This is a genomic window from Vibrio sp. 1641 (assembly GCF_033339995.1).
Lineage (GTDB): Bacteria > Pseudomonadota > Gammaproteobacteria > Enterobacterales > Vibrionaceae > Vibrio > Vibrio alginolyticus.
The window spans coordinates 1-115,343 of sequence record NZ_JAWOVP010000009.1 but is presented as its reverse complement, the minus strand read 5'-3'; the positions used below and the strand labels follow the sequence as shown (position 1 = coordinate 115,343).

Sequence of the window (115,343 nt, the reverse complement as noted above, 5' to 3'; positions counted from 1 at the left end):
CTTGGGACAATGAGCGCGAGAAATTGACCTTTAAGTATACATCGACAAACGGTGAAACCTTGGTGACTCACTCGTCAGGAAAAATGAAACTGGGTGAGTCACGTGAGTGATTATCGCCCCTGCTTTTTAATTCCTTGCTACAACCACGGCAGCACAATTGCAGACGTGGTTGCGTCGTTATCCTCTTTCGCTTTGCCAGTGCTGGTCGTGGACGACGGCAGCAATGAAGACACCAAACAAGCGCTTTCTGCTTTGAGCAAGCAAGGACAGATAAAACTGATTAGTTTGAGCGAAAACCAAGGTAAAGGTGGCGCGGTGATGGCTGGCCTACATCAAGCTCACCAACTTGGTTTTACGCACACCATTCAAATCGACGCAGATGGTCAGCACGACCTAGAAGCATTGCCGAAATTGCTCAGCGCCAGCGAAACAAAACCAGATAACCTGATTTCGGGCCAACCGATATACGACGAGAGCGTACCCAAATCCCGTTTGTATGGTCGCTACGCTACACACGTTTGGGTGTGGATAGAAACCTTGTCACTGTCAATCAAAGACAGCATGTGCGGTTTTCGCGCCTATCCAGTGGCGAAAACGGTCGCCGTGTTGAACAAGTACAGCATCGGCAAACGCATGGATTTTGATATTGAAATTCTGGTGCGAATGTATTGGGAAGGCGTCGACATTGATTTTGTTCCAACGCGCGTGATCTACCCTGAAGGTGGCATTTCCCACTTCGACGCATTGTGGGATAACGTCAAGATAAGCTGGATGCACACTCGCCTATTTTTTGGCATGTTGCCGCGCATTCCTTCGCTACTCGCCAGAAAGCGCCGAAACACTGATGACAGTAATGCCCACTGGTCGAAACGAAAAGAACAAGGCACGATTTTAGGCATCAAAACCTTGCTCGCGGTTTACCGCTTGTTCGGTAGAAAAGCGTTTGACCTGATTTTAAAGCTAGTCATGCGCTACTACCACTTCACGGGTAAATCAGCCCGCGAAGCGTCTGAGATTTACCTGCAAAACTTGCAGCGCTACGCAGCGCAGCAGAACATCGCACTACCAAAACAGTTGGACAGCTATCATCATCTGCTTTCTTTTGGGCGAACCATGCTCGACAAACTGGCAGCATGGCAAGGTGACTTTAATGTCGATAACCTAACCATTCATGGCCAGCATCATTTCGAAGAGATGGCGCAGAAAAAACAAGGCGTGCTCATTTTAGGCTCACACCTTGGCAATATCGAACTCTGCCGCGCGCTTGGTCGTCGACATTCTCATGTCAAAATCAATGCCTTGGTATTTACCCAACACGCTGAACAATTTAATGCGGTAATGAAGGCGGTAAACCCAAACTCGGAACTGAATCTGATTCAAGTCAGCTCAATGGGACCAGACACCGCGATTCTGCTTCAACAAAAAATCGAGCAAGGCGAATGGGTGGTGATCGTTGGCGATCGCACTTCTACCAGCAAAGAAAATCGTGTCGTTTGGGCAGATTTTCTTGGTAAACCTGCACCATTCCCGCAAGGCCCATTCATGCTGGCCTCGGTATTAAAAGCGCCGGTTTATCTACTCTTCGGCCTACGCGACGATGAAGCAAACACTCCGCATTTTAATGTGTACTTTGAACACTTTAGTGACCAAATCACGCTACCGCGCAAGGAGCGTCAGCAGGCACTAGAACACGTTGTTCAACAGTACGCAAAAAGATTAGAACACCACACACTGCAAGCGCCGTTACAGTGGTACAACTTTTTTAACTTCTGGACTTTAAGTAATCAGCCACATGACAAACAACAATAATCACAACATCACTTTTGGTGCCCAATCTTTAACCATCGAAGATGTCGTTGCCATTGCTCAAGGTGCAAAGGCAAACATGAACACCTCGCCAGAATTTACCGCGAAAATTGATCGTGGCGTGGCGTTTCTGGAACGATTACTGAAAGAAGAAGGCGTTATTTACGGCGTGACTACGGGTTACGGCGATTCATGTACTGTGGCGATTCCACCCGCTCTTGTGGATGAACTTCCGTTGCACCTTACGCGCTTCCATGGCTGTGGCTTAGGTCAAATCCTTTCTCATGAGCAAGCTCGTGCGGTGCTGGCAACACGTTTATGTTCATTGTCGCAAGGCGTATCTGGCGTGTCTCACGATCTGTTGAACCAAATCGTTACGCTTATCAACCACGACATTGCGCCACGTATTCCACAAGAGGGCTCGGTGGGCGCAAGTGGCGATTTAACGCCTCTGTCTTACCTAGCGGCGACCTTAATTGGCGAACGTGAAGTGCTTTACAAAGGTGATGTGCGACCAACACAAGAAGTGTTTGCAGAGCTGGGCATTGAGCCAATTCGCCTAAAACCAAAAGAAGGTTTGGCGTTAATGAACGGTACATCTGTGATGACGGCCCTCGCCTGTCTTGCCTACAAACGTGCAGAATACCTAGCGCAGCTTTGCACCAAGATTACCGCGATGGTCTCTGTGGGTATGCAAGGTAATGACTTCCACTTTGATGAAGCGTTGTTTGCGGTAAAACCTCATCCTGGTCAACAGCAAGTTGCGGCTTGGCTGCGTGATGATCTCAATGCTGAGCGTCCGCCACGCAATAGCGACCGACTGCAAGATCGTTACTCGCTGCGTTGTGCGCCACACGTCATTGGCATGGTGCAAGACTCACTGCCTTGGCTACGTCAATTGATTGAGAATGAACTAAATAGTGCCAACGACAATCCAATCATCGATGGCGACAATGAGCGCGTTCTGCACGGCGGTCACTTCTACGGTGGTCATATCGCAATGGCGATGGATACGTTGAAAGTGAACATTGCCAACTTAGCTGATTTGCTGGATCGTCAGATGGCGCAATTGATGGATTACAAGTTCAATAACGGCCTGCCGTTTAACTTAACCGGTGCAGAAGGCGAGCGTAAACCGATCAACCACGGCTTTAAAGCGGTTCAGATTGGTATCTCAGCTTGGACGGCAGAAGCGTTGAAAAACACCATGCCAGCAAGCGTTTTTTCTCGCTCAACCGAATGTCACAACCAAGACAAAGTGAGCATGGGCACCATCGCGGCTCGTGATTGCTTACGCGTACTTGAGTTAACAGAGCAAGTTGCTGCGGCTTCACTCCTAGCAAGCGTTCAAGCGGTTGAGATTCGTCGTCGTCATAACGAATTGGACGAACACCACATGAGTCAGAGTTTGCGAGTAATTCGTGACGCAGTACTGAGCGAGTTTGAATTTGTGATTGAAGATCGCCCATTGGAACAAGATTTGCGCCATTTCATTGAACGCATTCAGCAACGTCATTGGCCACTCTACGCGGAGGTATAATGCAAGAGCAGGTTCTCTACCCATTAGAAGCGGAGGTGACTATGGTCACCTCATTCCAAGATGCTGACCCGATGGGCGTGATTTATCACGGCAACTTCTTTCGATATTTTGAAGAAGCGCGTCGTGTGCTGATGGAAAAGATCCAATACAGCTATCGCGATATGCAAGACTCTGGGTACATGTGGCCGATCATCGACACGCGCGTTAAATACGTGAAGGCGATTCCGTTTAATCACACCATTCGCATTACCGCGCAACTCACTGAGTGGGAAAACCGCTTACGTGTGGATTACGTGATTTACGACGCCGAAACGAATCAACGTATGTGCAAAGCGCATACAACGCAAGTCGCCGTATCCATTGAAAAGCAAGAGATGTGCTTTGTTTCTCCAGCAATCTTTTTAGATAAAGTAGAGCAATGGCACAACCATGGGAGTCTGGACTAATGCAAAAGTGGTTACTCTCTTTTTTGTTGATATTTTCTGTTCCAGCACTGGCCACACCGACAGCAAACGTAACAGATTTGGCATCGCTTCAGCAGCAGTTGTCTCAGCATGAAATCGTGCGCGGAGATTTTACGCAGCAGCGTCATCTGGAAATGTTCAGTCAACCTCTAACCTCTAAAGGTCAGTTCACACTGAGCAAAACACATGGCTTGTTGTGGCAACAAACAGAACCTTTCGCAGTCAATTTGGTATTGACGGAAAACAAACTTCGTCAGACTTTTGCCAACCAAGATCCGAAAACGATCTCTGCTGAAGAAAACCCAATGGCGTTCTACTTTAGCCATGTGTTTTTATCCGTGTTCCACGGGGATACTTCTGCACTGCAAGAACAATTCACACTCGATTTTTCAGTTGAGAACAATCAGTGGCAGCTCGTTTTAGTGCCCAAACATTCGCCATTAAATGCGGTGTTTAAAGCCATCACCCTTTCCGGTAAAACGCATATTGATCGCCTAACCCTGCAAGAGCTGCGCGGCGATAAGACCGAAATCACGTTTACAAACCAGACCTCTCTACCTCAGGAACTCACGGATGCCGAAGACGCTCAATTCCGTTTCTAAACTCAGTCTTGGCACTCATACCTTTGCTCTGGTTTGGCTCAATCTCGTTGTTTTAGCGGGCGCGTTGCTACTCAAACAATGGGTTTGGAGTGCAGAATCTCCGATTGAGACCAACATTTTAAAACTGTTGCCGAAGAACCAACAAAACCCAGTGGCTGAGCAAGCCTTTGAGTCGGTCTCGGCAAGTATGAGCGACAAAGTCATTTTCGTGATCACAGCGCCGGACAAAAATGCCCTTTTTGCAGCGGCCACTGAATTTGATAAGGGGTTACGACAAAGTAATCATTTTCGCGATGTGGTGGGAAAAATCTCACCTCAAGAGCAGCAAGCTTGGGCGAGTTACTACTTTAAGCACCGTTTCCAATTGCTGACGCCTGAACAACGAGAGCGTTTAAGCAAAAATCCAGAACAGCAAGTGCAACATGTGATTCAGTCTCTGTACAACCCGTTTTCTGGAGTGACTGGGCAAGAGTTACAAAATGATCCTTTCTTGCTATTTCGTGATTATTTAAGCCAAGTTACCCAGCAATCGTCCTCTTTCCGATTGGATAACGGCTATCTGTCCGTCGAAAAAGACGGTGCTCAATACTTGCTTATTACTGCTGAGCTAGAAGACTCGCCTTATAGCCTAACTGGGCAGCTTGCCGTCCCTGACATTCAAGCGCTAGAGCAAAGCGTCGCGCAGAAATATGGCGCTGAAGTTGCACATACTGGCGTTCTATTTTACGCCGACTTTGGTACGCAAAGTGCAAAATCGGAGATCAGTACCATCGGTGTGTTCTCTCTGCTCGGTATCATTGCATTGTTCGTATTGGTCTTTCGTAGTGTGGTTCCACTGTCTCTGGCACTGCTTTCCATCACCATTGGTTTGCTCGTTGCGTTGTCCGTTACGACGTGGATTTTTGGAAAAGTCCATCTATTCAGCTTAGTGTTTGGCGCAAGTTTAATCGGTGTGTCTATCGACTACGCATTCCACTACCTAACGGAACGTCTTGCGGCGGGAAATGAATGGGATAGCGAGCAAGGGTTAAAGCATATTTTCATCGCTATCACACTTGGTTTAATCACCAGTTTGATCGGCTATTTGGGCATGTTAGTGGCACCTTTTCCTGGTTTGCAGCAGCTTGCGCTGTTTTCATCCATTGGTCTGATTGCCGCTTACATCACCGTGGTGGCTTGGTATCCGATACTGGCTCGTAACCCATCGCGCACCATTTCGACTTTACCGGGACAATCATTGTTGGCGAAATGGTTAACGCTTTGGAATCAACCTCGAATTAAAGTCGGATTACCGATGTTATGTGTGGTTGCGAGTGGCTTTTTCTTGCTGCAATTGAACTACGATGACGACATTCGTCTGCTGCAAACGATGCCGAAAGATCTCAAGCAGCAAGAAACCTTGATTACGACGCTCAGTGGCATGCAATCTTCGCAGCAAATGTTGGTCGTTACCGCCGACGATGACGAAAACCTAATGAAAAAGCTGGAGTCTTTGACACCAACTTTAGAAGCGTGGAAAGCGGACAGCACCATCGAAAGCTACCACAGCCTGAGCCGCTACTTGAGCTCAGTGGAACGTCAGCAACAAGACTATCAATTGATTCGCGATCTTTACGCGACACAATCCAGCCCACTTACTTCCGGGCTGGGCTTAAGTAAAAAGCCCAAAATGGACGCCGACTTTATCCCTGTTACGGTTGAACAGTACTTGCAAAACCCGGTATCAGCGCCTGTACGTTTTCTTCATTTGGGTAAGATCAAAGGAAAATCGGCAACGGTAGTGGTGTTAAACCAATTGCAAGACTCCGCTGTTGTTAAGGCATTTGCCAAATCACAGTCTGATGTTGTCTACCTAAACAAAGCTGAAGAAATATCCACCCTATTTGGTGAATACCGAATCAAAATCATGGAGCTATTGGTAGCCGCCAGTGCTGTGATCTTTTTGGTATTAATCAAGCGGTACGGTCTGCAACACAGTTGGCGAGTTTTACTACCATCATTGATTGCTTGCGCCTGCGGTCTGGCAACTGCTGTCGCGATGGGAACAACGTTAAACCTGTTCAACTTGCTTGGCTTGGTGCTCATTCTTGGTATCGGGATCGATTACACTCTGTTCTTTGCCGAGAAAGCCCGCAGTGTGAGCACACTATTGGCGATCACCCTTTCGGCAATGACCACTGTGTTGTCATTTGGGTTGCTGTCACTCAGCCAAACTCACGCGATTCACAGTTTCGGCATTACGGTGTTAAGTGGTATTTTTGTCGCTTGGCTGCTCTCTCCGATTGCAATTAAAACAAAGGAAACGACGTCATGATTTTCAATCACGCCTTTCGCTGCGCGACGTTATTCGCACTGAGCCTGTTTTTAAGTGCATGCAGCTTGGTCCCTCACCAATCGACGCCTCAGGTCGACATTGCCGAGCACACCCAAGTTAGCTTACCCACTCCCGCAAGCTTGGGCTATCAGTTGTCTGCCAGTCAGTTAATTACGGCTTCTTGGGCAATAGATGGTAAAACCACATCTGAGCAACTTCCGGTACAACTGCAAGTGACCAACAACGAAGTGGTGCTGGCAGGCTTCTCATCCTGGGGGACAAGAGTACTCTCACTGTCTTACGATGGAGAACAAATTCAAACCGAAGTGCTCAACGGTTTACAAGGTTCGCTACCGCAGCCAGAACAGGTATTATTTAACCTGATGATCACGCTCTGGCCGAGTTCCGCTTGGGAAGGATCGTTAAATGAGGTAAGGTGGCGAATTATTGATAAAAATAATTCTCGCGCCATCTTTGATAGCGACGGTGAAAAGATCATTGAGATTCAATACAGCTCTTCTAACAAGTTAGAGGGTAAGATTGATTTTCATCACCTCAAACATCAGTTTTCAATTTCTATTCAAACACTGCAACATCAGATTAATTAAGAACAATTTAGAATAACAATATGCCTATTCGCTCTTCTCAACCTTTGTATATTCAGGCCTGTGGCTTTCACTCTGCCATGGGACAAGATGATGCGCTCATCCACCAGTGTTTATCGGGAGCGAAGCCATCCAACATGGTGGTTGACCGAGATATTTTAAATTCAGGCCGCCAAACAGTAATCGGTCGAATTGCACAGACGTTACCGCAATTGCCGACCGCACTCAGCCAGTTTGATACGAGAAACAACCGCCTCGCACTTTCGGCTTTGCAGCAAATCGAAAGCGACGTGCATAACGCCATTGCTGAATATGGTCGTGACCGTATCGCAGTCGTGATCGGCACCAGCACATCTGGCATTTCAGATGGCGAAATCGCATTTGGTGAAAAGCTGGCAAAGGGTAATTTTCCTGCCGACTACCATTACACCAAACAAGAGCTTGGCAACTGCAGCGATTTTATTGCCGCCTACTTTGATTTGAGCGGCCCACATTACTCAGTTTCAACCGCCTGTTCTTCTAGTGGGCGTGTCTTTTTAACCGCGCAGCGCCTGATTCGCTCTGGCATTGTTGATGCGGTTATTGTGGGTGGTGTAGATACCATTTGTCGCCTCACACTAAACGGCTTTAACGGTTTAGAAGCTCTATCCGATACTCTTTGCAAACCGTTTGACCAACATCGTAACGGCATCAATATCGGCGAAGCCGCAGCATTAATGTTGCTAAGCAAAACACCTGCGCCCGTTGCTCTTCTCGGAGCTGGCGACAGCTCAGACGCACATCATATTTCCGCACCACATCCAGAAGGGTTAGGCGCAGAACAAGCGATGAAAAAAGCGTTGGCCAATGCAGGACTTACAGCGCAAGACATTGGTTACATCAACGCGCATGGCACAGCAACGCCGTTAAACGATGCGATGGAAAGCAAAGCCATTCATCGCTGCTTTGGTGACTCCGTTCCCGTAAGCTCGACAAAGCCACTTACCGGACACACATTAGGCGCAGCAAGTGCAACGGAAGCCGCGATCGCTTGGCATATTCTCAAGTACAACCTTGATTTGCCAATACAACACTGCGAAACCAAAGCAGACGATATCCATATATCGTTAGTTGAGACGCCAACCAAACTGGGTAACAAAGCGATTCTCAGCAACTCTTTTGCTTTTGGTGGCAATAATATTAGTCTTATTTTTGGTTACGCTCATGACTAAACTTCCTCCCATCGAACAACTTTTGCCACACGACAAACCAATGATCTTGGTTGATCGTGCTTTGGATGTTCAACAAGATACGATTCACTGTCAGGTTGATATCGCAGAACACAATCCGTTCTTCGACTCGGCCTCTCAAACTGTGCCAGCTTACGTTGGCATTGAGTTTATGGCGCAATCTGTCGCGGCGTGGTCTGGTTACCACGCATTAATGAAAGAACAAGCGCCACCGATTGGCTTTTTGCTTGGTAGCCGTCGATACACGTCTGAATGCGATACGTTTTCTCGCGGACAGGTGCTCGATGTGTATGCTGAAAAAGTTATGGAAGATAACGGTATGGCGGTTTTTTCAGCCCGTATTGAGCTACAAGGAACTGTTGTAGCGACTTGCCAATTGAACGTTTACGTTCCATCAGAAGAAAAATTACAAGAAATGAAAATCAGGAGTCAACAATGACCCGACAAGTCCTCGTTACAGGTGCCAGCAAAGGCATCGGCAAAGCCATTGCCGTTCAATTAGCCAAAGATGGTTTCCAAGTCATTGTCCATTACATGGGCGATCAACAAGGCGCGCAAGACACCCTAAACACCATCGAACAGCATGGTGGTAGCGGTCGTCTTATCCAATTCGACATCAGTGACCGTGCAGATTGTCGTGAGAAGCTAGAAGCCGATATCGCCGAACACGGCGCTTACTATGGCGTCGTAAACAACGCTGGCATCACAAAAGATACCGCTTTCCCTGCGATGACCGAAGAAGAATGGGATGGTGTGATTCATACCAACTTAGATAGCTTCTACAACGTTCTTCACCCTTGTGTTATGCCAATGGTGCAAAAGCGCAAAGGCGGCCGAATTGTTACGCTTGCATCAGTCTCTGGCCTAATGGGGAATCGTGGTCAAACTAACTACAGCGCAGCGAAAGCGGGCGTAATTGGTGCAACAAAATCACTCGCGCTTGAACTGGCAAAACGCAAAATCACCGTCAACTGCGTTGCTCCAGGGCTTATCGACACAGGCATGGTAGACGAACACGTGAAAGAACACGCGATGCCGCAAATTCCTCTGCGCCGCATGGGAGAGCCAGAAGAAGTTGCTGGTTTAGTCAGTTACCTTATGTCTGACATCGCAGGCTATGTAACTCGCCAAGTCATTTCGGTAAACGGAGGCCTAGTATGAGCCGTCGAGTTGTTGTAACCGGAATGTCGGGCGTGACTGCGTTTGGTAACGATTGGCAATCTGTCGAACCAAAACTGCGTGACTGCCAGAACGCGACGCAATACATGCCTTCTTACGAACAGTATGAAGGTTTGAACACCAAGCTCGCGGCACCCATTTTAGATTTTGATCTGCCAAAGCACTACAAGCGCAAGCAAGTACGCGGCATGGGCCGTGTTTCCAAATTAGCGACCGTCGCAACAGAAAACGCACTAAGCCAAGCAGGTTTGATTGGTAACGACGTACTCACCAATGGTCAAACGGGTATCGCATACGGCTCATCAACAGGCAGTACTGACGCAATCGGCGCATTTGGTGTCATGCTGAATGAGAAAACCACTAAAGCGATCACCGCAACGACTTACGTGCAGATGATGCCACATACCACGGCGGTGAACGTTGGTCTATTTTTCGGTTTGAAAGGCCGAGTGATCCCAACCAGTAGTGCATGTACCTCCGGCAGCCAAGCAATCGGCTACGCCTACGAAGCGATCAAACACGGCTACCAAACGGTCATGGTTGCTGGTGGCGCTGAAGAATTGTGTCCAACGGAATCCGCTGTCTTCGATACCCTTTTTGCCACCAGTCTGAAGAATGAAGACCCGAAAAGCACACCAAGACCTTATGACTCCGATCGCGATGGTTTGGTGATTGGTGAAGGTGCGGGAACGCTGGTTCTGGAAGAGTACGAACACGCCGTCGCTCGTGGCGCGAAAATCTATGCAGAAATCATCGGTTTTGCCAGCAACTGTGATGCCGCACACGTCACTCAACCACAGATGGAAACCATGCAAATCTGTATGGAAATGGCTTTGCAAAACGCGGGCATTCCTGCGGAGAAGATCGACTATGTATCTGCTCACGGCACTGCCACCGACCGCGGTGATATTGCAGAAAGCAACGCAACAGCGAATGCTCTGGGCAAAGTGCCAATCAGTTCACTCAAGAGCTACTTTGGCCACACACTAGGCGCGTGTGGCGCAATTGAAGCGTGGCTAGGTTTAGAAATGATGCACACAGGCTGGTTCAACCCAACGCTCAACCTAGAAAACCTCGACGAGCAATGTGGCGATTTAGACTACATCGCCGGACAAGGCCGAGAACTGGACGTGAAATATTTGATGAGTAACAACTTCGCCTTTGGCGGCATCAACACCTCCATCATCTTTAAAAAGGTGTAATGCCCTTAGTAAATGCAAAAGCGCTGGTTAACCAGCGCTTTTTTGTTGGTTGCCTATCAGGTTCATATATCACGCTGTAACGGCAAACAAGACATTACCATTCCGCGATACAAAGGCGACTTTTAACACCACGAATTTGTAATCCCATCGCTTCAAAGACATGCTCAAAATCTTGACAAGATGCAGGCACATTAGGTAGCGACAATGAAGCCTCGGTAAAAAACGTCCGACTCAAATTATCCGTCTCTCCCCAAGCTAACTGCCACCAATCCAAAATTCGCGGCTTGGATGCGTTTAATCGATAGCTAGCAGGAATACGATCACGCTTGTTTAGGTTTTCAACCTTAGATGTTGGTAGTAAGTTCCACTTATCATTGTTGGGCCAATAAGCAAATGGCAAACAGTGATCAACGTGATACTCATTTCGTAATTTGCTTCCACTCCATACACTGACAATGTCGCAATGGCTGAGCTTCAACTGTTCAATTCTCTTTCGCACGACTCGCGTATCATGGTCTTTATCAATCCAGACCAAACAATCATGATACGTTTGCAGTGGAATACCCCGCTCTTGATTAGACCGAAATCGTTGCATTTCCATAATCCATTGGTTGACCACCAGCGGCTCAATCCAAGAGTTATACAATCGAAAACAATCCCAAAGGCTTTCATCCAACACAAACAGCCCATAACCTTCGAGGAACTCTCTATCCACAACAATTGAACGTTTTGGCTTCTTAGCTGAACGAATCATTTCAAAGTAAGGGTTTGATTTATCACCTTGATAGGTAAAAGTGACGGGACCATCTTTTATGGTTTTTAAGCTGTCTTTTATCGCTTTATCAAGCGCCACTGCATCTTCACCAAAAAATGTCGTGCCTATAGCAAGATCATCAGGACTTAAATGGGAAAGTCTGCCCCAGCCATCGGGCTTTATAAAACCTAGCCCTTTAGACGAGTTCGAGCTTTGCTGGATGTTCTCTTTATCGATTAAACGCTTAAATTGACGAATCCAATATAAGCCAACTAATCCTAATGGGATTGCAACTTTACCTTCGCTGCGATCAACCACTGCACCAGAATGAGCGTCTGCAATACGTAGTAAAGTACGTAGTAGTGCGAGCTTATAGGTAGCCGATTTGGAATCATTGACGATAATGTGGCGAACCTTATTCAGATCACCGGAACCATCATCAGGCAAAGACATCACTACAGTTTGCCAAGATACACCCGTTCGCTTTAACTGATCGTCATCGAGAGATACGTTTCTCACCATTAAAGCGCTATTCTTTGCAAACTTTTCGAGCTCTTCAACCGATACGGGATAAGCTTTACGACCGTCAGAAAAGTCACCGTGACGAAGGCTAATCACCAATCGACCATTAGGCGCTAACAAATTTGCAAGTTTGCGAAATGCACGTTCACGGTGCGTAGGCGCAAGATGCATCCATACCGCACTGACAAGAATTAAATCGAAGCGAAAGCCAAGATTAATGGTTTTCTCAAGCTTAGGTAATGCATCTTCAAGCCAAGTAACGGAATCGCCACAGTAAGACTTACCAAGCCTTAGAAGTGCTTGAGCAGGCTCGATCGCAACAACTTCACACCCATGCTCAGCCATCCATTTCGCGTCTCGACCAGAGCCCGCGCCAACATCTAACACACGATCTCCAGCCTGGGGCCAGAAGACTCTCCAACTCGCGTGGACATCCTCAAACTGGATCGATGTGTATTGCTTCGCGAAAGAGTCGGCGTGTCGGTCATAAAAGTTAGAAGTGGCAGGCATAAAGGTTAACGAAAGGTAATTAATATGCGTCCATATTAATTGCTAGAAATTGCAATGGCTAGAATGCCATTCAAAAGTTGTAGATAGAGTGGCAATTACAGCCAAAAACCTAAAAACGACAAAGCCCCGACAACTCAAAGAGTTATCAGGGCTTTTGAATAAATGGCACGCCCTATTGGATTCGAACCAATGACCACATCCTTAGAAGGGACGTGCTCTATCCAGCTGAGCTAAGGGCGCGCTACAGGGACAGGATTATACGAGTTCAAACGGGTAAATCAACGGGTTTTCATAACATTCTGATCTGAATGCCTAAAAAAAGTCCATTAAAACGCTTAATGTTCAAAAACACCACAAAGCAAACGTTTGCGTATGGATGTTGATAAGAAATTCTGCGACAATGCGCCGCAGATAATCTGCCTTCTTAATTTATAAGGAAAGTCATGACTGCTCAAAATATAGACGGAACTCTCATTTCCCAAACTGTTCGATCCGAAGTGGCTGCACGTGTTAAAGCACGTGTTGAAGCTGGGCTACGTGCTCCTGGTTTAGCAGTGGTTCTAGTTGGTGAAGATCCTGCTTCTCAGGTTTATGTCGGTAGCAAACGCCGCGCATGTGAAGAAGTTGGGTTTGTTTCTAAGTCTTTTGACCTTCCTGCGTCTAGCTCAGAAGAAGAGTTACTAGCGCTGATTGATGAATTAAACAACGATGATGAAATTGACGGCATTCTAGTGCAATTACCCCTTCCTGCGGGCATAGACACAACACATGTTTTAGAGCGCATTCACCCAGAGAAGGACGTGGATGGCTTCCACCCTTATAACGTTGGCCGTCTTGCGCAACGTATTCCAAAGCTTCGCTCTTGCACGCCAAAGGGCATCATTACCCTACTCGACCGTTACAACATTGAGCTGCGTGGTAAACATGCGGTTGTGGTTGGCGCATCAAACATTGTTGGTCGTCCAATGACACTTGAGCTGCTGCTTGCGGGCTGCACAACAACAACATGTCACCGTTTTACCAAAGACCTAGAGAGTCATGTGCGTCAAGCTGACGTTGTCGTGGTTGCGGTTGGTAAGCCTAACTTCATCCCTGGTGAGTGGATTAAAAAAGGCGCAGTGGTGGTCGATGTCGGTATTAACCGTCTTGACTCAGGCAAACTAGTTGGCGACGTGGAGTACGACAAAGCACGTGAAAGTGCGAGCTTTATTACTCCTGTTCCTGGTGGCGTTGGCCCAATGACCGTCGCAAGTTTAATTGAGAACACGATGCTCGCTTGCGAACAGTTCCACACAGACAAATAACGTAAAACTTCAGATACGAAAAAGGCTCCGCGAGGAGCCTTTTTGCTAATTGTTGATATCTATTTCAATTACAGACTTAAAATCACGCCCGCAATAGAAGCGCTCATTAAGTTCGCCATGACACCAGCGATAATCGCACGGAAACCATGCTTAGAAACAAATGCACGCTTTTCTGGTACCAAAGAGCCTAACCCACCAATCAGCATCGCCATGCTTGAGATGTTTGCAAAGCCACACAAAGCAAACGTCACGATTGCTTGTGAGTGTTCACTAAGTTGAGACTTCACTTCTGCAAGCTGGATGAAAGCGACGAACTCGTTCACCACGATCTTGTTACCAATAAGCGAGCCCGCCGTAATCGCCTCTTCCCATGGCACACCTAACAACCATGCGACAGGTGCAAATACGTAGCCTAAGATAAGCTCAAAGCTTAGTGGCGTACCAATAAGGTCTCCAACCCAACCTAGCATCCCGTTCAACAACGCGATTACGCTGATGAACGCTAACAACGTACCACCGACCGATACAGCGATACGAACACCCGCCATTGCGCCATCGGCTAACGCTTCAACCACGTTAGTTGCACGTGGAATTTCAACTTGGCTAATGTCGATATCTGCTGCTTTATCCGTATCTTCTGGCATTAAAATTTTTGCCATCAACAAGCCGGCAGGTGCCGACATAAATGCAGCAGCAATAAGATAATTGAGGTCGACACCCAGTGATGCGTAACCAACCAACGTTCCGCCAGCAACTGACGCTAAACCACCTGTCATAACTGCAAAGAACTGCGAGTCAGTCATGTGTTTTAGGTAAGGCTTTACCATTAATGGTGCTTCAATGGTGCCAACAAAGATATTCGCCGTAGCAGACAAAGACTCAGCACGACCGATACCTAGCAGCTTTTGAATACCACCACCGATAAAGTTAATGATTTTTGGCATCACACCAATGTGATAAAGACCTGAGATAAGAGAGGAGAAGAAAACGATGATACCCAGAACATTGATCGCAAAGGTGAAGCCCCCTGTCGCCAAATTACCGAATAAAAACGCAATGCCCTCTTGACCATAGTTGATCAAATTCGACACAACACTGCTCACTGAATTCAGCGCATCTCGTCCTGCTGGTACATATAAAACCAACAACGCAAACAGTACCTGCAAAGCAAACGCAAACGACACCGTTCTCAGCTTTATATTTTTTCTATTTGTAGAAAGTAGCCATGCTAGGAATAGTATGGCTACGATACCAATAATTGAGTTCATAAAATGAATCCGACAGAAGGGGGATATGGAAGGCACCGGATTGTATAGCGGACTCAAAATGCTGCAAGTTGAGGATGTTAACAGTGTGAAAAGTTTAAGCGACCAATAACTGACCAACAAAATAACCAATTGAATTTATTGAAGATAAACGTTTGCTTATTTTAATTATTTCCATATGGAAAATATGTTTCTGGTTCAGGAAAAATTTTTGTGAAGTGAATCACCTTATGTGTCGTTCTACAACGTCATTGATCCTGTTATTTAGGAATAGAGATGTAAGGCGCCAAACGTTGGTCCCAATGACAAGGGTTGCCGATCTTCTGTTTGATAAAGTTAATCACTGCGGATATTTTTTTTGGCATATGCTGGCGGCTTGGGTATACCGCATAAAACGGCATCGACTGGCTGGCTTTCCAGTCAGGTAACAGCTGTATTAACTTACCCGTTCTAAACTCATCCCCCAGCAAGTAAGTGGCAAGGTAGGCAATACCCCAACCTGCAATAGCCGCATCCCGAACGGCTTCTGCCAGATCCACTGAATAGTTACCCGAGACTTTTACGTTCAATTCTTGCTGATCTTTGGTAAACGCCCACCCCGTATAGTCACGCTCCCAGCTTCTGTATATGAGGCAGTTGTGAGCAGATAGGTCATCCGGTTCTGCTGGCGTGTCATGTTTCAATAAGTAATCTGGCGATGCCGCAACAACAAACTGGCAATCCGTCAAACGCTGCGCAATGTAACCTTCAGGCAAATGCTCGTTGTTGGTTACCCATAAATCGAGCCCTTCGGCTAACATATCGACCTTATAGTCAAACAGATGTACTTCCACTTGAAGTTGAGGATACAGTTCGCGTAACTCTTGAATCGCTGGAATAATGTGTAAGGTACCAAATGATTGCGACAACCCAAGACGTACCAAACCTGCTACTTCATCCCGCTGGGTTTCCATCTCTAATGTGGCGCTGCTCACCGCTTGTACCACTTGCTCACAGTGATGAAAAAAGGTTTTCCCTGCCTCAGTCGGCGTAAAGCTTCGCGTAGTGCGTTGAACAAGCTTGATACCAAGAGACGCTTCTAACTGACTCAACTGTTTACTCACATGAGACACCGACACGCCTAAGCTCTTTGCAGCAGCTGTGAAGCTTTTGTGTTTAAGAAGAGCGGAGAAAATCACCATTTGTGCGGCACGTTCAGATAACACGCTTTACCTCGATTTGGTTATAGAAAAAACAAAGGGCTCCGAAGAGCCCTTGTATTGAAGACTGAATGCCAAATTGTTTGATGGCAGATCAGTATTTAATGCGGTCAGCCAAGTGACTCACAGCAAGTGCGAAGTAGTAAGAGCGGTTCCACTTCATCAATACGTTGTAGTTATTGTAAACCAGATACGTACGACCATTCTCGTCGTCCGGCATGATCAACCATGCTTTGATGTCTTCATCCAGGTTTGGCAACGGGCTACCGTCATATTTTGTGATACCTAATTGGCTCCACTCTTGAAGGTATTTGCCTTTTTCAGCCGTGCGCCCTTCTAGGCTGCGATCAATATTTTTAGGAACCTTAACTTGGCGACCCCAAGTATATTTATCATCCCAACCAGACTTGCTCAAATAGTTAGCGGTTGATGCAAACACGTCCGCTTCAGATTGCCATATGTCTTTTTTACCATCACCGTTGCCGTCAGCAGCAAAACGAAGGAAAGAGCTTGGCATAAACTGGCATTGACCCATCGCACCAGCCCATGAGCCTTTAAAGTTCTCTAGCTCAATATGGCCTTGATCGAGGATCTGAAGTGCCGACATGGTCTCTTTCCGGAAAAACTCTTCACGACGGCCTTCAAATGCCATTGTGGATAGTGCATCAATCACTTTAAAGTTGCCGGTAAACTTACCAAAGTTACTTTCAACTCCCCAAAGTGCCACAATAAAGCGCGGGTGGACACCGTACTCATCGCCTATACGCTTTAGCTCAGTGTAATGCTCTTTGTAGAGTTGTCTGGCTTGCTTCACCTTCCACTCAGGCACCGCGCGAGGAATGTACTCATCCAATGTCAGTTTCTTTTCTGGTTGGTTTCGGTCCGCTTTTACTGCTCGGGGCTTGTACTCAACATTAGCAAAAGCAGCACTAATGACCTGCTCTGAGATACCTTTATCACGAGCTTCAGCACGCAGCTTATTCAAGTATTCATCAAAACCCTCGCTACTTGCAAAAGCCGAGGTACACATACCAACGCTAAGCATGGTAGCCAGTATCTTTTTCATATTGCCCTCCTTGAGCAAGGCAGAAATCCCAGATGAAAAACGATGACGTTATTCGCCTTTCTGCTGGGCTTTTTGTTCTTTGTACTTTTCTAATAGGTTCTCCGGCGGCGGTGGAACCTGAAGAAAGAAGCCATCATTTTGTAATGAAGCCTTCACTTTTTCGATATCAACTTGTGCCAATTTACGGCCATCAAGTTTAATCGTCATGACAGCGATAGGCTTACCGAACATCTGCATTAAGGTGTCAGGAACCTGTGAAAAATCATCCTTTTTCGGAATATAGAGATAAGTACCTTCTTTTTTCGAGCTTTTATAAATAGAACAAAGCATGACACGCCTTTTATGCTGATTTAGCCGCGTTGAGTGCGGATTAGGTTGTAAACGTCAAATTCTCGCAAACTTAATAGCAAATTTGAGATTAATTCACCTATTTGCCCACGAGAGAACTTGCTGCGTCAAAGGATGAAATATAACATGACATACCTAGTTTAAGGCAACGCTCTTTCAATAAAGGCAAGAAGTCCACGATGACCCATTCACCAGACCTTAAAGGTAGCAGTTTTACATTGTCAGTTTTACACCTTTCTGACAATGAGATCGCAAAGACTGTCGAATTTTTGCAAGAAAAAGTTTCTCAAGCACCTTCTTTTTTTGCATCCGCGCCTTTGGTAATCAATATAGCAAAAGTACAAGGCGACATTGATTTCCCTAAGCTTAAACAAGGCATCTCAGATGCTGGTTTTATTCCGGTCGGTGTAACGGGCTGTAAAGACAAGCGTGTACAAAACCTTGCTTCCGAAGCTGGCTTCGCCATTATGTCGGCGAGCAAATCGCCAAGCCAAGCACCTGCCAAAATGGCACCAACGAAAGTAGTTCGTACGCCTGTCCGCTCAGGACAACAGATCTACGCAAAAGATGGTGATTTGGTGGTGCTAGCGCACGTAAGTGCAGGTGCTGAAGTCATTGCTGACGGCTCTATTCATATCCATGGCACACTTCGAGGTCGTGCGATTGCAGGAGCAAGTGGTCAGCAGGAAGCGCGTATTATTTGCCACGATTTACAAGCAGAACTGGTATCCATTGCGGGTGACTACTGGTTAAGCGATCAAATTGAAAGCGAGTACTGGCAAAAGAAAGTAATGATCAGTAAAGCCGATGAATCATTACATTTAGAAGTTCTCGCGATTTAATCTAAAAAGGAAAAAAAATGGCACGCATTATTGTAGTAACGTCTGGTAAAGGTGGCGTTGGTAAAACCACTTCAAGCGCAGCCATCGCCTCTGGTCTAGCTCTTAAGGGAAAAAAGACCGCGGTGATCGATTTTGACATCGGTTTGCGTAACCTCGATCTAATCATGGGCTGTGAGCGCCGCGTCGTGTATGACTTTGTAAACGTCATTAACGGTGAAGCGACATTAAACCAAGCGCTGATCAAAGATAAGCGCACGGACAACCTATTTATTCTTCCTGCTTCTCAAACTCGTGATAAAGACGCACTGACAAAAGATGGTGTTCAGCGCGTATTCGGCGAACTTGATGAAATGGGCTTTGATTTTATTATTTGTGATTCACCAGCAGGTATCGAGCAAGGCGCGTTAATGGCCCTGTACTATGCCGATGAAGCCATTGTCACAACGAACCCAGAAGTCTCTTCTGTGCGTGACTCTGACCGCATTCTCGGTATTTTAGATTCTAAGTCACTGCGTGCAGAACAAGGGCTAGAGCCAGTAAAACAGCACCTGCTACTGACTCGCTACAACCCATCTCGCGTCACTCAAGGCGAAATGCTAAGCGTTGAAGACGTAGAGGAGATCTTACATATTCCACTACTGGGCGTGATTCCAGAAAGCCAAGCCGTACTTAACGCGTCAAACAAAGGTGTGCCAGTCACTTTTGACGATAACACCGATGCGGGTATGGCTTATTCTGACACCGTTGATCGCTTATTAGGCAATCAGGTTGAATTTCGTTTCCTTACTGAGGAGAAGAAAGGACTCTTTAAACGACTCTTTGGAGGCTAGACATGTCATTATTAGAATTTTTCCGTCCACAGAAGAAAACTTCTGCGAATCTAGCTAAAGAGCGTTTGCAAATCATTGTCGCAGAGCGCCGCAGCCAAAATGATCCTGCGCCGTCTTACTTGCCTCAATTAAAAGAAGACATCTTGAAAGTAATCAGCAAGTACGTGGCAATTGATCCAAATATGGTTGACTTAACATTTGAGCACAAAGACGACGATATCTCAGTTCTTGAGCTGAATGTGAAGCTACCAGACGAAGAAAAGTAATCAGTTTCTCTCGCCAGACGAATGCTCTCATTAGAACGAAAAAGGTTGGCATCGAGGCCAACCTTTTTCATCTTTCATTACTTTAATGCTTTGTTCATCTTGTCGCCGAGTAAATCCAAACGCCACCCTTGCATCAAATCAGGCAATACTTCTGGGTCACGATCTTTTTTCCAAACCCAACTGATCAACTGATTGATCTGCTTTTTAGAGGCAAGGAACTCCGTGGCTAAACCTGACTTCTGCGAAGCCGATTTCACCAAGTCTTTCATATTTTTGAAGACCTGCTTGTAACCCGGATAGTCCATTAAACGCTCAATTTTCGCAGGATACTCTTCAGAAGGAGTTTGCTTCGCTTGTTTAACAATCGCGGCAATCTTCGCGCCATGGCGGTTAATCGCTCGGATATCAATATCTTCTGCTTCCATCTTCTTAAAGTTCGTTAAACCAAGACGAGCGACCGTTAATAGATCACCTTCTTTGAAGATAAAGTTCAGCGCTAAATCTCGTTTGATTGCTTCACGATAACGCCACGTCGCCAATGGCTTTAAAATCGCCAGCTCAGAAGGTTTTAATTGCCAAGCGCCCTTAATATCAAGGTAGGCATTCTCTTCATTGGTTACGCGAATACGTTTCGAAACGAGTAAATCACTTTCTTGCTGTACAGCTTCCCACCAACCTGCTTGCGTCACCTTATCGAACAGCTTTTCGTATAACGGTAACAAGTAATGAACATCTGCGGCAGCATAATCTAATTGCTTTTGTGTCAGTGGACGAGCCATCCAGTCGGTACGTGATTCACTTTTGTCGAGCTCTACGCCTAAATATTCTTCCACCAGCGATGCGAAGCCTGTCGATAGGCCGTGACCGAGAAAAGCGGCCATCAGCTGCGTATCCACCATAGGGAATGGTGTACAACCAAAAGCGTTTTGGAAAACTTCTAAATCTTCACCACATGCGTGCAGCACTTTTAGCACAGAAGTATCTTTTAATAGCGCTACAAACGGCGTCATATCCGTTAATTCAGTCGGATCAATCAGCGAGAGGCGATTACCATCGAAAAGCTGAATCAGACCTAACTGCGGGTAGAAAGTGCGAATACGAACGAATTCGGTATCCAGCATCACTACGTCTGCCTCTCGGGCATGAGTGCAAACCTCTTCTAGGTCTTTGTTTTTAGTAATAATTTGATAGTTCACATACTTCTCGCTATAAAAATGCCAGCAAAACGCTGGCATTCTATCATTTTTTAAATCTCTCGACTCGACGAAATCGGCTTATGCGCTTTTCTTCGCAAGTTCAGCGTCATTCTCTTCGCGTAAAACACGACGCAAGATCTTACCGACATTGGTTTTAGGTAAGTCTTCGCGGAACTCAACCAACTTCGGAACTTTGTAGCCAGTTAAGTGTTCTCGACAATGCGCGATCACTTCGTCTTTGGTCAAGCTCGGATCGCGTTTCACGACATAAATCTTCACTAATTCACCAGACACTTCATGCGGCTGACCAATAGCAGCCACTTCAAGGACTTTGCCGTGTAGCGCTACAACGTCTTCGATTTCGTTCGGGTAAACATTAAAGCCTGATACTAAGATCATGTCTTTCTTACGGTCAACGATGTGCAAGAAGCCTTCGTCATCGAACTTAACAATGTCGCCCGTTGATAGCCAACCGTCTTCGTTGATCGTATCTTTCGTTGCTTCAGGTCGTTGCCAGTAGCCTTGCATAACCTGAGGACCACGAACTTGAAGTTCACCAGTTTCAGTATTCGCAAGAGCGTTGCCTTCTTCGTCCACAATGCGAACTTCCGTTGATGGCACAGGCAGACCAATCGATCCATTGTATTCAACAAGGTCATGCGGGTATGCCGCAACCAATGGAGAACACTCGGTTAGGCCGTAACCTTCTAGTAGGTAACAACCCGTGGTCTTTTGCCATTTTTCTGCTACTGAGCGCTGCACTGCCATGCCGCCGCCAACGGCTAAACGTAGGTTACTGAAATCCAACTCGTGGAAGTCTTCGTTGTTGATCAAAGCATTAAATAAGGTGTTCACGCCCGTAATCGCAGTAAACGGATGCTTTTGTAGCTCTTTCACGAACCCTGGAATATCTCTAGGGTTCGTAATAAGTAGGTTACGGCCACCCATTTCGACAAACAGTAAACAGTTTACGGTAAGAGCAAATACGTGATACAGCGGTAGCGCTGTCACGACTAATTCGCGGCCTGGAGATAAAACCGGCCCGTACGCGCCTTTCGCCTGTAAAACGTTCGCAATCATATTACGGTGTGTAAGAATCGCACCTTTCGCGACGCCTGTCGTACCGCCCGTGTATTGCAGGAATGCGATGTCATCCCCAGACATAAACGGTTTAACGTATTGTAGACGACGACCTTTACGTAGAGCCTGACGCATTGAGATTGCACCAGGTAAATCATACTTAGGCACCATGCCCTTAACGTACTTCACGACAAAATCGACAATCGTACCTTTCGCTCGTGGCAGCATTTGACCAAGGCTGGTTAACACCACGTGTTTAACTGGTGTTTTATCGACGATTTGTTCTAGCGTGTTCGCAAAGTTAGATACAATCACAATCGTCGTCGCACCTGAGTCATTCAATTGGTGCTCAAGTTCACGAGGAGTGTAAAGTGGGTTAACGTTTACGGCGATACAACCTGCACGCAAAATACCAAACAACGCCACTGGGTATTGCAGTAGGTTTGGCATCATCAGAGCAACACGGTCACCCTTTTGCAGTTTTAACTCGTTTTGCAGATACGCTGCGAATGCGCGACTACGCTCTTCCAATTTACGGAAGGTCATAACCGAGCCCATGTTCATGAATGCTGGTTGGTCTGCATATTTTTGTACAGACTGTTCAAACATTTCTACCAAAGACTCATATTGCTCTGGATTAATGGTTTCAGGTACGTCACTTGGATAACGTGAAAGCCATGGTTTATCCACGATGTTACTCCTCGTTTATAACTGGCTAAAAAATAGCGTCCTTTTTATTTTGAAAGCTATTACAGCACAGCGAACGTGCTTGAGCACGCAACTCTCAAACACTTGTTTAAATTTTGTTAACTACACCAAGAATTCGCGTTGCGACCTCGAGTATTTGCTCTAAATGACAGTGATGACCACCCTTGACAGAAACCACTTGCGGTGGGTTCTCTCCCCAATCAGCTTGGTTAGATGGTAAATTCTGAAATCCTTGATCGCCTAATACAATCAAATGAGGACAACGTATTTGGCTGGTAATCGAGTTAGCATGCGCTTGCGCCATTCGGTAAAGCGACGCACATTTTAACTTGGCGTCATGCCGCCAATACCATTTATCTCCTCGCTGCTCTGTTCCACGCTCGACTATCGGTAGAAGCTGCTCAGCGGTTAATTGGTTGGCTTGCATGCGTAATTTTAACGCCAGATCGAAGGAGGCAATGGCTCGCTCTGGCTTGTTTTGCTGTTTTATTCGACTTAAAACGCCATCGCGAAGACGAGGCAAACTGTTAATAGGCTCTTCAGTAAGAGGTCCTGCTCCCTCAATTTGCACAAGACCTTCGACCTGCTCTGGAAACGCAGCACTATAACAACTTGCGATTAAAGCACCAAGTGAATGCCCTACTAATATCAGTCTGTTTGGTGATAATTCGTCCAAAAACTGATACAAATCGGCAATATAGTCGTGAAAGGGGTAATAATTATCGTGAGATTTATGACTCGATAAACCGTGACCAAAATGATCGATGGCGAGGAGGTGTAAGTGAGGATTAAGTTGGTTCAACTGCTCCATGAGCGCTTTAAAGCTGCCCGCATTATCTAACCACCCATGAAGAAAAACGACTGACAAGTCAGCCGTTTTCTCGTTCCCTATCTCAAGGGCTGCCATTTTGCCGGCAGGAAGCTCGAATTGACGCTCATGCATCGCAGATTATTTGACCTGTTTTATCACTTTACCGTCTTGTGGGAAATCATTACGCCACATGCGGCAGTTAATCGAGTAACATGGGTAAAAGTAGGTTGGCGAGTCATACATGCGTACACGTTCTTCAATTTTCCATAAACGGTACCCTTCCCCCTTTATTACCGGGAAGATGTAACCGTGCTCACCGATCTTTCCTTCTTCTTCCCCTGCTCCTTTGCCTACAACCGTCACCAAACGGCCTTCACTAAAGGCGACAGGCTCTAAATAGCCATCAAAATAGGCGACAAAACGCCCCGTAGGCTCTTCATCGATATCAGGTTTACCAGACTTACTGATAGGAAGGTTTACAATCTCTAGACGCGTTTTATCTTTAAAGTTATCCACTTTAGCGATGATTCCACCAAGGCGAACATCTTCACTCACTTGCCCCTGAGACTCAGCAAAAGCTTTATAGTCTGTAACGACCAATTCTGTGCTTGCATTTAGCTCCTCAGGCAACGAGCTACACGCAGACAAACCAACCGTAGCAAATAATGCGAGAAAAAACCGTCCAAAAACCTTCATAAACCACCTTTCAATATTAGTAACCCCAAGCTGGGGAGATCTCACACGTAAATATCGACACCAAGTAATTGAGCCAGTTCCTCTTTTTTAGCTCGATTCATGACATCCATGTACTGCTCCATTGCTTTACGTGCGCCCCCTTCAGGAAGGTCATATTGCACTTGAGCTCGGTGAATTTGGGACTCATCCACGTGTTTTATGGAGTGCGCCACGGCGTTAGCAACCTTTGAAGGCTGACCTACAGGCTGCTTTGTTTGTGATTTATTTACCGGCTTCTTTTGACTGGCTTTATTAGTGCGATTTGCACCGGGAATCAAAGAAGGAGGCAAGCCATTAATCGACGCCATAGCACTCCATAAAAATACAGGGCAAACGCCCTGCTTTTTGTCAGGTTAATGAAAAACGGACTATTCGCGACCAGGAAGTTTTTTCCATGTCACATTATCACGTAAATAAACAGGGCTCGAATCTTCGACCGGCACGATATTACCCTTTTTAAATTCTTGTTCAGCAAGAATCACGATGTCTTGTGAATCAGGGTACAGAACGTCACCATGCGTCAAATTAAACGGTAGGCCTGCTAATACTTCTTGGTAAGCATCCCAACCAGTACCTGCTGTCGTCCACGTTTTGTCGTCTGCTTGTGCTTCTTCAACGAGACGTGCTGGTGGAATTACGCACTCTGCATCCATCCCTGCCCACTCACCGTTTGCTTGGCGAGTGTAACGTGCCCAGTAAACTTCACCCATACGTGCGTCAATAGCCACAGCGACATCGGTCACACCATGTAAGCGATAGCTACCTTGAGCCATTGCAGCCAGCGTTGAAACGCCGATCATAGGTAAGTCAGCACCGAACGCCAAACCTTGTGCGATACCAATACCGATACGAACGCCAGTAAAGCTACCTGGACCACGTCCAAACGCTAACGCATCCAGCTCTTGTAGAGTCAGGCCAGCTTCTTTGAGTACTTCATCAACCATTGGCAGTACTTTTTTGGTGTGATCGCGTGGTGCAACCGCGCTACGTGAAATCACTTGATCATTAGCCAACAACGCAACTGAACAGTTTTCAGTCGCTGTATCGATAGCAAGAATTTTTGCGCTCATTTAACTCTCTACAACTTTCATTTATTGGGTTATGCCTCAGCACTTGCGTCTGTGACAGATTGTTCTGCTTTCAGGAATGCTTTGATTCCATCTAAGTCTCGCGTCCTTGGGATAGGTGGTAGGCTTCCGAGGAAAATACCACCATAGTCTCGCGTGACGAGGCGATTATCACAAATGATCAACGCACCGTGATCCTTCTGATCTCGAATTAATCGCCCGACTCCCTGCTTTAACGTAATCACTGCATCCGGGATTTGTACTTCAGCAAATGGTTCACCGCCACGTAATCGACAATCCTCGATACGGGCTTTGAGTAACGGATCGTCAGGGGCGGTAAACGGTAATTTGTCGATAATAACACAGCTCAGCGCATCACCTCTAACATCAATCCCTTCCCAGAAGGCGCCTGTCGCCACGAGTAAAGCGTTACCCAGTTCCATAAACTCCGCCAAAGTTTTCTGCTTACTCATCTCCCCTTGCATTAACACAGGCAGCTCAAGTACTTCTCGGAACTTCTCACCTAGTTCACGCATCATGCTGTGCGAGGTACATAAAAAGAAGCAGCGACCATCATTTTCTTCAATCACCGGAGCAAGCATTCGGACTAACTTATCCGCTAAGCCGTTACTGTTTGGCTCTGGCAAATACCTTGGCACACAAAGGCGCGCTTGCTTTTGATAATCAAAGGGGGACGGCAGAGAAAATTGCTTTGTAGGCTTGAGGCCAAGGCGCTCAGTAAAGTGCTTGAAATCGCCCGATACGGCTAGGGTTGCTGACGTGAAAATCCACGCGCCTTGTTTAATCTCTATTTGCTCATGGAACTTGTCCGCGACAGAAAGAGGCGTAATGTGCAGAGCGAAATGACGAGGCGAGGTATCGTACCAGTATGAGTAACCGGTAATATCGACATCACATACCCGGTCTATACGGCCTTTGATCAAATTGGCTCGTTCAAAGGCGGTATCCAGTAATTGACTGCGCCCTAAGGCTATTTTGAGTACATCAATCGCCAATTCGAGGCTGTCAGTTAAGCGCAATAATTCTCGCTTAATAGAACCTGATTGCAACGCCTCACGCCAGTTGCCACGAAAGCCTGGCTCACCCAATACAATCCGCATGTCCATTGCGCTTTGCATGAGTTTGTCGCCCACTTTTTGCAATTGACGCATATCTTTGGCTTCGGTGCGATAGGCTATTTCAATGTCTTTGGCAAGATCGTGAATTTGGCGGCTTGAAACTGACTGGCCGAAATATTCGCTCGCAATATCTGGCAACTGATGAGCTTCATCAAAAATAAACACATCGGCTTCTGGAATCAGTTCACCGAATCCTGTTTCTTTGATCGCTAAATCAGCAAGAAACAAGTGATGGTTCACTACAACAATGTCGGAATCCATGGCTCGCTTACGCGCTTTCAATACAAAGCAATCAGTGTAGCTCGGACATTCTTTACCTAAACAGTTATCATTGGTTGAGGTGATAGTCGGAATGATCATGCTGTCTTCTGGCAGATCATCACAATCACCAAGGTCACCTGTTTTGGTTTCTGATGACCAAGCACGCACTTTAACCAGTTGAGTTAATAACGTCGGGTCAGATTCATTAGTGTGGCTTTCGACCATTTGGCGGCTCAAACGATCCAAACACAGATAATTAGAACGCCCTTTTAATAACGCCACTTGGCCATAAAAACCAAGCGCATTGACCATGAGCGGTAAGTCACGATGGTACAACTGCTCTTGCAAGTTTTTCGAGCCTGTACTGATGATCACTTTTTTACCGCTTAACAGCGCAGGGACTAAGTAGGCGAAGGTCTTACCGGTTCCGGTTCCTGCCTCCACCACCAACTGGGTTTGATCTTTGATCGCACTGCTGACGGCTTCCGCCATATCGATTTGTGGCTGACGAGCTTGAAAGCCAGGAATGGCCTTACCTAACGCGCCATCAGAGGAAAAAGTTTTTGCGATCATGCTTGGTATTGAGTTTGAAAAATTATCGAGAGTATATCAGAGGAATAGGAGTGACATCAGCCCACAATCTGACCAGCTTGCGGCGACACGCGGATATTTTGTTGAAACCAACGTAAGAATAGATTATTTATGGTGAAACATGGCAGTACAGTTACACCCGCCAGGGAATAATAACAAATTCGTACGCTAAAATATTAATGCATGGAAGTACCTGATTTATGGAAAAGAAAACACTGTTGACCCACTGTTCTGACGCCCCGGGTCTCATCTCGAAAATTACTAATATCTGTTACAAGCACCAACTCAACATCGTTCACAATAACGAATTTGTTGATAATACCAGTGGCCACTTTTTCATGAGGACGGAGTTGGAGGGGTACTTCAACGATCAAACGTTTCTTGCCGACTTGGACCAAGCTCTCCCGCAAGGTGCTAAGCGTAAATTGGTTGGCTCTCGCCGTAAGCGCATCGTCATTCTCGTCACAAAAGAAGCGCATTGTTTAGGCGATATTCTGATGAAAACCTACGATGGAAGCCTAGATGTTGAGATCGCCGCTGTGGTGGGGAATTACGACAAACTGCAAACTCTCACTGAGCGCTTCGACATTCCTTACCACCACGTGACCCATGAAAACCTTAGCCGTGAAGAACACGAGCAGAAGATGCTAGAAGTGATCGATCAATACGATGCTGACTTTTTGGTGCTAGCTAAATACATGCGCGTATTGACGCCGACGTTTGTTGAGAAATATCACCACAAAATCATTAATATTCATCACAGCTTCTTACCTGCTTTTATTGGCGCGAAGCCATATCAACAAGCTTACGATCGCGGTGTGAAAATCATCGGTGCAACAGCACACTTCGTGACTAATGATTTAGATGAAGGGCCGATCATCAAGCAAGACGTAATTCCTGTCGACCATACATTCAATGCCCAAGATATGGCGCAAGCGGGACGGGATGTAGAGAAGAACGTATTGAGTAAGGCTTTGAATAAAGTGATCAATGACCACGTCTTTGTTTATGGGAATAAGACAGTGATCCTTTAAGTTCATCGCTTTTGAATGAAAGAAAGGGTTGCTCATTTGCAAACCTTTCTTCTTTCTAGTCGTTCAAAACTTGCTTATTCAGCCTGCTCAGACTCCACAATACGCTTAAGTGAATGCGGGTGCAGCTTGATACAAATGCCTTGGTACTTAAACGCCACCGTTGGGTTGTTCAAGCGTTCGCCATCCCCTTTCGGGCTCGACAGTTTGATCTTCACACCCAGCTCTTCCAACTCATTAAAACGCGCCCCAAACGCTGGGTAAGTGTGTTTCAAATCAGCAAGAAACTCGTCTGCAGTTTCGGTATGAGACGGAATAACAAACTCCACATGTTCCCAGCTTTCAGTTGGGTAGATTTTGCCTTCCGCAGGGTATGGCAGTTCCAGACACTCTATCTTCCAGCCACGGCTTTCTAACGCTTTGTCGAATTCAATAACAATAATCGGGCGACCGTTGATTTTCGCTTGTGAAATCACCTTACCGTATTGATTCCATGCTTCATGCGCGGCTTTTGCTGTTTCAGTATCATTAATTCGCAGCGCAATATGGTCAGCTTGAGCAAAGCTCAGATCCAGTTTTAACAGGGATGCAAGCTCTTCAATCTTCGCCATAAATGCATCCAGATCTTGGATCATCAATTTAGGCGCTAGGCGTTTTTCAACTAGTTGAGTCGTCATTGTGGTTCTCTTTTGGGGCGATTTATCTCATTACTCTGAGCGCAATAGTAAACGCAAACCAAACCACATTTCCATTCAATCGAAAAAGTATAAATTTCCCCAATTCCTCTCTGTATGAAAAGCAATAAAGTTGTTATCATTAGCCCCATTTTTGTGAACTCCAACAGAACTCGGCACTTACTTCGCCGAGTTCTTCGTCCTTGAATTGAAGGAAACGCGTGTGAATATCCAAGCACTTATTAATGACAAAGTATCTCAGGCTCTAGAAGCCGCTGGCGCACCTGCAGGCAGTCCTGCGGCAGTACGCCAATCAGCAAAGCCACAATTTGGTGACTACCAAGCAAACGGCGTAATGGGCGTTGCTAAAAAACTGGGTACTAACCCACGAGAATTTGCACAGAAAGTACTGGATGTTCTAGACCTAGATGGTATTGCGAGCAAGACAGAAATCGCTGGTCCTGGTTTCATCAACATTTTCCTAAGCGAAGAGTTCCTAGCAAAACAAGCGGAAGCAGCACTGGCTGACTCACGTCTTGGCGTTGCAGCAGACGAAGCTCAAACTATCGTTGCTGACTACTCTGCACCAAACGTAGCTAAAGAAATGCACGTTGGTCACCTACGTTCAACCATCATCGGTGATGCGGTGGTACGTACTCTTGAGTTCCTAGGTCACAAAGTGATCCGTGCGAACCACATCGGCGACTGGGGTACTCAGTTCGGTATGCTTATCGCAAACCTTGAACGTGTACAACAAGAGTCTGGCGAAGTTTCTATGGAGCTTGCGGACCTTGAAGGCTTCTACCGCGAATCGAAAAAGCTGTACGATGAAGATGAAGACTTCGCAGTAAAGGCGCGAAACTACGTTGTGAAACTGCAAAGCGGTGACGAGTACTGTGCAGAAATGTGGAAAAAACTCGTTGATGTAACCATGATCCAAAACCAGCGCAACTACGACCGTCTAAACGTGTCACTGACTCGTGACGACGTGATGGGCGAGAGCATGTACAACGACATGCTTCCTAAGATCGTTGCAGACCTAAAAGAACAAGGTCTTGCCGTTGAAGATGATGGCGCGCAAGTTGTATTCCTAGATGAATACAAGAACAAAGATGGCGAACCAATGGGCGTTATCGTTCAAAAACGCGATGGCGGTTTCCTATACACAACAACAGACATCGCATGTGCAAAATATCGTTATGAAGAGCTAAGCGCAGACCGTGTGCTTTACTTCATCGACTCACGTCAACACCAGCACCTAATGCAAGCTTGGACAATTGTTCGTAAGGCAGGCTACGTACCTGAGTCAGTATCTCTTGAGCACCACGCGTTCGGCATGATGCTTGGTAAAGATGGTAAGCCATTCAAGACTCGTGCGGGTGGTACCGTTCGCCTTGCCGACCTTCTAGATGAAGCAGAAGTTCGTGCAGCACAACTGATCGAATCTAAAAACCCTGAGCTAGATGCGGAAGAAAAAGAGAAGATCTCTAAAACAGTTGCAATGGCAGCGGTTAAATACTCTGACTTATCTAAACACCGTACGACTGACTACGTGTTCGATTGGGACAACATGTTAGCGTTTGAAGGTAACACAGCACCATACATGCAATATGCATACACTCGCGTAGCTTCTATTTTCGCTAAAGCTGGTGTTGCTATGGACGCTCTCCAAGGCGACATCAAAATCACTGATGAGAAAGAGAAAGCACTTATTGCTAAACTTATGCAGTTCGAAGAAGCGGTTCAATCTGTCGCTCGCGAAGGCCAACCGCACATCATGTGTAGCTACCTATTCGAACTAGCAGGTCAGTTCTCTAGTTTCTACGAAGCGTGCCCTATCCTAGTTGCTGAAGACGAAGCTGTGAAACAAAGCCGTCTGAAACTAGCTGCGCTAACAGCGAAGACCATCAAGCAAGGTCTGTCTCTACTAGGTATTGATACTCTAGAGCGTATGTAATCCGCTTTTACGTAGGTAGCTTAAGTAGCACAAGCTAAATGATGACAAAGGTTGACGTGAAAGCGTCAACCTTTTGTTTTATCTGGCGTATACTGATGTCATTCAATTCAAATCGGACAACATAATGAGTTTTGAACTGCACCCTCAACTGGCAAAAGACACCACCGTTATCGGCCACTTCCCACTGTGTGTGGCGCTTCTGCATAAAGATAACGCCGTGCCATGGGTTATCTTGGTCCCTAAACGTGCAAACCTAAAAGAGCTTCACCACTTGCCAATGCAAGAACAGCAACAGTTTTTGCTAGAGTCTCAAGCGGTAAGCCAAGCACTGGAAGCAACATTCCGTCCAGACAAGCTAAACCTTGGTGCGCTAGGTAATATGGTGCCACAGCTGCACATTCACCATATTGCTCGCTTCAAAGATGACGTAGCATGGCCGGGACCGGTTTGGGGGAACACCAAAGGTGAATTCCGTACAGAAGAAGAGCAAAACGAATTGCTTGGTCGCATTAAAAATGTGCTGTCACTGAGCTCTATTTTCCAAAAAGCATAAGCACTGCTAGCGAAAATAATTCGCCTTTGAATACGGCTGAAATAGACAGAGAAAGATTAATACGTATTTGTAACAATCTTTCTCATTTTTCTGGGATTATCACTAAAATAAAACTTGTTTAGACTACCAGCTCAGTTAGAGAGGGTCATCATGAAACAAGTCTTCAACACATTCCGATACGTCAGCTGGATCGCCATTATCTGTTCTATGGCTGCTTCATTCTTGCTTTTTCTTATGGGTGCAGCAAAAACCTATTCGGCATTTGCGGTCTTCATTCTCAATCAAACACCTCCAGAAGCACTCGCACATTTAGATAAAGCAGACATCGCGATCGCTTATTTGATCAAGTCACTGGATACGTTTCTTGTCGCACTAGTTTTGTTCATCTTTGCTCACGGCATCTACACACTATTTATTTCCAACAAAGCTAAAGCGAAAACACAAGAGCAGTCGGTTTTGCATTGGATCAGAACCCCAAACATCGGCCATCTAAAAAACATTTTGGCTGAAGTCATCATCGTGATCTTGTTTGTGAAGTTCTTAGAGCTCGTGCTGATTAACTTCGACAGCTTAGATTGGACGATCTTAACATTACCTATTTCGATTTTAGTTTTAAGTCTTGGTTTAAAGTTCCTAGGGTTAGGCGCGACTAAACACTCTGAAGAACATTAATTTCGCTGTATTCACAAACAATAACCAGCAAAATAAAAGCCGCATCATTGCTGATGCGGCTTTGTCGTTTTTACGTGATAATTTTTAGGTGACTAATTTTGATAGTCGCTACATGGTGACTGTCAGAGACAAACCATCTTGTTTAGTCACTGAGTAGCGAACACGAGTCACGTCATGAGCTTTATTAGTGTCGACTAGGCGGCTAATTTTGCCCTTCTTAATCCACACGTTTAACATCGCGTCGGCGCCATCTTCACTCATCCCAAACTGTTTAGCCAGATCTGACTGGGAGACGGTTCCTTTGTCTGCAATGTATTGATAAAGCTCTTTTAAAATCATGCTACTTGCGCCTCTAATGCACCGTTTTGTTTCTTACCAACTTGTTTGAACACGCGGTAGGTACCAAAGAAGATAGCAACGATCACAGCCATCCAAATACCACTTGTTACTGGGCTATCTGCGAAATGCGTCAATTGGTTGTAGAACGTCGCACATAGGTAAGCCAAGCCCATTGTCCAAACCGCGATAAAGCGTGCGAACTTATGACCAAACTCACGTACGTAAGCACCCATCGCCGCCACACAAGGAGTGTACAGTAGGATAAAGATTAGGTAAGCAAATGCGGCATTGCCAGAAGCAAACTGCGATTTAATGTTACCGAAGATAGAAGCATCGACTTCTTGTTCTTCGGCAACGGCATTTGAGTCAGTTAAGTCACCCACTTCAATACCTAGTGGATCTGAGTAGCTCAAACCGGCTAAGTTTTCAGGGATACTCATTACTGCCTCTTCTAGGCTGCCCATTAGATCAAATTCTGCGTCTTCACCGTCACTTGGCGTCGTGTATAGACTGTTAAGCGTACCAACTACCGCCTCTTTTGCGAAGATACCAGTAATGATACCTACCGTCGCTGGCCAGTTATCTTCTTGAACACCGATTGGCGCGAATACTGGAGTTACAACTTGCGCAGCTTTAGAAAGCACCGAGTTTTCGCTGTCTTCATTACCAAAACTGCCATCAGTACCCAATGAGTTGAAGAAACTCAGAATAGCAACAACGATAACGATGGTTTTACCTGCACCAAGTACAAAGCGCTTTAGCTTTTGCCAAGTTTTGATCACCACGTTTTGTAGCGTCGGAAGCTCGTAATCTGGCATTTCCATCACTAGGCTATCGCTGCTACCTGGGTAAAGCGTGTGCTTAAGGAAAAGACCTGTGAAGATCGCTGCCACAATACCAAGTAGGTAAAGTGCGAATACAATGTTCTGGCCAGAACCTGGGAAGAATGCCGCAGCGAATAGCGCGTATACAGGCAGACGAGCACCACATGACATAAATGGCGCCATAGATGCAGCCAGTTTACGCTCACGTTCTTGGTCTAGAGTACGAGTTGCCATGATTGACGGAACGTTACAGCCAAAACCAAGAACCAACGGTACAAATGCTTTGCCCGGTAGGCCGATCTTCTGCATCACTTTATCTAGTACGAATGCTGCACGAGCCATGTAACCTGAGCTCTCAAGTACCGCTAGGAACAGGTACAAACACGCGATAACCGGAATGAAGGTTGCAACCGTCTGGATACCACCACCGATACCATCAGCAAGAACCGTCACTAACCACACAGGCAAATGACCGTCTAACAAGTGATGCCCACCATCAACCAACAATGCGCCCACACCAATGTCAAAAAAGTCGATAAATGCACTACCGATGTTAATCGAGAACATAAACATCAGGTACATAACAACAAAGAAGAAAGGAATTCCAATCCACTTGTTCAAAATAAACTGGTCGAGTCTTTCAGTCACACTACGACTTAACTTGCCTTCGCTTCGGCGAACTTTTTTACACTGTTCATGCAGATGCGTGTACTTAGTATCCGCGACATGCAAATCGATATCCAAATCTAACGTCGTAATGACTTCCAAGACTTTGCTTCTATCAATATCAGAAAGACTATTGAGCACCATTGTGTCTTTTTCAAGCGCACGAATCGCTAGTGCACGATGAGCGACGGTTTGGTCGTTAAAAAGTGCGGAAACCGTTTGAATTGCCGACTCCATCTTCTCACCATAATGCAAAGACAATTCTTTAAGTGGCACTCCTTGAACGATGGATTTATGGAGCTTTTCTTTAAACTCTGCCACTTGAGTTTTATTGGTTGCAGATAAACTGACAACCGGACAACCTAACGTTTTCTCAAGCTCTGCAACGTTAATCATCTGACGTTCACGCTTTAGCGCATCCATCTTGTTGAGGACAACAATCATAGGGCGACCAAGTTCGCGAAGTTGCAGCGTCATGTATAAGCTGCGCTCTAAACTTGTAGCATCCACCACGTTAATAATGAGATCAGCAGGATGAGTTAGAACCGCACGCGATGCGATGGATTCATCAATACTATTACTATCATTACCACTGTCTAATGAGTAAATACCCGGAAGGTCAGTGAGCAAAAACTCATCCCCAGCATGCTTGAATTGTCCCGTTTTCTTTTCAACCGTGACGCCTGCCCAGTTACCAACTTGCTGTTTTGCGCCAGTTAAACCATTAAATAGCGTCGTTTTACCACTATTAGGGTTACCTACGGTTAGCACTTGATATTGCATTACACTCGCTCCACTTCAATTTTCTGAGCAATTGTTTCTCGCAATGCGACAGACACACCACGGACTTCGACTTGTAAAGGATCGCCCATTGGCGCACGTCGAATCACTTTGACTTCTGTATTGGGAAGCAGCCCCATTACCATGAGTTTCTTTCTGATATCTGATGAAAGACCATCTAACAACCGAATCGTCACCGTATCGCCAGGATTAATCTCTGATAACTTCATAGTGGCCCTTAAGAGTATTGCTAATGAGAAATATTATTATTTAATAAGTTTAGGTTGCCAATATTACTCCCCTATACCCCTTCAATCCTTGTGTGAAATCAAAGATTCCGTAAATGTTTTCACGCTTTCAAACGTTAACTTCGTAAATTTCCTCTCGTTATTTACGTCAAAATTAACAATTACAAATGACACCTAACGAAACAAAAATGTCACAAACCAAGACAGAAAACAAAAAATTCAAATTAAAACAATGGTTTAAGTAAAAAACCAAACGTTGTCGCTTTTCTCATATAAACATGGCGTTATTTTTATAAGAAAAATAAGTAACCTCTCGTATAGTTACTCCATCGAGAGGGCAACCTCTCTAATAAATTCCAGAGGTGGCATGGCAACATGTCACTCCGGCAGCAAGCGAAGGTGTCCTTGACACCCGTGGTATAGTCCCCCCGGCTATACCACGATATTTTTTTCACCTCTTTCAAAACTTCTTTACCTTATTCATCTTTTCAACACAGTTTTCGTTTTCACGAATGTCGCATGCCATCACTCCCCCAAATGAACCACGCTCTTTTGATACAGCAATACAACTGTCATTTATTTGTTGCAACTATCAGTAAATCATTCTCTTGAAGCCATTTATGCTTATTGCTATGAACATCGCGACTAACAGATAGAACGTGATCGTGCTTACGTGTTGAGAATGGATTTGTAGGCTAGATGTGATGAAGAAACAATGAAACTTACTGCGTTAGCAACTGCAGCAATAATAGAGCACTGTATGCAGCTCCCCAGCATCTTAACTATTAACTAGGGAGCGTATAATGAAGGTTTTCTAGTTAATTTCTTGGCTTTCTTGAGTCAAAGCAAACTTGGAAGGGGGCAAACCAAAATGCAGCTTAAACTTTTGGCTAAAGTAAGATGGATCATTAAAGCCACAGTTAAAGGCGACTTCACTGATTTTCTCACCCGCCAATAACTGTTCACACGCCGTTTCTAAACGAACCTCTGTGACATAGTCTTTTAACGTTCTTGACGAGGCAGATTTAAAACGTCTCTGCAAAGAGCGTTCAGACATATACAGCATTTTAGCGGCTGACGCAGTGCCAAATTCAGGATCATGGTAATGCTCTGCCACTAATTGATAGACTTTTTGCAACCACTCTTTCTCTGGTGTGACTTGATCTTCTGCAATAGTTACAGGATTGAGTTCTTGCTGCGGTTCATCCAGATAACTACTTTCCTTCGCAGATGGCCATGTAATCTCGACTTTGTTTTGAGCATCAGAAGAGAAGACAGCCAAATAACCACCACTCGTTGTCACTAGTTGGGCAAGGTGGTCAATACTCAACTCAGAGTGATTTAAGTTAGATGGAAGCCCAGTCGCGACTTTATTAGGTAATTGCGTCCCGTAATCAAGAAAGCTCAATGACACAATATCATGCCCCTTTTCTAGCATAATTCTAACCGTTTGACCCCGGAAAGAGCGCTTGATGATATTGGCAAAAATGCTATTGAAAATAACATCAAGATTAAAGCTTTCCAGAGCAACCCGGCTCTGCTTACTCTCATCTTCTAGCTCTACCAAAATACCCGCTTTTGCAAAGTCATCTTGCCATACATCAACCACTGACTGAGTTATCTGACTCAAGTTGTAGTTCTGACTCCCACCACTTACATCACTTGGAACGCTTTTGAGTTCATTTAACTGCCAATTCGTTTTAGCCAAATGATCCTCCGTCGCAGTATCGAGAGGCATAGGTAGTTTCGCCACAATAAAGTCGACGCTTGATTTTATGGATAGAGCTACATGGTCTACGAGTAGGTTTCTAACTTGAATCTGTTTACGTAATTGCTGGTTGCTCGTAAGCAACACTCTACTTTGATGTCTTAACTGATTCGTTTTGAGAGTCACTTGAGCTGCTAGATCACGGTTAGCCTGTACAACGTAGCGAGAGCGCCAGAAAACAAGTAATGCGACGACCGCAATACTAGCTACGACAAAGCCTAAAATAGCAAATCGCGATAGATACCAAGGATGAAGGACGATAAAGTGAGATTCTAAACCAACGACTCCAGTGGCAACTTGAGACTCATTACTGACCTGCAAGTGATATTCACCGGAACTAAGGTGCTCGAGTGTCAGTTGGCCCCCCTCTAACGTTTGCCATGGGTCATCGTTGTTCAATCGATAGTACAAATTTTGACTGTCTGGTTTTGGCATCACACCGAATAAAAAACTCAGCGAAGATCCATATGGCAGTGTGATCCCATTCAGATCGGCACTACCAACTTGCAGAACTTCATTTTCAAGCACAACTTGGCTAACAATAAACTTAGACTCTGGGGGATTAGATACAAGCAGCTTGGATGCTTCTGCTTTTACGAGTCCGTACTTCGACCCCAGAACAAGCTCTCGCTCACCAATTTCTGTCTGCTGTATAACGCTACAAATACCAGGGAGGAACTCATTGTTCATTAAGCCTGATGACGATGAGTAATGTTTCACTAACTCACCCGAAAGGTGGTAATAGCTTAAACCAACAGAGGAAGCTAACCATACACCTTGCCTGTCTCTGATCAAGCAAGCAGGTCTGGCGTTGGGCTCACTCATTTCAACAACACGTTTTTCATCGCTTCGTGTATCTGTTTTAAACACACCATAAGATGAAGCAAACCACTGGCTGCCATCAACCGCCGTGGTCATGTCTAATGATTCACCAAACTTTTCTGAAAAACGGATAAACTGGATGTTGTCATTACTGTATTGGTATACGCCATGATCGGTGCCTATTAATAGGGCATCTTCAGTATCATATAGGCGCGTAACCTTAGCAGGCAAATACTGACTTACTAGCCACTCACTTCCAAAGTTTCGTACGCTTTGTGCAGCAGTATCAACATTGTAAAGATGGTATCCGCTTGATACCCAAAGACGGTCATCACCATCAACGGTCACATGCTCTACTGCATGTCCAGCCATAACCTGTAAATAAGGAAATGTAATCTTGTTGAGACCATTTAGCTCAAATATTTCCAGCCCTTTTGAGGTTGCAAGCCAAAGCATGCCGTTTTGAAACGCAAATTCATTGATCTGCGACTCCAACTCTAAGACTTGGTTAATCCCACTCTTTCCTGAACGATAAATCTTTCGGTCATCAGCAAACCAAAGCGCACCATCAGGACCTTCAATAGTTTGCCGAATTCGTCCTGACAGGGTGTGTGAGTCATAACTACTAAAGGTCACTCGTTCAAATTTTTTACTAAATAGCGAGTAATAACGAATACCTTGGTTAGTCGCAATCCACATCCCTCCCATATTGTCGCTCAACAACGAATAAATCTTCGTGTTATCTAACTCTAACTCAAGAAAACTTGCAGGCGCGACTTCGGTGACCTCACCTGAAAAAAATGAGTACAAATAAAGACCATGCTCGGTCCCCACCCAATACTCTTGATTTGTCTCTGCGAATGTCAAAACATGTGAGCCGCCAATTCTAATCACTTCTTTATCAGGCTGGTAAATGTTGAAAATTAAAGCGCCACGCAATGTACCTATCAAAATTTCTCTTCGCGTGTGTGAATAATAGACTTTCTCAATGTAGTTTTGACCTGAGGCAGCGACATGGTCAAACTTATCACCTTCAGAAAGATAGAAGCCGGAAGTCGTTGCTAGTGCCCACTTGGTTTCAACTAGCACCGCATCATTAATGTAAACGTAGCTATTATTACTATGTTGATAGAGCTGCAATAGAGAGAAAGAGTTTAACTCGCTAGTGTCGATATTGTAGGTATAGAAATGCGCGCCATCACTCACCCAAATATAGTTCTTTGAAGACCCTATTTTTCTTATTTGTGAGCCTGGATTTAAACTAAAGACTAAACGTCGTTCCTGATTTGGATAGGTTCGATAGACCTCATTTTCAATAAAGGTCCAAAAAGCACCTTTATGATAAGCCAACTGCTTAGCCGACGTTTGTAGGAAGCTACCTGATTTAGGCAATATAGTTTGACCATCGTAAAACAGGACTCGTCCGTGTACGTCATGAATCCACAAACCGCCCTTTTCACCCAAGAACAACTTTTTAGCCGCGATAAAAGTACCCTTTGCCTGAGTTGGCAAAGGGTAAAAGATTGCATTTGCATTATGAAGCGCAAATGCTTGGTAGGATAAGACAAAGCCCAACAGAGCAAGGGCTAATTGGCGTAGCAAGACGAAAACCTTTTGTATCAATTTGTGCTCGGAAAGTGACCGTTCATCGTTTGTAAAACATGGATTGATACGGTTATTTTGAGCTGATAATTATTGGTAATGATATCTCAATTACTTTCTGAGAAAAGGCTCGCCTTACCAAAGGTTGTAATTCTTACTACTGGATCACGTTAAAAAGACTACTCCTACATTACGACAGCACTTAATCTGACTTTTTGTTCAAGCATTGCTCAAAACTATTCGCCATATTGTTGAGAAAAGTAAAGTAACTGCCAGGTTTTGCTTCAATTGTGCTCCCTAACGGGTCAAGCTCGCCTTTAGCGACATCACTGCCTCTCATTACACTCTGAACGACAGCCGGAGTAAACTGAGGTTCAGAAAATACACAAGCCACATCTCCACCACTTAGCTTTTGACGAATTTGAATTAAGGTCTTCGCTCCTGGCTTGCGTTCTGGGCTCACAGTAAAATGCCCCATTTGATTTAGTTCATAACGATCTTCGAAATAACCGTAAGCATCATGGAATACAAAGTAACCTTTGTTTTTTACTGGTGCCAGCTTCTGCTTTATCTGTTGGTCAGTGTCTTTTAGCTCGAGTTCAAACTTTTTGAGGTTCGCTTGATATTGAGCTGCATTTTCCGGATCAAGTGATACAAGTTGATTCACAACAGCCTTGGCCACTTGTTGTGCTTGGCTTACACCTAGCCAAAAGTGCGGATCATGTGAGCCATGATCGTGCCCATCATGGTCATGGTTGTGCTCACTATCAAATTCACGCAATTCTAGATTTGGAATTTGACTAATAGTCAAAGTATTCGATCTATCCGAAACAACTTTCTCTAGAAACGGTTCAAGATCATGTCCGTACCAGATAACCAAATCAGCCGAAGCGACCTTTTTAACATCCGATGGACGCAAAGCATAGTCATGGGGTGATGTGTTAGACTGCAATAGCACGTCTGGTGTAGTTACTCCTTGAGTAAGCTCTGTTACTAACAACTGAATAGGTTTGATACTCGTCAGTACCGTTACCGCCTGTGCTGGCAGTGTTAACATTGCTGAGGCAGCAAGAATTAATGCTCTTTTCATAGTTTTACTTGGGATATGGCGTGGAAAGTGAGATAATGTTACATTATAACATTATTGATTTGCAAATGAGTTTCATTCATGTCTTCCTTAGTCCATCTTGAGCAGTTATGCGTCGAGTTCGATGGCCGCAGAGTTCTCGATAACATTAGTATGGAATTAGAAAAGGGCAAAATAACTACCCTAATTGGTCCCAATGGAGCGGGAAAATCAACGTTAGTCAAAGTTATCTTAGGTCTTCAAAAGCCGACTAGCGGCAAGTTGAACCGACAAAGAAAACTGAAAATTGGTTACGTTCCTCAAAAGTTGAAGCTCAATGACTCCCTTCCATTGAATGTAACCCGCTTCCTAAATTTAGCAGGAAAATACAGTAAGCAGGAGTGCATTGATGCATTAAGGCTTGTTGGCGCTGAACATTTACTTAATAGTAATATGCATCGCTTATCCGGTGGTGAAAACCAACGAGTGTTACTGGCGCGCGCTCTGCTTCAGCGTCCTCAGCTGTTGGTATTAGACGAACCAGCTCAGGGTGTGGATATCCAAGGTCAAATCGATCTCTATGACTTAATTGAGAGCATTCGTCACCGCTTTGATTGTGGCGTATTTATGGTGTCGCATGACTTACATTTAGTGATGGCGAAAACGGACGATGTTATTTGTCTGCATCACCATGTTTGCTGCTCAGGTTCACCTGCCACTATTACTCAGCACCCTTCTTACATCGCACTATTTGGCAATGCTGCGAGAGAGTCTCTCGCGTTTTATCATCACGACCATGAGCACCATCATCACGATTTATCCGGAACGCCAGTAAGCGGTGATGCGACATCATGCTCCCACCATAAACACGGACATCACCATCATGATTGAGTTTCTCCTACCTTCTATTCTTGCTGGTATTGGTATCGCGATCATTGCCGGTCCACTTGGGTCATTTGTCGTTTGGCGTAAAATGGCTTACTTCGGAGATACCCTAGCTCATGCATCGTTAATGGGCCTAGCGCTGGGCTTCTTGCTCAACGTAAATCTCTACCTTGCGCTACTCGTCTGCTGTTTAGCTCTGGCCGTTTTGCTTGTCACTCTGCAAAAGCAACAACTTGTGGCTACAGACACGTTGTTAGGTATCTTGGCACACAGTGCACTCTCTATCGGTTTAGTATCGGTTAGCTTTTTGGAAAACGTGCGCGTCGATTTAATGAGCTACCTATTTGGGGACTTACTTGCCGTCTCTCCACAAGATCTGATGTTTATTTACGCAGGTGTTGTTGCGGTAAGTGCGTGTTTGTACGTCTTCTGGCGCCCACTGCTTTCTAGCACTGTTAGTGAAGAACTTGCCGCTGTTGAGGGCGTGAATACAGACTTAGTTAGATTGGTGTTAATGCTAATGGTGGGTGTAGTAATCGCAGTAGGTATGAAGTTCGTTGGCGCGTTGATCATGACTTCGCTCCTAATTATCCCAGCAGCAACAGCACGTAAAGTCTCTTCATCACCAGAGCAAATGGCATTGTTCGCATCCATTATTGGCTCAGTGGCAGTACTGATGGGGCTTAGCCTATCATGGCACTTCGATACACCGGCCGGCCCTTCCGTAGTGATCAGCGCAACATCCTTATTTATGCTGAGCCAGCTGATTAAAAGCAAAGCATAATCGCATTGAGTATTAAACGCGAAAGACCTTGCTAACAACAAACATAAACCCACGGAAACGGAAAAAGAAAAGCCTGCGAAATCGCAGGCTTTTTAATACTTATTAAGTAGTGTGGTCGATTACCAACCCGTCACTTCACGTAGACCTTGGCCAATCTCTGCTAGAGATTTCACAGTTTTAACGCCAGCCGCTTCTAGTGCAGCAAATTTGTCTTCAGCAGTACCTTTACCACCAGAGATAATCGCACCAGCATGGCCCATACGCTTACCAGGAGGTGCAGTTACACCAGCAATGTAAGAAACCACTGGCTTCGTTACATTTTCTTTAATGTATGCTGCTGCTTCTTCTTCTGCAGTACCACCGATCTCACCGATCATAACGATCGCTTCTGTCTCAGGGTCTTCTTGGAACAGTTTTAGGATATCAATGAAGTTTGAACCCGGGATTGGGTCACCACCGATACCAACACAAGTAGACTGGCCGAAACCTTCGTCAGTGGTTTGTTTAACTGCTTCGTAAGTTAGAGTACCGCTACGAGATACGATACCTACTTTGCCTTTCTTGTGAATGTGACCAGGCATGATACCGATCTTACACTCATCAGGAGTGATAACACCCGGACAGTTAGGACCGATCATGCGAACGCCAGTTTCTTCTAGCTTCACTTTCACGTCGATCATATCTGTTGTAGGGATACCTTCAGTAATCGTTACGATTAGCTCGATACCCGCGTCAATCGCTTCTAGGATTGCATCTTTACAGAAAGGTGCTGGTACGTAGATGACTGTCGCTGTTGCACCAGTCGCTTCTACTGCTTCACGAACTGTGTTGAATACAGGAAGACCTAGGTGAGTTTGGCCACCTTTACCTGGAGACACACCGCCAACCATTTGCGTACCGTATGCGATAGCTTGCTCTGAGTGGAAAGTACCTTGACCACCAGTGAACCCCTGACAGATTACTTTAGTGTCTTTGTTAATTAATACAGACATTATTTAGCCTCCGCAGCAGCAACAACTTTCTGAGCAGCATCAGTTAGCGACTCAGCAGCAATGATATCAACATCAGAATTAGCAAGAACTTCGCGACCTAGGTCAGCGTTAGTACCTTCAAGACGAACAACAACAGGTACGCTTACGCCTACCTCTTTAACCGCACCGATAATACCTTCTGCGATCATGTCACAACGTACAATACCACCGAAGATGTTAACAAGTACCGCTTTCACATTGTCATCAGATAGGATGATCTTGAATGCTTCAGCAACACGCTCTTTCGTCGCGCCGCCACCTACATCTAAGAAGTTAGCTGGTTTGCCGCCGTGTAGGTTTACGATATCCATCGTACCCATTGCTAGGCCTGCACCGTTAACCATACAGCCAACGTTACCGTCTAGTGCTACGTAGTTCAGCTCCCACTGAGCTGCGTGTGCTTCACGCTCATCTTCTTGTGAAGGATCGTGCATTTCACGAAGCTTAGGCTGACGGTACAGTGCGTTTGAGTCGATGTTGATCTTACCGTCAAGACATAGCAAGTTGCCTTCACCAGTAATCACAAGTGGGTTGATCTCTAGCAGAGCAAGATCGTACTGAGAAAACATAGTGCCAAGACCCATAAAGATCTTAACGAATTGTTTGATTTGGTCGCCTTCAAGACCAAGTTTGAACGCTAGCTCACGACCTTGGTAAGCTTGTGGACCTACTAGTGGGTCAATTGCTGCTTTGTGGATGAGTTCCGGCGTTTCTTCCGCAACTTTTTCAATTTCCACACCACCTTCGGTAGAAGCCATGAAAACGATCTTACGGCTAGCACGGTCAACTACCGCACCTAGGTATAGTTCGTTCGCAATATTTGAAGCTTCTTCAACAAGGATTTTTGTTACTGGCTGACCGTTAGCGTCGGTTTGATAAGTCACTAGGTTTTTACCTAACCACTTCTGTGCAAACTCTTTAACGCCTTCTTTTGTATCGTGTAGCTCTACGCCACCCGCTTTACCACGGCCACCAGCGTGAACCTGACATTTAACTACTTTCTTGGCTGTACTGATACGGCCTGCGGCTTCAAAAGCTTCTTGTGGTGTATCACACGCGTAGCCTTCTGGCACAGGCAAACCGAATTCTGCAAACAGCTGTTTGGCTTGGTATTCATGCAAATTCATTTCGATATTCCGTTTGTTTTTCCCTTAAGGGATTTATTATTTCCATAACGCTGCAGTCTTGGCTGCTTGTACGTCTGTAGGGTCTTCTCAAATCAATCCTTCATCATGAGTTCTCATACTGAAGGATTCAAATGAAGGCCAAACGTTGAGCTAGTCTAGCCATTGAAATTTTTAACGTCTAGCTACCTACGATAACTAGACGTTTTAGCGATATTAAACGTCTAATAGGAGACGTGCTGGGTCCTCTAGTAACTCTTTAATCGTTACTAGGAAACCAACTGATTCACGACCGTCAATTAGGCGGTGATCGTAAGATAACGCTAGGTACATCATCGGCAAGATTTCAACTTTGCCATCCACTGCCATCGGACGCTCTTGGATCTTATGCATACCAAGAATCGCTGATTGAGGTGGGTTGATGATTGGTGTAGACATTAGTGAACCGAACACACCACCGTTTGTGATAGTGAAGTTACCGCCCATTAGCTCGTCTACCGTTAGCTTGCCATCACGACCTTTGATAGCCAGCTCTTTGATGCCTTTTTCAACATCAGCGAAACCAAGCTTGTCACAGTCTTTTAGGACAGGTGTAACTAGACCACGTGGCGTTGATACCGCCATGCTAATGTCGAAGTAGTTGTGGTAAACAATGTCATCGCCATCAATCGAAGCATTTACTTCTGGGTAACGCTTAAGCGCTTCTGTTACTGCTTTCACGTAGAAAGACATGAAGCCCAAACGAATACCGTGACGCTCTTCGAACTGATCTTTGTACTGCTTACGAAGGTCCATGATTGGTTTCATGTTGACTTCGTTAAACGTCGTTAGCATTGCCGTGTTGTTCTTCGCTTCTAGCAGACGGTTAGCAACTGTCTTACGAAGGCGAGTCATTGGAACACGTTTCTGACTGCGAGCTGCTGCTGGCACGTCAACCACTGCTGGCGAGTCTTCTTTTGACGCAGATTTAGCGTTCGCAAGATGCGCTTCAATATCTTCGCGCGTAATACGACCACCAACACCAGTGCCTTTCACTTGGCTTGCTTCTAAGCCATGTTCAGCCAACAAACGGCGCACTGCTGGGCTTAGTGCGTCATTACTTTCTTCGCTAAGCGCAGCTTTGTGACGCTTATCAGGAGATGCTTCAGTACCTTCTGTTTTGTCTGCAGTTGGTTCACCTGCAACTGCACCTGGCTTCAATTTAGCAATGATTTGTTTAGAAAGTACTGTCGCACCTTCTGCTTCAACAATAGCTTCTAAAACGCCAGCTTCCGGAGCTGGAACCTCTAGCACAACTTTGTCTGTTTCGATGTCAACCAAAACCTCGTCACGCTCTACTGCGTCGCCTGGTTGTTTGTGCCATGTCGCTACGGTTGCATCAGCAACTGATTCAGGTAAATCTGGAACCAGAATTTCAATTGTCATATCTGTTTCTTCCTTTAACTTCTAGTTCTTAATTCGAAGTTTTTGAGTTCACGTTCAGAGCGTCTTCAACCAACGCTTTTTGTTGTTTCAAGTGCACCGACATGTAGCCAACTGCTGGCGAAGCAGAAGCTGGGCGACCTGCGTATTTAAGATTTGCACCTGCAGGAATAGCGGCACGGAAGTTATGTTGGCTACAGTACCAAGCACCTTGGTTCTGAGGTTCTTCCTGACACCACACGAAGTCTTCAACGTTAGTGTATTGAGCAATTGCTGCTTGTACTTCTTCCATTGGGAATGGGTAAAGCTGTTCAATACGCACGATAGCAACATCGTCTTGCTCGTTGTTACGGCGCTGCTCTAGTAGGTCAAAGTAAACCTTACCAGCACAGAACACGACACGTTTCACTTTGCTTGGTTCTAAATCATCTACTTCTGGAATTGCAGATTGGAATGTACCATCCGCCAAGTCTTCAATCGTTGAAGTACATAGAGGGTGGCGCAGCAAAGATTTCGGCGACATAACAATGAGAGGTCGACGCATTGGGCGTACAACCTGACGACGAATCATGTGGTACACCTGAGCCGGTGTTGAAGGAACCACAACCTGCATATTTTGCTCAGCACAAAGCTGAAGGTAACGCTCTAAACGTGCAGATGAGTGCTCAGGACCTTGACCTTCATAACCATGAGGTAGAAGCATAGTAAGACCGCACAAACGCGCCCACTTTTGCTCGCCTGACGAGATAAACTGGTCGATAACAACTTGTGCACCGTTGGCAAAATCACCAAACTGTGCTTCCCAGATAGTTAAACCACCTGGTTCGGCTGTTGCGTAACCGTATTCAAACGCCAACACTGCTTCTTCTGACAATACTGAGTCAAAGACTTGGAATGGCCCTTGGTTGTCATGAATATTCGCTAATGGAATGTAAGTGCTTGCATCGGTTTGGTTATGAAGAACCGAGTGACGGTGGAAGAAAGTACCACGACCCGAGTCCTGACCAGAAAGACGAATACGCTTGCCATCGTCAACCAATGTAGCATACGCCAATGTTTCAGCCATACCCCAGTCAATGGCTTTTTCACCGGTCATCATTGCTAGACGATCGTTGTATAGCTTATTAACACGGCTTTGCAGTTTATGGCTTTCTGGGTACTGACACAGACGATTGCCTAGCTCAATAAGGCGTGTCTTGTCGTATTTTGAATCCCACTCCATATCCCATTCGTGCCCTAAGTAAGGGGACCAGTCTACAGAGTGCAACGCCATTGGACGCCATTCTTTAACAACCACTTCACCGCGATCTAATGCATCGCGATACTCATTGACTAACTGAGTCGCCGTCTCGATATCTGACTCATTTTTGTCGATCAGAACATCTGCATACAATTTGCGTGGTGTAGGATGCTTTTTGATTTTCTGGTACATCAAAGGCTGAGTCGCATTTGGCTCATCCGCCTCATTGTGACCGTGGCGACGGTAACATACAAGATCGATCACGACATCACGCTTGAACTCGTTACGGTAATCCAATGCAATGCGAGTAACAAAAGCAACTGCTTCTGGGTCATCTGCATTTACATGGAAAATTGGCGCCTGCACCATCTTCGCGATATCGGTACAGTACATCGTAGAACGCGTGTCACGAGGATTAGACGTCGTAAAGCCTACTTGGTTGTTGATGACGATACGTACCGTACCACCAACTTGGAACCCACGAGCAAGAGACATGTTGAAAGTTTCGGCAACTACACCCTGACCAGCGATTGCAGAATCACCGTGGATGGTGATAGGAAGCACTTTGCTACCTTGATTATCACCCAAGCGATCTTGACGTGCTCGAACTGAGCCCATGACTACTGGGTTTACGATTTCTAGGTGCGACGGGTTAAATGCAAGTGCTAAGTGAACATCACCGCCTGGAGTCGCAAAATCAGCAGAGAAACCTTGGTGATATTTCACATCACCCGTACCCCAAGTTTCGTCGTGTTTACCGGCGAACTCATCAAACAGGTCTTGAGGTTTCTTACCAAGTACGTTCACCAGCATGTTCAAACGACCGCGGTGAGCCATACCGATAACCACTTCACGCATTCCACTTGTACCCGCATGACGGATCAACTCTTTCGTCATCGGAATCAGCGCATCACCACCTTCTAAAGAGAAACGTTTTGCACCTGGGAATTTCGCCCCGAGGTAACGCTCCAAACCTTCAGCGGCTGTTAGCTCTTCTAGGAATGTTCGCTTCTCATCTTTGTTGAATGATGGCTGGCCTACGACAGACTCAAGGCGTTGCTGAATCCAACGCTTTTGCTCTGTGTCAGTCATGTGCATGTATTCAGCACCGATGGAACCGCAATAAGTTTTGTTGAGGGCTTCATAGATATCTTTCAACTTCATGGTTTCTTGCCCAACAGCAAAAGAACCTACGTTGAAAGTTTCTTCGAAGTCATCTTCGGTAAGATTATGAAAAGCAGGGTCTAACTCCGCCACTGTTGGGCGTTGCCATAGACCTAGTGGGTCTAATTCTGCAGCTTCATGCCCGCGGAAACGGTATGCGTTGATTAGCTGTAGAACTTTTACTTGTTTTGCATCGACATCTGGGTCACTAACTTGGACATTGTAATGCTTTGTTTCTCTAGCGAGTCGTCGGAAGTAGTCACGGACACGTGAATGTGGTTGTTCTGCCACTTCTTCTGATGGCTTAGGCAAGCCTTCAAAAACACGTTTCCACTCCTCACTTACCAGATCGGGATCACTTAGATACAGTTCGTAGAGGTCCTCTACATACGTTGCATTGGCGCCAGCCAAGTGTGAAGACTCGAGCCATGCCTTCATCACGCCGTTGTGCATATTTTCCCTTAACCAGTAGTTTTCACGTTTGCTTCGGTCTTTGCCGAGCTATAAGAGCCGACTAAAAATACGGTCGGCAATTTTTGCATTCTTTACTCGAATATTACTGAAGCAGTGAAGCGGTCATATCGGGTGATCCGCAACACTGCGACATTCCTAAGAGCGAGTAAATTAAACCGAACGATTAACCAACATCGACTTAATGTGACCGATGGCTTTCGTCGGATTTAATCCCTTAGGACAAACACTTACACAATTCATGATGCCATGGCAACGAAAAACGCTAAATGCATCATCAAGATCAGACAAACGTTCATCTGTTGCCGTATCGCGGCTATCAATTAGCCAACGGTACGCTGCGAGAAGACCAGCTGGGCCGATGAATTTATCAGGGTTCCACCAGAATGATGGGCAAGACGTTGTACAACATGCACACATGATACATTCGTACAATCCATCTAAATGCGCACGATCATCAGGCGATTGTAGGTTCTCACGTGATGGTGGTAATGCACCATCATCAATCAAGAATGGTTTAACTTTCGCATAGTTATCATAGAACTGCGTCATGTCAACGATAAGATCGCGCACGACAGGTAACCCTGGTAGTGGACGAATAACTATCTTATCGCCTTGTAGAGCAGATAACGGTGTGATACACGCTAGGCCGTTTTTACCATTCATATTCAAACCATCAGAACCACATACCCCTTCACGGCATGAGCGACGGAACGCGATGCTTGGATCTTGCTCTTTTAGCAGAATCAATGCATCAAGCACCATCATGTCTGAGCCTTCGTCTACCTCAAGGGTATACTCTTTCATGTAAGGCTTGGTATCCACATCCGGATTGTAACGGTATAAAGAGAAGTTTAATTTCATAGTCGTATCCTCCCTTTAGTATGTACGTACTTTCGGCGGGAAAGCTTCACGATGCGTTGGCGTCATGTTCACATCACGCTTAGTCATCGCTTCTGTTTCCGGATTGTAGATAGAGTGGCATAGCCAGTTCTCATCATCACGCTCAGGGAAATCGAAACGAGCATGTGCGCCACGACTCTCTGTACGGTAGTTTGCTGCAACGGCAGTTGAAAACGCGGTTTCCATCAGGTTATCAAGTTCTAGACACTCAATACGCTGCGTGTTGAACTCTGAAGACTTGTCCGCTAGATGCGCATCTTTCAAACGTTCGCGAATCACTTTCAACTCTTCTAGACCGGTTGCCATCGCATCGCCTTCACGGAATACCGAGAAGCTGTTTTGCATGCATGCTTGTAGGTCTTTACGAATCTGAACTGGATCTTCACCACCAGTGCTGTTTTCCCAACGCATAGTACGCGCTAGAGACGCTTCAATATCAGATTCTGTTGCAGGACGAGCTTCTGCTTGCGCTGCTAGCGTTTCGCCAAGGTGCAAGCCAGTAGCACGACCAAATACGACCAAGTCTAGTAATGAGTTGCCGCCCAGACGGTTAGCACCGTGTACCGATACAGAAGCAATCTCACCACATGCGTAAAGGCCTTGTACTTCCATCTCGCTACCGTCGGCCTTCTGCTTAATTGCTTGGCCAGAGACTTGAGTAGGTACACCACCCATCATGTAGTGACAAGTTGGAATTACTGGAATTGGCTCTTTCACTGGGTCAACGTGTGCAAATGTACGAGACAGTTCACAGATACCTGGTAGACGTGATTCGAGTACTTCTTTACCAAGGTGATCAAGTTTCAACTTGATATGTGGACCCCAAGGACCATCACAGCCGCGGCCTTCACGAATTTCAATCATCATTGAACGAGCAACCACGTCACGACCAGCAAGATCTTTCGCGTTTGGTGCGTAGCGCTCCATGAAGCGTTCACCATCTTTATTTAGAAGGTAACCACCTTCACCACGACAACCTTCCGTCACTAGAACACCCGCGCCAGCAATACCTGTTGGGTGGAACTGCCACATTTCCATGTCTTGCATTGGAACGCCTGCGCGAAGTGCCATACCAACGCCATCACCCGTGTTGATGTGCGCGTTAGTGGTCGATGCGTAAATACGACCTGCACCACCTGTAGCTAGAATGGTTGCTTTCGATTTGAAGTAACAGATTTCACCCGTTTCCATACAAATCGCAGTACAACCCATGATTGCGCCGTCTTGGTTTTTCACAAGATCCAAAGCGTACCACTCCGAGAAGATGGTTGTTTTGTGTTTTACGTTTTGCTGGTAAAGCGTGTGAAGAAGTGCGTGACCAGTACGGTCTGCAGCAGCGGCTGTACGAGCAGCCTGCTCACCACCAAACTCTTTAGATTGGCCACCGAATGGACGTTGGTATATGGTACCGTTATCAAAACGAGAGAATGGAAGACCCATTTTTTCAAGCTCGATAACTGACTCAGGACCATTTTTACACATGTATTCAATCGCGTTCTGGTCACCGATGTAGTCGGAACCTTTAACGGTATCGTACATGTGCCATTGCCAATCGTCTTTGTGCGAGTTACCCAGAGCAACGGTAATGCCGCCCTGTGCAGACACAGTATGAGAACGTGTTGGAAATACTTTTGACAACAAAGCACATGATAGGCCTTGCTCTGAAATTTGTAGTGCAGCGCGCATACCTGCACCACCAGCGCCGATTACTACGGCATCAAACTCACGAACTGGAATAGACACTTACGCACCCCACAGAATAAATAGACCAGAGAAGACATAGCCGAATAGCACGGCAATAACACCAAGTTGTAGTGCGCCACGTAGTTTCGCGCACTTAATGTAATCAGTTAATACTTGCCACAAACCAACCCAAGCGTGAATCAGGATCGAGACAAGTGCCAACATGGTGAATACTTTAGTGAAGGTACCACCAAAGAATTGGGTCCAAGATGCGTAAGAGATATCTGAAAATGCACAGAAGCTAATCAGATAAATCGTGTATAGCGTCATAATGATTGCAGTTGCACGAATTAGTAGGAAATCGTGTACACCATTACGACCAAATGAAGATACGTGTTTTACCATACCAAGATCCCCGCCAATAATGATAATACTGCTGTTGCACCAAACGCGACTTTAGCGCTCATCGTGCCTGAATCTAGTTCTTCAAAGTGACCTAGATCCATCAATAAGTGACGGATACCACCTGCGATGTGGTAGGCAAGTGCAGTAAGAATTCCCCACAGGATGAATTTTACGAAGAAGCTATCGACGATGTCAGCGGCTTCCATAAAACCCATTGGGGATGACAGAGAAATGGATAGTAACCACAGTAATATACCCACCGCAACAAACGTAATTACCCCAGACACACGGTGTAGGATGGATGCGATTGCTGTGATAGGAAAGTGGATGGTCTGTAAATCTAAATTAACAGGTCTTGACTTTCTTTCTTTCACGGGCTTGCTCACTCAGCTCCATTGAGCATTTATTGTTATAACCAATTTCAGCTTCCAAACGTACAAAAGTTAACATCTGTTTAACAAATATCGCGAGTAACCACTCAGATAATTGTAAACAAGTTGTTAACAAACGGAATCCAGCAACAAACCTCACTCTTTGTTTCTAGCCCCGAATTTATAAGGATTTAACTAAAATTTTCTTTGCCAATATACGGCGAGCAACATTCTAATACAATTGGTGTAACAAATTATGCTACATAGAACAGATTTTTAACGATTTTCATGAGAAAAATCATAACAAGTGCACACAAAGATGGAGAAAAATTGACTTTAAGCTTTAACAACAGTACAAAAATGGCACATAAACATCCTGGACGGATTAAATAATAAACAAAGGAGATTGTTATGGCGGATAAGAAAGCGACCCTTCATGTTGAAGGTCAAGCGCCAATCGAACTGCCAATTATGGACGGTACGCTAGGTACACCTGTAATTGACGTTCGTAAGCTGGGAGCCAATGGTTACTTTACTTTTGACCCAGGTTTTCTTGCCACTGCATCTTGTGAATCATCAATCACGTACATCGATGGCGGCAAAGGTATTCTTTTGCACCGCGGTTTCCCGATTGATCAATTAGCCAATAACGCAGATTACTTAGAAGTATGTTACATCCTTCTTTATGGTGAAGCCCCTACCCGAGAACAATACGAGCAATTCAAAACGACCGTTACTCGTCACACAATGGTACACGAGCAAATCGCAAGCTTTTTCCATGGCTTCCGACGCGATGCTCATCCAATGGCGGTAATGTGTGGTGTAGTTGGAGCACTTGCAGCCTTCTATCACGACTCTCTTGACATTAACAACGACGAACACCGCGAAATTGCAGCGTACCGTCTGCTGTCAAAAATGCCAACACTGGCGGCGATGTGTTACAAATACTCTATCGGTCAGCCATTTATTTACCCTCGTAACGACCTTAGCTACGCAGAGAACTTCTTGCATATGATGTTCGCAAACCCTTGCGAAGAGTATGAAGTAAATCCTGTGGTTGCCCGTGCGATGGATAAGATTTTCACTCTACACGCGGATCACGAACAGAATGCGTCGACATCAACTGTTCGCCTAGCTGGCTCTTCTGGTGCGAACCCATTTGCATGTATTGCCGCTGGTATTGCATCCCTTTGGGGGCCTGCTCACGGTGGCGCAAACGAAGCCTGCTTGAGAATGCTAGAAGAGATTGGCAGCGTCGATAACATCCCTGAATATGTAGACCGCGCGAAAGACAAAGATGACCCATTCCGCTTAATGGGCTTTGGTCACCGCGTTTACAAGAACTACGACCCACGTGCGACAGTAATGCGCGAAACGTGTCATGAAGTTCTCAAAGAGCTAAACATTCAAGATCCTCTGCTAGACGTTGCAATGGAACTTGAGCGCATTGCGCTTTCTGATGAGTACTTCGTGTCTAAGAAGCTGTACCCGAACGTAGACTTCTACTCAGGTATCATTCTTAAAGCGATTGGTATTCCAGTTTCTATGTTTACGGTTATCTTCGCGATTTCTCGTACCATCGGCTGGATTGCTCACTGGAACGAAATGCACAGCGATCCACTGAACCGCATCGGTCGTCCTCGTCAGCTATACACTGGCGAAACACAACGTGAGTTTTCTCCACTTCACGAACGTGAATGATCTTTTAGTACGAAGATAGAAAAACAAAAGGGTTGAGATTTTCGTCTCAACCCTTTTTTCTTTTTTGCGTTTAACGTTATTAATGGAGAACGCTAAACCGGATTATCAATATCGATAAACTCCACATGTAGGCCATATTCATCCGCTAGCCATTTGCCTAAAGCCTGAACACCATAACGCTCAGTAGCATGATGACCTGCAGCATAGTAATGAATGTCCATTTCACGAGCGGTATAAGTGGTGCGCTCTGAAATTTCTCCAGAGATAAATGCATCCAGCCCGTGCTGTACAGCAAGTTCAATGAAATCCTGCCCTCCACCAGTGCACCAGCCGACTGTCTCAATCATCTTATCGGTATTCTCTGGAGCGATATGCAGAGGCTCTCTATCAAGAACTTGATTGATCTTGCTCGCAAACTCAGCACCAGACATCGGTTTTTTCAAGCGTCCAAACATGGCTACTGATTGAGGATGTCCTTCAAGTCCACCTTCTACTTCGATTTCAAGTAAGCGAGCTAATTCTGCGTTGTTGCCTAGCTCTGGGTGAATATCCAGAGGAAGGTGATAACCATATAAGTTGATATCGTTTTTGATCAGACTACGAATTCGTTTACCTTTCATACCACGAATTGGCTCAGGCTCACCTTTCCAAAAATAGCCATGATGAACAAGCAATGCGTCTGCATTAAGCTCAATCGCTTTATCGATTAAGGCTTGAGAGGCAGTTACGCCAGTGATAATACGCTTTACGGCTGGCGTCCCTTCTACCTGTAGCCCGTTTGGTGCGTAATCTTTAATTAACTGCGGTGACAGTTTGTCATTAAGAATCTGTTCTAGCTTTAAGTTATTCATTATTACTTCCAATTTCTAGCGCATGTAAACCTAAATAACCTCTCGATGAAATCAGACCGAGAGTATGCAACCTAGTTGATACAACAACGTTTTGACATCTGGCACCTTGATATCATTTAGGTCTTTAAAGTGTATCTCGAACCCTAATATCGATGCTAGCCACCCTACCCTCAAAAGCAAATTTAGTTACAATAACAAAGCTTGTCGCCTCACCATAAATTTAGGGATACGGATGAACCAACTGCAACGCTTTTACCAATGGATCGCCACTTCACCTCCGCTTTTCAAGTTACGCCCTCCGTTTGCAACCTTAGAAGATGTCTCGGTCAAACCTTTGAATAGCTCAGAACAATACAATGGTAATCCGAGACTGGGTTTTTTATATCAGCACCTATGCACTGCGGCTCTTTCTAATTCAGAACGATATCAGATTATTGCCGAAGAAATTCAGTTAAACGACGCTGAAGGTAAGACCATTGGTGCTGTCGATTTGGTGTTGAGGAATACAGAATCAAATCAGATAGAACATTGGGAAGTGGCGATTAAGTTTTATCTTCTTTACAACGGCATTTGGTATGGCCCGAATGCTCACGACCAGTTACATGCAAAATTGGATAGAATGCTCACGCATCAGCTGAAAATGAGCGATCGCCCGGAATTTCAAAAAATAATTCCTTTAAACGACTCTCCAGAAGAGTGCCTAATGATGCAAGGACGACTCTATATTAATCCGTTTACTCCAGAGCCAACTCCTAAGGAGTGCTTGGGTTATGAATTAAATCCAAGTCAGATTAGTGGTTACTGGTGCTATCAAAGTCAATGGGATTTAATTGGTAAACCACTTTATCATTTACATAAACCATGCTGGGCGATCGGTACAGACGATTTCTCTCAACCTATTGAAAAGCCTTTAGATCGATTCATACACGCACAAACGGAAGACGGTCAATTCTGGTTTGTGGTACCAGATTCATGGCCCGGAGATAAAGCGGTTCGGGGCACTTAAACATGAAAGGGTTGATGTTTTCACATCAACCCTTTGCTAGATACATTGACCATTGGATGTTTTACAAACCAGCGGCTGCAAACACTTGATTAACGATCTCTTGTGCTTCAGCTTCGATTTGTTTCAGATGTTCTTCACCTTTGAAGCTTTCACAGTAAATCTTGTAGATGTCCTCTGTGCCTGATGGACGAGCAGCGAACCAACCGTTAGCTGTCGTTACTTTAAGGCCACCAATCGCAGCACCATTGCCTGGTGCATGCGTTAGACGAGCAGTGATCGCATCACCTGCTAGAGTTTCAGCCGCAACCATTTCTGGTGACAACTTCTTCAATACGTCTTTTTGTGGGCCATTTGCTACAGCTTGAATACGGTTGTACTTCGACTCACCGTGCTTCGCCGCTAGCTCTTCATAGTAATCTTGAGGGTTCTTACCCGTTACCGCAGTGATCTCTGCTGCTAGAAGGCATAGCAAGATGCCATCTTTGTCTGTTGACCAAGGCGTGCCATCTTTACGAAGGAAAGACGCACCAGCACTTTCTTCGCCGCCGAAACCAAACTTACCAGTGTACAGACCGTCTACAAACCATTTGAAACCAACAGGCACTTCACATAGCTCATGACCTAGATCCGCCACAACACGGTCAATCAGCGCACTTGAAACTAGTGTTTTACCAACAGCGACATCTTTACCCCACTCGTCACGATGACGGTACAAGTAGTCAATACAAACGGCTAAGAAGTGGTTCGGGTTCATCAAACCTTTTGGCGTAACGATACCGTGACGGTCGTAGTCAGGATCGTTACCAAATGCTAAATCGTATTCGTCTTTCAGTGCCAATAGACCCGCCATTGCGTAAGGAGAAGAACAGTCCATACGCACAACGCCGTCTTTATCTAGCGACATGAATTGGAAAGAAGGATCGATCGATTCACTTACTAGCGTTAGGTCTAGGTTGTATGCCTGACCAATTTGACGCCAGTAATCAATACCGCTGCCACCCAATGGATCTACACCAATCTTCAGGTTCGCTTTTTGGATTGCTTCCATATCGATAACGTTCACCAGGTCATCAATGTATGGCTTCACCAAGTCCATCTCTACAAACAGATCCGATGCTTTTGCTTCTGCTAGTGGTAGGCGTTTAACACCTTGTAAACCTTCAGCAATCAATTCGTTCGCACGATCTTCGATAGCTTGAGTCAACTCAGCTTCTGCAGGACCACCATGTGTCGGATTGTATTTGATACCGCCGTCTTGTGGTGGGTTATGTGATGGGGTAATAACGATACCGTCTGCTTTTTCATCGTGTTTGATGTTGTAAGTCAGAATCGCGTGTGAAATACCCGGTGTTGGCGTGTAACCGTTGTCTTGTTGGACAATCACTTTCACACCGTTTGCAATCAGTACTTCAATCACACTTGAGAAAGCAGGCTCAGATAGCGCATGCGTGTCTTTACCCACAAACAACGGGCCAATTGTGCCTTGCTCAGCACGAACTTCTGCTACCGCTTGAGCGATCGCTAAAATGTGGTTTTCGTTAAAAGTGTGCTTGTCTGCAGTACCGCGGTGGCCAGAAGTACCAAATTGAACTTTGTGTTCTGCGTTTGCCGCGTCTGGTTGAAGTAAGAAGTAGTTAGCAACGAGTGCTGGGATATTGTGAAGATCTTCCTGCTGCGCTTTTTGCCCAGCACGAGGGTGCATAGCCATGTTTGACATCCTTTCTTTAAATACAAATAAAATTAAAAAAGCCTCATAATATCCGCTCACTGCGACGCATTATGAGGCTTCTATCAGGTTTCTTAGATTGAACCTGTTACTTTTTCTATTAAGTCAGGTTGGAACCCCATGTGTGCCATCACTTGTTCAACCATCTGTCTTTTACGACTTGTATTGTTATTCGTGATAACCCAAAACGGTGTGCCAGGAATGGCTTTTGGCTTGGTCGTATTACCGTTTGCTAGCAAGGTTTCTTCATTATCTGCAAAGTACACGCGTTTGCGTCCTTTTACATTCGTAGCCTGGGCGAAACCTTCTGGATTCAATTTATGTAAGGTCGATAATACCAACATAAAGCGATCAATCGCTTTTTTTAGACCGGCAAACTCATCAGAAATAAGCAGCGAACGCATTTCTTTCACTACATCAACAGATTCCGTTTTACCCGCATCTTTACTTACTACAATCCCTTGTGGCTTCTCTACTACAGGTGCGGCTTTAGCTTCCTGCAACTGACCATCAAGGTTTAAAAGGCGTCGCAAAATATCCGAGGCGCTTTCACCGATATGCTTAGTTTGACTAGCTATATAACGGTATAGATCCTCATCAACCTCAATTGTTTTCATTCGCTTTTCACATTCTCAATGTTTAAACTCTGGGGGATTATAACGAGATCCACGCGGATACTCCACGTTAAACCCATCACGAATAAGATAAAATGTCAGCATTACTCAACTATAAGCAGGAAGGCCAAGGCCAAACAGTTGTTTTGATTCACGGATTGTTTGGTAGTTTAAGTAATCTGGGTCTACTCGCCCGCGATCTTATTAAAGATCACACGGTGATCAGTATTGATCTGAGAAATCACGGCCTCTCTTTCCACTCCGAAGTCCATAACTATACCGATATGGCAAAAGATGTGGCTCAGCTCCTTCAGCACTTAAACGTTGAGCCATCTATTGTTATTGGTCACTCCATGGGCGGAAAAGTCGCGATGGCTCTTGTGGACATTGCTCCAAATGTAGTCAAGCAGTTAGTCGTTCTCGACATGGCGCCTGTAGCCTACACTACGAACCGTCACGATAATGTTTTTAACGGCTTACATGCTGTTATTAATGAAAAACCAGCAAATCGACAGCAAGCCATGGATATCCTAGCTCAACATATTGAACTCGATGGTGTAAGACAATTTCTCTCTAAATCACTGTACAAAAATGGCGATAAGATGGATTGGCGGTTTAACGTACCGAGCCTTTTTGAGAATTATGACCAAATTATTGGCTGGCAAGAAATCACACCAACAGATATCCCAACTTTATTTATCAAAGGCGGCGACTCTGACTACTTAATGCCAGAACATCAGCCGGCAGTGAAGCGACAATTTAACCATGCTAAAGCACACATTATCGCTGGCACTGGTCACTGGTTACACGCCGAGAAACCGACAGAAGTAATGAGAGTCATTCGAAAATACATTTCGAGTTAACAAATTCGAAAAGCAACACTAGATTATTGAAATAACCCTTCTTGTAGTGCATTAACTTTACCGTTTAACAGTGGTATAGTGCGCCCAAGATTTTTCGGCATGAAGGGCTAAAATGCTTTACGACTATATGGATATGCTCGAGTCTATTGGGCTCGATCTTCTTTTTGCTGCTATCTTTTTTTTCATCGGGATGGCGATAAAAGATGTGCTAAAGCAAGGCAATGTACCTGTTTTTGGTCGTCGTATTGTGTGGTTAGTCCTTTTCCTAGGCTGTGCTGGCTTTATTGCAAAAGGTGTAATTCAGCTAACTTGGGAAGGCTCAGGGTTAGGTTAAACCCTTAGTAGCATCGCCAATAACAAACAATGTAAAGGTATAGACTCTATGGCAAGTGTAGGTATCTTCTTCGGTAGCGACACAGGTAATACTGAAGCCGTTGCAAAGATGATTCAAAAGCAACTAGGTAAACATCTAGTTCACGTTCAAGACATCGCGAAAAGCAGCAAAGAAGACATTGATAACTTCGATCTTCTTCTTCTAGGTATCCCAACTTGGTACTACGGCGAAGCACAATGTGATTGGGATGACTTCTTCCCTGAGCTTGAGCAAATCGACTTCTCTACTAAGCTAGTGGCTATCTTTGGCTGTGGCGACCAAGAAGACTACGCAGAATACTTCTGTGACGCGATGGGCACAGTCCGTGATATCGTTGAATCTAAAGGCGGCACAATTCTTGGCCATACCTCGACAGAAGGCTACGAATTTGAAGCGTCTAAAGCACTTGTTGAAGGTGACGAAAGCCAATTCGTAGGTCTATGTATTGATGAAGACCGCCAACCAGAATTGACTGACGAGCGTGTTGAAAGCTGGGTTAAACAGATCTATGAAGAGATGTGTTTAGCTGAGCTAGAAGGCTAATCAAATTGAATGATGCAAAGACCTCCACTTGGAGGTCTTTTTGTATGTATTGTCACACAGCATCGGTAAGTACTTCCTCTTCGCGATACTGAGGTTTCTTTCTTACATAAAGCTTGCGTTGAACCTCTGAAACCACATTCCCCTGTTTATCTTTTACATGAGTAATAAACTCAGGAAAACACTTTTCTCCATTCCGTGTCATTTGATAAATGTTTTCCAGCATCCCTTCAGTGACCTCAAATTCTGCAAACAAATCACTTTGCCCCGGCTTAATAAAGTTAATGCTTGCCTCTTTATCCCACACATAATATTCCTCTCGTAGAATCCCCATCAGCATCAACGAGTAAATAGGATCAGTTAAAGAGAAAATACTGCCGCCATATTGGGTGCGATTGGCATTTTTATTCCACCAGCGAAGCTTTAAACGTACCTTTACAGTACGGAAGTCTTGAGAAATATGTAAGATTTTAATACCCGCCCCCCAAAAAGGAGGCCAAATATTGAGTGCGAACTTTACAATTCCTGGTTTGTATATCTTCGCTAGTCGCCTATTCATCGCTATCCATGCCCTCTCCAAGCTTAATGTTACATAATTGTAACGGGTCAGAGCTGTAATATAATAGACCTGTTTCTAATTTACAAAAAGATTCTATTAACCCTTTGAAGTTCGTGGTTTAATGTTCCGAACGCTTATCCTATAATGGTAGGAAGATTGAATTCTGTTAAATCGCTGCAGATGATCCAACGGGAAAGTATATGTCAGATAATAATCAGGCGCTGAAGGATGCGGGTTTAAAAGTAACCCTTCCGAGGCTAAAAATTCTAGAAGTACTTCAGCAGCCAGACTGCCAGCACATCAGTGCTGAAGATTTGTACAAAAAGTTGATTGATCTAGGTGAAGAAATTGGCCTAGCAACTGTTTACCGAGTTCTAAACCAGTTCGACGATGCTGGTATTGTAACTCGTCACCACTTTGAAGGTGGAAAGTCAGTCTTCGAATTATCGACTCAACATCACCACGACCACCTAGTGTGCCTAGACTGTGGTGAGGTAATTGAATTTTCTGACGATCTTATTGAAGAACGTCAAAAAGAGATTGCAGCTAAGTACAATGTCACACTAACAAACCACAGCTTATACTTGTACGGCAAGTGTAGCGATGGTGGTTGTAAAGACAATCCAGATGCACACAAACCGAAAAAATAAGGGTTTGTTAATTTAAAAAGTAAACGTCAGCACATGCTGGCGTTTTTTTGTTTCTAGAAGTCAGTACCTTAGACGTCAGTACTTTGGTTACAGAACAAAAGCTACTAAACACCCATCTTTTTTCTCCACAGTTTTGCACATCTATATAGCACTCTGTGGGATTAGGTATAAAAAATGCCAGCGTTTGCTGGCATTTTTTCATCGTTCTCAGCATTAATTGAGATTATTGATTCTCAATTTTTGCCCAGGTATCACGTAGACCAACCGTGCGGTTGAATACTAGATTATCTGCTGAAGAGTCTTTCGAGTCTGCACAGAAGTAACCCATACGTTCAAACTGGTAACCTTTTTCTGCTTCTGCAGAAGCTAGGCTAGGCTCGACGAAGCCATTGATCACAACTAATGATTCAGGGTTGATAGTAGAAGCAAAATCTTCCGCTGCGCCTGGGTTTGGCACCGTAAATAAACGATCGTACAGACGAATTTCCGCTGGAAGAGCTTTATCAGCTGACACCCAATGAATAACGCCTTTCACTTTACGACCATCTGCTGGGTTTTTACCTAGCGTATCTGCATCGTAAGAACAGAAGATCGTTGTGATGTTGCCTTCGGCATCTTTTTCAACGCGCTCAGCTTTGATCACGTAAGCACCACGTAAACGAACTTCTTTACCTAGCACTAAACGCTTGTACTTTTTGTTCGCTTCTTCACGGAAGTCTTCACGCTCAATCCACAATTCACGCGTGAATGGCACTTCACGCACGCCCATTTCAGGTTTATTTGGGTGGTTGGCAACTGTCAAGTTTTCTACTGCGCCTGCTTCAAAGTTTTCGATAACAACTTTAACAGGATCCAGTACAGCCATTGCACGCGGAGCGTTCTCGTTTAGGTCATCACGAATACAAGATTCTAATGAACTAAACTCGATCATATTTTCTTGCTTCGTTACACCAATACGCTTACAAAACTCACGAATAGATGCAGGTGTGAAGCCACGACGACGCAGACCTGAGACAGTCGGCATACGTGGATCATCCCAACCATTAACCAGTTTTTCAGTAACTAGCTGGTTAAGCTTACGCTTAGACATCACTGTGTATTCAAGGTTTAAACGACTGAACTCGTATTGATGTGGACGGCTTTCGATCGTGATGTTGTCTAGAACCCAATCGTACAGACGACGGTTATCCATGAATTCAAGCGTACAAATAGAGTGCGTAATGCCTTCTAATGCATCAGAAATACAGTGCGTAAAGTCGTACATTGGGTAAATGCACCACTTATCACCAGTTTGGTGGTGCGTAGCAAAACGCACACGGTATAAAACTGGATCGCGCATGACCATGAATGAAGAACCCATGTCGATTTTAGCACGAAGACACGCTTTACCTTCTTCAAATTCACCAGCGCGCATTTTTTCAAACAACGCCAAGTTCTCTTCAACAGGACGGTCACGGTATGGACTTGGTTTACCTGGCGCCTTTAGTGTGCCGCGGTATTCACGAATTTGCTCTGGACTTAGCTCATCTACATACGCTAAGCCTTTGTTAATCAATTCAATTGCATATTCGTAAAGCTTATCGAAGTAGTTTGATGAGTAACATACTTCACCACTCCACTCAAAGCCCAACCAGTTTACATCTTTCTTGATAGACTCAACGTATTCGATGTCTTCTTTTTCAGGGTTTGTATCGTCGAAACGCAGATTACATTGACCCTGGTAGTCCTGAGCAATACCGAAGTTCAAACAGATAGACTTAGCATGACCGATATGCAGGTAGCCATTTGGCTCCGGCGGGAATCGAGTATGCACGCTAGTGTGTTTACCATCCGCTAGATCTTTATCAATGATCTGGCGAATAAAGTTTGATGGACGAGCATCAGCTTCACTCATCTATAGCACCTCAAAAATATTAGTATTGTCAGAGAAAACGGAACCCTGTTTCCAAGTATGGTTTCACAGAGTACATTGTTCCTAATGATCCACAATTCTAAGCAATTAGACAACAAGAACTCGCTCTAAAACGACAATATTTATCGAGTTAGCGTGAAAGCAAAGCAGATTCAAAGGGCCTAAACGAAAAAAGGCCTCCTGCGGAGGCCTTTTGCGATGTTGTAGTATCAATTGTTTGCAATACCAATAACAAACAATCACACCACTATTAAACAGTTAAGCTGGTAGCTGAACACCACTTAAATCTTCATCTTTAGATACATTCTTCATCTCACCAGCAACAATCTCTGCTAGAGGACCAAGGATAACTTGTAGGTTGTTTGTACCTAGCTTCACAACTCCCATAGCTCCAAGATCTTTCAGAGTTTTCTCATTGATAACGCTCATATCTTTCACAGAAAGGCGCAAACGAGTAATACAGGCATCGATAGAACTTAGGTTGTCATGACCGCCAAGTGCTTTCAAGTACTGACGAGCGAGCTCAGAAGAGTTGCTTGAGCCAGCCACGTTAGATGAAGATTCTTCATCATCTTCACGTCCCGGTGTTTTAAGGCCAAACTTAACAATCACGGTACGGAACACGAAGTAGTAAACCGCAAAGAAACCAAGGCCTTGTACAATGAGCATGTACCAGTTTACCGCTAGCGGGTTACGAGTTGACAATACTAAGTCGACTAGACCAGCAGAGAAACCGAAACCTGCAATCCACTGCATTGATGCCGCGATATAAACTGATAGACCAGTCAGCGCTGCGTGAAGAACGTACAGTCCTGGAGCAAGGAACATGAATGCAAATTCAAGTGGTTCTGTTACACCTGTAAAGAATGAAGCAAACGCAGCTGCAATCATGATAGATGCCACTTTCTCTTTATTCTTTGATTTCGCAGTATGGTACATCGCTAGAGCAGCACCTGGTAAACCAAACATCATGATTGGGAAGAAGCCCGCTTGGTACATCCCCGTAACACCTACCGTTGCCGTGCCTTCAGCTAATGATTTCGCACCGCCAAGGAAGTTTGGAATGTCATTAATACCAGCAACATCAAACCAGAACACTGAGTTTAGTGCATGGTGCAGACCAACAGGAATTAGAAGTCGGTTGAAGAATGCGTAAACACCTGCACCTGCTTCACCCATACCTTGAATGCTTTCACCAAAACTGACCAGACCGCCGTAAACTGATGGCCAAACGTACATCAGGATGAACGCAATAACGATACCAGCAAAAGACGTTAGGATCGGTACAAGACGCTTGCCAGAGAAAAACGCCAGTGCTTTGTGCAGCTCTACGTGAGAAAAACGGTTGTACAACTCAGCAGAAACAATACCAACCAAGATACCGACGAACTGGTTATTGATTTTACCAAATGCAGCAGGTACTTCACTTGGGTCAATGCCTTGAATCTGTGATACTGCACCAGGGGCCAAAAGCGTTGTGACAACTAAGAAGCCCACGAAACCTGAAAGTGCAGCGGCGCCATCTTTGTCTTTAGACATTCCGTAAGCAACACCAACAGCGAACAATACTGACATGTTGTCAATGATCGCTGCACCAGCTTTAATAAGAAATGCAGCAAGTGCACTGTTTGCGCCCCAGCCATTTGGGTCGATCCAGTAGCCAATACCCATGAGTATTGCTGCTGCAGGAAGTGTGGCAACCGGCACCATAAGCGCCTTACCCACCTTCTGGAAGTATCCGAGAATGTTCACCTTAAGTTCCCCCTATAGGATTAGATGTTATGTTGAATAACTTATTTCAGCCGTCCAATTTAGTCATCCTAAGTTTATGATATTAATTTTGCTCCGCAAATTAAAAGCTCACCGTTTGTGATCATAATCACCACAATTTGCCCTTTCGGAAGGTTTTTGCTAGCGAGATCATAAAACTTATTTTATTATACGAAAAAATGGCGTTTTAAAGATAATATTCTCGCACTTTATGCAAGGCAGAATCAGTGTTATTTTGGTATCTAGGCGGGTAAATCACTGTAACTTTGCTCTGAAAAAGAATCATAAAAAACCATACAATTATTACTTTTCAGTTAGTTACTATGACAATAACATCGATAAAACGCGACTTGCTGTATGTGACTCGTTATCTAATTCAGTGATACAAACTAAGTACCCATATGACTGAAGCAGTCTCTACTTAGATAACGATATAGAAATTGAATTCTCATCTATAAGGACTAGCTGACTATGTACGCGCTAAGTAACTGTAAAATTTATACCGGTAGTGATGTTCTTACCGATCATGCGGTCATCATCGAAAACGATCTTATTCAATCTATTGTGCCGGTTTCTGAGCTACCTCAAAGCATCGAACTAAAAGACCTTGCAGGCGCTAATCTAAGTCCAGGCTTTATCGATCTGCAGTTGAACGGTTGTGGCGGTGTAATGCTAAACGATGCAATTACCCCTGAAACCATGCAAATCATGCACCAGGCAAACCTCAAATCTGGCTGTACTAGCTTCCTGCCAACACTCATTACGTCATCTGATGAAGATATGCGAACTGCAATTGCCGCAGCTCGTGAGTACCACAACAAGTATCAAAATCAATCGCTTGGTTTACACCTCGAAGGTCCTTACCTTAACGTCGCGAAAAAAGGCATCCATAACGTCGATTTTATTCGCCCATCAGACGAAAGCATGATCGACCTTATCTGCGCAAACGCCGATATCGTAGCGAAAGTAACGCTAGCACCTGAGCATAACGACCCAGAGCATATTGCGCGATTAAAGGCTGCTGGCATCGTGGTTTCAATTGGCCACACAAATGCAACCTACGCCGAAGCACGTAAAAGCTTTGAAGCAGGCATTACTTTTGCCACACACCTCTTTAATGCAATGACACCAATGGTTGGTCGTGAACCAGGAGTTGTTGGTGCAATTTACGATACTCCTGACGTATACGCTGGCATTATTGCTGATGGTTTTCACGTCGACTACGCAAACATCCGAATTGCTCATAAAATCAAAGGTGAAAAGCTTGTTTTGGTGACGGATGCCACAGCTCCAGCAGGTGCTAACATTGATCACTTTATTTTTGTCGGTAAGAAAGTATATTACCGAGATGGTAAGTGTGTTGATGAAAATGGCACGCTAGGCGGCTCAGCTTTGACAATGATTGAAGCAGTTCAGAATTCAGTTGAGCACGCGGGGATCGCTTTAGAAGAAGCTCTACGAATGGCCACGTTATACCCAGCAACAGCAATTGGTGTTGAGGATCGCCTTGGCCGAGTTCGAAAAGGGATGGTTGCAAACCTGACTATTTTCGATCGTGACTTTAAAGTAAAAGCGACGGTTGTTAACGGACAATACGAGCAAAATTAAGCATGAATGGCGGACAGATTGGTAATGTAGATTTAGTAAAACAGCTTAACAGCGCTGCGGTATATAGGCTGATTGATCAGCAAGGTCCTATCTCCCGTATTCAAGTCGCGGACGTGAGTCAACTCGCGCCTGCTAGTGTTACCAAAATAACCCGCCAACTTTTAGAGCGCGGCCTTATTAAGGAGGTCGCCCAACAAGCTTCAACTGGTGGTCGTCGTGCGATCTCTTTGACTACTGAAGTCAAACCTTTTCATTCGATTGCCGTTCGCTTAGGTCGAGATTACGTACAGTTCAGTTTATACGATTTAGGTGGTACCGCGCTGGCAGAAGATCAGCATGAACTGTACTACACTAACCAAGCAGACTTAATCGCAGGACTCATCGATTTATTAAAAGATTTCGTAAGCCGTTGCGAAGACAAAATTGATCAACTCATCGCTATCGGCATCACTTTACCGGGCCTTGTTAACCCAACAACTGGCGTGGTCGAATACATGCCTAATACCGATATCGATAATCTTGCTCTCGGTGAAATTGTTGGAGAGAAGTTTAATACAGCATGCTTTGTTGGCAACGACGTACGTGGCATGGCGTTGGCTGAGCACTACTTTGGAGCAAGCCAAGACTGCCAGGATTCTATTTTGGTTAGCGTCCACCGCGGTACTGGCGCAGGTATTATCGTTAACGGCCAGGTTTTTCTTGGTTTTAACCGCAACGTCGGTGAAATTGGTCATATCCAAATTGACCCGCTTGGTGAGCAATGCCAATGTGGAAACTTTGGCTGTTTAGAAACCGTAGCTGCAAACCCAGCGATTATTCAACGAGTGAAGCAACTGATTACTCAAGGATACGAATCAAGCTTAACCGACCTTGAAAACATCACAATTGAAGCGGTATGTCAGCACGCAATGAATGGTGATGAACTTGCGAAACAGAGTTTAGTGCGAGTGGGCAACCAGCTAGGTAAAGCGATTGCGATTACGGTTAACTTATTTAATCCACAGAAAATTGTAATTGCTGGCGATATTACTGCAGCACAAGATATTCTTTTCCCTGCAATTCAACGCAACGTAGAGAATCAATCTCTTAAAACTTTCCATAACGACCTCCCTATCGTGGCTTCTCACATTGATAAGCAGCCAACGATGGGCGCATTTGCGATGATTAAACGCGCTATGCTGAACGGAGTTTTGTTACAAAAGTTACTGGAAGACTAAGTTTATACAACCAATTGAGTTACAATCTCGGGCTGTGTTTTCACAGCCCGTTTTTGTATATCAGGAATACAGCTTAACAGTATGGAAATTATTCTAATTACAGCCGCTTTTTTAGCTGGTTTTATTGCGCTTAAATGCAGCCTCCCTCCCCTCGTTGGTTTTCTACTAGCTGGATTTGGCTTGCATGCATTTGGTTACCAAAGCAATGACGTTATCGTCACTCTCGCAGATCTTGGTGTTACTCTTCTTCTGTTTACTATTGGACTCAAACTCGATGTAAAAACCCTGCTGTCCAAAGAAATATGGGGAGGGGCAACCGCCCACAACATACTCTCTACCGCTTTTTTTGCCCTAGCGTTATCCGGCTTAAAACTACTGGGCTTGACTTCGCTAGCCAGTATGGACGGCAGCCAAATCCTGCTTTTAGCTTTTGCACTATCGTTCTCTAGTACCGTTTTTGCCGTAAAAGCATTGCAAGAAAAAGGCGAAATGAACGCGACCTACGGCACACTCGCGATCGGTATTTTGGTTATGCAAGATATTTTTGCCGTAGTATTCCTGACTGCTTCAACCGGAAAAGTCCCAGAATGGTATGCCATCGGTTTGTTCGCACTGCCTTTCCTTCGTCCCCTATTCTATAAGCTGCTCGATAAAGTTGGCCACGGCGAAATGCTGGTGCTATTCGGTATTTTCTTCGCGCTTGTTGTCGGTGCTGGGCTATTCGAGTTGGTCGGGATGAAACCAGACTTGGGCGCGCTAATTTTAGGCATGCTACTCGCAGGTCACCCAAAAGCCTCAGAACTATCCAAGTCATTATTCAATATGAAGGAGCTCTTTTTAGTCTGCTTCTTTTTAAACATTGGTTTATCCGCCTCATTGAGCGTGAATGGCGTCGTTCTCGCCCTGCTATTTATCTTACTGCTACCAATCAAAGGACTCTTGTACTTCGTCACTATTAATCATTTTAAGTTTCGAGTACGTACCTCTTTGCTCGCCTCTTTATCACTATTTAACTACAGTGAGTTTGGTCTTATTGTTGCTGGATTGGCCTATAAAATGGGCTGGATGCCAAGTGATATGCTTGCTGCGATTGCGGTTGCGGTGTCGGTATCCTTTGTAATTTCCGCGCCACTTAACCGCCTTAGCCATAAAATTTATCAACATTCAGGTAAGTGGCTGCAAGAGACAGCGGTAGAAAAGCTCAATCAACGCGACCAACTCATCAACCCAGGTCATGCCCAAGTATTGATCTTAGGTATGGGGCGTATTGGAACGGGCGCTTATGATGAGCTACGCTCACGCTATGGCAAAATTTCATTGGGTATAGAAATTCGTGAAGACGCTGCACATCATCATCGTTCAGAAGGAAGAAATGTGATTTCTGGTGATGCCACCGACCCGGATTTCTGGGAGCGAATTTTAGATACAGGTCATGTAAAACTGGTTCTGCTTGCAATGCCACATCATCAAGGTAACCAAACAGCACTTGAGCAGCTTAAACGCAGAAAATATAAGGGGCAAATTGCCGCTATCGCCGAATACCCAGATCAATTGGAAGGCTTACTTGAAAATGGCGTTGACGCAGCATTCAATATATATAGTGAAGCTGGTAGCGGTTTTGCTCGACACGTCTGTAAACAACTTCAGCCTAAATTCACACCAATTAAATAAGCAACAGCACTGATATTTTTTGAAAGGCTTTCTATTGATAGAAAGCCTTTTTTGTATAGTTTTTATACCAAACCTTGATCTCATTCACCAAAACAACGATTGAGTTAAATATTTTCCATACAACAAGGCCTTTTATCATTTTTTTAATCACAAAACGTTGCTTTTTTTATTAGTAATGGCAAATTTAAACCATACCGATTAGAAATTGTTTAGTTTAGTAAGGATGTAGTATGTGTTCAGTATTTGGCATTTTAGACATTAAAAGCGATGCAGCCGCATTGCGCCCTATCGCATTAGAGATGTCGAAAAAACTTCGTCACCGTGGCCCAGACTGGTCTGGGATTTACTCTTCAGAGCGTGCTATTTTAGCGCACGAGCGCTTGGCGATTGTTGGTCTAAATAGTGGTGCACAGCCGCTATACAGCCCTGATAAGAAGCTCATCCTTGCCGTCAATGGTGAAATCTACAACCATAAAGAAATTCGTGCTCGTTACGAAGGAAAGTACGAATTTCAAACCGATTCAGACTGTGAAGTCATTCTTGCACTTTACCAAGATATGGGTGCAGATCTCCTTGAAGAACTAAACGGTATTTTCGCTTTTGTGCTCTACGACGAAGAAAAAGATGAGTATTTAGTCGGCCGTGACCATATTGGTATTATCCCTCTTTATCAAGGTCACGATGAGCATGGTAACTACTATGTGGCATCAGAGATGAAGGCTCTTGTTCCAGTATGTAAAACAGTAAGTGAATTCCCTCCTGGTAGCTATTACAGCTCTAAAGATACTGAGCCAACACGTTACTATGTTCGTGACTGGAACGAGTACGCAGCAGTACAAGGTAACAGCACTAGCAAAGAAGAATTGACTGAAGCGCTAGAAGCGGCTGTTAAACGCCAACTAATGACTGACGTGCCTTACGGTGTACTTCTTTCGGGCGGTCTAGATTCTTCTATTACATCTGCGGTAGCAAAACGCTTTGCAGCGATGCGTATTGAAGATGATGAAAAGTCTGAAGCTTGGTGGCCTCAACTGCACTCTTTTGCTGTTGGCCTAGAAGGCGCGCCTGACCTGAAAGCCGCTCGCGAAGTTGCCGACCAAATTGGTACCGTTCACCACGAAATGACGTACACGATTCAAGAAGGTTTGGACGCGATTCGTGACGTGATTTACCACATTGAAACGTATGACGTGACGACTATCCGCGCATCAACACCTATGTTCTTAATGGGTCGTAAGATCAAAGCGATGGGTATCAAGATGGTATTGTCTGGTGAGGGCGCTGACGAAATCTTTGGTGGCTACCTTTACTTCCACAAAGCGCCAAACGCGAAAGAGTTCCACGAGGAGACTGTGCGTAAACTGCTTGCTCTGAACATGTTCGACTGTGCTCGTGCTAACAAGTCGCTGGCAGCATGGGGAGTTGAAGGACGCGTACCTTTCCTAGATAAAGAGTTCATTGATGTAGCAATGCGCTTGAACCCAGCAGACAAGATGTGTGGCAACGGTAAAATGGAGAAACACATCCTTCGTGAGTGCTTCGAGCACTACCTGCCAGAATCGATCGCATGGCGTCAAAAAGAGCAGTTCTCTGATGGCGTTGGCTACAGCTGGATCGATACGCTGAAAGAAGTAGCAGAACAGAAAGTGACAGACCAGCAGATGGAAACAGCTCAATATCGATTCCCATACAACACGCCAACGACAAAAGAAGGCTACGTGTACCGTGAAATCTTTGAAGAGTTATTCCCACTTCCATCAGCAGCAGAGTGTGTACCAGGAGGCCCTTCAGTAGCGTGTTCTTCAGCGAAGGCGATTGAATGGGATGAATCGTTCCAAAACTGTGTTGACCCATCAGGTCGTGCAGTACAGACCGTTCACAACGACTCATACTAATTCTCTACGATAAAGATAAGGGTTGGTTCGTCCAACCCTTTTAAAACAGACAAAAAATTAGATACGATCAAAAAGAGGTGCTTTTGCACCTCTTTTTATGTTTGATGGAATTAGGCTATTTTAAATCTAAATCACTATTGTCTATGCTGACAGGCACACGCTTGGTGATCATCTGAACTAGCATAATTGAGCGTTTCTCACCATCTTGTTCTTGGAAGATGGCATCTATGCCCGCAAATTGACCGCTTTTAACTCTAATTTGATCGCCTGGTTTTGGCATACATTCAGAAACGGTATTGTCATTACAACACTTTTCTAGCTGCATCAATTCGAAGACCAAGTCACCTTGAACTTCTTTCGGTTGAGCACCAAAACGCACAAAGTCAACAACACCTCGAGTAGAGCGGACTGAGGTGAAGTTTGGCCCTTGCTCATAATCAAAGTAAGCGAATACGTAACAAGGAAACAGCGGTTCCTCGACTTTTTGTCTTTTACCGCGCAAAATCTTCTCAACTTCTACAGTTGGATAAAAGCACTCTACACCTTGATTTTCAAGGTGTTGTTTCGCCCTAACCTGCTCCCCACGTTTACAATAAAGTAGATACCAACGTTTCATCTTTTTACTAGCCAATTCTATTTTGTTTTTATCCTAGCATTAAGCCAAAGTTGAGTCATTGATATTCAGTTTATCTATAAAAGTATGATTATACATCGCTCGCATTAACGACATTTTTCAGCAACTTACGATAAAGAAGTCCATAGGCAAAAATGGAAATTAAGTTTGTAACACAACCAATACACCATCATATAATCTGCAAATCCAATCAAAAACAGCCACTTAACAAACAAAAATAGTTGAATGGCAAAATTTTATTATTTGTCACTCGTTGAATTGCATTGTATACGTAGAAGTCGTTAAAAAATGTAATAACTATTATTAGAAGAGCTTATGTCAAACCAACATCAATATTTTGGTCATCCACGTGGCCTGTTCTTATTGTTCGGTACTGAACTGTGGGAACGCTTTTCTTACTACGCAATGCGTGCCATTCTCGTGCTTTACCTCACCGATACAACAATGAATGGCGGCCTTGGCTGGTCAACCAAAGACGCATTAGACCTATACGGCATATACACAGGGCTTGTGTATATCACGCCTCTTATCGGTGGTTACCTAGCAGATAACTATTTAGGTCAACGTCGCTCAATTTTGCTTGGTGGCGCGTTAATGGCCATCGGCCAGTTTACTCTTGCACTTCCTGCTGATGCTTTAGGTATTGGTTCGCTACACAGTTTCTATTTAGGTCTTGGCCTACTTATCACTGGTAACGGTCTCTTTAAGCCAAATATCTCAACCATGGTTGGCGACCTTTATCAAGAAGGTGACAACCGTCGTGACGGCGCATTCACTATCTTTTATATGGGTATCAACTTAGGTGCATTACTTGCCGGCGTCGTTTCTGGCTCTGTGACAACCTCTTACGGTTGGAAAGCAGGCTTTGTTGCCGCTGGTGTGGGTATGCTGGTTAGCCTAGTGATGCAAATGGTACTGGCTCAATCATGGCTTGGTGATATTGGTCGTGAACCAGCGGCGAAACGAGATCTAAACAACAAAAACGCCACCACGAAGCAGCCACTCACCAAAGAAGAAGTGAATCGACTAAAAGTAATTCTGGTCATGAGCTTATTCACTATTGTCTTCTGGGCAGGCTTTGAACAAGCTGGTGGTCTGATGAACATCTACACTCAACAATATACTGATCGCATGATTGGTGGTTTCGAAGTTCCTGCTGCGTGGTTCCAATCACTAAACCCATTTTTCATTATTACTCTAGCGCCAGTTCTGGCTGTCCTTTGGGTAAAATTGGGTAAACGTGAACCTACTTCGCCAGTGAAATTTGCGATGGCACTATTTTTCTTGGCGATTGGTTTCCTTTGTATGGTTGGCGCAGTGCTAGAACAAGGTGGAGATACAACAGTAAAAACATCGATGTTATGGTTGGTCGGCGCTTTCTTCTTCCACACATTAGGCGAGCTGTGTTTATCACCAATTGGTCTTTCATTGGTAACTAAATTAGCACCGCTTCGCTTAGCTTCACTTATGATGGGTGCATGGTTTGGCTGTAATGCGATTGCTAACTATGTTGCGGGCTATGTGGGCTCTCACGTAGGCGAGTTAGGCGCTATGGCTATCTTTAGTGGTATTGCGGTCAGCGCAACCGTAAGTGGCGTAATTTTGCTCCTATTCTCTAATACACTCGTTCGCTGGATGCATGGCGCTGAAAATACGCACAGCACGGCAGAGCAAGTAGAAGAGCAGCAAGTACAAGTTGCTTGATCGCTCAACTAAACGTAGAAAGGGTCGCTATTGCGACCCTTTTTTGTATCTAAAGTTTAGATTGAACTAACTCAACCATCATCTCGATATGAAGTTCACTATCGTTCAAACAAGGGATGTAGGTAAAGTTTTCGCCACCAGCTTCAAGGAAAATCTCTTTACACTCTTCCGAGATCTCTTCCAACGTCTCTAAACAATCTGACGAAAATGCAGGGGTCACAACATTAATATTTTTCACACCCTTTGCAGGAAGTGCTTCTAGGGTCTTATCGGTATAAGGTTGAAGCCACTCTTCTCTCCCAAATCGGGACTGATACGTCATGCCAATTTGTTGTTCGCTTAAACCTAACGCTTCCCCAAGCAAGCGAGTCGTCTCTTCACAATGCTGTGGGTAAACATCACCATTGTCAGCATAGCGTTTTGGAATACCATGATAAGAACACAGCAGGTAATCTCCCTGGCCATTCTTTTGCCAATGTTCACGAACTGAATGCGCTAACGCTTCAATATATTTCGGGTGATTGTAATAATCACGAATAAAGCTAAAGCCCGGCATCACAGGCAGGTTTTTAAATGCTTTAGTGATTCCGTCAGAAACCGCTGCCGTTGTTGTGCCCGAGTATTGCGGATACAAAGGTAAAACAATGACTTCATCAACGCCTTGCGCCAATAGGGCTTCAAAGCCTGATTGTAAACTTGGGTTACCATACGTCATACCAAGCTCTACAGGTATATCAAGCTTTTGTGCTAACTTTTCAGTTTGGCGTTTAGAGTACACCATCAACGGCGAGCCCTCTTCCATCCATACTGATTGATAGAGTTTGGCAACTTTAGGAGCTCGGATAGGAAGGATAACGCCGTGCAATAGTGGACACCAAAGCCATCGAGTCATGTCTACCACTCGGTGATCATGAAGAAACTGACTTAAAAAGCGCTTTACGGCAGGAGCGGTTGGTGCGTCAGGAGTTCCCAGGTTAACTAGGAGTACACCCTGTTTATTATTCTCTTTCATAACATCCTATTCATGGTAAACGGCTTGGTTCATATATTTAAGTAACCTCGAAGTAACGAATAGCCGAGCTGAAGTTAATTAGATATATGTTTACGAGTAAACTAAAAAAAGCGACCACTTGGGCCGCTTTCAATATATCAAAATATTAAATTTTTGACTTCAGCAAATTAAGATAGTGCTTTCTCGATATCCGCACTAACTTCAGCTACTTGCTTAGTACCATCAAACTTAAGGTACTTAGTCTTGCCTGCTTCAGCTTCTTTGCCGTAGTAGTTGATTAGCGGCGCAGTTTGCTCGTGGTAAACACCTAGACGAGCACGTACTGTTTCTTCTTTGTCGTCATCACGAACAACAAGATCTTCACCAGTTACATCATCTTTACCTTCCACTTTAGGCGGGTTGTAAACCACGTGGTAAGTACGACCAGAAGGAAGGTGAGCACGACGACCAGCCATACGCTCAACAATTACATCGTCTGCAACGTCAAATTCGATAACGTAGTCTACGTCTACGCCCATTTCTTTTAGGCCGTCAGCTTGAGGGATAGTACGTGGGAAACCATCTAGTAGGAAACCGTTTGCACAGTCTTCTTGAGCGATGCGCTCTTTGATAAGACCAAGGATGATTTCATCAGAAACTAGCTGACCAGCGTCAATAACAGCTTTAGCTTGTTTACCAAGCTCTGTACCTGCTTTGATAGCAGCACGAAGCATATCACCAGTAGAGATTTGTGGAATACCGTATTTTTCCATGATGAAGTTTGCTTGTGTGCCTTTACCTGCACCTGGAGCACCTAGAAGAATGATGCGCATGATTTATCCTCTTTAATATTTAAGATTTATACCGAAGCTCACAATAGCTGACCTCTTAGACATCAAACCTGAGAAGCACCTGCAACGATAAGTTTCGGTATAACGTATATAGGCGAGCAAAAATACACGCCTTATTACTCACATTCAAGTCGCAGATTCTATCACAGGTTCTCTGAGCAAAGAGTGTATTAAGACTAAAGAATGTTAACAGTACCCTCTTTCACGCCCTATTGATTATTAACTCAGCACTTGAGATGCAAAATTTTGCGACAACAAACAAAAAGCTCGCGAAATGCGAGCTTTTTGATTTGCAGAGGTTATTACACCTTAGTCAAAAGTTGATTAACGGCTCCTAAGAACTCTGTTGGATCCTCAATAGAGCCTCGCTCCGCTAGCATTGCCTGACCAAGCAGAACTTCAACCCAGCGACCAAACGCTTCTTCATCGGCTTCGTCAGCCATACGCTTAACCAATTTGTGCTCAGGGTTTAGCTCAAAGATGTATTTCACTTCCGGCACAGCTTGACCAGCTGCCGCAAGAAGCTTCGCCATTTGAGTGCCCATTTCGTAATCGTCCGTTACCACAACAGCAGGCGTAGATGCGAGTTTGAAGGTCGTACGAACTTCTTTCACACGATCGCCTAGGTAAGACTTCGTGCGCTCTACAACCGACTTGAACTCTTCTTCGGTTTCTTTTTGCTTCTCTTTTTCTGCTTCATCTTCAAACTGACTTAGATCAAGCCCAGCTTTAGTGATTGACTGGAACTGTTTACCATCAAACTCAGTTAAGTAGTTCATCAGCCACTCATCAATGCGGTCGTACATCAAGATAACTTCAATGCCTTTCGCTTTGAACTGTTCTAAGTGAGGGCTGTTTTTCGCAGCTGCATAGCTGTCTGCCGTCAAGTAGTAGATCTTATCTTGACCTTCTTTCATGCGCTCAACGTAAGACGCCAAGCCCACAGTTTGCTCAGAAGAGTCCACTTCAGTTGAGGCAAAGCGCAATAAACCTGCAACTTTCTCTTTGTTTGCAAAGTCCTCCGCAGGGCCCTCTTTCATCACAAGACCAAACTCTTTCCAGAATGATTGGTATTTCTCTTCGTCATTCTTGGCCATACGCTCGAGCATCGTTAGCACGCGCTTAGTACAAGCATTACGTAGAGACTGAGTCACTTTATTGTCTTGTAAGATCTCACGCGATACGTTTAGCGGTAAATCGTTTGAGTCTATTAAACCACGTACGAAGCGTAAGTATGACGGCATAAATTGCTCTGCATCGTCCATAATGAATACGCGCTGTACGTACAGTTTCAAGCCTGATTTGTGGTCGCGGTTCATCATATCCCAAGGTGCTTTCGATGGGATGTATAGTAAGCTCGTGTAGTCGTTTTTACCTTCTACACGGTTATGACTCCAGACCAAGGGATCGGCAAAGTCATGTGATACGTGCTTGTAGAACTCTTGATACTCTTCTTCTGAAATATCAGATTTGTTACGCGTCCACAGTGCTTGGGCTTTGTTGATTTGCTCCCACTTTTTCTCATCTGTTTCCTTGCCTTCGTCATCACGAACGACAGTTTGGATTGAAACAGGAATGCCGATGTGATCAGAGTACTTACTGATAACGTCACGTAGACGCCACTCATTCAAAAACTCTTTACCCTCTTCACGCATATGAAGAATGATATCGGTACCACGTGACTCTTTGGTAATGTTTTCGATGGTGTACTCACCTTCACCCGCTGAGTGCCATTGTACCGCTTCATCAGCGGCTAGACCCGCAGCGCGAGTGCGCACGGTAACGGCGTCAGCAACGATAAATGCCGAGTAGAAACCAACACCAAACTGACCAATAAGCTGAGAGTCTTTGCTCTGCTCTTCAGATAGCTTTGAGAAAAACTCGGCTGTTCCAGATTTTGCGATTGTTCCTAAGTGCTCAATCACATCATCACGGCTCATACCGATACCGTTATCAGAAATGGTTAAGGTATTTGCGCTTTCATCAAACGACAGTTTCACGCAAAGGTCTGCATTACCTTCGTATAGATCTGGGTTAGATAACGCCTGAAAGCGCAGTTTGTCTGATGCATCTGATGCGTTAGAGATCAGCTCGCGCAAAAAGATCTCTTTATTTGAATAAAGAGAATGGATCATTAAATGCAGTAGTTGTTTTACTTCTGATTGAAAACCACGAGTTTCTTTATTTTGAGATACGGTTTCGCTCATGTGTGCTCCATAACATCTAAACTAATTGGCTTTTTCATAGGGACAAGTTTGTGACTTTCCCCTTGAAATCACCTTACCGAGATGTCATTTAACATGTGGCTGACAAATGTAAATTCAAGGTCAATATTGCTAAAAACGGTGTTTTTTTAGAAAATTTTAATTATCCTACCCGTCTAAAAGCATCTAAAATGTCGTGCGCACTCCAAGCGCCCCGGTAATTTTGTGACATAAATCACCATAATTACAACATCATCCATCTAAGAAGAACTAAATGACTAACATTGGCACCAAATTTCTACTTGCTCAAAGGTTCACCTTTGATCCAAATAGTAATTCGCTCGCTGACCAACAAAACGGCAACGACGTTGTACGATTAGGAAGCAACGAAAGCCGTATACTTCTGATGTTGGCAGAGAGACCAAACGAAGTTTTAACCCGTAACGAGCTTCACGAGTTTGTTTGGCGTGAGCAAGGTTTTGAGGTGGATGACTCAAGCCTGACTCAAGCGATTTCTACTCTGCGTAAGATGTTGAAGGATTCAACAAAATCTCCAGAGTTTGTTAAAACGGTACCTAAACGTGGCTACCAACTCATTTGTTCAGTGGAACGCTTGAGCCCATTTTCTACTGACTCTAACACTGACGTTGAAGAAACCGCTTCTGAACAAGAAGCGCCAGCAGTGGAGTTAGAAGCGAGCGATATGCCACCAACAGAGGTAGTGACTGATACTACTGCTGATCTTGAGCCTCAAGTAGAGCCGACTAAAACTCAGCCGAAGCCAGCATCTAACACGATTAACTGGCTACCGCGTGTCATTATCTTTTTGTCTCTGCTGCTTCCTGTTTGCGTATTGTTATTCACGAACCCTGCGGAATCCCAATTCCGTCAGATTGGTGAGTATCAAAATGTACCAGTGATGACACCTGTAAATCACCCTCAAATCAACAACTGGTTGCCTTCAATAGAGCAATGCATTGAGCGCTACGTGAAGCACCATGCAGAAGACTCGTTGCCAGTTGAAGTGATTGCCACTGGTGGACAAAATAACCAGCTGATTCTGAACTACATTCATGACAGTAACCACTCTTACGAGAACGTAACACTGCGTATTTTCGCAGGTCAAAACGATCCAACAGACATCTGCAAATAAAGGAGGCCAATATGAAGATTAAATTAGCATCTGCGGTTTTGGCCGTATCCGTTCTTTTTAGTAGTTGGTTGTATTGGGGAAGTGACCTAAAAGTGGAGCAGCTCCTCACAGCAAACGAATGGCAGTCGACCATGGTGACAGTCATTACAGACAGCTTGCCTGACGATACTGTCGGCCCACTACGCCGAGTTAATGTTGAATCAAACGTGAAATATCTCCCTAATGGTGACTATATTCGCGTAGCAAATATAAAACTATTCGCTCAAGGTTCAACCGCAGAATCAACGATAAATATCTCGGAAAAAGGCCGCTGGGAAGTAAGTGACAACTATTTGTTGGTCTCGCCTTCGGAGTTTAAAGATATTTCATCTTCTCAATCAAAAGACTTTTCCGAAGCACAGCTACGTTTGATTACTCAAATTTTTAAGCTAGATGCGGAGCAAAGTCGTCGTATTGACGTCGTGAACGAAAAAACACTATTGCTCACTAGCTTGAACCACGGTTCTTCGGTACTGTTTAAAAACTAATTTTGATTGGATGATAAGGGGGCAAGACGCCCCCTTTGTTTTGCTTATGGATTGGCTAGATACCCTTACCCTTTTTTTCGGTTCACTAATCGCCAACACGCTGGCTTCACTTTCTGGTGGCGGAGCAGGCTTGCTTCAATTCCCTTTACTCATCTTTCTCGGCTTACCGTTCTCCGTTGCGCTAGGCACACATAAAGTGGCTTCGGTCGCTTTAGGCTTAGGCGCAGCAAGCACGCATTTAAGATCAGGCACTATTAAATGGAAAATCGCGCTCTACCTTATATTGTCCGGTAGTATTGGCGTGATTTTAGGGGCTAACTTAATTGTACAGATCCCTGATGGTATCGCGGAAAAGATGCTCGGTACGATGATCCTAGCGCTAGGTATCTACTCGCGATTTAAGACATCGCTAGGCCAAGCTGAAGTAATACGTAACCGTCATCCTATCGGTTGGGTTATTGGTGGAATTGGCTTACTGTTTATCGGCATCATTAACGGATCTCTTACCGCAGGTTCTGGTTTGCTCGTGACACTATTTTTGGTGCGCTGGTTTGGTTACGACTACAAACAAGCCGTTGCTTACACCATGATTTGTGTCGGCCTGTTTTGGAATGGCATTGGAGGCATTGCCGTCGTACAGGCAGGGGCGCCTATTCACTGGGTTTGGTTACCTGTTTTATTGTTAAGCTCTTTTCTAGGCGGCAGTTTAGGCGCATGGGCCGCGACTCGATACAGTAACAGAGTGATTAAAGTTGCATTCGAAATTCTCACGTTTGCCGTGGGCATCAAGTTGCTGGTTTAAAAAGATTAAAAGGAAAGTTTCATGGATAAAGCAATCATTGATATTTATTACTGCCGCCAGTGCAACTGGATGTTGCGTTCAACTTGGCTATCGCAAGAATTACTGCATACTTTTAGCGAAGAAATAGAAACAATCAGCTTACACCCGGACACAGGTGGTCGCTTCGAAATTTTCTGTAATGGCCAGCAAATTTGGGAACGGAAAAAAGACAGCGGCTTTCCTGAAGCCAAGGTGCTAAAACAGCGCGTTAGAGACATTATCGACCCAGAACGCGATTTAGGACATTCAGACACAAAATAGGGAGCAATTCGCTCCCTATTTTTTTACTTAGTAAAACCGTTAAATCATGGTTTGTGCTAATACTTCGCCTTCTGGCGTTTTTACCGTTAGCTTATTGTCTTCTAGAGTACCAAAGCTTCTCGGTAAGCCATTACGTGGGAATGTCATCGAGCCTGGGTTGAATATAATGGCTCCGTCTTGCATCTCTGCGACGGGAACATGTGTATGACCGTGGGCGATGATATCACCTTCACGCAGTGGCGGCCGTTTTTCAGAGTTGTACAAGTGACCATGAGTCAAAAAGATTCTCTTGCCAGATTCAAGTAGCACCCATGAGTAATCCATCATCATTGGAAACTTCAATAGCATTTGGTCCACTTCACTATCACAGTTGCCACGTACAGAAATAATTTGATCACTGTATTGGTTCAATAAGTCTGCTACCTGTGGAGGGTTGTAGCCTTCTGGAATAGGGTTTCGCGGCCCATGGTTTAGCGTATCTCCTAGCAAAATCAGGTGGTGCGCACCAGAGGCCAAAAATAGATCAATGGTTTCTTTAGTTGCTGGCAAAGAGCCATGCAGGTCTGAGGCAAAAAATAGTTTCACGACATCGTCTCCTCAAAAAGTATGAGGTCATTCTACGGCATTTTTTTAGCAGCTCAACCTACGACGGTTTGAATACTACTGATAGCGCAATGATTCAATGACCATAGGCAAAACATAGAACCATGCTGCATACGCTGTTCCAACCAACACCAGTATCCAAAACACCATCGACATAAATTTTGATTTGGCTAGATGGTGCAGCGGATCGGGCTCTCCGCATCCTGGACATGCATGAGCGCGTTTTGAGATTTGTTTCTCACACACGGGGCAAGAGACTAAAGGCATGATACAGATTCCTCGACATTAGGCTTAGGGCGCAAAGAATAATGGTGAATTAACACATATGCAACCTAACATATATTAAATATTTTAGTTCTTTGTAACAGTCGCTGACTTGAGAAAAAATTCGTTGATTTTTCATTTATATCAACCTATTACACTTCTTCTCGCACCATACCATTGATGACAATATTGTTATAACTCACCATCCCAATGACCTCGCCACTTTCAATGACCGGCGCTCTGCTTATGCCAAATCGCTCAAACAAACGTGCACAATATTTTACGTTCATATCTGGTTCGACACACAAAGCGGGCTTGGTCATGATTTCATAAATATTTGTGCGCTGAGGAGAACGATTATTCGCCAGCACCTTTTTGGCGATATCATTCATCAACACGATGCCATATTCATCATTATCATCTCGCTTTTTCACCACCAGTGCTTTGACTTGGTATTTTTTCGCTAGCGTTATGCCTTCATAAACTGTCATTAGCCCATCAACCATGACATAAGTAGCCGCCATTACATCTCGAACTCTAATTATCGTTTGACTGCTCATAACTCATCCTCAACCACTTTGGTCAACGTTTCTACTTGATGCGCGACACCGACTGCATCTTCAATATCGATCTGAATAGCAATCCCCTGTCCCGACTCTCTGTCAAATTCACCAACCTCATTAATGGTTTCTAATATGTGTCGAGAGAGATGTTCCTCGACCACAAACAGCAGCACATCTTTTTGCACTTCTAGCGTTAAACCAAAAAACGTTCGCTTTTGATTTAAACCTTGCCCGCGAGCATTGTTAATCACTGTTGCACCGGTCGCACCAGCATCGCGTGCAGCGTCCAACACCTTGTCTGTTTTGCTGTCTTCAACAAACGCAAGTATCAATTTAAAGCGCATTTTCTTCTTCCTCCGAGACGTTTTTATTCAGCCACTGGGTTATTTGCGCATAGCCCATCACAGAGATCATAGGAAATAGACTGGCAAACGCGATCAAGCCAAAGCCATCAATCATTGGGTTTCTTCCAGGGACGGTCGAAGCAAGCCCTAACCCTAATGCAGTTACAAGTGGGACAGTGACGGTAGAAGTTGTTACGCCTCCAGAATCGTAGGCGAGTGGAACAATAAGCTTAGGAGCGTAAAACGTTTGAATCACAACGACGATGTAACCCGCGATGATGTAATAATGAATGGGATCGCCCACGACAATCCGGTAACTCCCTAATGCAATACCAATTGCCACCCCAAACGCAACGGCTACGCGCAAGCCGTTAATACTGATACTGCCTCCAGAGACTTGGTTTGCTTTTATCGCTACAGCGATTAAAGAAGGCTCTGCAATCGTGGTACTAAAGCCTATAAAAAAGGCGAAGGTGTAAACCCAATAATAGTCGACCCACATTAAGGCTTTCCCTACCGATACTTTGAACTCTTGTAAAAACTCCGGCGCCGTTAATTGCACAGCCATCGTCTCCCCAAGTGGAAACAACGCCATTTCTAATCCAAGTAAAAAAAGAGCTAACCCGAAAATCACATAAACGAACCCAAGCAAAACTTTCTTAAGGTTGCTAACAGGACGCCTTAACACGGCTAACTGAAAACCAAAAATAATGCTGGCGATGGGAACGACGTCTCTAACGGTCGATAATAAAGTGTCTAGGAAATGATCAATTGAAATCATGTTACGACCATTCCGTAAACCATCACAAACATCATCGGTAACAGCGAGGCAAAAGCAATTAAACCAAAGCCATCCACCATAGGGTTGCGCCCTTTAATAGAAGACGCTAAACCGACGCCCAGAGCAGTGACCAAAGGTACTGTTATGGTGGACGTGGTTACACCTCCGGAATCGTAAGCGACGCCAATAATGGCTTCAGGTGCAAACCACGTCAGTATTACAACGCCTACATAGCCACCAATGATCATGTAATGAATCGGCCACCCTTTTAAGATACGCAAAACGCCGATAACGATGGCTATCCCCACAGAGAGAGCTACTGTTACTCGAAGTCCTTCTCCGTAATCCTGCATGGACTGCTCTGAGTTAGCGATCATTCCGCCCTCAGCCGCAACTTCTGAGGCTTCTTCCGCTACCGCGGTTAATGCAGGTTCAGCTATCGTGGTGCCAAACCCCAAACAAAACGCAAAGACTAATAACCAAAACACGCTGCCTTTTTTTGCAAAGGCTTGAGCCATACTCTCTCCGATAGGAAAAAGACCAAGTTCTAGGCCAAAGATAAAAAAGGTTAATCCTAAAACGACAAGCAACAAGCCAAAAAGAATGGAGACCAGGTTGGGCAGCGGCTCTTGCAAAACGACTAATTGGAAAAAAGTGATAACAATGATGATGGGTAATAAGTCACGAGCACTATTGAGGAGCGCTCGAAAAAGCGCAACAAATGCTTCCATGCCTATCCTCCTTGATTGTGCAAACTGATTACGCTCGTTCCAATGAGCGATAACTTCTAGTCTGGCATAGATTTCACTCTTCTACCGTGAATACACTAGCGCCATCTATAACATTTAGTTACATATTTACTAATATGTGAAGTTAATAGCCTCTCTGTCAGCTTGTCACTATCCTAGAAATAATGGTGTTGAGATGATCAAGCTAAGCACAAAACGACTATAATGTTCTAATACGTGTACATTCAAAGAGATAACATGAAGATATTACTCACAGGTGGCACTGGGTTTATTGGCTCGGAGTTGCTCAAGCTGCTATCAACTCACCAAGTTATGCTACTTACACGCTCTCCAGAGCGAGCAAAACAACGCCTACAGCATGCTGATCTGGGTAATATCGAATACCTTGACTCGCTCGAATCGTTCGCCGATCTCAATCACGTTGATGCCGTCATTAATCTTGCAGGTGAGCCTATTGCGGATAAAAGGTGGACCAGCGAGCAAAAAGAAAAAATCTGCAAAAGTCGTTGGAAAATTACCGAGCAAATTGTTGAGCTGATCCACGCAAGTACCGAACCTCCCTCTGTTTTTATTAGTGGCTCGGCAGTTGGCTACTATGGTGATCAACAAGATCATCCGTTTGATGAGTGCTTACATGTTAATAGCGACGACTTTCCTCACGAGGTTTGTGCAAAGTGGGAGCAAATAGCTAAGCGCGCAGAGTCGGAACAAACACGGGTTTGTCTACTGAGAACTGGCGTGGTACTCGGCCTTAATGGTGGTGCGTTGGCAAAAATGCTATTACCTTACAAGCTTGGCGTAGGCGGCCCACTTGGGAACGGTAATCAGTACATGCCTTGGATTCACATCCTAGATATGGTCCGCGCCATCATGTACTTGCTTGAAACACCACATGCCCACGGTGCATTCAATATGTGCGCCCCCCATCCTGTGACTAATCGTATATTCAGCGGCACACTAGCTAAAACGCTCAAACGTCCGCATATCTTGTTCACGCCTAAATGGGCGATTGAACTCCTAATGGGAGAATCTTCCTGCTTATTGTTCGATAGCATGAGAGCCAAACCCAAAAAACTCACCGAACTGGGCTTTAAATTTAGCTACTCCAGAATAGAGCCAGCACTCAAGCACTTGCTTCATGACCGGAGCTGATGAATGATGGCTCCAATCAATGCTTCTGAGTCTTAAATTAAATTATGAAAAAGTCGATTCTTATTACGGGTTGTTCAACCGGCATCGGTTACGTGTGTGCTCACGCTCTACAAAACAAGGGATTTAATGTCATTGCATCTTGCAGGAAAGAACAAGATGTCCAGCGCCTAATTAATGAAGGGCTAACCTGCATCAATCTAGACCTAAATAGCCCAGAAAGCATTTCTTCGGGCGTGATGCAAGCGCTAGAATTAGCAGAAGGTAAGCTTTACGCAGTGTTCAATAATGGTGCCTATGGTCAGCCCGGAGCACTGGAAGACTTACCCACCGAGGCTCTTCAAGATCAATTTCAGACCAACTTTTTTGGTTGGCACCAGTTGGTCAGAGAAGTGCTTCCTCATATGCGCCAGCAAGGCGAAGGACGCATCATACAAAACAGCTCTGTTCTTGGTTTTGCCGCAATGAAATACCGTGGTGCCTATAATGCATCAAAATTTGCCTTAGAAGGCTGGACAGATACGCTCAGGCTAGAGCTTGCGGATACGAATATCAAAGTGGCATTGATAGAACCAGGACCGATCGAAACTCAATTTAGAAACAATGCATTACGAGCCTTTGAGAAGTGGGTTGATATTGAATCTAGCCCCCATCGTCATGCTTATGAAGGACAAAGAGAGCGACTCAACAACGACAAGTCTAATAATCGATTTGTTTTGCCTGCAGAGTCTTGCATCGCACCAGTTCTTCATGCATTAACTAGCGTTTCACCGAAAATTCGTTATCGAATTACTACACCGACTAAATTATTCGCAGTCTTGAAAAGACTATTACCAACCCGTGTACTTGATAAAATTTTGCGACAGGCTGCATAAAAAAGTTTTGTCGAAATGTAATTTCACCGTAACAATGTGATGTCATTATGAACATGTAGGTTAAAAAAACCTCAACTAAACGAATCAATTTCTACGCAATTCAGCGGGGATTCTTTCGCCCAAAGTGATTGAGTTGCTTAGATTTGGTATCGCCACCCATTACGTTTTGTAGCAATGTTTATACTACTGCGAGGCAACAATGACATTAAATCAGCTTAACTGGCTTAGTGTGGGTGTAGTGTTGACCATGTTCATCCTATTTTGATACCGCACTAACAAATAGCATTAGAATTGCGCTGCTTCGGCAGCGTTTTCTTTTTATCTAACACCTGAGCAGCAATAACCTCACTCTATTACCTCACGTTTTCTCAAAATAGAATGATTCATTATTGATGGTGAATGTCGCTTGAATTTCACCTAAATCAACTCCATATCTAATATCAACGACAAGACACAAGGCAAGGATACTCTGATGCAATCCCCATTTATCGTTGAGATAACAGAACAGAACTTTCGCGAAACGCTTGAAGGATCAATGAACACGCCCGTTTTGATCCACTTTTGGGCCAACGCTCAGCCAGAAAGCGCACAGATACTCCCTGAGTTGCAATCTCTTGCTCAACAGTACAACGGTGCATTTACGCTTGCTCTACTAAATTGTGAAGATCAGCCCGCTTTAGCGTCTCAATTTGGCGTGCAAGTATTGCCAACTATCGCGCTGTTTATAAATGGTCAAGCCGTCGATGGTCTGGGAGGCCCCCAGCCAATTGATGCCATTGCTACCATGCTACAAAAGCATTTGCCAAGCCCAGATGAACAACTATTAAAACAAGTCAGTGAACTTCTTCAGCAAGGTGAGCATACTCAGGCTTTGAGCATCATCCACACTTTGCCGCCAGAGCTGCAAGAGCGTGGTGATGTGAAACTCGCGATGGCTGATTGTTTGCTAGAAACCAAACAATTTGATATTGCCCAAGAACTACTGAACGCTATCCCTCTCGAGTATCAAGATAACTACTACAAGAGCCTAATAGCCAAGCTCGAGCTGCATTTGCAGGCTGCAGATAGCCCTGAGTTACAGCGACTAGAACAAGCATACGCAGCAGACATGGCAAACTTCGAACTCGCTTGTGAATTGGCGGTACAATACAACCAAGTTGGTCGGGATGAAGAAGCGTTGGAACTGCTGTGGAATATTCTTAAAAAAGACTTGGGCGCCCAAGACGGTGAAGTGAAGAAGACTTTTATGGATATTCTCAGTGCGCTAGGTCAAGGTAACGCATTAGCAAGCAAATATCGTCGCCAGCTTTACTCAATTTTGTACTAAGCGTCGCATTCTTCAGGAAGAAGACAACAAAGGCCGGAATTTCCGGCCTTTGTTTTTTGTTAGAAGTCGCTATACAACGTTGGTACTGCTGGCGGATACTCTATTGGTTGCCAACGATCATTAAAGGTGTACTTGGCATAAAGCATGAAATGGTTTGGTGTATAAAACTCAGAACGTTGTACATCGACTAACGCACCAAGATACCAACGTTTGCTGACTCGCTTTTCCACCGCCGCTTGCAACGACGTACCAAAACCACCACCTTTGTCTGACTCCGCTACTGTCGATAAGTATGGCGCGTCTTCCTTAGTCCAAGAGTTAGAGACGGATGCACTCAATTGATATGACCAAGAACTGTTGTATCGGCCATAAAAGTTGATAGGTAAAGACACCGAGAAGTAACTTTGCGGGCTGTAGTAGCCACCGTGACCTAGCGTGTACTCACCCAGATTTTTGTCGTAATCAAGGTACATTAAGTTCGTACCTATACTTAAACGCTGGTCATCCGTTGCAATTAACTTGTAGTACGCTCCACCTAGCACGCCTAAACGAGTGTTGTCCTCAACCTTTTCACCAGTCAAAACATGATACTGCAAGCTACTCCAAAAACCGTAAGGGCCACCAATGTCCCAACTTGAGCTCAACTTCACACCAGTACGAGCAACTCCGCCCCATTTAGTCCCTTGAGGGTCAGTCGTGCCGCTAGGGACAGACATTCCAGCATAAGAAAGCGTGCTACTGGTCTCTGGGCGACGCGAAGCTTCTGCCGTCCAACCAAACTCACCCAGGTCCCCATTGATGCGCACACCACCAACCCATGTGGTATGGTCGAAACCAATTGGTGTCGTGCCGATATCGACCAACCAATCTTCAGCCTGCCAGCCCACTCCAAATGCCATACCTGATGCGTCATTTTGGAACGAAGTGCTGTCAGAATCGGTAGTTTTTTCATAATAGTCCAACTGACCTGAATCGATAGAAACATAATCGGCTTTTAGCAACAGGTGCCCATCCCAGCTCTCTATCGGGATTCGGGCTTCTATGGGCACTTGATTCGAAGTATTACGGCCATCTCGTGCACTGTAATCCCAGCCAATCATGACATGCCCATCACTCCGATCATGCAGTTTATCGATGTCCGATTTGACGTTACGAGTCAACCAGTAGTCGTCAGCAGTATCATATAGCTCGCGTAAGCTTAGGGGTTCTTTTTTCGCCTCTTCAGTTTCACGATTTTTATCCATTCGGTCACGATTTAAGGCTTGATAGGCGCGTGTTTCAGCTAACGCCCACTGTTGATTTTCCATTGCTATAGACATGCTATTGCGAAATGCTAATGCGTCAGCATCAGGCATCGCATCCAACAACTGATTTAGCGCATTAGCGTCATTTCGATAGCCTTGTTGATTAAACACCGCGGCCACTGTCATCAACTGTGCCGCAGTTAAGCTATCGCGCTTTTTATTCAAAATGAGGTGCATGTCGTGATACGTCGCTTCATATCCAGTCAAAGCACTAGCTTGCAACATGCCAATTTCTGCTTGAGTTTTAAATGGCTCAGGCTTTAAAGAAACTTGTTCATACAAATCCAACGCAAGCTTAGGCTGTTGATTAACCAGCATCAGATCCGCTTGACTCAACAGTCGACGGGTTTTGAGTTCATCAAGCTGTAATGCTTCCGAAGCACTTAAATCTTGTGTTGCGGAATTTAATGCTAAGCTCGCATACCAACTATCAAAATCTTCAAAGTGATTCAAGCTTACCATCATGCTGCCGTAAGCCAGTTTGTCATCGGTTGACCAATCTTCTGCAAACGAAATGCTTTGGAAAATCCTCTCAGCTTCCTTAACTTCATCAATGTCTAACCACGCACTCACTAGACGAGCGAGCGGTTGAATTTGACCTTGATAATCCGACTCTAGCGCACGTAATGTCGCCATTACTGATTCGGGAGAAGCTAAGTAACGCGTTTGAATGTCTCTCAACTGAGCATCAAGCTTCAAGCGGGTTAAATTGCGCTGCATTGCGTCTGTCATGTCATGTTGTGCGATACTCTCTAGCTCAGCGATGGCCTCATTCACGTTGAAGTCCTGCGCGAGATAAAGCGCGTAAGCAAATTTCATTTCAGGGTCATTACTAGATGTAGCCCAATCGGACATCAGCGTATCCGCGCGTACTTTGTCGCCCATTGAATGAACCACGTCAGCAATATCAAGCCTTAACCATGGGGAGATTGGCTGTAGCGCAATCAATTCCTCTACGGACGCTTTCATCGTTGCCTGATCATTTTGAGCGATTGCGATCCGCAGACGAGTCAAAATAACTTCCGACTTGATGCTCGCTATTTTTTCAGCGACCACTTTCTGCTGTGGGGCTGAGTAACTGCGCGCGAGTGCTTCCGCGCCAGACCAATCTTGCTGCTGAATACGAACATCTAAGCGACCACGCAATGCAGAGCTATTGCTGCTATCCAGTTGCAAAGCTTGTTTGAAAACCTTCTCTGCCGCGGCATAATTTTCTTGTACCAGATACAAAGAGCCTAATGATGAATAAGCATAAGGTTGGGATTTATCTACTTGAATCGCTTTTTGATAAGCGCTTTCTGCTTGCTTAAACTGGCCTTTTTCGACCAAGGCATCACCTTGATCAAGATACGCCCAATATTGAGAAGTCTCGATTAGCGCTGCCCATTTTGAGGCCGAGTCAGGATTATGATCTAAGTGCTGAGCCTGTTTAAAGTATCCGAGCGCTTTTTGTTGCTGCCCTCTACGTAGATAAACCTTACCCATAGCACCAAGCAATTCAGGATCTTGCGGACGAGTCGTCAACGCATAACGCAGCTGAGCTTCTGCTTGGTCGGTTTTATCTTCCTCGAGCAACGCTAACCCTTTGAGCTTGGCGAGATAAGTGGGGTCTTTGCGTAGTTCCTTTTCCTTTTTCCAGCGATCTTTCGCGCTTTGATTCGCTCTTTGTATCTCCATGTCAGACGGGTAGTAGCTAGCTAAGATGGCATATTGCTGAACAACTTGATCTGAAATAGGCAATTGATCCAATGCACGCAACCACGACGTTGCCGCATTTGTTCCAACCGAAGGAGCAAGCGCTAACTTTTTATAGGTATCGAGAATCCATGGATCGGCAGGATTCTCTTTGCGAATGTGGTTGGCTAACGCGAGTTGAAAAGACGGAACACTAGGATAATTTGCATTTAAACGTTCCAGTCCCTGTTTTACCGAGCTCCAACTGCCTGGCAAATTACTTTGCAACTGTAGGAATTCAAGTTGTAACGCTGGTGATGGCATTCCATTTGGGAAAAGGGCTTTGTAAGCTTGAATCGCTTCATCGTAACGACCAGATTTTGCAAGCAACTGAGCGCGCTGATAATCCGCTCTTTTCTCTCCCTGAATAGCCATAATCGATGACAAGTTTTTCGCTTGAGTCGAATGAGGCGCCTGTCTGATTAAGCGCTCAAATACCGGTTTTGCTAATTCTGGCTGCTTACGTTTCAGATACATATTCGCTTGATAGAAAAGCCCCGTTGGATTGCTTTCTTCAATCGCGAACAGCCTCTCCAGAGTACTCTCGACAATATCATCTCGGCCAATCGCATCCGCCAGTTTTAGCTGCTCAACCAACCACTCAACCGAGTCAACTCGTGCTAATGATGTGGAAAATTGAACCAGCTCGATAGGCTTGTAGACCTGTGCGAGCTGCGACTTTGTCAGAGGTTTTGAACTAAAGCTTTCTGCATGCACAGTGCCGATGCCACCAGCCGCCAAAGCAACCAGTGGAATCCACCATAACACGCGTCCTGTTACTGACATCTCTCGCTCCATGCAGGAAGCAATTCACCTTGCACACCAAAACGGTAACGTTCTTCATGCCAACCAAGCCCAAATAGACTTAATACGTTGTCGTAATAATGATCGTTTTTGTCCACCACAAGTTCATTTTGAGCACGACGAAACTGCGTCTCCAACAGCGTAGATTCACCAGAAGCCGAGAGTAACGGAAGAGCCGCTGCAGAAAAACCTGCGCTTCCTGCTTGGGTATATTTACCCGTTTCAGTATTTACTTCTCTCGCTGGCGCACCAAGGGCTTTGGTTGCCGCGACAAACGGCTGCATTTTTTGTACTAATACTGCTTTTTCTGAAACTTGGTCATTTAGCATACCCGCCCAAAGATAAGTGCGGATGGCGTTGTAACTGCCCATCGGCCCTGTAACCACATCTGAGCTATAACGACCATTTCTCAATACTGCCCAGTCTGGGCTAAAGCCAGCTGGCATCGTTTTCTCTAGCATGTGAACACTTGCCTTATACATTGAGTCCCAGTTGTATTGCGGGTACAGCGACTGCATACGAGCAATCAGTTGTAACGGAACATAACTCGGATTCACACGGTACTGGCCGTCGGCATCAAAGCCCGTTGGAGCTGGCAACAATACCGTTCCAACTCCCGCTATGTTGACGGTTTCTTCACGTAAAATACGACTCGCGATCAGATGTCCAAGGGTCTGATAGTAGTAGTTATTCCATAATCTCCCCGCCTCAACAAGGGAGTAAGCTATCCACAAATCAGAATCTGACGCAGGGTTAGAATCCAACACTCCGAACTGACCATTTTCTTTTCTTCCCCACAACCAAGCAGGAAGACTTGCCGTCAAGTCCCCACCAGCTAAATGTGATTGAGTCCATTTTAAAACCTGATCGAAGGTTTTAGGGTCATTGGCAACCAAGGCAAAAAACAATGCGTAAGATTGGCCTTCCGAGGTTGTAATCATACGCTCGTCACTGCCATCAACGACTCGGCCTTGCTCCATGTATACCGACTTAAATGTTTCCCATTGTGGCCACTCGCAGGTGTTAGCCCACAAGTAAGGAGACACTAACAACATAAGGAATGAGATGAGTTTTTTCATTATTCCTCGTCCTCAGTTTTTTCTAAACGTCTAGACGCGACTTGACGTAATACGCGCCAAAGCACAATGGTTACGATCACCACTAGCAAGGCGGCAAAGCACGCAACGATGACTGGGTGATTAGAGAAGTGATACCAAACGAGCTGCCACACAGGAAGCTTACCGACATAGTAGTGCGAACCCACGTTGTAGCTTGCTACTTCGTTATTTCTCAACGTCACCACCGAGCCAAACATGTGCTCCACTTTACCGGAGTCAGCCAACGCGCGATCAACCGACGCAAAATCTGACGGGTGAGCCGCCATAATAGAAATGACGCTGCGTTTTTTCGTAAATGGCGATTCTGCACCATAAATAGCAGCAAAAGAGCCTTCTGCCTCGACAGAAACATAATCTGCGGCGACTTGACGAGCATCACTTGGACTCATCCAGTTCATTCCGAGCTGCTTTTCATTTTTGCTTGGCAGGCGAATTTGTCTCTGACCTTCTTTAACCACTAAGTTTACTTGGTCAGGGTTATTAGCGGCTTCTTCTAGTGCATCCACAACACCAATCGTCAGGATGTCTTTATTTTTTAGTTGCTCAGCATTCCATTTATCTGTCAAAAGCACCTGAATACCTGGGTACCCAGAATCACTTCCTAACGACCCCATGACGTTTAAGAAGGTCTGCAACACTTCTTTTGGTGCTCTCTCTGGAACAACAATCGCAGTTTCTGACAAATCGGCCATGCGCGTGTAAGGGAAGCCAGAAGTAGCAAAAGCGCGCATATTTGGCATTTCGATGTAGTGAGGGAAACCACTAAAATCCACCGTAGAGTCACCATCAATGACCGCGTATTGCTTACTTGGTTGCGTCACCTGACATTGCCCATCAGTCACCGACGCAAAGCCAAACTCAAACTCGATTTGGTTTTTACTGCCAACTTTAAAGGCCGGAATACGAACAAGCGCATCACCACTCAGAATACTGTCATCTAACAGAGGAACACGCACACGGTTAGACTCACCACCTTGGCCTTTTGTGGTTAAGTTAAACGCCTCAATGAACTGGTCATTGATGCTCAAAGTCAGGCGAGAACCAGAATGATCCGCAGCAGGTGGCGAATACCTATAGTTAAGATCCATCGGTATACCACGGCTCTGCCAAGTAAAGAGATCGGGTGGTAAGCGCAAACTCACATTGATTGGAGGAGGCGTTCGGCCTTCCACTTGCAACATGCTTTTTTGTTCGACTAATTCAGATAATGCAACGGGACGAGCCGTACTCACCCAGTTTGGCGCATCGTACGGGACTCGTGGTTTGATTTGTTTGACTTCATTAATCTTCGCGATTGGCCCAGTAAGAAGTTGGTTTCCCAACGCCAAACCTTGCACCGCAACGTTAAGATCCTTACTGTCACGACCTATCACTAGAAGAAGCTTCACGTACGGGTCAGTTGGGTGAGTGATGACTTGAAGACGAGGCCCATCCGTGTCTGGAAAATCTCTCAGAAACTCAGGTTTGTTGTCATTGGTAACAAAGACAATGGCGTTGCGCTTAGGTAACGTATCGACACTAAAAGGGAATTGAGCGCCACGCCAACCCGCAAGAGCACCAAAGTAAGAGCTCAAGACACCGGCAGCTTTGACATCATCCAGATCGTATTTGCCGCCCATAACGACAGGCAGATTTAACTGGCTGAAATCACGGACATCAAAAAACGGCGCTGGCAACAAGCTCAAGTCACTTTCCAGCATTGTCTTTTGGGCGAACATTTCAATTCGACTGCTTTGGCTGATCTCGGCCCAAATGCTCGAGTCATTTGGGTTGGCACAGTCTTTCTGAGTATTCCCAATCAACTCAAAGCGAATTTGGTTGTAGTTGCTGAAGTAACGAGTATCCAGCGGCATCGATAAGCTCAACTTTTTACCTTGCTGACCATCGACGATTGACGCCACTCCCATAAGCTCATTGTTCAAATACACTTTGACGTGAGAAACCAAAGAGAGCAACGCTGGTGAAGGTGTGATGTCAAAGTACAACGTGGCTTTAGACACCACCTCATCGAGTCGCGAACCGAAACCAATATAAGCACTGGCCTCACTACCTTGAATAGCAATTGAACCACTGTAACCCAATTGACTAAATGGAATGACACGCTTAAATACGGTCGAATTTTCAGCATCTTGCTGTGCCAAAGGCGTTGGTTGTTGCTGACTTACTTCTTGTGCCGCGAGACTGCCCGACATACACATGAGAGTGATAGCCGTCGTCAACGCTGTTAGTTTTTTATTATTTAGCATGACTTGAGGTCCTGATTGGGACATAACGAGGTCTTAGTGACCAAATAAATTCGATACAAAATAAAAGTGCATCCACACTGGCCTGAACAAATTTAGGGCAATGTTGCAACAAGCGTTTGTATCCATTAAAGCCGACTTGCAGTACAGCCTGCATACTCGAGAGAGGCTTATCTGATTGATAGCCTTGTTGCCATTTCGCCCACGTATCTGCACGTGCAAATGTACATTGGACGTATTGGATTTGTTGTTGATGAGACAATTCGTTGAGTTGTAAACCAAATATCCCCTTATGAGCATAGGCAACCGTCATCGGGAACACGAATTCTTGACCACCGCGATTGAGGATCACTTCTAAGGTTTGGCCAAGTAGGTACGCACAGGTTGGTTCATCGACTCCGTCTATTTCAATGCGCACGCCACCCAAAGAGAAATCCTTCATCTGCGCTTGAATCAAGTGCCCTGAGTGAAGCCTTACCGCAACAGGAATCGCTACCTCTACTCGGTGATCTTTTCGCACTTGTTTGGCTTCTACCGCAACGGCGACAGCAGCACCTAAAATCAACAAGTTGTACATCGTCCAAACGAGGTTCACGATAACCGTACCGATTTCGTCTTGAGGCCCCCACCCCATTCGATAAATCCCTACAGCAAAGCCCAGAATGTTGAGTGCAACCAAAACCAAATATGGTCGGGAGATCACCCAATCGTAGTGAGATTTTTCAACCAAACCGCCTTTTGCCGTTACGTTGAATGTCCCTTTATGGGGTGCAAACAAAGCCACCGTTGTTGGCCTTGCGATATACCAAGCAAGCACGGTTTCGTATACCTCACCCCAGAACGAATAACGGTAGTCACCCTGCATACGAGAGTTGGTCATGCTCGCGTGGATCATATGGGGCAATACGTACAAAATGATCGCCAGCGCTGGCGCATAAATCACGTAGGAATGTAGCAACAAATAAGCCAATGGTGCGATCAGGAATACTATCCTCGGGATGCCAGATAGAAAGTGCAGCATGGCATTGACGTAACAAAGCCGTTGAGAGAGCTTAAGACCCTTTCCAGTCAATGGATTATCTACCCTAAATATCTGCGCCATCCCGCGAGCCCAACGAATACGTTGCCCAACGTGTGCAGACAATGTCTCTGTCGCCAAACCAGCAGAAATCGGCTGCTTCAGATATGCAGAACGATAGCCTAAACGGTGCATGCGCAAAGAAGTGTGCGCATCTTCCGTCACGGTTTCGACTGCAATACCACCGACTTCCTCTAAAGGCTCTCGACGTAAAATAGCGCACGAGCCACAGAAGAAAGTTGCATCCCATAAGTCGTTACCATCTTGAATCAAGCCGTAAAACAAGTTGCCTTCGTTTGGCACGTTACGAAAGTTCGATAAGTTACGCTCAAAAGGATCCGGAGAGAAGAAATGGTGCGGCGTCTGAATAAGCGCCAACTTTGGATCTTTCAGGAACATCCCCATTGTGAGCTGAAAGAATGCTCGTGTAGGAATATGGTCACAGTCAAAAATCGCAACAAACTCACCGCTGGTCTGCTTCAACGCATAGTTAATGTTACCGGCTTTCGCATGTTCATTCGTTGGGCGGCGAATGTAGTTCACCCCTACACTTTTGGCGAAATCTCGGAAGCTATCACGCTTGCCGTCATCCAGAATGTGGATGTTGAGTTTGTCTTTCGGCCAATCGACACCTAACGAGGCATAAACCGTCGCTTTCACGACATCAAGATCTTCGTTGTAAGTAGGGATCATCAAGTCAATAGTTGGCCAAGTTGACTGATCCGGTGGCATCGATACTGGTTTGCGATTCAATGGCCAGATATTTTGGAAATAGCCAAGCATCAGCACAATCCAAGAATACGTCTCAGCTAGAAGTAAAACGCCCCCTAGAAACAAAGCAACAGGATCGTCCCAGTTCAGGGTAGACGAATAACGCCACCACAAGTATCGACATGAGGCCGTAACCGACAAGATGATCAAAAGCATGGTAGGAAAACGACCCGGCATGCGACGGACCATCATCGCTAATGCCCAGAGTAACAGCACAAAGACAGTCTGAGCCTGATAACCAAATGGCACCGTAAAACAAAGCAAAGCGATTAACACCACGAAAAACAACAAGGTGTAGTTCAACGCCATCGCTGACTTACTTGCTTTAATACGCTCTCGAACTTGCGGATCTTTGATGTTGTTCGCTGTCTGTTCTAACCAGCGGACGCCTTTTGCAACCAATTCAAATGGCAAGTAGAACGCATTGCGAATTTGCTCGGCTAAAGTCATCACTAAGCTGCTGGTTTTTTTGGACCATGCTGTATTTACGTTTTGCTTGAAGCAAAGCAACCACACGCTTTGGATAATAAAACGTACAGGATCAAACCATCTTGGCGCAGCAAAATTAACGTTTGGATAGTAAACCAAAGGCAGTTTCCATGAGGGAACACCCGAAATAACTGGCTTTAAAAATACAAAACTCAATGAAAACCAAAAAGACAAAGCACACTCACCAACCCAGTTTGTTTTGCAATTCCAGGCTTGCTCGTAAGCGTTCTTCTGCAGTCTGAATTGGTCCACTACCCAACGTTGGAAAATCAGATTAAGACTTCGCATAAATTAGCTTTGGTCCTGAGCGCTTGATAGCGCTGATACACACCAAAAAGCAAAAGACTGAAAATCTTTTGCGGCTTGGCTCGATGGCGAATAGTGTTGAACGGTCGTCAGGTTTGCCACACATTCAAGCAATGCCGTATCTCGATGAATCGAAACAGGAATCAAGGATTCGCTAAGTTCCTTTTTCAGCACCAACATGAAATCACGACCAATTTCGGTTTCTGGCTGATACTTATTCACCAAAAAACGTAATTTGTCAGAGCGAAGCAATCTCGATAGCTCTTCATGTTGTAGCCAAGATTGAAGAGTGAGATAACTCAGGGCGTCTGCCGTTACCACCACCACAATCATATCCATTGAGTCGACAAAAGATCGCACTTCAGGATCAGTAAGCTCTGCTAAGTCGGCGTGAAAAAGCAGCCACTGCTCACCACGGTTTTCGCTCACTTGCAACGTCATTTCACCTAGCATTGACAGGTAGTGAGAACGCTCGTTAAAAAACGCTTTTAACTGCTCAGAATTCAGATGGCCAAACGGTAAAAAAAGTGCACCTTGTGGGCTTTCATAACCAGCCTGGGTCCAAGGTTTATCTGAAAGAAGTTGTTTCGCCCAGCCATCTTTCTCTTCCTGCGGCAAGCCAAGATGAGTTTGCAGTAAACTGTTAGGCACCACCTCAATGGCCAGTACCTGTTTGTTTATCTTAACTAATGCTTGTGCCAAGTTCGCAGCGACGGTCGTTGAGCCACAACCACCTTTTAAACTAACAAAAAGAAGGCGTTTCATATCGCTTCAGTCTCTAAACCTGTCTGCTTAATACGCACTTGAAACAGAGCATTACGAGCACCGTTGGCTTGAAAGACCAACCACTTATTTTTAGCTTGCACGTAAGACTCGTTTTCTGTTGTTTCAATATACTTATGTTGAGTTAAGTTATAAGAAGAGTAGATCGAATTAATATCTTTTGCAGACTCAGTCACAACATTTTTTTCACAATATAACGGTGTTTAAACTGCGGTAATGGCAATCCCGCCAATTACTCTTTGCAGTATAAATTCCATTGTTAAAAAATTGACGCATCGCACTATGCGTCTCATATTTACAGAATGCTAATGAATGTGAACAGGGCTGTTTATTAGTTCACATAATTAATAAATCCCTAAATGATGTTTGACTTCAGAAACAGGGGTTATGAAGGTGAATTGTAATTATCCATTTACGACATATAAGTGAAATAAATAATTTACAGCAAAATCATAGGCTTGAAAATTATTGAATTTAAACTTATAAACATCATATGAAGCAATGCTATAACTATTTTAATTTTTGATCAATTTCGTTTAATATCTTGGCGTCATTTTCTTGTCGCCAAGAAAAGTTAACATTGTAACGATTAGCATACAGCGGATTGTAAGCCACAACGCACAACGACAGTAAACTATTGAATATAAGGCCTTTTGATGTCAGCAATCTCCGGGTTATCCGCTATTACTTCTGAAAAAGAGATAAGTTCTGTTTATGTAAACTTGTTTACACATAAGCAAATGGTCATTGATTATTTGTTCAGTACGCTACCAGAAAATAACAACACTTCACTTACAAGCTTTACAGACAAGGAAACTTTTTTGTCTGCATTGAATGATGAAGCCTTATGCAAATTCAATGAGTTATCCACACTCCATATTGAACAGTGTTTCTTTCTTAGCAACAAATTCACAAATAAAGCGCCGAACGCTATAAATCTTGTGAAAGACATTCGCCAAACAAATATAAAGAAACTCTCCACATATATATTAGTAGTTCCAGATTCACTACTATCATCAAGTGATGATTATTTTGTAAGTGTTTTCCTACGAAACTTAAATGAACTAGCAAGTAATAAAAAACTCACTATTAGTGTTTGTATATATGGGCATCTGACGACTTCACTATTAAAGCCCATTCTTATTTCTCATAATAGATACATCGCCGGTTTGGCGACCATGACATCATTTGATGATGCTCGCTACTGCTATCTTGTGGATTTTTGGTCCAATAAACACGGTGTAATTTCCCAAGACGAATACCTTCTCTCTAACACTAAAGATAAGAAGCTAAAAGCAACGTCTTACGAAACCCATCAGCCTCGTGCCATACAGGAAGACAAATCGGATAGTGATAGAATATATATCAGCAGAGGAGCCTTCAGAGAAAGCGAGAAAGCCCCAAAAGGGATGAGTATGGCTGAGAGTAATCAAGAGCTCATAGCGATGTTAAACAACCCTCGCTCTTCAACTATTGTTTTCAGCTGTGATAACCAAAGCGAAGTTCAACAGATCGCGTTAGATTGCTACCGTTTAAGGTCCGCGTATGGCCGTCAGCTAAAGATTATTGTCAGGGAGACCCAACAATGTTTGAGATATGCAGATGAAAAGTTCTTACTTCGCTCGGGGGCAAACTTCATTTCTCACGCGCAAATCCCCCCAATGCGCTTTATGACTCAGGTTGAAGCAATTCAAGGCCAGATGCTTACACGCCCAACTCCTGACAGTTTAGAGGCGCTCTTAAAGTATGACCTTAAGTTTGGTAGCAAAGGCTACTTACAAAACCAGGACTTTAGCCAATACTGTATTGATGTCATTTCCCACTCAACACACTCAAATGTGAACTTTGCGCTTATCAAGCTGAACTTATTACCAGGTATGACGGCAGAGGAATGTTTACGTCTTTGCCATATTCGAAGAGATGGCGACGTTGTGACAGCCTGCAACAAAGCTCTATATGTCTTGTTCAGTGCTATTCGACATAGCGATATTGACATTGCACTCAACAATATATTTGAGTTCCCAGTGAGAGACTTATTTCACTCAACTCACACGTTTGATACTCAATTAGATATCGAAACAGAGTTAAAATTCATCGTTCAAGATGAAGCCGTCATATCCGACGACGTTTCAGCTCTGGCGACAGAGAGGAAAATATTCCATAACGCCATTAATTCTATGGTTGATGTTCCTCCTTTGTTTGCTGTGAAAAAAACCATTGAGCTCAAGGAACGTTCATGAATATTAACGATTTTTTACTGACCGTGTGTATCAGTTCAGGTGTTGGCCTACTCCTAGGATACTTTCTACGTGACCTAGTAAACGCTACCCGACGCTTTTACCACAAACACTTAAAACGCTCGCGCTATTTTGAGCTAGATACATCAGCCACTAACACCAAGAAGCTTAAGTAATGACATCGCATTCTCATGACTCTACCCCCCTCACTATAGGATTGGGCTGGTGGAACATTTACTTTATCGCAAAAACAGCGCTCTATTTTCAAGGAATCATCGATTTCCATCCAATGGAAAACTTTGCGCTGTTGATCTTCATCCTGCTTCCTATCTCGATGAAAAGCCTAAATGCGGTGCGCCATATCGTTTCATTTGTCGCCGCAGCGTGGCTCTTGCATTACGATTCTTATCTCCCTCCTCTAGACCGTCTTTGGGCTCAAGCGGGACAGTTAATGCAGTTTGAATTGAGTTATCTGGTCGAGCTTTTGGGACGATTTTTATCATTCCAAGCAATACTCGGATTGCTCGCTTTGTGTGGTGCGTACTTTATTTTGAGCAAGTTTGTTAGGGTTTCAGTCTTTGTGGTTATTGCGATGGTCTATATAAGTATTCCTATGACGACTGAACCTCAGACAACAGTGGCTGCAGAAGTAGCCCAACAACAGCCAACAACCGAGGTTACTGCTAGCAAACAACCTCAAATAACGGAAATTAATGATGCCAGTCTCAACACGTTAACTGCAGATTTCTTTTCTAAAGAAGCTTCCCGACATGTGACATTCGATACCAACAGCGCAATGGATGCTCCTTTTGATTTGCTGTTCTTGAGTATTTGTTCGGTCGCGTGGGATGACATCGAAATTGCAGGACTGGCTGATCATCCTCTGTTCAAAGAGTTTGACATCATGTTCGACAATTTTAGCTCCGCTACGTCATACAGTGGGCCTGCTGTCATTCGTCTGCTACGAGCCAATTGTGGTCAACAAGAACACAGTCAACTGTTCCAGCCAGCACCATCAAAGCAGTGCTACTTGTTCGAAAGTTTGAAAGAACTAGGCTTCACAGAAAATTTACTGATGAACCACAATGGTGTCTTTGATAGCTTCCTTGAATTGATCAAAAAAGACGGCGACTTACAAGGGGCTCTTATGTCTCAAGAAGGCTTAACTCCTTACCAAAAATCTTTTGATGGCTCTTCGATCTTCCGCGATAAGCAAGTATTGGATAACTGGTGGCAGCAAAGACTTAACAGTAGTGACGACAAAGTCGTGGCACTCTACAACTCAATTTCACTACATGATGGCAACAGGATCATCAATGCGAACTCAAGCACATCTATTGCTAGCTACAAAATGCGCCTTAAGAATTTGCTTGATGACCTCCACGCGTTCTTTAAAACCTTAGAGTCCTCAAAACGCAACATCGTTGTCGCTTTGGTACCAGAACATGGTGGTGGTATGCGAGGAGACCGCATGCAAATTTCAGGTATGCGAGAAATTCCTGCACCGACAATCATTCATACACCGGTAGGAATTAAAATCTTCGGAGAAGGAATTCAGCGTCAGGGCGACACCGAACACGTAAGCGAGCCATCTAGCTATCTGGCATTGTCGCAGCTCGTTTCGAATATCCTGGATAAAAACATTTATCAAAGTAAGACGTTTAGCCCTTCAATATTGACAGAGAACCTACCAGAAACACGAATTGTCGCGCAGAACTCAGGCTCTACTGTGATTGAAGTACAAGGGAAGTATTATGTTTCTCTTGATGGTTCAAGTTGGATTGAATACCCCGCGAAATAGCGAGAATAAAACCATGCAATGACAAAGGCCGGTGTTTCCGGCCTTTGTCATATAAAAAACCAATAACCTCTCAAAGGTCTCAGAACTTCAATTGTCTATTGTCTATAAATAGGTAAAAATGGATCGAACATTATGCACTTAAGGGAATAACTCATGCCAATTGATTCACTGATCACCATCGGTATTTTCGTCGTTCTTGCTGTCGTTATCTTATCTTCAGCCATTAAAACGGTTCCGCAAGGAAACAACTGGACAGTTGAACGCTTCGGACGCTACACCCACACATTAAAGCCGGGTTTAAACTTGATCATTCCATTCGTTGATAAAGTTGGTCAAAAAGTAAATATGATGGAGCGCGTTCTCGATATTCCTGCGCAAGAGGTCATTTCAAAAGATAACGCTAACGTGGTTATTGACGCTGTCGGATTTGTTCAAGTGATCGATGCTGCAAAAGCGGCTTATGAAGTCAACGACTTAGAACACGCTATTAGAAACTTGACCCTTACCAACATTCGTACCGTTTTAGGCTCAATGGAGTTGGACGAAATGCTGAGCCAACGCGACATGATCAACTCCAAGCTGTTGGCGATTGTTGACCAAGCAACAAACCCTTGGGGCGTAAAAGTCACACGAATTGAGATTAAAGATGTCCAGCCACCAGCCGATCTGACCGCTGCAATGAATGCGCAAATGAAAGCCGAGCGTAATAAGCGTGCGGAAATTCTTGAAGCAGAAGGGGTTCGCCAAGCTGAGATATTAAAGGCCGAAGGTCATAAACAATCAGAGATATTAAAAGCTGAAGGCGAAAAGCAGTCTGCTATTCTCCATGCAGAAGCACGTGAGCGTGCCGCGCAAGCAGAAGCAAAAGCGACTTACATGGTTTCCGAAGCCATTGCAAAAGGTGACATGCAAGCCGTCAATTACTTCATTGCACAGGGTTATACCGAAGCGATCAAGAGCATTGGTCAAGCCGAAAATGGTAAAATCATTATGCTTCCATTAGAGGCAACCGGACTAATGGGCTCGGTTGCAGGGATAGCAGAGATGTTTAAACAACAAGATAAAGATTAATTTATGGACTTTTTTAGTTTGTTGGAAGGTATCTCTTTCTGGCATTGGCTAGCGTTTGGCTTTGCTCTTTTAGCAGTTGAGCTCCTTGGTACCGCAGGGTATTTTCTCTGGCTCGGGATGTCTGCACTTATCGTTGGAGCAATCATGACCGTTTTGCCAATGAGCTGGCAATTGCAATGGCTTTGCTTTGCAAGCTTCAGCTTAATCACCACCTGGCTTTGGTGGCGACGACAATGGTCTAAAGACAAGCAAGAAGACCAAGAAAGAGATCTGAACCAAAAGTACAAGCAGTTAATTGGGCGTACTCTTATCCTTGAAGAAGACTTTTCCGTCGGACTCAATCGCATCAAGGTAGCCGATACCACATGGTCCGCACAATCGGATCAAGCACTTCCAGCCGGTACCCGCGTAAGAATCACCGATGTGGAGGGTATTATTTTAATCATTGAGCCTGATTCTAATTAATTTATGCCAAAGTAATGGGGCAAATCATGCTCCATTACTTTAATCTAAACAACTGCTTTCATTTCATTACCTTAATTAAAATCGAGAAAAAAATAAGTATTAGTAATATTATTAATACCCTACCTCCCATTTCCTATTATTTAATTATTCAACACACGACAATCAATAAGATAGAAATATATCAAGGTAAATTATCGATCTAAATTTATTTTAAAAAATAAAACTTTATTGAATTATTTTTTGATCTTTTTATCCTCGGATACATACTTAACGCATAAGCATTTAAGTTGAGTGCTTTTTATTTGGTAAGTAAGAGGATGTACTATGAATAAGCTTCTCTTTTTAATATTGTGCGGTATTTTTTCTTTTTCTTCCTTTGCCTACAACAACGGAAACGGCGGTACAACTAATTTGGGACCTATAGTCGAATGTAAGATGCCAAGTGGCGACGTTACGAATATTCCAAGTGAAATGTGTCGATTTAGAGGTGGGGAATGGGAATAGTAAAGAAGTAAGAGCTTAGTTTGATATAAGAGCCCTATTCAACCTTGCCTTTCTGCGTAGTCACGGTTTATACAAGCACGTAGATATTTAAAGTTTACATTAAGGTGATTATTATGAGATTTTTATCTGGTCTATTAGTAATATCTTTTGCCATAATTCCGTTAACCACTCATGCTAATGGTGCATCCGGTGGTCGTACGTTAGGCCCAGAGATAAAGTGTGAGTTGCCAAACGGTAATGTACATATGTTGCCACCGTTATATTGCAAAATATACGACGGCCGAGAAGTGAAATAGAAAAGGAGCCTAGCGGCTCCTTTTATTATCTAATTAAGTATTAGTGGAAGCTGTAAGGGATAAGAACTTGTAGACGTAAGTCTGTTTCATCCGCATCGCCAGCACCTGCGTACTCATCACGTTCTAGGATTGTACCGTGTAAACGAATGGTAGAACCTTTAAGCGCGCCACTTTGTAGTGAGTAAGATACTGTTGCGTTAACTGCGTATTCGCTTTCGTAATCCCAGTCACCTGATGCTCCGCTTGCTGCAGAGTCAGCGCCAGTACCGTAACCAAAGCCTAGGTAGTAGTTCCAGCCGTTACCTTGGTTGTAAGATAGACGGTTGTACCATGCTAGCTCACCCGCTTTGTTCCAGTCAGATAGCGCATCCCACCACTGAGACCAAGTACCATTGTTCATACCATATGTATGAATAGTACGAGGAACGAAGTCCGCACGGTTATCTGTGTCTGTGTAGCGCAACTCAGACATCCAAGCTAGCTTACCGAAAGATTGATTCAAAGATAGACCAGTGTGGAAACCTAGACCATCGTATTTCACATCATCGTCAACACCGTAGAAATCAAATGCTAGAGTTGTACGGTCACTAACAGTGTACTTCAAGTAAGCCTTGTAAGAAGTGTTGTCAGTTTCGTTGTGGTAGCTAGTTACTTGACCTGCCCCCCAGTCAACACCATTTGCATATTTAACGCCAGTAGCTTGACCCAAACCAAGTTGCATAAACAAGCTGTCAGTTAGGTTACCGTTTAGGCCTAGAGAGTGTAGGTAGCTCCATGACGTGTCAGACCAAAGCGCTGGTGCGTAATCATCTTCGTGAAGCAGCCAAGGTGCTGTAAATTGGTCTGCGCCAAAGTAGCTTAGGTTGAAATCACCAAGTTTAGCGTTCAGTTCGAAACCACGGTAAGTACCAGGTACAAAGCTCCAAACGTTACCGATTGTACCGTTACCACCAGCCTGTAACATACCGAAACGAGCATTAAAGTTTTCGTTTGCTTTGAATTTCAGCGCTGCTTTGTAAACTTTAAGCTGCTGACCATCACCTGCACCCCAGTCTAGGTTGTTACAAGTTGAGATTTCGTTACATAGGTAGCCTTCGTTTGAATTGTAAAGACTATCGTTGTAAAGATCGCCAGAGTAGTAAGCCGCAACATCTGCGCCCACCCAACCATCGTGGTAGCCAGAAGTGAAGTCTAAAATTGCGTTGTAAGAAGAGTAGTTTAGACGACTCCAACGGTCACCATTTTCACCGCCGGGCTTACCTGTTGTACGAGTTCGTGAACGAGTATCAACTATGAATAATGCATTCAGACTTGAGTCTTGCATAAATTCGTTCACTTTCTCTACGTACTCGCCACCTGCTGCACTTTCAGTAGACGCTGTAGCTGGAGCGACAGCAACAACACCAAACATTGCTGCGGTTAACGCTGAAACCTTAAAAAATTTGTCCATGGAAAAACTCCTAAAAATGGATATAGCTGTATTTTTCTATCTCACCTTTAGTTGGCCGCCGAAGGAGAGAAGTAAATTCCTGATCAAACCTCATTATTTCTAATTTGGCTTTTTTTAGTTCCTGCATACACACCGTGTATCCACGTGATTAAGACTAACTTCGCAGCTAAAAACATCCAAATGGAACTTATTTTTTTTCTAAAAAAATATGAGCCACTCCAAAGTTCCATATAACTTATTGATCCAGATCTTATTTTTAACAACATCAACACAACACAATAAATTATTATTTAAAATCAAACACTTAATTTGAACTTAAAAGTATCAACTTGAAGTCACTCGCAGACTAAAAAAGCCAAAAAAACCAATAACCCAAGGTTCGATCTTGATCACTGAAAAGAACAAAGGCATCAATTACTCAATAAAAAAACACTTAATTATGAACAAGAAAAAGCCCCGCATGCTTACCATACGGGGCTTTTAGTTATTTTTTAGCTTTTTTGAGAAGACTTAATTCATCAGTTCGAGTAAGTCTTGTTCTGTTTTAATTTCGATACCCAGTTCTTGTGCCTTTGCGAGCTTCGAACCTGCATTTTCACCAGCAAACAAAATATCGGTTTTCTTAGAAACACTACCCGTCACTTTAGCCCCCAGTGCTTGGAGGGCTTCTTTGGCTTCTGTACGCCCCAGTTGAGAAAGTGTTCCCGTTAATACTACTGTTTTACCTTCTAATGGTAATTCCCCCACCTGCTCAGTAGTATTAATCTCTGGCCAATGAATTCCTTGTTCAAGCAAATCTTTAACCACCGCTTGGTTCTGTTCTTCACTAAAGAAAGTCGTAATATGTTGAGCAACCACAGCACCGATGTCTTGCACTTCAATCAACTGCTCTTCGGTAGCATTTTGGATCGCTCCCAACGTTTTAAAGTGCATTGCTAAGTTTGCTGCGGTTGCCTCGCCAACTTCACGGATCCCCAGTGAATACAAAAACCGAGGTAACGTTGTCTCTTTGGATTTTTCTAACGCATTCACAATATTCTGCGCAGACTTTGGCCCCATGCGATCTAGTACGGTTAAAATCCCCGCTGATAACTTAAATAAGTCAGCAGGAGTTTTCACCATCTCACGATCAACAAGCTGCTCGATCACTTTATCGCCTAAACCGTCAACGTCTAACGCTTTACGAGAAACAAAGTGTTTTAGCGCTTGTTTGCGTTGGGCTTGGCAAACTAAGCCCCCCATACAACGTGTTACCGCTTCTCCTTCGATCCGCTCAACATGCGAACCACAAACAGGACACTGAGTTGGGAAAACAATATCTCGAGCTGTTTCTGGTCGACGCTCTTTGATGACAGATACGACTTGGGGAATAACATCGCCAGCACGGCGGATCACAACGTGATCACCAATCTTGACCTGCAGACGTTCTATCTCATCTGCGTTATGAAGCGTCGCATTACTTACCGTTACCCCGCCAACAAATACAGGCTCTAGTTTAGCAACAGGTGTAATCGCACCAGTGCGACCGACTTGGAACTCCACTTCATTCAGTGTCGTCATTTCTTCCTGTGCTGGGAATTTGTAGGCAATCGCCCAACGTGGAGCGCGAGCAACAAACCCCAGACGCTCTTGCACGGCAATATCGTCAATTTTAATAACGACACCATCGATCTCATAAGGGAGGGCATCACGACGCTGCAATATATCTTGGTAGTAAGCTTTTACATCCGCCAAGCTTTCAACTCGCTTAGTTTCCGGACACATTGGCAGTCCCCAAGATTTGATTTGCAAAAAGCGTTCGTAATGACTTGCTGCCAATTCTGCGCCTTGCACCACGCCTACACTGTATGCATAGAAGCTAAGCGGACGAGAAGCTGTAATACGTGAATCCAATTGTCGCAAGCTACCTGCCGCAGCGTTACGTGGATTAACAAAGATTTTCTCGCCTTTCTTCCTTGCTAATTCATTGAGCTTTTCAAACCCAGCTTTCGGCATAAAGACTTCACCACGAACTTCAAGACGATTTGGCCAGTCATTACCTCTGAGTTTTAAAGGAATGGCTTTAATCGTACGCACATTCTCTGTGATGTTTTCACCCGTAGTACCATCGCCTCGAGTGGCCGCCTGAACTAATACGCCATTCTCATATAACAAACTTACGGCGAGTCCATCCAATTTAGGCTCACAACAGTATTCTTTCACACTCTGGCTGCCCACGCGCTCTTGTGCGCGCTTGTGGAAACTATCAAGTTCACTATCATCAAACGCGTTATCAAGCGAAAGCATCGGTACTTCATGTGTCACTTGGCTAAACGCAGAGAGAGGTTGTCCACCGACACGTTGGCTTGGCGAGTCTACGGTTATTAAGTCAGGGTTCTCAGCTTCAATATCCAGTAACTCTCGCATTAAACGGTCGTACTCGGCATCAGGGATCTCTGGGTTATCTTCCACGTAGTAACGCACAGCGTGGTAATGCAACGACTCTTTTAGTTCTTCTAGTCGCTGAAGTACTGATTCAGACATAGTAAAGCCCCGTGTATTTTCAATCGGTGAGGTTGGGAAATCCAAGAAAAAGGGCTCCATCCGGAGCCCTATTATTATTTGCTGTTAAGATTATGCGTTAGCGGCATTAAACTCAACTATTTGACGTCGATAAGATGCTAAACGATCTGGCGTCATTAAGTTGCGCTGGTCATCAAGTACGTTACCACCTAAGTCATCAGCAATTTGCTGCGCAGTTCGGAGCATTAAGTTGAAGTTCTGTTCAGCCTCGCCATAACAAGGCAATGTCATGAAGAATGAAATACCCTTCGTTGTAAACTCAGCAGGATCAGCATGCTCAAACGTACCAGGGTGCATCATATTAGCGACGCTAAACAGCACTTTGCCGTTACCGGACAAGTCAACATGACGATGGAAAATATCCATCTCGCCATAAATTAGACCGTTTTGTTGCATACTTTCAAATAAAGCAGTACCAACAAATGGCTCTTCACCAGCACAGTGCACATTCAATACAATCACTTGCATTTCAGGTTCTGGCTTTGGCTCTTCCTTAGGCTCTGCAACGACAGGCTCACTAACCGTTTCGACTTGCTGTTCTTTCTCCGTAACATCAAACGCGGCGGGAATAACGTCTTCTTCCACAGCAGGCTGGAATGGCTCTTCAGCTACTGTTGCTTGAACAACAGGCTCAACGTCCTCTTCTTTATCTTTTTCTGCAACAAATGAAGGGATGTCATCCGGCTCCTGCTGCGTCTGTTTGACTTCAGATGGACCACCGAATAACGGGTCAGATTCAAACTTGTTGTCGAAAGAGCTCGCCATCCCAAAATCTGGTTCTTTGCGATCTTTGCGAATGATCTCAAAGTCATCTTCAGGAGCGGGAGCGAAGTCTCGTTCTTTCTCAACAAGATCATTTTTGTCTTCTTGGTCAACATCCAGCTTACCAAGTGGCTTGTTACCAAACTTTGCTTTGCCTTCTTTTTTACTGCTCCATAAACCATGAAACAGTAATGCCGCGATGGCTAATGCGCCAACAACAATGAGTACGAATCGCAATTCCTGCATTATTTACTCTCAATATACTTGTTTTTACTACTCGCAGTTCCTTGAGCAGCAACCCAAGTGCAATAAATCTGAATGATACGTTTACTTTACCAAAACTATATGTAGATTTAGAACAACTTAATGCAAGAAGTTCCGTTTTTTGTTGTGATTCTTGCCACGATTCCACTTAACAAGACGTCATTTGTCAGGGCATTGAAAGAAAAGTCCTCACAGGTACAATGAGTTTTCATTTACACGAAGCCAAAATAGACATGAAGCAAAACAATCAGCAGAGAACCGGGTTCGGTTATTTTCTATACGGGATACAATTGGCACTTGCCCCTAAAATCAGACGCTTTGTCATCTTACCTCTACTTGCAAATATCTTGCTTGTGGGTGGTGCCATCTTCTATCTATTTTCAAACCTTAATATATGGATCGAAGACTGGATTGGGCAGCTGCCTGAGTTTTTATCCTGGTTAACTTACATTCTTTGGCCTTTACTCGCTCTGACGATACTCGCTACCTTCTCCTATTTTTTCAGCACGCTCGCGAACTTTATCGCCGCGCCATTCAATGGCCTCTTGGCTGAAAAAGTGGAAGAGTACTTAACGGGACAAAAAGTAAATGATGATGGTTTCACTGCCGTCCTGAAAGATGTTCCTCGCGTTTTAGCTCGTGAGTGGAGAAAGCTCCTTTACATATTACCTAAAGCAATAGGCCTATTCCTATTATTGCTCATCCCTGCCCTTGGACAAACAGTAGGCCCATTTTTATGGTTTATCTTTACCGCCTGGATGCTCGCGATTCAATATTGTGACTACCCGTTTGATAACCATAAAATTCCATTTAACGACATGCGTTACAAATTGAAACAAAAGCAAGGTAAGGCCTATGGCTTTGGGGTATTGGTGTCTGTGTTTACGACGATCCCAATTTTGAACCTCATTGTCATGCCTGTAGCAATATGTGGTGCAACCGCTATGTGGGTCGCGGAGTTTAAGCACCAACGATAGTCGATTAGAGATGAAGGAAAGGGATCAGCGCCAGCTTTTCCCTTTTCTTTTATCAAGTTCTGGGCCAACCTAATAAGATATAACTTTTTAATCCTTTTCCCTTTTTTTCATACCGCATATTCTTCTATCCATATTCACACAACGTGTAATGAAGGAACATCACTATGAGCAAAATCTACGAAGATAACTCTCTTACTATTGGTAATACACCTCTCGTTCGTCTAAACAAAGTAAGTAAAGGCAAAGTTCTCGCAAAAATTGAAGCGCGTAACCCTAGCTTCAGTGTTAAGTGCCGTATCGGTGCAAACATGATCTGGGAAGCAGAGAAAGCGGGCCTTCTTAAGCCAGGTGTAGAGCTTGTAGAACCTACCAGTGGTAACACTGGTGTTGCTCTAGCATTCGTAGCGGCTGCTCGCGGTTACAAGCTAACATTGACCATGCCTGAATCAATGAGCCTAGAACGCCGTAAGCTACTAAAAGCACTAGGCGCGAACCTTGAGCTGACTGAAGCGGCGAAAGGCATGAAAGGGGCGATTGCTAAAGCAGAAGAAATCGTAGCAAGCAACCCTGAGAAGTACCTACTTCTTCAACAATTTGACAACCCAGCGAACCCAGAAATCCACGAAAAGACTACGGGCCCTGAGATTTGGGAAGCGACAGACGGTGAAATCGACGTATTCGTTGCTGGTGTTGGTACGGGCGGTACTATTACAGGTACTAGCCGTTACATCAAAGGTGAAAAAGGCAAAGCCATCACTTCTGTTGCAGTTGAGCCAGCAGAGTCTCCGGTTATTGCACAAGCACTTGCTGGCGAAGAAATCCAGCCTGCCCCACACAAAATTCAAGGTATCGGTGCTGGTTTCATCCCTGGTAACCTCGATTTAGACATTATTGACCGTGTTGAGCAAGTTACCTCAGAAGAAGCGATTGAGATGGCTCGTCGCCTAATGGAAGAGGAAGGTATCCTAGCTGGTATCTCATCTGGCGCAGCGGTTGTTGCAGCGAACCGACTTGCGGAACTACCTGAATTTGAAGGAAAAACAATTGTAACTGTCTTGCCAAGTTCCGGTGAGCGTTACCTAAGTACAGCACTCTTTGCAGGTATCTTTACCGAAAAAGAGAACCAACAATAATATGTGTTCAAATCAATTTTTAGTTTAAAAAAGCCCCGTTTAGGGGCTTTTTTGTTGATCCCTGCCCTACCTTTGGTAATATCAGGGTGTTTTATTTCTAGCTTCAAAATAAAGAAGCAGAACACAAAAAGGTTTCAAAGTGATTACGCACGCAAACAGTTGCGTAGTTACCAAACTTTTGACTAGTATCAGAACTGACGCGCTTTGAACTCTTCCCGTGCTAGCGCACAAGATGTAAAGCAGTTAAGCTAAAATCTGGTCACAAACTAACAAAAAAATACATTTATTGGGGTATATCACATGTACGAGAAGCAAGTAGAAATCACAGCAGAAAACGGCCTTCACACTCGTCCAGCTGCACAGTTTGTTAAAGAAGCAAAAGCATTCGACGCAGACATCACTGTGACTTCTAACGGTAAAAGCGCTAGCGCTAAGAGCCTGTTCAAACTACAAACACTAGGCCTAGTAAAAGGTACTCAAGTTACTATTTCTGCTGAAGGCCCACAAGCTCAGCAAGCAGTTGACCACCTAGTTGCTCTAATGGACCAACTACACTAATCCGGTCTCCTACTCCAGAAGCCATTTTGTGAAAGCAAAATGGCTTCGTTGGAAATAGGCTCAAAACTAAGCTAAAACTATTCGTTAGCGCACCCATTATTCTCCCGTTTTATAAAGTTGACCAAACTTAAGGTAAGGCTATGATTTCAGGCATCCTAGCATCTCCTGGTATTGCAATCGGTAAAGCACTACTACTTCAAGAAGATGAAATTGTCCTAAACACAAACACTATTTCTGACGATCAAGTAGAAGCTGAAGTTCAGCGTTTCTTTGACGCTCGTAACAAATCTGCAGCTCAGCTAGAAACTATCAAGCAAAAAGCGCTTGAAACGTTTGGCGAAGAAAAAGAAGCGATCTTTGAAGGTCACATCATGCTTCTTGAAGACGAAGAGCTAGAAGAGGAAATCCTAGCACTTATCAAAAACGACAAGATGACTGCTGATCACGCTATCCACTCAGTGATCGAAGAGCAAGCATGTGCTCTTGAGTCTCTAGACGACGAATACTTAAAAGAGCGTGCAACTGACATCCGCGATATCGGTTCTCGTTTTGTTAAGAACGCACTAGGCATCAACATTGTTTCGCTTAGCGATATCAACGAAGAAGTAATTCTTGTTGCTTACGACCTAACGCCATCTGAAACTGCACAAATTAACCTAGACTACGTGCTTGGTTTTGCTTGTGACATCGGTGGTCGTACATCTCACACTTCAATCATGGCTCGCTCACTTGAGCTTCCAGCTATCGTTGGTACTAACGACATCACGAAGAAAGTTAAGAATGGCGACATGCTGATTCTTGATGCAATGAACAACAAGATTGTTGTTAACCCATCAGAAGCTCAGCTAGAAGAAGCGAAAGCGGTTAAAGCAGCATTCCTAGCTGAAAAAGAAGAGCTAGCGAAACTGAAAGACCTACACGCAGAAACGACTGACGGTCACCGTGTAGAAGTTTGCGGTAACATCGGTACAGTGAAAGACTGTGACGGTATCCTTCGTAACGGCGGTGAAGGTGTTGGTCTGTACCGTACTGAATTCCTATTTATGGACCGTACTGCGCTACCAACTGAAGAAGAACAGTACCAAGCGTACAAAGAAGTTGCGGAAGCAATGAACGGTCAAGCTGTGATCATCCGTACTATGGATATCGGCGGCGATAAAGATCTCCCATACATGGATCTTCCAAAAGAGATGAACCCATTCCTAGGCTGGCGCGCTGTACGTATCAGTCTAGATCGTCGTGAAATCCTTCGTGATCAGCTACGTGGCATTCTACGTGCTTCTGCACACGGCAAACTGCGTATCATGTTCCCAATGATCATCTCTGTCGAAGAAATCCGTGAGCTTAAGAAAGCGATCGAAGAGTACAAAGAAGAGCTACGCGCTGAAGGCCACGCGTTCGACGAAAACATCGAAATCGGTGTTATGGTTGAAACTCCTGCTGCTGCTGCGATCGCACACCACTTAGCGAAGGAAGTGTCTTTCTTCTCTATCGGTACAAACGACCTAACTCAGTACACGCTAGCGGTTGACCGTGGTAACGAGATGATTTCTCACCTATACAACCCACTATCACCAGCTGTACTTACTGTGATCAAGCAAGTTATCGACGCTTCTCACGCAGAAGGTAAATGGACTGGTATGTGTGGTGAACTTGCAGGTGACGAGCGTGCAACACTTCTACTTCTAGGTATGGGTCTGGACGAGTTCTCAATGAGCGGTATCTCTATCCCTAAAGTGAAGAAAGTAGTTCGTAACTCTAACTTCGCAGAAGTGAAAGCAATGGCTGAAGAAGCCCTTTCTCTACCGACAGCAGAAGAAATCGAAGCCGTGGTAGAAAAGTTTATTGCTGAGAAAGCTCAGTAATCGGTAGTACCAAGTAATTCAATACTTAATGGCCATTAGACGGCGAAAAAAGTCGTCTAATGAGCTATATTGGTATACTATAATTCGACAGAATAAAACCAAACCTTAGGAGCATGACACAATGGGTCTGTTTGACAAACTTAAGAAGCTTGTATCTGATGACAGCGCTGACGCTGGTGCTATCGAAATCATCGCGCCACTTTCTGGTGAGATTGTAAACATCGAAGACGTGCCAGATGTTGTTTTCGCTGAGAAAATCGTTGGTGACGGTATTGCTATCAAGCCAGCAGGCAACAAAATGGTAGCTCCTGTAAACGGTACTATCGGTAAGATCTTCGAAACTAACCATGCGTTCTCTATCGAGTCTGACGACGGTGTTGAGCTTTTCGTTCACTTCGGTATCGACACAGTTGAACTAAAAGGCGAAGGCTTCACGCGTATCGCTGAAGAAGGTCAAACTGTTAAAGCTGGCGACACTGTAATTGAATTCGATCTAGCTCTTCTAGAAGAGAAAGCGAAGTCAACGCTAACTCCAGTTGTTATCTCTAACATGGACGAAATCAAAGAGCTAAACAAGCTTTCTGGTTCTGTAACTGTTGGTGAAACTCCAGTTCTACGTGTAACTAAGTAATTTTTACTTAATCGAACACGAAAAAAACGCTGCCAATGGCAGCGTTTTTTATTATCTGACTTTTTTCTGAGCGATGGGCATCGCTGAAACCCGCTCAGCTAAGTAATCCAAGTGCCGAACTCGGCCTTTGCTTTGCCTGAGCCAATAACGCAGTTGTCGCATCTTGGAGCACTTGAGAACGCACCATTTCCGTAGATTCTCTTGCGAAGTCTGTATCTCTTATTCGACTCTTGGATTCTGTAACACTCCGATTCACAGTATTTAAGTTATCCACCGAACCATTTACACGGTTCTGAAAGCTGCCAATTTCACTTCGGTGCGAATCAACGTACTTAATTGCTGCATCAATCACCCCAACTGAAAGCTGCGCCTTACCTGCCGTCGACATATCGATGTCATCCATTGTGACTAATTGACCAGCGCTCACATCAAGCTCATCCGCTAAACTCCCATCGAGAACCACACCCTCTGGCGCCTTCATCGTAGAAGCGAAGAATTGCAGTTCGTTGTTTTCCGTTACTGAAGCATTCACTATCGATTGTTGAGCATTGATGTAAGTGGCGACCTGTTCTATACGGTCACCCAATTTGAGTCCAATGGATTCCGTTTGGGTTTGCCCTTTACTGTCTTGGTATTCGACTTTTAGGGTTTGGTTATCTTTAGTGACTCGCCAATCTTTATCGACCGCATCACCAACATAATGCTGCCCTCCCATCTCTGGGATATGGCTACGCATGTTACGTAACGTCAAAGAGATTGAATTAGCGTTCGCGCCAATATGGAAACTTTGTGAACCGTAAGATCCATCAAACAGGTTTTTATCCGCAAATGTTGTCGTGAGCGCGACACGATCAAGCTCATCTTGCAGCGCTACGACCTCATATTGAATACTTTGCCGATCACTTAAGTCATAACTGCCGTTTGCTGCTTGAAGCCCCAGAGAGCGTAAGCGTTGCAATATGTCACTGCTTTCGTGCAATGCTCCCTCCGCTGTTTGAGCAACAGAAAAAGCGTCGTGCGCATTTCTTAAGGCGACATCAAGCCCTCTCGTTTGTACATGGAGAGTATTCGATATCTGTAAACCTGCCGCATCATCGCTCGCCGAGTTGATTCGAAACCCCGAAGTTAGGTTGCGTTGTGACTCAACATTTTGCGCAGCTGCTTGACTCAGGTGTCTCTGCGCCACCATCGCAGAAACATTGGAATTTAAAGAGATCATCTAATCGATATAAATGCCTTATCGAACATAATGTCAGGACACATCTGAATCGTTATAGCCAATAAGCAAAAAGCCAGGGATGAGCCTGGCTTTGGTTTCTTGCTTTGTTAAATTGATTAACCTAGCAGACTTAGCGCTGAGTTAGGCGCTTGTTTCGCTTGCGCAAGGATTGAGCTTGACGCTTGCGATAGAATTTGTGATTTGGTCATTGCCGTCGTTTC

General features: G+C 44.6%; 101 protein-coding genes and 1 tRNA gene (1 of these 102 running past the window's edge). 49 read left to right on the top strand and 53 right to left on the bottom strand.

The features are described 5' to 3' along the window. The 11 genes in view from R7Z47_RS17220 to R7Z47_RS17170 are tightly spaced (at most 20 nt apart) and all read left to right on the top strand, a layout consistent with a single transcriptional unit that may run on beyond the window. Positions 1-110: the 3' portion of a 3-hydroxyacyl-ACP dehydratase gene (locus tag R7Z47_RS17220; protein ID WP_042523997.1), read on the top strand. It extends 259 nt beyond the left edge of the window; the window shows 110 of its 369 coding nt (coding positions 260-369); its start codon lies off the left edge, out of view; the stop codon is at positions 108-110. Then, on the top strand, positions 103-1,809 hold the full coding sequence (locus R7Z47_RS17215; RefSeq protein ID WP_042524042.1) for a glycosyltransferase family 2 protein: 1,707 nt from the start codon (positions 103-105) through the stop codon (positions 1,807-1,809). Before R7Z47_RS17220 ends, R7Z47_RS17215 begins: the two co-directional genes overlap by 8 nt. Further along, positions 1,793-3,346, top strand: coding sequence for a histidine ammonia-lyase (gene hutH / locus R7Z47_RS17210; RefSeq protein ID WP_017448720.1), 1,554 nt, complete (start codon positions 1,793-1,795; stop codon positions 3,344-3,346). The genes R7Z47_RS17215 and hutH overlap by 17 nt, the downstream gene beginning before the upstream one ends. After that, the gene (locus R7Z47_RS17205) at positions 3,346-3,792 is read left to right on the top strand and encodes an acyl-CoA thioesterase (RefSeq protein ID WP_042523992.1); all 447 of its coding nucleotides are present in this window, start codon (positions 3,346-3,348) and stop codon (positions 3,790-3,792) included. The genes hutH and R7Z47_RS17205 overlap by 1 nt, the downstream gene beginning before the upstream one ends. Continuing rightward, the gene (locus tag R7Z47_RS17200; RefSeq protein ID WP_042523990.1) at positions 3,792-4,412 is read left to right on the top strand and encodes a LolA family protein; all 621 of its coding nucleotides are present in this window, start codon (positions 3,792-3,794) and stop codon (positions 4,410-4,412) included. The genes R7Z47_RS17205 and R7Z47_RS17200 overlap by 1 nt, the downstream gene beginning before the upstream one ends. Next, positions 4,384-6,726, top strand: coding sequence for an MMPL family transporter (locus tag R7Z47_RS17195; protein ID WP_238966637.1), 2,343 nt, complete (start codon positions 4,384-4,386; stop codon positions 6,724-6,726). The genes R7Z47_RS17200 and R7Z47_RS17195 overlap by 29 nt, the downstream gene beginning before the upstream one ends. Beyond that, positions 6,723-7,334 (top strand): DUF3261 domain-containing protein, encoded by a 612-nt coding sequence (locus tag R7Z47_RS17190; RefSeq protein WP_054575211.1) that lies wholly within the window; start codon positions 6,723-6,725, stop codon positions 7,332-7,334. The genes R7Z47_RS17195 and R7Z47_RS17190 overlap by 4 nt, the downstream gene beginning before the upstream one ends. Before the next feature lie 20 nt (positions 7,335-7,354). Beyond that, a complete protein-coding gene (locus R7Z47_RS17185) occupies positions 7,355-8,542 on the top strand; it encodes a beta-ketoacyl-[acyl-carrier-protein] synthase family protein (protein WP_238966638.1) in 1,188 nt (395 codons plus the stop codon). After that, on the top strand, positions 8,535-8,999 hold the full coding sequence (locus tag R7Z47_RS17180; RefSeq protein WP_017634799.1) for a hotdog family protein: 465 nt from the start codon (positions 8,535-8,537) through the stop codon (positions 8,997-8,999). The genes R7Z47_RS17185 and R7Z47_RS17180 overlap by 8 nt, the downstream gene beginning before the upstream one ends. Beyond that, positions 8,996-9,721 (top strand): 3-oxoacyl-ACP reductase FabG, encoded by a 726-nt coding sequence (fabG, locus tag R7Z47_RS17175; protein WP_005388326.1) that lies wholly within the window; start codon positions 8,996-8,998, stop codon positions 9,719-9,721. The genes R7Z47_RS17180 and fabG overlap by 4 nt, the downstream gene beginning before the upstream one ends. Beyond that, positions 9,718-10,941, top strand: a complete 1,224-nt coding sequence (locus R7Z47_RS17170; RefSeq protein WP_054865730.1) for a beta-ketoacyl-ACP synthase — start codon at positions 9,718-9,720, stop codon at positions 10,939-10,941. The genes fabG and R7Z47_RS17170 overlap by 4 nt, the downstream gene beginning before the upstream one ends. 94 nt (positions 10,942-11,035) lie before the next feature. Here the strand turns inward: R7Z47_RS17170 and R7Z47_RS17165 are convergent, their stop codons facing one another. Then, positions 11,036-12,727 (bottom strand): class I SAM-dependent methyltransferase, encoded by a 1,692-nt coding sequence (locus R7Z47_RS17165; RefSeq protein WP_318129946.1) that lies wholly within the window; start codon positions 12,725-12,727, stop codon positions 11,036-11,038. Between the two features lie 163 nt (positions 12,728-12,890). Continuing rightward, positions 12,891-12,967: transfer RNA gene (locus R7Z47_RS17160), tRNA-Arg, on the bottom strand. 203 nt (positions 12,968-13,170) lie between these two features. On the opposite strand from R7Z47_RS17160, the gene folD reads away from it, so the two are divergent. After that, the gene (folD, locus tag R7Z47_RS17155; RefSeq protein WP_005382297.1) at positions 13,171-14,031 is read left to right on the top strand and encodes a bifunctional methylenetetrahydrofolate dehydrogenase/methenyltetrahydrofolate cyclohydrolase FolD; all 861 of its coding nucleotides are present in this window, start codon (positions 13,171-13,173) and stop codon (positions 14,029-14,031) included. A 68-nt stretch (positions 14,032-14,099) separates the two neighbouring features. Here folD and R7Z47_RS17150 read toward each other — a convergent pair whose 3' ends face one another. The 4 genes from R7Z47_RS17150 to R7Z47_RS17135 all read right to left on the bottom strand — a co-directional run bounded on the left by R7Z47_RS17150 (position 14,100) and on the right by R7Z47_RS17135 (position 17,891). Beyond that, positions 14,100-15,299 (bottom strand): NupC/NupG family nucleoside CNT transporter, encoded by a 1,200-nt coding sequence (locus R7Z47_RS17150; protein ID WP_206953976.1) that lies wholly within the window; start codon positions 15,297-15,299, stop codon positions 14,100-14,102. 257 nt (positions 15,300-15,556) lie between these two features. Then, positions 15,557-16,501 (bottom strand): LysR family transcriptional regulator, encoded by a 945-nt coding sequence (locus R7Z47_RS17145; RefSeq protein WP_005382299.1) that lies wholly within the window; start codon positions 16,499-16,501, stop codon positions 15,557-15,559. An 88-nt stretch (positions 16,502-16,589) separates the two neighbouring features. Continuing rightward, positions 16,590-17,561: a lytic murein transglycosylase gene (locus R7Z47_RS17140; protein WP_318130309.1), complete on the bottom strand. Its 972-nt coding sequence runs from the start codon at positions 17,559-17,561 to the stop codon at positions 16,590-16,592. A 48-nt stretch (positions 17,562-17,609) separates the two neighbouring features. Then, positions 17,610-17,891, bottom strand: a complete 282-nt coding sequence (locus R7Z47_RS17135) for a YcgL domain-containing protein (protein WP_005382303.1) — start codon at positions 17,889-17,891, stop codon at positions 17,610-17,612. Positions 17,892-18,088: 197 nt separating this feature from the next. Here R7Z47_RS17135 and minC point away from each other — a divergent pair, with 197 nt between their 5' ends. The 3 genes from minC to minE are packed head-to-tail and all read left to right on the top strand — an operon-like array spanning position 18,089 to position 19,847. Then, a complete protein-coding gene (gene minC, locus R7Z47_RS17130; RefSeq protein WP_005382304.1) occupies positions 18,089-18,751 on the top strand; it encodes a septum site-determining protein MinC in 663 nt (220 codons plus the stop codon). Between the two features lie 17 nt (positions 18,752-18,768). Further along, the gene (minD, locus tag R7Z47_RS17125) at positions 18,769-19,581 is read left to right on the top strand and encodes a septum site-determining protein MinD (protein ID WP_005388331.1); all 813 of its coding nucleotides are present in this window, start codon (positions 18,769-18,771) and stop codon (positions 19,579-19,581) included. A 2-nt stretch (positions 19,582-19,583) separates the two neighbouring features. Continuing rightward, complete coding sequence (minE, locus tag R7Z47_RS17120; protein WP_005388332.1) at positions 19,584-19,847, top strand: cell division topological specificity factor MinE; 264 nt, start codon at positions 19,584-19,586, stop codon at positions 19,845-19,847. A gap of 77 nt (positions 19,848-19,924) precedes the next feature. On the opposite strand, the gene rnd is transcribed toward minE, so the two are convergent. The 7 genes from rnd to R7Z47_RS17085 all read right to left on the bottom strand — a co-directional run bounded on the left by rnd (position 19,925) and on the right by R7Z47_RS17085 (position 27,417). After that, complete coding sequence (gene rnd, locus R7Z47_RS17115; protein WP_031777213.1) at positions 19,925-21,043, bottom strand: ribonuclease D; 1,119 nt, start codon at positions 21,041-21,043, stop codon at positions 19,925-19,927. A gap of 78 nt (positions 21,044-21,121) precedes the next feature. Then, positions 21,122-22,813, bottom strand: a complete 1,692-nt coding sequence (gene fadD / locus R7Z47_RS17110) for a long-chain-fatty-acid--CoA ligase FadD (RefSeq protein ID WP_318130307.1) — start codon at positions 22,811-22,813, stop codon at positions 21,122-21,124. A 106-nt stretch (positions 22,814-22,919) separates the two neighbouring features. After that, the gene (locus tag R7Z47_RS17105) at positions 22,920-23,774 is read right to left on the bottom strand and encodes an alpha/beta fold hydrolase (protein ID WP_213870025.1); all 855 of its coding nucleotides are present in this window, start codon (positions 23,772-23,774) and stop codon (positions 22,920-22,922) included. 6 nt (positions 23,775-23,780) lie between these two features. Next, positions 23,781-24,338 (bottom strand): Slp family lipoprotein, encoded by a 558-nt coding sequence (locus R7Z47_RS17100; protein WP_005382214.1) that lies wholly within the window; start codon positions 24,336-24,338, stop codon positions 23,781-23,783. A 41-nt stretch (positions 24,339-24,379) separates the two neighbouring features. After that, positions 24,380-24,685 carry a hypothetical protein gene (locus R7Z47_RS17095; protein WP_005382213.1) on the bottom strand — a complete coding sequence of 102 codons (306 nt, stop codon included), beginning with the start codon at positions 24,683-24,685 and terminating at the stop codon, positions 24,380-24,382. A 60-nt stretch (positions 24,686-24,745) separates the two neighbouring features. Continuing rightward, the gene (gene tsaB, locus R7Z47_RS17090) at positions 24,746-25,447 is read right to left on the bottom strand and encodes a tRNA (adenosine(37)-N6)-threonylcarbamoyltransferase complex dimerization subunit type 1 TsaB (protein ID WP_017634804.1); all 702 of its coding nucleotides are present in this window, start codon (positions 25,445-25,447) and stop codon (positions 24,746-24,748) included. Between the two features lie 29 nt (positions 25,448-25,476). Next, positions 25,477-27,417, bottom strand: a complete 1,941-nt coding sequence (locus tag R7Z47_RS17085) for an ATP-dependent DNA helicase (protein ID WP_005382210.1) — start codon at positions 27,415-27,417, stop codon at positions 25,477-25,479. Positions 27,418-27,635: 218 nt separating this feature from the next. Between R7Z47_RS17085 and purU the strand changes: the two genes are divergently transcribed. Beyond that, on the top strand, positions 27,636-28,469 hold the full coding sequence (gene purU, locus R7Z47_RS17080) for a formyltetrahydrofolate deformylase (RefSeq protein WP_005382206.1): 834 nt from the start codon (positions 27,636-27,638) through the stop codon (positions 28,467-28,469). A gap of 74 nt (positions 28,470-28,543) precedes the next feature. On the opposite strand, the gene R7Z47_RS17075 is transcribed toward purU, so the two are convergent. Beyond that, entirely contained in the window at positions 28,544-29,143 is a 600-nt protein-coding gene (locus R7Z47_RS17075; protein ID WP_258474065.1) for a VOC family protein, read from the bottom strand. A gap of 220 nt (positions 29,144-29,363) precedes the next feature. On the opposite strand from R7Z47_RS17075, the gene argS reads away from it, so the two are divergent. From argS to R7Z47_RS17060, 3 genes are all read left to right on the top strand, one after another. Then, the gene (gene argS / locus R7Z47_RS17070) at positions 29,364-31,097 is read left to right on the top strand and encodes an arginine--tRNA ligase (RefSeq protein ID WP_005388349.1); all 1,734 of its coding nucleotides are present in this window, start codon (positions 29,364-29,366) and stop codon (positions 31,095-31,097) included. Between the two features lie 124 nt (positions 31,098-31,221). After that, positions 31,222-31,650 carry an HIT family protein gene (locus R7Z47_RS17065; protein ID WP_005382194.1) on the top strand — a complete coding sequence of 143 codons (429 nt, stop codon included), beginning with the start codon at positions 31,222-31,224 and terminating at the stop codon, positions 31,648-31,650. Between the two features lie 150 nt (positions 31,651-31,800). Next, positions 31,801-32,322, top strand: coding sequence for a YqhA family protein (locus R7Z47_RS17060; RefSeq protein WP_042523163.1), 522 nt, complete (start codon positions 31,801-31,803; stop codon positions 32,320-32,322). A 108-nt stretch (positions 32,323-32,430) separates the two neighbouring features. On the opposite strand, the gene R7Z47_RS17055 is transcribed toward R7Z47_RS17060, so the two are convergent. The 5 genes from R7Z47_RS17055 to znuA form a co-directional block, all read right to left on the bottom strand. Continuing rightward, entirely contained in the window at positions 32,431-32,661 is a 231-nt protein-coding gene (locus R7Z47_RS17055; RefSeq protein WP_005382192.1) for a FeoC-like transcriptional regulator, read from the bottom strand. Further along, positions 32,658-34,934 carry a Fe(2+) transporter permease subunit FeoB gene (gene feoB / locus R7Z47_RS17050; RefSeq protein WP_033906911.1) on the bottom strand — a complete coding sequence of 759 codons (2,277 nt, stop codon included), beginning with the start codon at positions 34,932-34,934 and terminating at the stop codon, positions 32,658-32,660. The genes R7Z47_RS17055 and feoB overlap by 4 nt, the downstream gene beginning before the upstream one ends. Next, positions 34,934-35,161 (bottom strand): ferrous iron transport protein A, encoded by a 228-nt coding sequence (locus tag R7Z47_RS17045; RefSeq protein WP_005382190.1) that lies wholly within the window; start codon positions 35,159-35,161, stop codon positions 34,934-34,936. The genes feoB and R7Z47_RS17045 overlap by 1 nt, the downstream gene beginning before the upstream one ends. An 832-nt stretch (positions 35,162-35,993) precedes the next feature. Then, positions 35,994-39,371, bottom strand: coding sequence for an AraC family transcriptional regulator (locus R7Z47_RS17040; protein WP_053350448.1), 3,378 nt, complete (start codon positions 39,369-39,371; stop codon positions 35,994-35,996). 202 nt (positions 39,372-39,573) lie between these two features. Then, positions 39,574-40,461 carry a zinc ABC transporter substrate-binding protein ZnuA gene (gene znuA / locus R7Z47_RS17035; RefSeq protein ID WP_167415070.1) on the bottom strand — a complete coding sequence of 296 codons (888 nt, stop codon included), beginning with the start codon at positions 40,459-40,461 and terminating at the stop codon, positions 39,574-39,576. Between the two features lie 78 nt (positions 40,462-40,539). Here znuA and znuC point away from each other — a divergent pair, with 78 nt between their 5' ends. Both znuC and znuB read left to right on the top strand, forming a co-directional pair. Beyond that, positions 40,540-41,328 carry a zinc ABC transporter ATP-binding protein ZnuC gene (gene znuC / locus R7Z47_RS17030; RefSeq protein ID WP_005382185.1) on the top strand — a complete coding sequence of 263 codons (789 nt, stop codon included), beginning with the start codon at positions 40,540-40,542 and terminating at the stop codon, positions 41,326-41,328. Continuing rightward, entirely contained in the window at positions 41,321-42,106 is a 786-nt protein-coding gene (gene znuB / locus R7Z47_RS17025) for a zinc ABC transporter permease subunit ZnuB (RefSeq protein WP_005382183.1), read from the top strand. The genes znuC and znuB overlap by 8 nt, the downstream gene beginning before the upstream one ends. A gap of 119 nt (positions 42,107-42,225) precedes the next feature. Here znuB and sucD read toward each other — a convergent pair whose 3' ends face one another. From sucD to sdhC, 8 genes are all read right to left on the bottom strand, one after another. Beyond that, positions 42,226-43,098 (bottom strand): succinate--CoA ligase subunit alpha, encoded by an 873-nt coding sequence (sucD, locus tag R7Z47_RS17020; protein ID WP_005382181.1) that lies wholly within the window; start codon positions 43,096-43,098, stop codon positions 42,226-42,228. Continuing rightward, a complete protein-coding gene (gene sucC, locus R7Z47_RS17015) occupies positions 43,098-44,264 on the bottom strand; it encodes an ADP-forming succinate--CoA ligase subunit beta (protein WP_005382179.1) in 1,167 nt (388 codons plus the stop codon). The genes sucD and sucC overlap by 1 nt, the downstream gene beginning before the upstream one ends. Before the next feature lie 213 nt (positions 44,265-44,477). Next, positions 44,478-45,686 carry a 2-oxoglutarate dehydrogenase complex dihydrolipoyllysine-residue succinyltransferase gene (gene odhB / locus R7Z47_RS17010; RefSeq protein WP_005382177.1) on the bottom strand — a complete coding sequence of 403 codons (1,209 nt, stop codon included), beginning with the start codon at positions 45,684-45,686 and terminating at the stop codon, positions 44,478-44,480. A gap of 28 nt (positions 45,687-45,714) precedes the next feature. Continuing rightward, a complete protein-coding gene (gene sucA / locus R7Z47_RS17005; RefSeq protein ID WP_005382176.1) occupies positions 45,715-48,540 on the bottom strand; it encodes a 2-oxoglutarate dehydrogenase E1 component in 2,826 nt (941 codons plus the stop codon). Between the two features lie 171 nt (positions 48,541-48,711). Beyond that, a complete protein-coding gene (locus R7Z47_RS17000; RefSeq protein WP_005382174.1) occupies positions 48,712-49,422 on the bottom strand; it encodes a succinate dehydrogenase iron-sulfur subunit in 711 nt (236 codons plus the stop codon). Between the two features lie 15 nt (positions 49,423-49,437). Further along, positions 49,438-51,204, bottom strand: a complete 1,767-nt coding sequence (gene sdhA / locus R7Z47_RS16995; protein WP_005382172.1) for a succinate dehydrogenase flavoprotein subunit — start codon at positions 51,202-51,204, stop codon at positions 49,438-49,440. After that, positions 51,205-51,549 carry a succinate dehydrogenase, hydrophobic membrane anchor protein gene (sdhD, locus tag R7Z47_RS16990; RefSeq protein WP_005382169.1) on the bottom strand — a complete coding sequence of 115 codons (345 nt, stop codon included), beginning with the start codon at positions 51,547-51,549 and terminating at the stop codon, positions 51,205-51,207. Continuing rightward, on the bottom strand, positions 51,543-51,935 hold the full coding sequence (gene sdhC / locus R7Z47_RS16985) for a succinate dehydrogenase cytochrome b556 subunit (RefSeq protein WP_017634811.1): 393 nt from the start codon (positions 51,933-51,935) through the stop codon (positions 51,543-51,545). Before sdhC ends, sdhD begins: the two co-directional genes overlap by 7 nt. A gap of 396 nt (positions 51,936-52,331) precedes the next feature. On the opposite strand from sdhC, the gene R7Z47_RS16980 reads away from it, so the two are divergent. Beyond that, on the top strand, positions 52,332-53,621 hold the full coding sequence (locus R7Z47_RS16980) for a citrate synthase (RefSeq protein ID WP_005382163.1): 1,290 nt from the start codon (positions 52,332-52,334) through the stop codon (positions 53,619-53,621). A 92-nt stretch (positions 53,622-53,713) separates the two neighbouring features. Here the strand turns inward: R7Z47_RS16980 and R7Z47_RS16975 are convergent, their stop codons facing one another. Then, positions 53,714-54,472 (bottom strand): Nif3-like dinuclear metal center hexameric protein, encoded by a 759-nt coding sequence (locus tag R7Z47_RS16975; protein ID WP_182016631.1) that lies wholly within the window; start codon positions 54,470-54,472, stop codon positions 53,714-53,716. A gap of 232 nt (positions 54,473-54,704) precedes the next feature. On the opposite strand from R7Z47_RS16975, the gene R7Z47_RS16970 reads away from it, so the two are divergent. After that, positions 54,705-55,478 carry a DUF1853 family protein gene (locus tag R7Z47_RS16970; RefSeq protein ID WP_213868288.1) on the top strand — a complete coding sequence of 258 codons (774 nt, stop codon included), beginning with the start codon at positions 54,705-54,707 and terminating at the stop codon, positions 55,476-55,478. Between the two features lie 61 nt (positions 55,479-55,539). Here the strand turns inward: R7Z47_RS16970 and pgm are convergent, their stop codons facing one another. Further along, positions 55,540-57,186 carry a phosphoglucomutase (alpha-D-glucose-1,6-bisphosphate-dependent) gene (gene pgm / locus R7Z47_RS16965; protein ID WP_262606970.1) on the bottom strand — a complete coding sequence of 549 codons (1,647 nt, stop codon included), beginning with the start codon at positions 57,184-57,186 and terminating at the stop codon, positions 55,540-55,542. A 92-nt stretch (positions 57,187-57,278) separates the two neighbouring features. After that, a complete protein-coding gene (gene seqA, locus R7Z47_RS16960; RefSeq protein WP_005382149.1) occupies positions 57,279-57,821 on the bottom strand; it encodes a replication initiation negative regulator SeqA in 543 nt (180 codons plus the stop codon). Positions 57,822-57,913: 92 nt separating this feature from the next. Here seqA and R7Z47_RS16955 point away from each other — a divergent pair, with 92 nt between their 5' ends. The 3 genes from R7Z47_RS16955 to fldA all read left to right on the top strand — a co-directional run bounded on the left by R7Z47_RS16955 (position 57,914) and on the right by fldA (position 59,597). Beyond that, the gene (locus R7Z47_RS16955) at positions 57,914-58,681 is read left to right on the top strand and encodes an alpha/beta fold hydrolase (protein ID WP_017819953.1); all 768 of its coding nucleotides are present in this window, start codon (positions 57,914-57,916) and stop codon (positions 58,679-58,681) included. Between the two features lie 112 nt (positions 58,682-58,793). Further along, entirely contained in the window at positions 58,794-59,015 is a 222-nt protein-coding gene (locus tag R7Z47_RS16950; protein ID WP_005393038.1) for a DUF2788 domain-containing protein, read from the top strand. 48 nt (positions 59,016-59,063) lie between these two features. Then, on the top strand, positions 59,064-59,597 hold the full coding sequence (gene fldA / locus R7Z47_RS16945; protein ID WP_005382146.1) for a flavodoxin FldA: 534 nt from the start codon (positions 59,064-59,066) through the stop codon (positions 59,595-59,597). A gap of 52 nt (positions 59,598-59,649) precedes the next feature. Here fldA and R7Z47_RS16940 read toward each other — a convergent pair whose 3' ends face one another. Further along, positions 59,650-60,153 carry a DUF4442 domain-containing protein gene (locus R7Z47_RS16940; protein WP_005382144.1) on the bottom strand — a complete coding sequence of 168 codons (504 nt, stop codon included), beginning with the start codon at positions 60,151-60,153 and terminating at the stop codon, positions 59,650-59,652. Between the two features lie 200 nt (positions 60,154-60,353). Here R7Z47_RS16940 and fcrX point away from each other — a divergent pair, with 200 nt between their 5' ends. After that, positions 60,354-60,803, top strand: a complete 450-nt coding sequence (gene fcrX / locus R7Z47_RS16935) for a ferric iron uptake transcriptional regulator FcrX (RefSeq protein ID WP_005382141.1) — start codon at positions 60,354-60,356, stop codon at positions 60,801-60,803. Positions 60,804-61,026: 223 nt separating this feature from the next. Here the strand turns inward: fcrX and glnS are convergent, their stop codons facing one another. Both glnS and nagE read right to left on the bottom strand, forming a co-directional pair. Continuing rightward, on the bottom strand, positions 61,027-62,697 hold the full coding sequence (glnS, locus tag R7Z47_RS16930) for a glutamine--tRNA ligase (protein ID WP_115385807.1): 1,671 nt from the start codon (positions 62,695-62,697) through the stop codon (positions 61,027-61,029). Between the two features lie 276 nt (positions 62,698-62,973). After that, positions 62,974-64,467 (bottom strand): N-acetylglucosamine-specific PTS transporter subunit IIBC, encoded by a 1,494-nt coding sequence (gene nagE / locus R7Z47_RS16925; protein WP_104975952.1) that lies wholly within the window; start codon positions 64,465-64,467, stop codon positions 62,974-62,976. A 489-nt stretch (positions 64,468-64,956) separates the two neighbouring features. Here nagE and nagA point away from each other — a divergent pair, with 489 nt between their 5' ends. The 4 genes from nagA (at position 64,957) to asnB (ending at position 70,876) form a co-directional block, all read left to right on the top strand. After that, entirely contained in the window at positions 64,957-66,093 is a 1,137-nt protein-coding gene (nagA, locus tag R7Z47_RS16920) for an N-acetylglucosamine-6-phosphate deacetylase (RefSeq protein ID WP_318130304.1), read from the top strand. Positions 66,094-66,095: 2 nt separating this feature from the next. Beyond that, the gene (gene nagC, locus R7Z47_RS16915) at positions 66,096-67,310 is read left to right on the top strand and encodes a DNA-binding transcriptional regulator NagC (protein ID WP_042523152.1); all 1,215 of its coding nucleotides are present in this window, start codon (positions 66,096-66,098) and stop codon (positions 67,308-67,310) included. Positions 67,311-67,391: 81 nt separating this feature from the next. Next, positions 67,392-68,981, top strand: a complete 1,590-nt coding sequence (locus R7Z47_RS16910; RefSeq protein WP_005384981.1) for a cation:proton antiporter family protein — start codon at positions 67,392-67,394, stop codon at positions 68,979-68,981. 230 nt (positions 68,982-69,211) lie between these two features. Next, positions 69,212-70,876: an asparagine synthase B gene (gene asnB, locus R7Z47_RS16905; protein ID WP_005384979.1), complete on the top strand. Its 1,665-nt coding sequence runs from the start codon at positions 69,212-69,214 to the stop codon at positions 70,874-70,876. Positions 70,877-70,991: 115 nt separating this feature from the next. On the opposite strand, the gene rfaH is transcribed toward asnB, so the two are convergent. Next, a complete protein-coding gene (gene rfaH, locus R7Z47_RS16900) occupies positions 70,992-71,492 on the bottom strand; it encodes a transcription/translation regulatory transformer protein RfaH (protein ID WP_005382098.1) in 501 nt (166 codons plus the stop codon). A 333-nt stretch (positions 71,493-71,825) separates the two neighbouring features. Between rfaH and R7Z47_RS16895 the strand changes: the two genes are divergently transcribed. Further along, positions 71,826-73,214 carry a peptide MFS transporter gene (locus tag R7Z47_RS16895; protein ID WP_005382097.1) on the top strand — a complete coding sequence of 463 codons (1,389 nt, stop codon included), beginning with the start codon at positions 71,826-71,828 and terminating at the stop codon, positions 73,212-73,214. A gap of 49 nt (positions 73,215-73,263) precedes the next feature. Here R7Z47_RS16895 and hemH read toward each other — a convergent pair whose 3' ends face one another. From hemH to htpG, 3 genes are all read right to left on the bottom strand, one after another. Next, positions 73,264-74,226, bottom strand: coding sequence for a ferrochelatase (hemH, locus tag R7Z47_RS16890; protein ID WP_017819956.1), 963 nt, complete (start codon positions 74,224-74,226; stop codon positions 73,264-73,266). A 167-nt stretch (positions 74,227-74,393) separates the two neighbouring features. Further along, positions 74,394-75,038 carry an adenylate kinase gene (gene adk, locus R7Z47_RS16885; protein WP_005382094.1) on the bottom strand — a complete coding sequence of 215 codons (645 nt, stop codon included), beginning with the start codon at positions 75,036-75,038 and terminating at the stop codon, positions 74,394-74,396. A gap of 320 nt (positions 75,039-75,358) precedes the next feature. Further along, positions 75,359-77,263: a molecular chaperone HtpG gene (gene htpG / locus R7Z47_RS16880; protein WP_053303298.1), complete on the bottom strand. Its 1,905-nt coding sequence runs from the start codon at positions 77,261-77,263 to the stop codon at positions 75,359-75,361. Positions 77,264-77,534: 271 nt separating this feature from the next. Here htpG and R7Z47_RS16875 point away from each other — a divergent pair, with 271 nt between their 5' ends. From R7Z47_RS16875 to R7Z47_RS16860, 4 genes are read left to right on the top strand one after another with little or no spacing between them, the layout of a single operon-like run. Then, positions 77,535-78,413 carry a transcriptional regulator gene (locus tag R7Z47_RS16875; RefSeq protein ID WP_130546537.1) on the top strand — a complete coding sequence of 293 codons (879 nt, stop codon included), beginning with the start codon at positions 77,535-77,537 and terminating at the stop codon, positions 78,411-78,413. A gap of 11 nt (positions 78,414-78,424) precedes the next feature. Further along, positions 78,425-78,940 (top strand): transmembrane regulator ToxS, encoded by a 516-nt coding sequence (gene toxS, locus R7Z47_RS16870; RefSeq protein ID WP_005382091.1) that lies wholly within the window; start codon positions 78,425-78,427, stop codon positions 78,938-78,940. A gap of 46 nt (positions 78,941-78,986) precedes the next feature. Further along, positions 78,987-79,742, top strand: a complete 756-nt coding sequence (locus tag R7Z47_RS16865) for a sulfite exporter TauE/SafE family protein (RefSeq protein ID WP_213903610.1) — start codon at positions 78,987-78,989, stop codon at positions 79,740-79,742. Positions 79,743-79,763: 21 nt separating this feature from the next. After that, positions 79,764-80,042 (top strand): SelT/SelW/SelH family protein, encoded by a 279-nt coding sequence (locus tag R7Z47_RS16860; protein ID WP_005382088.1) that lies wholly within the window; start codon positions 79,764-79,766, stop codon positions 80,040-80,042. Between the two features lie 39 nt (positions 80,043-80,081). Here R7Z47_RS16860 and yfcE read toward each other — a convergent pair whose 3' ends face one another. The 6 genes from yfcE to R7Z47_RS16830 form a co-directional block, all read right to left on the bottom strand. Further along, the gene (yfcE, locus tag R7Z47_RS16855) at positions 80,082-80,627 is read right to left on the bottom strand and encodes a phosphodiesterase (protein WP_005389637.1); all 546 of its coding nucleotides are present in this window, start codon (positions 80,625-80,627) and stop codon (positions 80,082-80,084) included. A 75-nt stretch (positions 80,628-80,702) separates the two neighbouring features. Further along, on the bottom strand, positions 80,703-80,912 hold the full coding sequence (locus R7Z47_RS16850) for a hypothetical protein (RefSeq protein ID WP_005382086.1): 210 nt from the start codon (positions 80,910-80,912) through the stop codon (positions 80,703-80,705). A gap of 149 nt (positions 80,913-81,061) precedes the next feature. Beyond that, a complete protein-coding gene (locus tag R7Z47_RS16845; protein WP_031781352.1) occupies positions 81,062-81,469 on the bottom strand; it encodes a CBS domain-containing protein in 408 nt (135 codons plus the stop codon). Then, entirely contained in the window at positions 81,466-81,816 is a 351-nt protein-coding gene (locus tag R7Z47_RS16840) for a P-II family nitrogen regulator (protein ID WP_005382084.1), read from the bottom strand. Before R7Z47_RS16840 ends, R7Z47_RS16845 begins: the two co-directional genes overlap by 4 nt. Further along, a complete protein-coding gene (locus R7Z47_RS16835) occupies positions 81,806-82,597 on the bottom strand; it encodes a DUF1538 domain-containing protein (RefSeq protein ID WP_005382078.1) in 792 nt (263 codons plus the stop codon). The genes R7Z47_RS16840 and R7Z47_RS16835 overlap by 11 nt, the downstream gene beginning before the upstream one ends. After that, positions 82,594-83,328 (bottom strand): DUF1538 domain-containing protein, encoded by a 735-nt coding sequence (locus R7Z47_RS16830; protein ID WP_005382077.1) that lies wholly within the window; start codon positions 83,326-83,328, stop codon positions 82,594-82,596. The genes R7Z47_RS16835 and R7Z47_RS16830 overlap by 4 nt, the downstream gene beginning before the upstream one ends. 255 nt (positions 83,329-83,583) lie before the next feature. Between R7Z47_RS16830 and R7Z47_RS16825 the strand changes: the two genes are divergently transcribed. The 3 genes from R7Z47_RS16825 (at position 83,584) to R7Z47_RS16815 (ending at position 86,697) form a co-directional block, all read left to right on the top strand. Next, on the top strand, positions 83,584-84,498 hold the full coding sequence (locus R7Z47_RS16825) for a TIGR01777 family oxidoreductase (protein WP_213876702.1): 915 nt from the start codon (positions 83,584-83,586) through the stop codon (positions 84,496-84,498). A 44-nt stretch (positions 84,499-84,542) separates the two neighbouring features. Next, positions 84,543-85,370 carry an SDR family oxidoreductase gene (locus tag R7Z47_RS16820; protein ID WP_047102895.1) on the top strand — a complete coding sequence of 276 codons (828 nt, stop codon included), beginning with the start codon at positions 84,543-84,545 and terminating at the stop codon, positions 85,368-85,370. 472 nt (positions 85,371-85,842) lie between these two features. Further along, positions 85,843-86,697, top strand: a complete 855-nt coding sequence (locus tag R7Z47_RS16815) for a co-chaperone YbbN (RefSeq protein WP_213874629.1) — start codon at positions 85,843-85,845, stop codon at positions 86,695-86,697. Positions 86,698-86,756: 59 nt separating this feature from the next. On the opposite strand, the gene R7Z47_RS16810 is transcribed toward R7Z47_RS16815, so the two are convergent. The 5 genes from R7Z47_RS16810 to bcsQ are packed head-to-tail and all read right to left on the bottom strand — an operon-like array spanning position 86,757 to position 97,309. Then, entirely contained in the window at positions 86,757-90,521 is a 3,765-nt protein-coding gene (locus R7Z47_RS16810) for a cellulose synthase subunit BcsC-related outer membrane protein (RefSeq protein ID WP_213876704.1), read from the bottom strand. Beyond that, on the bottom strand, positions 90,512-91,618 hold the full coding sequence (gene bcsZ / locus R7Z47_RS16805) for a cellulose synthase complex periplasmic endoglucanase BcsZ (protein ID WP_262606965.1): 1,107 nt from the start codon (positions 91,616-91,618) through the stop codon (positions 90,512-90,514). The genes R7Z47_RS16810 and bcsZ overlap by 10 nt, the downstream gene beginning before the upstream one ends. Continuing rightward, the gene (bcsB, locus tag R7Z47_RS16800; protein ID WP_213876708.1) at positions 91,618-93,903 is read right to left on the bottom strand and encodes a cellulose biosynthesis cyclic di-GMP-binding regulatory protein BcsB; all 2,286 of its coding nucleotides are present in this window, start codon (positions 93,901-93,903) and stop codon (positions 91,618-91,620) included. The genes bcsZ and bcsB overlap by 1 nt, the downstream gene beginning before the upstream one ends. Beyond that, entirely contained in the window at positions 93,893-96,526 is a 2,634-nt protein-coding gene (bcsA, locus tag R7Z47_RS16795) for a UDP-forming cellulose synthase catalytic subunit (protein WP_213876711.1), read from the bottom strand. The genes bcsB and bcsA overlap by 11 nt, the downstream gene beginning before the upstream one ends. Before the next feature lie 3 nt (positions 96,527-96,529). Next, a complete protein-coding gene (gene bcsQ / locus R7Z47_RS16790; RefSeq protein WP_021484815.1) occupies positions 96,530-97,309 on the bottom strand; it encodes a cellulose biosynthesis protein BcsQ in 780 nt (259 codons plus the stop codon). Positions 97,310-97,983: 674 nt separating this feature from the next. Between bcsQ and bcsE the strand changes: the two genes are divergently transcribed. The 5 genes from bcsE (at position 97,984) to R7Z47_RS16765 (ending at position 102,901) form a co-directional block, all read left to right on the top strand. Then, a complete protein-coding gene (gene bcsE, locus R7Z47_RS16785; RefSeq protein WP_262606964.1) occupies positions 97,984-99,567 on the top strand; it encodes a cellulose biosynthesis protein BcsE in 1,584 nt (527 codons plus the stop codon). Further along, a complete protein-coding gene (locus tag R7Z47_RS16780; protein ID WP_262606963.1) occupies positions 99,564-99,740 on the top strand; it encodes a hypothetical protein in 177 nt (58 codons plus the stop codon). Before bcsE ends, R7Z47_RS16780 begins: the two co-directional genes overlap by 4 nt. Next, complete coding sequence (gene bcsG / locus R7Z47_RS16775; protein WP_262606962.1) at positions 99,740-101,365, top strand: cellulose biosynthesis protein BcsG; 1,626 nt, start codon at positions 99,740-99,742, stop codon at positions 101,363-101,365. The genes R7Z47_RS16780 and bcsG overlap by 1 nt, the downstream gene beginning before the upstream one ends. 153 nt (positions 101,366-101,518) lie before the next feature. Beyond that, a complete protein-coding gene (locus R7Z47_RS16770) occupies positions 101,519-102,436 on the top strand; it encodes an SPFH domain-containing protein (protein WP_054575231.1) in 918 nt (305 codons plus the stop codon). Between the two features lie 3 nt (positions 102,437-102,439). Next, positions 102,440-102,901: an NfeD family protein gene (locus tag R7Z47_RS16765; protein WP_005382058.1), complete on the top strand. Its 462-nt coding sequence runs from the start codon at positions 102,440-102,442 to the stop codon at positions 102,899-102,901. Positions 102,902-103,741: 840 nt separating this feature from the next. Here R7Z47_RS16765 and R7Z47_RS16760 read toward each other — a convergent pair. The 3 genes from R7Z47_RS16760 to zipA form a co-directional block, all read right to left on the bottom strand. Continuing rightward, positions 103,742-105,151 (bottom strand): OprD family porin, encoded by a 1,410-nt coding sequence (locus R7Z47_RS16760; protein ID WP_137281778.1) that lies wholly within the window; start codon positions 105,149-105,151, stop codon positions 103,742-103,744. 510 nt (positions 105,152-105,661) lie between these two features. Continuing rightward, complete coding sequence (gene ligA, locus R7Z47_RS16755; RefSeq protein ID WP_017819968.1) at positions 105,662-107,674, bottom strand: NAD-dependent DNA ligase LigA; 2,013 nt, start codon at positions 107,672-107,674, stop codon at positions 105,662-105,664. Positions 107,675-107,764: 90 nt separating this feature from the next. Beyond that, positions 107,765-108,721, bottom strand: a complete 957-nt coding sequence (zipA, locus tag R7Z47_RS16750) for a cell division protein ZipA (protein ID WP_239939077.1) — start codon at positions 108,719-108,721, stop codon at positions 107,765-107,767. 251 nt (positions 108,722-108,972) lie between these two features. Here zipA and cysZ point away from each other — a divergent pair, with 251 nt between their 5' ends. From cysZ to crr, 5 genes are all read left to right on the top strand, one after another. Continuing rightward, a complete protein-coding gene (gene cysZ / locus R7Z47_RS16745; RefSeq protein WP_031780324.1) occupies positions 108,973-109,716 on the top strand; it encodes a sulfate transporter CysZ in 744 nt (247 codons plus the stop codon). Positions 109,717-109,880: 164 nt separating this feature from the next. Beyond that, positions 109,881-110,849: a cysteine synthase A gene (gene cysK, locus R7Z47_RS16740; protein ID WP_005382045.1), complete on the top strand. Its 969-nt coding sequence runs from the start codon at positions 109,881-109,883 to the stop codon at positions 110,847-110,849. A 300-nt stretch (positions 110,850-111,149) separates the two neighbouring features. Continuing rightward, complete coding sequence (locus R7Z47_RS16735; RefSeq protein ID WP_005382043.1) at positions 111,150-111,407, top strand: HPr family phosphocarrier protein; 258 nt, start codon at positions 111,150-111,152, stop codon at positions 111,405-111,407. Positions 111,408-111,547: 140 nt separating this feature from the next. Further along, positions 111,548-113,272, top strand: a complete 1,725-nt coding sequence (ptsI, locus tag R7Z47_RS16730; RefSeq protein WP_064353697.1) for a phosphoenolpyruvate-protein phosphotransferase PtsI — start codon at positions 111,548-111,550, stop codon at positions 113,270-113,272. Positions 113,273-113,393: 121 nt separating this feature from the next. Beyond that, complete coding sequence (gene crr / locus R7Z47_RS16725; RefSeq protein WP_005382041.1) at positions 113,394-113,903, top strand: PTS glucose transporter subunit IIA; 510 nt, start codon at positions 113,394-113,396, stop codon at positions 113,901-113,903. Between the two features lie 94 nt (positions 113,904-113,997). Here crr and R7Z47_RS16720 read toward each other — a convergent pair whose 3' ends face one another. Both R7Z47_RS16720 and R7Z47_RS16715 read right to left on the bottom strand, forming a co-directional pair. Next, positions 113,998-115,122: a flagellin gene (locus R7Z47_RS16720; protein ID WP_262606961.1), complete on the bottom strand. Its 1,125-nt coding sequence runs from the start codon at positions 115,120-115,122 to the stop codon at positions 113,998-114,000. Positions 115,123-115,238: 116 nt separating this feature from the next. Continuing rightward, positions 115,239-115,343, bottom strand: a 105-nt coding sequence (locus R7Z47_RS16715) for a flagellin (RefSeq protein ID WP_254661342.1), incomplete at its 5' end; no start/stop codon positions are given.

Bases quoted from the DNA above. Each gene is read 5' to 3' on its own strand.
- R7Z47_RS16835 (WP_005382078.1), bottom strand. From the start codon at position 82,597: ATGATTTCAATTGATCATTTCCTAGACACTTTATTATCGACCGTTAGA.
- R7Z47_RS17195 (WP_238966637.1), top strand. From the start codon at position 4,384: ATGCCGAAGACGCTCAATTCCGTTTCTAAACTCAGTCTTGGCACTCAT.
- nagA (WP_318130304.1), top strand. From the start codon at position 64,957: ATGTACGCGCTAAGTAACTGTAAAATTTATACCGGTAGTGATGTTCTT.
- R7Z47_RS16940 (WP_005382144.1), bottom strand. From the start codon at position 60,153: ATGAATAGGCGACTAGCGAAGATATACAAACCAGGAATTGTAAAGTTC.
- bcsA (WP_213876711.1), bottom strand. From the start codon at position 96,526: ATGCGAAGTCTTAATCTGATTTTCCAACGTTGGGTAGTGGACCAATTC.
- fabG (WP_005388326.1), top strand. From the start codon at position 8,996: ATGACCCGACAAGTCCTCGTTACAGGTGCCAGCAAAGGCATCGGCAAA.
- R7Z47_RS16820 (WP_047102895.1), top strand. From the start codon at position 84,543: ATGAAAAAGTCGATTCTTATTACGGGTTGTTCAACCGGCATCGGTTAC.
- R7Z47_RS17200 (WP_042523990.1), top strand. From the start codon at position 3,792: ATGCAAAAGTGGTTACTCTCTTTTTTGTTGATATTTTCTGTTCCAGCA.
- R7Z47_RS16720 (WP_262606961.1), bottom strand. From the start codon at position 115,122: ATGATCTCTTTAAATTCCAATGTTTCTGCGATGGTGGCGCAGAGACAC.
- R7Z47_RS16815 (WP_213874629.1), top strand. From the start codon at position 85,843: ATGCAATCCCCATTTATCGTTGAGATAACAGAACAGAACTTTCGCGAA.
- hemH (WP_017819956.1), bottom strand. From the start codon at position 74,226: ATGAAAGAGAATAATAAACAGGGTGTACTCCTAGTTAACCTGGGAACT.
- asnB (WP_005384979.1), top strand. From the start codon at position 69,212: ATGTGTTCAGTATTTGGCATTTTAGACATTAAAAGCGATGCAGCCGCA.
- bcsQ (WP_021484815.1), bottom strand. From the start codon at position 97,309: ATGAAACGCCTTCTTTTTGTTAGTTTAAAAGGTGGTTGTGGCTCAACG.
- sucD (WP_005382181.1), bottom strand. From the start codon at position 43,098: ATGTCTGTATTAATTAACAAAGACACTAAAGTAATCTGTCAGGGGTTC.
- cysK (WP_005382045.1), top strand. From the start codon at position 109,881: ATGAGCAAAATCTACGAAGATAACTCTCTTACTATTGGTAATACACCT.
- R7Z47_RS16780 (WP_262606963.1), top strand. From the start codon at position 99,564: ATGAATATTAACGATTTTTTACTGACCGTGTGTATCAGTTCAGGTGTT.
- purU (WP_005382206.1), top strand. From the start codon at position 27,636: ATGGAAAAGAAAACACTGTTGACCCACTGTTCTGACGCCCCGGGTCTC.
- R7Z47_RS17205 (WP_042523992.1), top strand. From the start codon at position 3,346: ATGCAAGAGCAGGTTCTCTACCCATTAGAAGCGGAGGTGACTATGGTC.
- toxS (WP_005382091.1), top strand. From the start codon at position 78,425: ATGAAGATTAAATTAGCATCTGCGGTTTTGGCCGTATCCGTTCTTTTT.
- R7Z47_RS17095 (WP_005382213.1), bottom strand. From the start codon at position 24,685: ATGGCGTCGATTAATGGCTTGCCTCCTTCTTTGATTCCCGGTGCAAAT.
- ptsI (WP_064353697.1), top strand. From the start codon at position 111,548: ATGATTTCAGGCATCCTAGCATCTCCTGGTATTGCAATCGGTAAAGCA.
- R7Z47_RS16875 (WP_130546537.1), top strand. From the start codon at position 77,535: ATGACTAACATTGGCACCAAATTTCTACTTGCTCAAAGGTTCACCTTT.
- bcsE (WP_262606964.1), top strand. From the start codon at position 97,984: ATGTCAGCAATCTCCGGGTTATCCGCTATTACTTCTGAAAAAGAGATA.
- R7Z47_RS16765 (WP_005382058.1), top strand. From the start codon at position 102,440: ATGGACTTTTTTAGTTTGTTGGAAGGTATCTCTTTCTGGCATTGGCTA.
- R7Z47_RS17170 (WP_054865730.1), top strand. From the start codon at position 9,718: ATGAGCCGTCGAGTTGTTGTAACCGGAATGTCGGGCGTGACTGCGTTT.
- R7Z47_RS17100 (WP_005382214.1), bottom strand. From the start codon at position 24,338: ATGAAGGTTTTTGGACGGTTTTTTCTCGCATTATTTGCTACGGTTGGT.
- R7Z47_RS16830 (WP_005382077.1), bottom strand. From the start codon at position 83,328: ATGGAAGCATTTGTTGCGCTTTTTCGAGCGCTCCTCAATAGTGCTCGT.
- R7Z47_RS16735 (WP_005382043.1), top strand. From the start codon at position 111,150: ATGTACGAGAAGCAAGTAGAAATCACAGCAGAAAACGGCCTTCACACT.
- tsaB (WP_017634804.1), bottom strand. From the start codon at position 25,447: ATGAGCGCAAAAATTCTTGCTATCGATACAGCGACTGAAAACTGTTCA.
- R7Z47_RS16955 (WP_017819953.1), top strand. From the start codon at position 57,914: ATGTCAGCATTACTCAACTATAAGCAGGAAGGCCAAGGCCAAACAGTT.
- cysZ (WP_031780324.1), top strand. From the start codon at position 108,973: ATGAAGCAAAACAATCAGCAGAGAACCGGGTTCGGTTATTTTCTATAC.
- fldA (WP_005382146.1), top strand. From the start codon at position 59,064: ATGGCAAGTGTAGGTATCTTCTTCGGTAGCGACACAGGTAATACTGAA.
- R7Z47_RS17045 (WP_005382190.1), bottom strand. From the start codon at position 35,161: ATGAAGTTATCAGAGATTAATCCTGGCGATACGGTGACGATTCGGTTG.
- feoB (WP_033906911.1), bottom strand. From the start codon at position 34,934: ATGCAATATCAAGTGCTAACCGTAGGTAACCCTAATAGTGGTAAAACG.
- R7Z47_RS17150 (WP_206953976.1), bottom strand. From the start codon at position 15,299: ATGAACTCAATTATTGGTATCGTAGCCATACTATTCCTAGCATGGCTA.
- sdhD (WP_005382169.1), bottom strand. From the start codon at position 51,549: ATGGTAAAACACGTATCTTCATTTGGTCGTAATGGTGTACACGATTTC.
- R7Z47_RS16865 (WP_213903610.1), top strand. From the start codon at position 78,987: ATGGATTGGCTAGATACCCTTACCCTTTTTTTCGGTTCACTAATCGCC.
- R7Z47_RS16910 (WP_005384981.1), top strand. From the start codon at position 67,392: ATGGAAATTATTCTAATTACAGCCGCTTTTTTAGCTGGTTTTATTGCG.
- minE (WP_005388332.1), top strand. From the start codon at position 19,584: ATGTCATTATTAGAATTTTTCCGTCCACAGAAGAAAACTTCTGCGAAT.
- glnS (WP_115385807.1), bottom strand. From the start codon at position 62,697: ATGAGTGAAGCTGATGCTCGTCCATCAAACTTTATTCGCCAGATCATT.
- R7Z47_RS17000 (WP_005382174.1), bottom strand. From the start codon at position 49,422: ATGAAATTAAACTTCTCTTTATACCGTTACAATCCGGATGTGGATACC.
- bcsZ (WP_262606965.1), bottom strand. From the start codon at position 91,618: ATGAAAAAACTCATCTCATTCCTTATGTTGTTAGTGTCTCCTTACTTG.
- znuA (WP_167415070.1), bottom strand. From the start codon at position 40,461: ATGAAAAGAGCATTAATTCTTGCTGCCTCAGCAATGTTAACACTGCCA.
- nagC (WP_042523152.1), top strand. From the start codon at position 66,096: ATGAATGGCGGACAGATTGGTAATGTAGATTTAGTAAAACAGCTTAAC.
- hutH (WP_017448720.1), top strand. From the start codon at position 1,793: ATGACAAACAACAATAATCACAACATCACTTTTGGTGCCCAATCTTTA.
- znuC (WP_005382185.1), top strand. From the start codon at position 40,540: ATGTCTTCCTTAGTCCATCTTGAGCAGTTATGCGTCGAGTTCGATGGC.
- sucA (WP_005382176.1), bottom strand. From the start codon at position 48,540: ATGCACAACGGCGTGATGAAGGCATGGCTCGAGTCTTCACACTTGGCT.
- bcsB (WP_213876708.1), bottom strand. From the start codon at position 93,903: ATGCTAAATAATAAAAAACTAACAGCGTTGACGACGGCTATCACTCTC.
- sucC (WP_005382179.1), bottom strand. From the start codon at position 44,264: ATGAATTTGCATGAATACCAAGCCAAACAGCTGTTTGCAGAATTCGGT.
- R7Z47_RS17055 (WP_005382192.1), bottom strand. From the start codon at position 32,661: ATGATTTTAAAAGAGCTTTATCAATACATTGCAGACAAAGGAACCGTC.
- R7Z47_RS17185 (WP_238966638.1), top strand. From the start codon at position 7,355: ATGCCTATTCGCTCTTCTCAACCTTTGTATATTCAGGCCTGTGGCTTT.
- R7Z47_RS16840 (WP_005382084.1), bottom strand. From the start codon at position 81,816: ATGCGCTTTAAATTGATACTTGCGTTTGTTGAAGACAGCAAAACAGAC.
- R7Z47_RS16980 (WP_005382163.1), top strand. From the start codon at position 52,332: ATGGCGGATAAGAAAGCGACCCTTCATGTTGAAGGTCAAGCGCCAATC.
- seqA (WP_005382149.1), bottom strand. From the start codon at position 57,821: ATGAAAACAATTGAGGTTGATGAGGATCTATACCGTTATATAGCTAGT.
- fcrX (WP_005382141.1), top strand. From the start codon at position 60,354: ATGTCAGATAATAATCAGGCGCTGAAGGATGCGGGTTTAAAAGTAACC.
- R7Z47_RS17105 (WP_213870025.1), bottom strand. From the start codon at position 23,774: ATGCATGAGCGTCAATTCGAGCTTCCTGCCGGCAAAATGGCAGCCCTT.
- R7Z47_RS16845 (WP_031781352.1), bottom strand. From the start codon at position 81,469: ATGAGCAGTCAAACGATAATTAGAGTTCGAGATGTAATGGCGGCTACT.
- R7Z47_RS16970 (WP_213868288.1), top strand. From the start codon at position 54,705: ATGAACCAACTGCAACGCTTTTACCAATGGATCGCCACTTCACCTCCG.
- R7Z47_RS16895 (WP_005382097.1), top strand. From the start codon at position 71,826: ATGTCAAACCAACATCAATATTTTGGTCATCCACGTGGCCTGTTCTTA.
- ligA (WP_017819968.1), bottom strand. From the start codon at position 107,674: ATGTCTGAATCAGTACTTCAGCGACTAGAAGAACTAAAAGAGTCGTTG.
- R7Z47_RS16760 (WP_137281778.1), bottom strand. From the start codon at position 105,151: ATGGACAAATTTTTTAAGGTTTCAGCGTTAACCGCAGCAATGTTTGGT.
- crr (WP_005382041.1), top strand. From the start codon at position 113,394: ATGGGTCTGTTTGACAAACTTAAGAAGCTTGTATCTGATGACAGCGCT.
- R7Z47_RS17165 (WP_318129946.1), bottom strand. From the start codon at position 12,727: ATGCCTGCCACTTCTAACTTTTATGACCGACACGCCGACTCTTTCGCG.
- folD (WP_005382297.1), top strand. From the start codon at position 13,171: ATGACTGCTCAAAATATAGACGGAACTCTCATTTCCCAAACTGTTCGA.
- rfaH (WP_005382098.1), bottom strand. From the start codon at position 71,492: ATGAAACGTTGGTATCTACTTTATTGTAAACGTGGGGAGCAGGTTAGG.
- R7Z47_RS17190 (WP_054575211.1), top strand. From the start codon at position 6,723: ATGATTTTCAATCACGCCTTTCGCTGCGCGACGTTATTCGCACTGAGC.
- R7Z47_RS17075 (WP_258474065.1), bottom strand. From the start codon at position 29,143: ATGACGACTCAACTAGTTGAAAAACGCCTAGCGCCTAAATTGATGATC.
- R7Z47_RS16950 (WP_005393038.1), top strand. From the start codon at position 58,794: ATGCTTTACGACTATATGGATATGCTCGAGTCTATTGGGCTCGATCTT.
- R7Z47_RS16810 (WP_213876704.1), bottom strand. From the start codon at position 90,521: ATGTCAGTAACAGGACGCGTGTTATGGTGGATTCCACTGGTTGCTTTG.
- minD (WP_005388331.1), top strand. From the start codon at position 18,769: ATGGCACGCATTATTGTAGTAACGTCTGGTAAAGGTGGCGTTGGTAAA.
- R7Z47_RS17060 (WP_042523163.1), top strand. From the start codon at position 31,801: ATGAAACAAGTCTTCAACACATTCCGATACGTCAGCTGGATCGCCATT.
- bcsG (WP_262606962.1), top strand. From the start codon at position 99,740: ATGACATCGCATTCTCATGACTCTACCCCCCTCACTATAGGATTGGGC.
- R7Z47_RS16860 (WP_005382088.1), top strand. From the start codon at position 79,764: ATGGATAAAGCAATCATTGATATTTATTACTGCCGCCAGTGCAACTGG.
- R7Z47_RS17065 (WP_005382194.1), top strand. From the start codon at position 31,222: ATGAGTTTTGAACTGCACCCTCAACTGGCAAAAGACACCACCGTTATC.
- htpG (WP_053303298.1), bottom strand. From the start codon at position 77,263: ATGAGCGAAACCGTATCTCAAAATAAAGAAACTCGTGGTTTTCAATCA.
- pgm (WP_262606970.1), bottom strand. From the start codon at position 57,186: ATGGCTATGCACCCTCGTGCTGGGCAAAAAGCGCAGCAGGAAGATCTT.
- znuB (WP_005382183.1), top strand. From the start codon at position 41,321: ATGATTGAGTTTCTCCTACCTTCTATTCTTGCTGGTATTGGTATCGCG.
- R7Z47_RS17140 (WP_318130309.1), bottom strand. From the start codon at position 17,561: ATGAAAAAGATACTGGCTACCATGCTTAGCGTTGGTATGTGTACCTCG.
- R7Z47_RS17135 (WP_005382303.1), bottom strand. From the start codon at position 17,891: ATGCTTTGTTCTATTTATAAAAGCTCGAAAAAAGAAGGTACTTATCTC.
- adk (WP_005382094.1), bottom strand. From the start codon at position 75,038: ATGCGCATCATTCTTCTAGGTGCTCCAGGTGCAGGTAAAGGCACACAA.
- R7Z47_RS16770 (WP_054575231.1), top strand. From the start codon at position 101,519: ATGCCAATTGATTCACTGATCACCATCGGTATTTTCGTCGTTCTTGCT.
- R7Z47_RS17180 (WP_017634799.1), top strand. From the start codon at position 8,535: ATGACTAAACTTCCTCCCATCGAACAACTTTTGCCACACGACAAACCA.
- R7Z47_RS17085 (WP_005382210.1), bottom strand. From the start codon at position 27,417: ATGATCGCAAAAACTTTTTCCTCTGATGGCGCGTTAGGTAAGGCCATT.
- R7Z47_RS16975 (WP_182016631.1), bottom strand. From the start codon at position 54,472: ATGAATAACTTAAAGCTAGAACAGATTCTTAATGACAAACTGTCACCG.
- R7Z47_RS16850 (WP_005382086.1), bottom strand. From the start codon at position 80,912: ATGCCTTTAGTCTCTTGCCCCGTGTGTGAGAAACAAATCTCAAAACGC.
- R7Z47_RS16825 (WP_213876702.1), top strand. From the start codon at position 83,584: ATGAAGATATTACTCACAGGTGGCACTGGGTTTATTGGCTCGGAGTTG.
- minC (WP_005382304.1), top strand. From the start codon at position 18,089: ATGACCCATTCACCAGACCTTAAAGGTAGCAGTTTTACATTGTCAGTT.
- odhB (WP_005382177.1), bottom strand. From the start codon at position 45,686: ATGACAATTGAAATTCTGGTTCCAGATTTACCTGAATCAGTTGCTGAT.
- zipA (WP_239939077.1), bottom strand. From the start codon at position 108,721: ATGCAGGAATTGCGATTCGTACTCATTGTTGTTGGCGCATTAGCCATC.